The 112,273-nt window shown below is 66.3% G+C and carries 117 protein-coding genes, 3 tRNA genes, 1 pseudogene and 1 other annotated feature (2 of these 122 running past the window's edge); of the genes and pseudogenes, 47 read left to right on the plus strand and 74 right to left on the minus strand.

Features of this window, described 5'->3' with window-relative positions:
* Positions 1–1,071, minus strand: the 5' portion of a protein-coding gene (locus tag EAH84_RS09010; RefSeq protein ID WP_140870901.1) for an inorganic phosphate transporter. Its footprint begins 567 nt before the window's first position; the window shows 1,071 of its 1,638 coding nt (coding positions 1–1,071); the start codon lies at positions 1,069–1,071; the stop codon falls past the left edge of the window.
* A gap of 89 nt (positions 1,072–1,160) precedes the next feature.
* Here EAH84_RS09010 and EAH84_RS09015 point away from each other — a divergent pair, with 89 nt between their 5' ends.
* Entirely contained in the window at positions 1,161–3,434 is a 2,274-nt protein-coding gene (locus tag EAH84_RS09015) for an ATP-dependent helicase (protein WP_140870904.1), read from the plus strand.
* A 501-nt stretch (positions 3,435–3,935) separates the two neighbouring features.
* The gene (locus EAH84_RS16615) at positions 3,936–4,394 is read left to right on the plus strand and encodes a DUF6680 family protein (RefSeq protein WP_425326454.1); all 459 of its coding nucleotides are present in this window, start codon (positions 3,936–3,938) and stop codon (positions 4,392–4,394) included.
* 1 nt (position 4,395) lies between these two features.
* Here the strand turns inward: EAH84_RS16615 and EAH84_RS09020 are convergent, their stop codons facing one another.
* Both EAH84_RS09020 and EAH84_RS09025 read right to left on the minus strand, forming a co-directional pair.
* A complete protein-coding gene (locus EAH84_RS09020) occupies positions 4,396–4,692 on the minus strand; it encodes a HigA family addiction module antitoxin (RefSeq protein ID WP_140870907.1) in 297 nt (98 codons plus the stop codon).
* Positions 4,692–4,979, minus strand: coding sequence for a type II toxin-antitoxin system RelE/ParE family toxin (locus EAH84_RS09025; protein ID WP_140870909.1), 288 nt, complete (start codon positions 4,977–4,979; stop codon positions 4,692–4,694). The genes EAH84_RS09020 and EAH84_RS09025 overlap by 1 nt, the downstream gene beginning before the upstream one ends.
* Positions 4,980–5,095: 116 nt before the next feature.
* Here EAH84_RS09025 and EAH84_RS09030 point away from each other — a divergent pair, with 116 nt between their 5' ends.
* Positions 5,096–5,497: a hypothetical protein gene (locus EAH84_RS09030; RefSeq protein WP_140870912.1), complete on the plus strand. Its 402-nt coding sequence runs from the start codon at positions 5,096–5,098 to the stop codon at positions 5,495–5,497.
* 48 nt (positions 5,498–5,545) lie between these two features.
* Here EAH84_RS09030 and EAH84_RS09035 read toward each other — a convergent pair whose 3' ends face one another.
* Positions 5,546–5,965, minus strand: coding sequence for a DoxX family protein (locus EAH84_RS09035; RefSeq protein ID WP_140870915.1), 420 nt, complete (start codon positions 5,963–5,965; stop codon positions 5,546–5,548).
* Positions 5,966–6,103: 138 nt separating this feature from the next.
* On the opposite strand from EAH84_RS09035, the gene EAH84_RS09040 reads away from it, so the two are divergent.
* Positions 6,104–6,682 (plus strand): glycine zipper 2TM domain-containing protein, encoded by a 579-nt coding sequence (locus EAH84_RS09040; protein ID WP_140870917.1) that lies wholly within the window; start codon positions 6,104–6,106, stop codon positions 6,680–6,682.
* Positions 6,683–6,730: 48 nt separating this feature from the next.
* On the opposite strand, the gene EAH84_RS09045 is transcribed toward EAH84_RS09040, so the two are convergent.
* Together EAH84_RS09045 and EAH84_RS09050 are read right to left on the minus strand one after the other, a co-directional pair.
* Entirely contained in the window at positions 6,731–7,060 is a 330-nt protein-coding gene (locus EAH84_RS09045) for a hypothetical protein (protein ID WP_241656523.1), read from the minus strand.
* Positions 7,061–7,115: 55 nt separating this feature from the next.
* Positions 7,116–9,230, minus strand: a complete 2,115-nt coding sequence (locus EAH84_RS09050) for a prolyl oligopeptidase family serine peptidase (RefSeq protein ID WP_140870919.1) — start codon at positions 9,228–9,230, stop codon at positions 7,116–7,118.
* Positions 9,231–9,395: 165 nt separating this feature from the next.
* Between EAH84_RS09050 and EAH84_RS09055 the strand changes: the two genes are divergently transcribed.
* Positions 9,396–10,790: an MFS transporter gene (locus EAH84_RS09055; RefSeq protein WP_140870922.1), complete on the plus strand. Its 1,395-nt coding sequence runs from the start codon at positions 9,396–9,398 to the stop codon at positions 10,788–10,790.
* Between the two features lie 157 nt (positions 10,791–10,947).
* Here the strand turns inward: EAH84_RS09055 and EAH84_RS09060 are convergent, their stop codons facing one another.
* Positions 10,948–12,696: a DUF885 domain-containing protein gene (locus tag EAH84_RS09060; RefSeq protein ID WP_140870925.1), complete on the minus strand. Its 1,749-nt coding sequence runs from the start codon at positions 12,694–12,696 to the stop codon at positions 10,948–10,950.
* Between the two features lie 151 nt (positions 12,697–12,847).
* Here EAH84_RS09060 and EAH84_RS09065 point away from each other — a divergent pair, with 151 nt between their 5' ends.
* On the plus strand, positions 12,848–13,714 hold the full coding sequence (locus EAH84_RS09065) for an alpha/beta fold hydrolase (RefSeq protein WP_140870928.1): 867 nt from the start codon (positions 12,848–12,850) through the stop codon (positions 13,712–13,714).
* Positions 13,715–13,843: 129 nt separating this feature from the next.
* Here the strand turns inward: EAH84_RS09065 and EAH84_RS09070 are convergent, their stop codons facing one another.
* On the minus strand, positions 13,844–14,167 hold the full coding sequence (locus tag EAH84_RS09070; RefSeq protein WP_241656524.1) for an FtsB family cell division protein: 324 nt from the start codon (positions 14,165–14,167) through the stop codon (positions 13,844–13,846).
* Positions 14,168–14,187: 20 nt separating this feature from the next.
* Positions 14,188–15,465: a phosphopyruvate hydratase gene (eno, locus tag EAH84_RS09075; RefSeq protein WP_140870931.1), complete on the minus strand. Its 1,278-nt coding sequence runs from the start codon at positions 15,463–15,465 to the stop codon at positions 14,188–14,190.
* A gap of 166 nt (positions 15,466–15,631) precedes the next feature.
* Here eno and EAH84_RS09080 point away from each other — a divergent pair, with 166 nt between their 5' ends.
* The 5 genes from EAH84_RS09080 (at position 15,632) to EAH84_RS09100 (ending at position 17,477) form a co-directional block, all read left to right on the plus strand.
* Positions 15,632–16,132 carry a hypothetical protein gene (locus EAH84_RS09080; RefSeq protein WP_140870934.1) on the plus strand — a complete coding sequence of 167 codons (501 nt, stop codon included), beginning with the start codon at positions 15,632–15,634 and terminating at the stop codon, positions 16,130–16,132.
* Positions 16,133–16,134: 2 nt separating this feature from the next.
* On the plus strand, positions 16,135–16,479 hold the full coding sequence (locus EAH84_RS09085; protein WP_241656525.1) for a phage holin family protein: 345 nt from the start codon (positions 16,135–16,137) through the stop codon (positions 16,477–16,479).
* Positions 16,476–16,790 (plus strand): phosphatase, encoded by a 315-nt coding sequence (locus EAH84_RS09090; RefSeq protein ID WP_140870939.1) that lies wholly within the window; start codon positions 16,476–16,478, stop codon positions 16,788–16,790. The genes EAH84_RS09085 and EAH84_RS09090 overlap by 4 nt, the downstream gene beginning before the upstream one ends.
* Before the next feature lie 31 nt (positions 16,791–16,821).
* On the plus strand, positions 16,822–17,187 hold the full coding sequence (locus EAH84_RS09095) for a hypothetical protein (RefSeq protein ID WP_140870962.1): 366 nt from the start codon (positions 16,822–16,824) through the stop codon (positions 17,185–17,187).
* 62 nt (positions 17,188–17,249) lie between these two features.
* Entirely contained in the window at positions 17,250–17,477 is a 228-nt protein-coding gene (locus EAH84_RS09100; protein WP_140870966.1) for a DUF4170 domain-containing protein, read from the plus strand.
* A 34-nt stretch (positions 17,478–17,511) separates the two neighbouring features.
* Here the strand turns inward: EAH84_RS09100 and greA are convergent, their stop codons facing one another.
* Genes greA through carA form a run of 4 tightly spaced genes read right to left on the minus strand, consistent with a single transcriptional unit; the run spans position 17,512 to position 23,094 of the window.
* Complete coding sequence (gene greA, locus EAH84_RS09105; protein ID WP_140870970.1) at positions 17,512–17,988, minus strand: transcription elongation factor GreA; 477 nt, start codon at positions 17,986–17,988, stop codon at positions 17,512–17,514.
* Positions 17,989–18,048: 60 nt separating this feature from the next.
* Positions 18,049–21,405 (minus strand): carbamoyl-phosphate synthase large subunit, encoded by a 3,357-nt coding sequence (gene carB / locus EAH84_RS09110; RefSeq protein WP_140870976.1) that lies wholly within the window; start codon positions 21,403–21,405, stop codon positions 18,049–18,051.
* A 1-nt stretch (position 21,406) separates the two neighbouring features.
* Positions 21,407–21,811: a hypothetical protein gene (locus tag EAH84_RS09115; protein ID WP_140870979.1), complete on the minus strand. Its 405-nt coding sequence runs from the start codon at positions 21,809–21,811 to the stop codon at positions 21,407–21,409.
* Positions 21,811–23,094 (minus strand): glutamine-hydrolyzing carbamoyl-phosphate synthase small subunit, encoded by a 1,284-nt coding sequence (gene carA, locus EAH84_RS09120; RefSeq protein ID WP_140870982.1) that lies wholly within the window; start codon positions 23,092–23,094, stop codon positions 21,811–21,813. The genes EAH84_RS09115 and carA overlap by 1 nt, the downstream gene beginning before the upstream one ends.
* Before the next feature lie 96 nt (positions 23,095–23,190).
* On the opposite strand from carA, the gene EAH84_RS09125 reads away from it, so the two are divergent.
* The 5 genes from EAH84_RS09125 (at position 23,191) to EAH84_RS09145 (ending at position 28,875) form a co-directional block, all read left to right on the plus strand.
* Positions 23,191–23,643 (plus strand): GatB/YqeY domain-containing protein, encoded by a 453-nt coding sequence (locus EAH84_RS09125; RefSeq protein WP_140870987.1) that lies wholly within the window; start codon positions 23,191–23,193, stop codon positions 23,641–23,643.
* 109 nt (positions 23,644–23,752) lie between these two features.
* Positions 23,753–24,148: a GIY-YIG nuclease family protein gene (locus EAH84_RS09130; RefSeq protein ID WP_140870990.1), complete on the plus strand. Its 396-nt coding sequence runs from the start codon at positions 23,753–23,755 to the stop codon at positions 24,146–24,148.
* Positions 24,145–26,001, plus strand: a complete 1,857-nt coding sequence (gene dnaG, locus EAH84_RS09135; RefSeq protein ID WP_140870993.1) for a DNA primase — start codon at positions 24,145–24,147, stop codon at positions 25,999–26,001. Before EAH84_RS09130 ends, dnaG begins: the two co-directional genes overlap by 4 nt.
* Complete coding sequence (rpoD, locus tag EAH84_RS09140; protein ID WP_140870996.1) at positions 26,001–28,037, plus strand: RNA polymerase sigma factor RpoD; 2,037 nt, start codon at positions 26,001–26,003, stop codon at positions 28,035–28,037. The genes dnaG and rpoD overlap by 1 nt, the downstream gene beginning before the upstream one ends.
* A gap of 145 nt (positions 28,038–28,182) precedes the next feature.
* The gene (locus EAH84_RS09145; protein ID WP_241656526.1) at positions 28,183–28,875 is read left to right on the plus strand and encodes a L,D-transpeptidase family protein; all 693 of its coding nucleotides are present in this window, start codon (positions 28,183–28,185) and stop codon (positions 28,873–28,875) included.
* A gap of 7 nt (positions 28,876–28,882) precedes the next feature.
* Here the strand turns inward: EAH84_RS09145 and EAH84_RS09150 are convergent, their stop codons facing one another.
* The 5 genes from EAH84_RS09150 to EAH84_RS09170 all read right to left on the minus strand — a co-directional run bounded on the left by EAH84_RS09150 (position 28,883) and on the right by EAH84_RS09170 (position 32,354).
* Positions 28,883–30,364, minus strand: a complete 1,482-nt coding sequence (locus EAH84_RS09150; protein ID WP_140870999.1) for a SulP family inorganic anion transporter — start codon at positions 30,362–30,364, stop codon at positions 28,883–28,885.
* A gap of 35 nt (positions 30,365–30,399) precedes the next feature.
* Positions 30,400–30,452 (minus strand) — a sequence feature (sul1 is cis-regulatory element that is thought to sense ions involved in sulfur or methionine metabolism; They are found in Alphaproteobacteria).
* A 113-nt stretch (positions 30,453–30,565) separates the two neighbouring features.
* Positions 30,566–30,961 carry a 50S ribosomal protein L19 gene (rplS, locus tag EAH84_RS09155; protein WP_140871001.1) on the minus strand — a complete coding sequence of 132 codons (396 nt, stop codon included), beginning with the start codon at positions 30,959–30,961 and terminating at the stop codon, positions 30,566–30,568.
* 5 nt (positions 30,962–30,966) lie between these two features.
* Positions 30,967–31,695, minus strand: coding sequence for a tRNA (guanosine(37)-N1)-methyltransferase TrmD (trmD, locus tag EAH84_RS09160; protein WP_140871004.1), 729 nt, complete (start codon positions 31,693–31,695; stop codon positions 30,967–30,969).
* A complete protein-coding gene (locus EAH84_RS09165) occupies positions 31,692–32,081 on the minus strand; it encodes a type II toxin-antitoxin system VapC family toxin (RefSeq protein ID WP_140871007.1) in 390 nt (129 codons plus the stop codon). The genes trmD and EAH84_RS09165 overlap by 4 nt, the downstream gene beginning before the upstream one ends.
* 3 nt (positions 32,082–32,084) lie before the next feature.
* On the minus strand, positions 32,085–32,354 hold the full coding sequence (locus tag EAH84_RS09170; RefSeq protein WP_140871009.1) for an antitoxin: 270 nt from the start codon (positions 32,352–32,354) through the stop codon (positions 32,085–32,087).
* Positions 32,355–32,404: 50 nt separating this feature from the next.
* On the opposite strand from EAH84_RS09170, the gene EAH84_RS09175 reads away from it, so the two are divergent.
* Positions 32,405–33,322: an NAD(P)/FAD-dependent oxidoreductase gene (locus EAH84_RS09175; protein WP_140871012.1), complete on the plus strand. Its 918-nt coding sequence runs from the start codon at positions 32,405–32,407 to the stop codon at positions 33,320–33,322.
* A 126-nt stretch (positions 33,323–33,448) separates the two neighbouring features.
* On the opposite strand, the gene rimM is transcribed toward EAH84_RS09175, so the two are convergent.
* From rimM to EAH84_RS09195, 4 genes and pseudogenes are all read right to left on the minus strand, one after another.
* Positions 33,449–33,967 carry a ribosome maturation factor RimM gene (gene rimM, locus EAH84_RS09180; RefSeq protein WP_140871014.1) on the minus strand — a complete coding sequence of 173 codons (519 nt, stop codon included), beginning with the start codon at positions 33,965–33,967 and terminating at the stop codon, positions 33,449–33,451.
* A gap of 158 nt (positions 33,968–34,125) precedes the next feature.
* Positions 34,126–34,731 (minus strand): 30S ribosomal protein S16, encoded by a 606-nt coding sequence (rpsP, locus tag EAH84_RS09185; protein ID WP_140871017.1) that lies wholly within the window; start codon positions 34,729–34,731, stop codon positions 34,126–34,128.
* Between the two features lie 31 nt (positions 34,732–34,762).
* On the minus strand, positions 34,763–36,259 hold the full coding sequence (gene ffh / locus EAH84_RS09190; RefSeq protein ID WP_140871020.1) for a signal recognition particle protein: 1,497 nt from the start codon (positions 36,257–36,259) through the stop codon (positions 34,763–34,765).
* Between the two features lie 217 nt (positions 36,260–36,476).
* Positions 36,477–37,097 (minus strand): annotated as a pseudogene (locus tag EAH84_RS09195) (DUF924 family protein).
* On the opposite strand from EAH84_RS09195, the gene mtaB reads away from it, so the two are divergent.
* The 3 genes from mtaB (at position 37,048) to EAH84_RS09210 (ending at position 40,038) form a co-directional block, all read left to right on the plus strand.
* On the plus strand, positions 37,048–38,328 hold the full coding sequence (gene mtaB, locus EAH84_RS09200) for a tRNA (N(6)-L-threonylcarbamoyladenosine(37)-C(2))-methylthiotransferase MtaB (protein WP_140871023.1): 1,281 nt from the start codon (positions 37,048–37,050) through the stop codon (positions 38,326–38,328). The pseudogene EAH84_RS09195 and the gene mtaB overlap by 50 nt on opposite strands.
* Positions 38,325–39,254: a signal recognition particle-docking protein FtsY gene (ftsY, locus tag EAH84_RS09205; RefSeq protein ID WP_140871026.1), complete on the plus strand. Its 930-nt coding sequence runs from the start codon at positions 38,325–38,327 to the stop codon at positions 39,252–39,254. Before mtaB ends, ftsY begins: the two co-directional genes overlap by 4 nt.
* Before the next feature lie 79 nt (positions 39,255–39,333).
* Positions 39,334–40,038 (plus strand): inner membrane-spanning protein YciB, encoded by a 705-nt coding sequence (locus EAH84_RS09210; protein WP_241656527.1) that lies wholly within the window; start codon positions 39,334–39,336, stop codon positions 40,036–40,038.
* 36 nt (positions 40,039–40,074) lie between these two features.
* Here EAH84_RS09210 and EAH84_RS09215 read toward each other — a convergent pair whose 3' ends face one another.
* Positions 40,075–40,767, minus strand: a complete 693-nt coding sequence (locus EAH84_RS09215) for an alpha/beta fold hydrolase (protein ID WP_241656540.1) — start codon at positions 40,765–40,767, stop codon at positions 40,075–40,077.
* Positions 40,768–40,948: 181 nt separating this feature from the next.
* On the opposite strand from EAH84_RS09215, the gene EAH84_RS09220 reads away from it, so the two are divergent.
* The 11 genes from EAH84_RS09220 to EAH84_RS09270 all read left to right on the plus strand — a co-directional run bounded on the left by EAH84_RS09220 (position 40,949) and on the right by EAH84_RS09270 (position 51,151).
* The gene (locus EAH84_RS09220; RefSeq protein WP_140871031.1) at positions 40,949–41,392 is read left to right on the plus strand and encodes a MarR family winged helix-turn-helix transcriptional regulator; all 444 of its coding nucleotides are present in this window, start codon (positions 40,949–40,951) and stop codon (positions 41,390–41,392) included.
* Positions 41,385–42,491 carry an HlyD family secretion protein gene (locus EAH84_RS09225; protein ID WP_140871034.1) on the plus strand — a complete coding sequence of 369 codons (1,107 nt, stop codon included), beginning with the start codon at positions 41,385–41,387 and terminating at the stop codon, positions 42,489–42,491. The genes EAH84_RS09220 and EAH84_RS09225 overlap by 8 nt, the downstream gene beginning before the upstream one ends.
* Before the next feature lie 6 nt (positions 42,492–42,497).
* Positions 42,498–44,111: a DHA2 family efflux MFS transporter permease subunit gene (locus tag EAH84_RS09230; RefSeq protein ID WP_140871037.1), complete on the plus strand. Its 1,614-nt coding sequence runs from the start codon at positions 42,498–42,500 to the stop codon at positions 44,109–44,111.
* A gap of 266 nt (positions 44,112–44,377) precedes the next feature.
* A complete protein-coding gene (gene miaB, locus EAH84_RS09235) occupies positions 44,378–45,700 on the plus strand; it encodes a tRNA (N6-isopentenyl adenosine(37)-C2)-methylthiotransferase MiaB (protein ID WP_140871040.1) in 1,323 nt (440 codons plus the stop codon).
* A 244-nt stretch (positions 45,701–45,944) separates the two neighbouring features.
* Positions 45,945–46,943 carry a PhoH family protein gene (locus EAH84_RS09240; RefSeq protein ID WP_140871043.1) on the plus strand — a complete coding sequence of 333 codons (999 nt, stop codon included), beginning with the start codon at positions 45,945–45,947 and terminating at the stop codon, positions 46,941–46,943.
* A 47-nt stretch (positions 46,944–46,990) separates the two neighbouring features.
* Positions 46,991–47,272: a type II toxin-antitoxin system VapB family antitoxin gene (locus tag EAH84_RS09245; RefSeq protein ID WP_140871046.1), complete on the plus strand. Its 282-nt coding sequence runs from the start codon at positions 46,991–46,993 to the stop codon at positions 47,270–47,272.
* Positions 47,269–47,664, plus strand: coding sequence for a type II toxin-antitoxin system VapC family toxin (locus EAH84_RS09250; RefSeq protein ID WP_140871049.1), 396 nt, complete (start codon positions 47,269–47,271; stop codon positions 47,662–47,664). Before EAH84_RS09245 ends, EAH84_RS09250 begins: the two co-directional genes overlap by 4 nt.
* On the plus strand, positions 47,661–48,170 hold the full coding sequence (gene ybeY, locus EAH84_RS09255) for an rRNA maturation RNase YbeY (RefSeq protein WP_140871052.1): 510 nt from the start codon (positions 47,661–47,663) through the stop codon (positions 48,168–48,170). The genes EAH84_RS09250 and ybeY overlap by 4 nt, the downstream gene beginning before the upstream one ends.
* 7 nt (positions 48,171–48,177) lie before the next feature.
* Complete coding sequence (locus EAH84_RS09260) at positions 48,178–49,086, plus strand: hemolysin family protein (RefSeq protein WP_140871055.1); 909 nt, start codon at positions 48,178–48,180, stop codon at positions 49,084–49,086.
* Between the two features lie 68 nt (positions 49,087–49,154).
* On the plus strand, positions 49,155–50,504 hold the full coding sequence (locus tag EAH84_RS09265) for a PQQ-dependent sugar dehydrogenase (RefSeq protein ID WP_140871058.1): 1,350 nt from the start codon (positions 49,155–49,157) through the stop codon (positions 50,502–50,504).
* 170 nt (positions 50,505–50,674) lie between these two features.
* Positions 50,675–51,151, plus strand: a complete 477-nt coding sequence (locus EAH84_RS09270; protein WP_140871061.1) for a hypothetical protein — start codon at positions 50,675–50,677, stop codon at positions 51,149–51,151.
* 1 nt (position 51,152) lies between these two features.
* Here EAH84_RS09270 and EAH84_RS09275 read toward each other — a convergent pair whose 3' ends face one another.
* Both EAH84_RS09275 and EAH84_RS09280 read right to left on the minus strand, forming a co-directional pair.
* Entirely contained in the window at positions 51,153–51,455 is a 303-nt protein-coding gene (locus tag EAH84_RS09275; RefSeq protein ID WP_140871063.1) for a polyhydroxyalkanoic acid system family protein, read from the minus strand.
* Positions 51,452–51,898, minus strand: coding sequence for a VOC family protein (locus EAH84_RS09280; protein ID WP_140871066.1), 447 nt, complete (start codon positions 51,896–51,898; stop codon positions 51,452–51,454). The genes EAH84_RS09275 and EAH84_RS09280 overlap by 4 nt, the downstream gene beginning before the upstream one ends.
* 80 nt (positions 51,899–51,978) lie before the next feature.
* Between EAH84_RS09280 and lnt the strand changes: the two genes are divergently transcribed.
* Complete coding sequence (gene lnt, locus EAH84_RS09285) at positions 51,979–53,517, plus strand: apolipoprotein N-acyltransferase (RefSeq protein ID WP_140871069.1); 1,539 nt, start codon at positions 51,979–51,981, stop codon at positions 53,515–53,517.
* Between the two features lie 58 nt (positions 53,518–53,575).
* Positions 53,576–54,796 carry a methionine adenosyltransferase gene (gene metK / locus EAH84_RS09290; protein WP_140871072.1) on the plus strand — a complete coding sequence of 407 codons (1,221 nt, stop codon included), beginning with the start codon at positions 53,576–53,578 and terminating at the stop codon, positions 54,794–54,796.
* 42 nt (positions 54,797–54,838) lie between these two features.
* Here the strand turns inward: metK and EAH84_RS09295 are convergent, their stop codons facing one another.
* On the minus strand, positions 54,839–55,735 hold the full coding sequence (locus EAH84_RS09295; RefSeq protein WP_140871075.1) for a formate/nitrite transporter family protein: 897 nt from the start codon (positions 55,733–55,735) through the stop codon (positions 54,839–54,841).
* Between the two features lie 58 nt (positions 55,736–55,793).
* Between EAH84_RS09295 and trmB the strand changes: the two genes are divergently transcribed.
* Positions 55,794–56,474, plus strand: a complete 681-nt coding sequence (trmB, locus tag EAH84_RS09300; RefSeq protein ID WP_140871077.1) for a tRNA (guanine(46)-N(7))-methyltransferase TrmB — start codon at positions 55,794–55,796, stop codon at positions 56,472–56,474.
* Positions 56,475–56,489: 15 nt separating this feature from the next.
* On the opposite strand, the gene EAH84_RS09305 is transcribed toward trmB, so the two are convergent.
* Entirely contained in the window at positions 56,490–56,816 is a 327-nt protein-coding gene (locus tag EAH84_RS09305) for a PilZ domain-containing protein (RefSeq protein ID WP_140871080.1), read from the minus strand.
* 228 nt (positions 56,817–57,044) lie between these two features.
* On the opposite strand from EAH84_RS09305, the gene EAH84_RS09310 reads away from it, so the two are divergent.
* Complete coding sequence (locus EAH84_RS09310) at positions 57,045–58,112, plus strand: PLP-dependent cysteine synthase family protein (protein ID WP_140871083.1); 1,068 nt, start codon at positions 57,045–57,047, stop codon at positions 58,110–58,112.
* Positions 58,113–58,189: 77 nt separating this feature from the next.
* Here the strand turns inward: EAH84_RS09310 and EAH84_RS09315 are convergent, their stop codons facing one another.
* Complete coding sequence (locus EAH84_RS09315) at positions 58,190–59,713, minus strand: fumarate hydratase (protein WP_140871086.1); 1,524 nt, start codon at positions 59,711–59,713, stop codon at positions 58,190–58,192.
* A 360-nt stretch (positions 59,714–60,073) separates the two neighbouring features.
* On the opposite strand from EAH84_RS09315, the gene EAH84_RS09320 reads away from it, so the two are divergent.
* Together EAH84_RS09320 and EAH84_RS09325 are read left to right on the plus strand one after the other, a co-directional pair.
* Complete coding sequence (locus EAH84_RS09320) at positions 60,074–60,340, plus strand: hypothetical protein (protein ID WP_140871089.1); 267 nt, start codon at positions 60,074–60,076, stop codon at positions 60,338–60,340.
* Complete coding sequence (locus tag EAH84_RS09325) at positions 60,337–61,476, plus strand: radical SAM protein (protein ID WP_140871092.1); 1,140 nt, start codon at positions 60,337–60,339, stop codon at positions 61,474–61,476. Before EAH84_RS09320 ends, EAH84_RS09325 begins: the two co-directional genes overlap by 4 nt.
* Before the next feature lie 6 nt (positions 61,477–61,482).
* On the opposite strand, the gene lepA is transcribed toward EAH84_RS09325, so the two are convergent.
* From lepA to pnuC, 6 genes are all read right to left on the minus strand, one after another.
* Positions 61,483–63,303: a translation elongation factor 4 gene (gene lepA / locus EAH84_RS09330; protein ID WP_140871095.1), complete on the minus strand. Its 1,821-nt coding sequence runs from the start codon at positions 63,301–63,303 to the stop codon at positions 61,483–61,485.
* A 167-nt stretch (positions 63,304–63,470) separates the two neighbouring features.
* Positions 63,471–64,145: a class I SAM-dependent methyltransferase gene (locus EAH84_RS09335; RefSeq protein ID WP_140871098.1), complete on the minus strand. Its 675-nt coding sequence runs from the start codon at positions 64,143–64,145 to the stop codon at positions 63,471–63,473.
* Positions 64,142–65,311 carry an aminopeptidase gene (locus EAH84_RS09340; RefSeq protein WP_140871101.1) on the minus strand — a complete coding sequence of 390 codons (1,170 nt, stop codon included), beginning with the start codon at positions 65,309–65,311 and terminating at the stop codon, positions 64,142–64,144. The genes EAH84_RS09335 and EAH84_RS09340 overlap by 4 nt, the downstream gene beginning before the upstream one ends.
* The gene (locus tag EAH84_RS09345; RefSeq protein WP_140871104.1) at positions 65,308–65,583 is read right to left on the minus strand and encodes a hypothetical protein; all 276 of its coding nucleotides are present in this window, start codon (positions 65,581–65,583) and stop codon (positions 65,308–65,310) included. Before EAH84_RS09345 ends, EAH84_RS09340 begins: the two co-directional genes overlap by 4 nt.
* Positions 65,584–65,831: 248 nt before the next feature.
* Positions 65,832–66,359, minus strand: a complete 528-nt coding sequence (locus EAH84_RS09350; protein WP_140871107.1) for an AAA family ATPase — start codon at positions 66,357–66,359, stop codon at positions 65,832–65,834.
* Entirely contained in the window at positions 66,356–66,928 is a 573-nt protein-coding gene (pnuC, locus tag EAH84_RS09355; RefSeq protein ID WP_140871110.1) for a nicotinamide riboside transporter PnuC, read from the minus strand. Before pnuC ends, EAH84_RS09350 begins: the two co-directional genes overlap by 4 nt.
* A 237-nt stretch (positions 66,929–67,165) precedes the next feature.
* On the opposite strand from pnuC, the gene EAH84_RS09360 reads away from it, so the two are divergent.
* Both EAH84_RS09360 and EAH84_RS09365 read left to right on the plus strand, forming a co-directional pair.
* Positions 67,166–68,479 (plus strand): FAD-dependent oxidoreductase, encoded by a 1,314-nt coding sequence (locus EAH84_RS09360; RefSeq protein WP_140871113.1) that lies wholly within the window; start codon positions 67,166–67,168, stop codon positions 68,477–68,479.
* A 74-nt stretch (positions 68,480–68,553) separates the two neighbouring features.
* Positions 68,554–68,630, plus strand: a tRNA-Pro gene (locus EAH84_RS09365).
* Positions 68,631–68,644: 14 nt separating this feature from the next.
* Here EAH84_RS09365 and EAH84_RS09370 read toward each other — a convergent pair.
* The 3 genes from EAH84_RS09370 to EAH84_RS09380 all read right to left on the minus strand — a co-directional run bounded on the left by EAH84_RS09370 (position 68,645) and on the right by EAH84_RS09380 (position 70,227).
* Positions 68,645–68,989, minus strand: a complete 345-nt coding sequence (locus tag EAH84_RS09370; protein WP_140871116.1) for a DUF6481 family protein — start codon at positions 68,987–68,989, stop codon at positions 68,645–68,647.
* An 83-nt stretch (positions 68,990–69,072) separates the two neighbouring features.
* A complete protein-coding gene (locus tag EAH84_RS09375; RefSeq protein WP_140871119.1) occupies positions 69,073–69,252 on the minus strand; it encodes a hypothetical protein in 180 nt (59 codons plus the stop codon).
* A 9-nt stretch (positions 69,253–69,261) separates the two neighbouring features.
* Entirely contained in the window at positions 69,262–70,227 is a 966-nt protein-coding gene (locus EAH84_RS09380) for a threonine ammonia-lyase (RefSeq protein ID WP_241656529.1), read from the minus strand.
* Between the two features lie 135 nt (positions 70,228–70,362).
* On the opposite strand from EAH84_RS09380, the gene EAH84_RS09385 reads away from it, so the two are divergent.
* From EAH84_RS09385 to EAH84_RS09400, 4 genes are all read left to right on the plus strand, one after another.
* A complete protein-coding gene (locus EAH84_RS09385; RefSeq protein ID WP_140871125.1) occupies positions 70,363–71,601 on the plus strand; it encodes a type III PLP-dependent enzyme in 1,239 nt (412 codons plus the stop codon).
* A 135-nt stretch (positions 71,602–71,736) separates the two neighbouring features.
* Complete coding sequence (locus EAH84_RS09390) at positions 71,737–72,807, plus strand: 1,9-bis(guanidino)-5-aza-nonane synthase (protein WP_140871128.1); 1,071 nt, start codon at positions 71,737–71,739, stop codon at positions 72,805–72,807.
* A gap of 68 nt (positions 72,808–72,875) precedes the next feature.
* Complete coding sequence (locus EAH84_RS09395; protein WP_140871131.1) at positions 72,876–73,301, plus strand: MAPEG family protein; 426 nt, start codon at positions 72,876–72,878, stop codon at positions 73,299–73,301.
* Entirely contained in the window at positions 73,301–73,486 is a 186-nt protein-coding gene (locus EAH84_RS09400) for a hypothetical protein (RefSeq protein ID WP_140871134.1), read from the plus strand. The genes EAH84_RS09395 and EAH84_RS09400 overlap by 1 nt, the downstream gene beginning before the upstream one ends.
* Positions 73,487–73,503: 17 nt before the next feature.
* Here the strand turns inward: EAH84_RS09400 and xrtA are convergent, their stop codons facing one another.
* The 11 genes from xrtA to EAH84_RS09455 all read right to left on the minus strand — a co-directional run bounded on the left by xrtA (position 73,504) and on the right by EAH84_RS09455 (position 87,172).
* Positions 73,504–75,033 (minus strand): exosortase A, encoded by a 1,530-nt coding sequence (gene xrtA / locus EAH84_RS09405; RefSeq protein ID WP_140871137.1) that lies wholly within the window; start codon positions 75,031–75,033, stop codon positions 73,504–73,506.
* Positions 75,030–76,202, minus strand: a complete 1,173-nt coding sequence (locus EAH84_RS09410) for a TIGR03087 family PEP-CTERM/XrtA system glycosyltransferase (protein WP_140871140.1) — start codon at positions 76,200–76,202, stop codon at positions 75,030–75,032. The genes xrtA and EAH84_RS09410 overlap by 4 nt, the downstream gene beginning before the upstream one ends.
* Positions 76,202–77,245, minus strand: coding sequence for a FemAB family XrtA/PEP-CTERM system-associated protein (locus EAH84_RS09415; RefSeq protein ID WP_140871436.1), 1,044 nt, complete (start codon positions 77,243–77,245; stop codon positions 76,202–76,204). The genes EAH84_RS09410 and EAH84_RS09415 overlap by 1 nt, the downstream gene beginning before the upstream one ends.
* 2 nt (positions 77,246–77,247) lie before the next feature.
* Positions 77,248–78,102: an XrtA system polysaccharide deacetylase gene (locus EAH84_RS09420; RefSeq protein ID WP_140871143.1), complete on the minus strand. Its 855-nt coding sequence runs from the start codon at positions 78,100–78,102 to the stop codon at positions 77,248–77,250.
* Positions 78,092–79,501, minus strand: a complete 1,410-nt coding sequence (locus tag EAH84_RS09425) for an ExeA family protein (protein ID WP_140871146.1) — start codon at positions 79,499–79,501, stop codon at positions 78,092–78,094. Before EAH84_RS09425 ends, EAH84_RS09420 begins: the two co-directional genes overlap by 11 nt.
* A gap of 11 nt (positions 79,502–79,512) precedes the next feature.
* Positions 79,513–81,144, minus strand: a complete 1,632-nt coding sequence (locus EAH84_RS09430; RefSeq protein WP_241656530.1) for a hypothetical protein — start codon at positions 81,142–81,144, stop codon at positions 79,513–79,515.
* On the minus strand, positions 81,141–82,160 hold the full coding sequence (locus EAH84_RS09435) for an AAA family ATPase (RefSeq protein ID WP_140871442.1): 1,020 nt from the start codon (positions 82,158–82,160) through the stop codon (positions 81,141–81,143). The genes EAH84_RS09430 and EAH84_RS09435 overlap by 4 nt, the downstream gene beginning before the upstream one ends.
* 24 nt (positions 82,161–82,184) lie before the next feature.
* A complete protein-coding gene (locus EAH84_RS09440; RefSeq protein ID WP_140871149.1) occupies positions 82,185–83,708 on the minus strand; it encodes an XrtA system polysaccharide chain length determinant in 1,524 nt (507 codons plus the stop codon).
* 11 nt (positions 83,709–83,719) lie between these two features.
* Positions 83,720–84,361 (minus strand): XrtA/PEP-CTERM system exopolysaccharide export protein, encoded by a 642-nt coding sequence (locus tag EAH84_RS09445; protein WP_140871152.1) that lies wholly within the window; start codon positions 84,359–84,361, stop codon positions 83,720–83,722.
* 100 nt (positions 84,362–84,461) lie between these two features.
* Positions 84,462–85,679, minus strand: coding sequence for a pyridoxal-dependent decarboxylase, exosortase A system-associated (locus EAH84_RS09450; RefSeq protein ID WP_140871155.1), 1,218 nt, complete (start codon positions 85,677–85,679; stop codon positions 84,462–84,464).
* The gene (locus tag EAH84_RS09455) at positions 85,676–87,172 is read right to left on the minus strand and encodes an AMP-binding protein (RefSeq protein WP_140871158.1); all 1,497 of its coding nucleotides are present in this window, start codon (positions 87,170–87,172) and stop codon (positions 85,676–85,678) included. Before EAH84_RS09455 ends, EAH84_RS09450 begins: the two co-directional genes overlap by 4 nt.
* A gap of 83 nt (positions 87,173–87,255) precedes the next feature.
* Between EAH84_RS09455 and EAH84_RS09460 the strand changes: the two genes are divergently transcribed.
* Genes EAH84_RS09460 through EAH84_RS09470 form a run of 3 tightly spaced genes read left to right on the plus strand, consistent with a single transcriptional unit; the run spans position 87,256 to position 88,954 of the window.
* The gene (locus EAH84_RS09460) at positions 87,256–87,528 is read left to right on the plus strand and encodes an acyl carrier protein (RefSeq protein ID WP_140871161.1); all 273 of its coding nucleotides are present in this window, start codon (positions 87,256–87,258) and stop codon (positions 87,526–87,528) included.
* 23 nt (positions 87,529–87,551) lie between these two features.
* Positions 87,552–88,196 carry a hypothetical protein gene (locus tag EAH84_RS09465; RefSeq protein ID WP_140871164.1) on the plus strand — a complete coding sequence of 215 codons (645 nt, stop codon included), beginning with the start codon at positions 87,552–87,554 and terminating at the stop codon, positions 88,194–88,196.
* Entirely contained in the window at positions 88,184–88,954 is a 771-nt protein-coding gene (locus EAH84_RS09470) for a hydrolase 1, exosortase A system-associated (RefSeq protein ID WP_140871167.1), read from the plus strand. The genes EAH84_RS09465 and EAH84_RS09470 overlap by 13 nt, the downstream gene beginning before the upstream one ends.
* Before the next feature lie 6 nt (positions 88,955–88,960).
* On the opposite strand, the gene trxB is transcribed toward EAH84_RS09470, so the two are convergent.
* The 6 genes from trxB to EAH84_RS09500 all read right to left on the minus strand — a co-directional run bounded on the left by trxB (position 88,961) and on the right by EAH84_RS09500 (position 93,530).
* Entirely contained in the window at positions 88,961–89,929 is a 969-nt protein-coding gene (trxB, locus tag EAH84_RS09475) for a thioredoxin-disulfide reductase (RefSeq protein ID WP_140871170.1), read from the minus strand.
* Between the two features lie 90 nt (positions 89,930–90,019).
* The gene (locus EAH84_RS09480) at positions 90,020–90,307 is read right to left on the minus strand and encodes a hypothetical protein (RefSeq protein ID WP_140871173.1); all 288 of its coding nucleotides are present in this window, start codon (positions 90,305–90,307) and stop codon (positions 90,020–90,022) included.
* Between the two features lie 75 nt (positions 90,308–90,382).
* Positions 90,383–90,459, minus strand: a tRNA-Met gene (locus EAH84_RS09485).
* Positions 90,460–90,527: 68 nt separating this feature from the next.
* On the minus strand, positions 90,528–91,013 hold the full coding sequence (locus tag EAH84_RS09490) for a 2'-5' RNA ligase family protein (protein ID WP_338326034.1): 486 nt from the start codon (positions 91,011–91,013) through the stop codon (positions 90,528–90,530).
* Between the two features lie 17 nt (positions 91,014–91,030).
* Positions 91,031–92,950, minus strand: coding sequence for a potassium transporter Kup (locus EAH84_RS09495; protein ID WP_140871445.1), 1,920 nt, complete (start codon positions 92,948–92,950; stop codon positions 91,031–91,033).
* 130 nt (positions 92,951–93,080) lie between these two features.
* Positions 93,081–93,530 carry an Lrp/AsnC family transcriptional regulator gene (locus tag EAH84_RS09500; protein WP_140871179.1) on the minus strand — a complete coding sequence of 150 codons (450 nt, stop codon included), beginning with the start codon at positions 93,528–93,530 and terminating at the stop codon, positions 93,081–93,083.
* Positions 93,531–93,649: 119 nt separating this feature from the next.
* On the opposite strand from EAH84_RS09500, the gene ald reads away from it, so the two are divergent.
* Positions 93,650–94,756 carry an alanine dehydrogenase gene (gene ald, locus EAH84_RS09505; RefSeq protein WP_140871182.1) on the plus strand — a complete coding sequence of 369 codons (1,107 nt, stop codon included), beginning with the start codon at positions 93,650–93,652 and terminating at the stop codon, positions 94,754–94,756.
* A 146-nt stretch (positions 94,757–94,902) separates the two neighbouring features.
* Here ald and EAH84_RS09510 read toward each other — a convergent pair whose 3' ends face one another.
* From EAH84_RS09510 to EAH84_RS09605, 20 genes are all read right to left on the minus strand, one after another.
* A complete protein-coding gene (locus tag EAH84_RS09510) occupies positions 94,903–95,553 on the minus strand; it encodes a tetratricopeptide repeat protein (RefSeq protein ID WP_140871185.1) in 651 nt (216 codons plus the stop codon).
* On the minus strand, positions 95,553–95,948 hold the full coding sequence (locus EAH84_RS09515; protein ID WP_140871188.1) for a cytochrome c-type biogenesis protein: 396 nt from the start codon (positions 95,946–95,948) through the stop codon (positions 95,553–95,555). Before EAH84_RS09515 ends, EAH84_RS09510 begins: the two co-directional genes overlap by 1 nt.
* Positions 95,949–95,959: 11 nt before the next feature.
* Complete coding sequence (locus tag EAH84_RS09520; RefSeq protein ID WP_140871191.1) at positions 95,960–96,487, minus strand: DsbE family thiol:disulfide interchange protein; 528 nt, start codon at positions 96,485–96,487, stop codon at positions 95,960–95,962.
* Positions 96,484–98,526, minus strand: coding sequence for a heme lyase CcmF/NrfE family subunit (locus EAH84_RS09525; RefSeq protein ID WP_140871194.1), 2,043 nt, complete (start codon positions 98,524–98,526; stop codon positions 96,484–96,486). The genes EAH84_RS09520 and EAH84_RS09525 overlap by 4 nt, the downstream gene beginning before the upstream one ends.
* On the minus strand, positions 98,523–98,957 hold the full coding sequence (ccmE, locus tag EAH84_RS09530) for a cytochrome c maturation protein CcmE (RefSeq protein ID WP_140871197.1): 435 nt from the start codon (positions 98,955–98,957) through the stop codon (positions 98,523–98,525). The genes EAH84_RS09525 and ccmE overlap by 4 nt, the downstream gene beginning before the upstream one ends.
* Before the next feature lie 111 nt (positions 98,958–99,068).
* Entirely contained in the window at positions 99,069–99,794 is a 726-nt protein-coding gene (gene ccmC / locus EAH84_RS09535) for a heme ABC transporter permease CcmC (protein WP_140871200.1), read from the minus strand.
* A 51-nt stretch (positions 99,795–99,845) separates the two neighbouring features.
* Positions 99,846–100,898 (minus strand): Leu/Phe/Val dehydrogenase, encoded by a 1,053-nt coding sequence (locus EAH84_RS09540; protein WP_140871203.1) that lies wholly within the window; start codon positions 100,896–100,898, stop codon positions 99,846–99,848.
* Positions 100,899–100,934: 36 nt separating this feature from the next.
* Positions 100,935–101,011: transfer RNA gene (locus EAH84_RS09545), tRNA-His, on the minus strand.
* Positions 101,012–101,060: 49 nt separating this feature from the next.
* Positions 101,061–101,786: a type II secretion system protein N gene (gene gspN / locus EAH84_RS09550; RefSeq protein WP_140871205.1), complete on the minus strand. Its 726-nt coding sequence runs from the start codon at positions 101,784–101,786 to the stop codon at positions 101,061–101,063.
* A complete protein-coding gene (gspM, locus tag EAH84_RS09555) occupies positions 101,783–102,253 on the minus strand; it encodes a type II secretion system protein GspM (protein ID WP_140871208.1) in 471 nt (156 codons plus the stop codon). The genes gspN and gspM overlap by 4 nt, the downstream gene beginning before the upstream one ends.
* Positions 102,250–103,329: a type II secretion system protein GspL gene (gene gspL, locus EAH84_RS09560; RefSeq protein ID WP_140871211.1), complete on the minus strand. Its 1,080-nt coding sequence runs from the start codon at positions 103,327–103,329 to the stop codon at positions 102,250–102,252. The genes gspM and gspL overlap by 4 nt, the downstream gene beginning before the upstream one ends.
* The gene (gspK, locus tag EAH84_RS09565) at positions 103,326–104,321 is read right to left on the minus strand and encodes a type II secretion system minor pseudopilin GspK (RefSeq protein WP_194150378.1); all 996 of its coding nucleotides are present in this window, start codon (positions 104,319–104,321) and stop codon (positions 103,326–103,328) included. Before gspK ends, gspL begins: the two co-directional genes overlap by 4 nt.
* Complete coding sequence (gene gspJ, locus EAH84_RS09570) at positions 104,308–104,961, minus strand: type II secretion system minor pseudopilin GspJ (protein ID WP_140871214.1); 654 nt, start codon at positions 104,959–104,961, stop codon at positions 104,308–104,310. The genes gspK and gspJ overlap by 14 nt, the downstream gene beginning before the upstream one ends.
* Entirely contained in the window at positions 104,958–105,401 is a 444-nt protein-coding gene (gene gspI / locus EAH84_RS09575; protein WP_277753727.1) for a type II secretion system minor pseudopilin GspI, read from the minus strand. Before gspI ends, gspJ begins: the two co-directional genes overlap by 4 nt.
* A complete protein-coding gene (locus tag EAH84_RS09580; protein ID WP_140871220.1) occupies positions 105,388–105,873 on the minus strand; it encodes a GspH/FimT family pseudopilin in 486 nt (161 codons plus the stop codon). Before EAH84_RS09580 ends, gspI begins: the two co-directional genes overlap by 14 nt.
* Positions 105,848–106,366 carry a type II secretion system major pseudopilin GspG gene (gspG, locus tag EAH84_RS09585; RefSeq protein ID WP_140871223.1) on the minus strand — a complete coding sequence of 173 codons (519 nt, stop codon included), beginning with the start codon at positions 106,364–106,366 and terminating at the stop codon, positions 105,848–105,850. Before gspG ends, EAH84_RS09580 begins: the two co-directional genes overlap by 26 nt.
* 8 nt (positions 106,367–106,374) lie before the next feature.
* A complete protein-coding gene (gene gspF, locus EAH84_RS09590) occupies positions 106,375–107,598 on the minus strand; it encodes a type II secretion system inner membrane protein GspF (RefSeq protein WP_140871226.1) in 1,224 nt (407 codons plus the stop codon).
* A 146-nt stretch (positions 107,599–107,744) separates the two neighbouring features.
* Positions 107,745–109,241: an ATPase, T2SS/T4P/T4SS family gene (locus tag EAH84_RS09595; protein WP_194150381.1), complete on the minus strand. Its 1,497-nt coding sequence runs from the start codon at positions 109,239–109,241 to the stop codon at positions 107,745–107,747.
* Between the two features lie 137 nt (positions 109,242–109,378).
* Positions 109,379–111,601 (minus strand): type II secretion system secretin GspD, encoded by a 2,223-nt coding sequence (gene gspD / locus EAH84_RS09600; protein WP_140871229.1) that lies wholly within the window; start codon positions 111,599–111,601, stop codon positions 109,379–109,381.
* Positions 111,602–111,606: 5 nt separating this feature from the next.
* Positions 111,607–112,273, minus strand: the 3' portion of a protein-coding gene (locus EAH84_RS09605; protein WP_140871231.1) for a type II secretion system protein N. 170 nt of this gene lie beyond the right edge of the window; 667 of the gene's 837 nt are visible here — the last part of the coding sequence; the start codon falls outside the window, past its right edge; it ends in the stop codon at positions 111,607–111,609.

Genomic DNA, 112,273 nt, shown 5'->3' on the forward strand with positions numbered 1-112,273 from the left:
GCCGAGGTCGTTCGAAATCGCCGCCAGCCCGCCGAATACGGCTGGGGTCGCGACCCGCTTGGTCTGGAGCGCGCGGGTCACGGTCGTCCGTGCCGCGGCGAGATTCGCAGGCGCCGTCCCGTGCGCCGCGAAGGCGGAGACCGCGGCGTTCGCGGTCTGGACAAAGGCGGGGGTCGCGCTGTCGGGGACGGTGCGGTTGAGCGCATAGGCGGTGGGTGCGCAGCCGATCAAGATCAGCATGATCAGCCCCATCCCCTTCTGCCCGTCGTTGCCGCCATGCGCGAAGCTCACCGCGGTGCAGGTGAAGATCAGCAGCGCACGGATGCCCTTGGGCGGCGGCGCGTCGGTGGCGGGCTCGCGGTACAGCTTGGGATCGCGGATCAGCTTCTTCATCGTGTACAGCAGCAGCAGCGCGCCGATGAAACCGAGTACGGGTGCCATCAGCAGCCCGCTCAGCACCTTCTCCGCCTGGCCCCATTCGACCCCCGCGGTGCCGCTGGCGCCGTTGATCAGCTGGTTGGCGAGTCCCACCCCCAGGATCGACCCGATCAGCGCGTGGCTCGACGAATTGGGAATCCCGACATACCAGGTCGCGAGATTCCACAGCACCGCCGCGATCAGCAACGCGAAGATCATCGCGAACCCGGCAGCGCTGCCGATGTGCAGGATCAGGTCGACCGGCAACAACGTGATGATCGAATAGGCGACCGCGCCGCTCGAGAACATCACGCCCGCGAAATTCCACACCCCCGACCACACCACCGCGACCACCGGCGACATCGAATTGGTGTAGATCACGGTCGCGACCGCGTTGGCGGTGTCGTGGAAGCCGTTGACGAATTCGAACCCCAGCGCGATCACCAGCGCCAGCCCGAGGAACAGGAACACCCCCGTCGCCATCTGTTCGCCGACCATCGCGGTGTCGCTCGCGATGCTGATTCCGGCATAGCCGAGCCCGCCGATCATCAGCGCCAGAAACGCCCATCGCCCCGCGGGATGCACCGCGCCATCGAGCCGAGGGCCACGCGCAGGCGATAGCGATTCGCTGCCTGTCAAAGCTGTGGATGCCATGCGCATCGCTCTCGCGGATTTACGTGACGGTTTCGTGACAGCGGGCCGCGCGCTTGCCCCCCGCACTCGCGTTCCCTACCTGTTCACCGGTGACCGACACCAACCTGCAAGACCCGCCCTACCTCGCCGGGCTCAACCCGCCCCAGCGCGAGGCGGTGCTGACCACCGATGGCCCCGTCCTCGTCCTCGCGGGCGCGGGCACGGGCAAGACCGCGGCGCTCACCGCGCGGCTCGCGCACCTGCTGTGGACCCGCAAGGCGTATCCCTCCGAAATCCTCAGCGTCACCTTCACCAACAAGGCCGCGCGCGAGATGCGCCTGCGCGTCGGCAAGCTCGTCGGCGATGTCGTCGAGGGGATGCCCTGGCTCGGCACCTTCCACGCGATCGGCGCCAAGATGCTGCGCCGTCACGCCGAGCTCGTCGGGCTGCAATCGAACTTCACGATCCTCGACACCGACGACCAGCTCCGCCTGATCAAACAGCTCATCCAGGCCGCCGACCTCGACGAGAAACGCTGGCCGGCGAGGCAAGCCGCGGGGCTGATCGACGACTGGAAGAACCGTGGGCTCGTCCCCGCCGACATCGATGCGGGCGAAAGCGAACGCTATGCCAACGGGCGCGGCGGCGAGCTCTATGCCGCGTATCAAACCCGCCTCAGGGCGCTCAACGCCTGCGACTTCGGCGACCTGCTGCTCCACATGCTCGTGATCCTGAAGACCCACCGGGATGTGCTCGAACATTATCAGCAGCGCTTTCGCTACATCATGGTCGACGAATATCAGGACACCAATTCGGTCCAGTATCTCTGGCTCCGCCTCCTCGCGCAGCAGCACCGCAACCTGTGCTGCGTCGGCGACGACGACCAGTCGATCTACAGCTGGCGCGGCGCGCAGGTCGAAAACATCCTGAAGTTCGAAAAGGATTTCCCCGGCGCCACAATCGTCCGCCTCGAACAGAATTATCGCAGCACCCCGCACATCCTCGCCGCCGCCAGCGGCGTCATCGCCAACAACGGCGGTCGCCTCGGCAAGGAATTATGGACCGCGCTCAGCGACGGCGAAAAGGTCAAGGTCGTCGGCGTCTGGGACGGGCCCGAGGAAGCGCGCCGCGTCGGCGACGAAATCGAAACCACGCGGCGCAACGGCAAGTCTTTGGACGACGTCGCGATCCTCGTCCGCGCCCAGCACCAGACCCGCGAGTTCGAGGATCGCTTCATCGCGATCGGGATGCCCTACAAGATCGTCGGCGGCTTCCGCTTCTACGAACGCGCCGAAATCCGCGACGCGCTCGCCTACCTGCGCGTCGTCAACCAGCCCGCCGACGACCTCGCCTTCGAACGCATCGTCAACGTCCCCAAGCGGGGCTTGGGCGACAAGGCGGTCGCCAAGGTTCACCAACTCGCCCGCGCCGAAGGCGTCCCCCTGATGACCGCCGCCGCGCGCATCCTCGACACCGACGAGCTCACCCCCCAGGCCCGCCGCGCGCTCGGCAACCTCGTCGGCGACATCGCGCGCTGGCGCGACATGGCGCGCGACATGCCCCACGCCGAACTCGCCCGCCAGCTGCTCGACGAGAGCGGCTACACCGCGATGTACCAGGCCGAAAAATCCGCTGACGCCGCAGGTCGCCTCGAAAACCTCAGCGAACTCGTCCGCGCGATGGAGGAATATGACACGCTCGGCGCGTTCCTCGAACACGTCAGCCTCGTCATGGACAACGAGGGCGCGCGCGACGACCCCAAGGTCACGATCATGACGATCCACGCCGCCAAGGGCCTCGAATTCGACACCGTCTTCCTCGTCGGGTGGGAGGAAGGCCTGTTCCCCTCGCAACGCGCGCTCGACGAAGGCGGCACCCGCAGCCTCGAGGAGGAACGCCGCCTCGCCTATGTCGCGATCACCCGCGCGCGCCGACAGGCGGTCATCATCCACGCCGCCAATCGCCGCATCTATGGCCAGTGGACCAGCAGCATTCCGTCACGCTTCGTCGGCGAACTCCCCGACGCGCACATCGACAGCGAGACGACGATGTCGGGCGGCGCCAGCCTGTGGCAAGCCAACTGGTCCGAACGCGCCGACCCCTTCGCCGACGTGGCGCGCGGCACTGGTCGCGGCCCCGGCTGGCAACGCGCCGCGGGCGCGACGAGCAGCTTCACCACCAAACCCGCCCGCATCGTCGAAAGCCGCGCCAGCGCGGTCAGCCTCGGCAACAAGGGCCGCGACGATCTGTCGGTCGGGATGCGCATCTTCCACCAGAAATTCGGCTACGGCGAGATTGCGGAAATCGAAGGCAACAAGCTCGAGATCGACTTCGAGGCGGCGGGGCGCAAGCGGGTGATGGATTCGTTTGTGACGGTGAGTTAGAGTGAGCCTGTTACAGATATACGGGGGCAGTACAGGTGTTCTGGGATGGAATTTACGCAGCCTATATGACTGGCGCAGATGGACAGGGCTTTGCCATGTTTATTTTTGACAGTGGACGGTTTGTAGGAGCGGACCCCCTTGGGGTGCGATTTGCTGGCGAATACTCTGTAGACACAGACCATGTACTTTCTGGAATAATTTCTGTCACGGTTCCGCCCAATGGCACTGTAATTCAGGGCGTCTCGACCGGATCGGCTGGTTTCAAATATGAAGTCGCTGTTCGCCTCACGAGCGAGATGGCCAAAGGAGATTTCTTTCCTCTTTCTACGCCGCTCGGAGACGTAAATGTTCGTCTAGAGCGATTGACTGGACTGGACGGGCTAAGGTGAGTGCATGGGTAGATCCATCGGTCATTGCAGCGTCGTTGAGTGCGGTCGCAGCGATAGCGGCGGCGGTGGCAACCTGGCGTGGGCCACTCGCTGCGGCTAAAATGGTGAAGCGCTGAGGCAGCAGTCCGCCGACGCGCAGGAAGCCCGACGTATAAAGCTGAACGTATTCGCCGCGATCATGCAAGAACGCGCAGAAATATCCGCCGAGGATTCTGTTCGAGCGCTAAACTTGATCGATCTAGCGTATAGCGACTCGCTTTCTGTGCGAGAAGCTTGGGCAGAACTTTACCAAGCTCTCAATACGGCACCACTCTTGAACCATGTCGTAGACGAACGACTACGTAGACTGCTGAGAGAGATGGCTTCAGACCTTGGGCTGACCCCCAAGCTGCGGCAAGACGATTTTGGCCGCGTTTACTTTCCTACTGCACTGGCAGAAGATCGAAATGTCCGCCGCCTTGAGCGAAGTGCTGCTCTTGCTAGGTTAACAGCATCGACCTCACCTGCTTCTGGCGAAGGTATTGAGACGGGCCAAGACAAGTGGCCGCCAAAGCCACCCCCATCCGCCTAGCTCAAGCCGCCACCCGCTCCACCTTAATCGCCCCCTCCCGCTCACGCGCCACCGCCAGGTCATGCGCCGCCTGCATCCGCATCAGCGTCTCGGCGCGCACGCCGAACGCCTTTTCGAACCGGATCGCCATCTCCGCCGACAGCCCCGCACGCCCGCCGAGCAGATTGCTCATCGCCTGTCGCGTGACGCGCAGTTTCGCCGCTGCCTCGGTGACGTTCAGCCCATGCGGCTCAACGAGTTCGGCGCGCAGCCATGGGCCGGGGTGGACCGCGAAACTGGGATGAAGCGTGATCGCCATCAGTGATAATCCTCCAGGTCCAAATCCTCGATCGCGCCCGCGCCGGTCACGCGAAACGTCATCCGCCAGTTTTTCGTCACCGTCAGCGACCAGCTTCCCGCACGATCGCCGGTGAGCACATGCGCCCCGAAGTTCGGCGGCACCTTCAATTCGTCGGCGGCGTCGATCGCCACGAGATACGCCAGCATGTTGCGCAGCCGGTCGATCAGATTGCCCGGCAAGCCTTTCGCCCTGCCCGCCTCGGCAAAGGATCGCAGCGCTTTGTGACGAATGCTCTCGATCTCCACAGAACTTAGCTAGTCATGGATCTTCAAAGTGTCAAGCGTCGATTTACACGCGACACGGCTCTTATCATCACCGGATTGTTGGAGAACGCCCGCTCTCCGCACCCCACATCGCCGCCATGACCCAGATCCCCTTCACCCCTGTCCCCAGCCGCACCAACCGCCACGACGGCTGGACCCCGGAGCGCCAGCGCGGCTTCATCGCGGCACTCGCGCAGCTCGGTTTCGTCTCTGCCGCCGCGGCGCAGGTCGGCAAATCGGCCAAGTCCGCCTATGCGCTACGCTCCCGCGCGGGTGCCGAGAGCTTCGCCGCCGCCTGGGACGAGGCGGTTGCCGCCGGGTGTTTCCGCGCCACGACGCTGGCAGTGGATCGCGCGGTCAAGGGCGTCGCGGTGCCGGTGTTCTACCGCGGGCTCCAGGCCGGCGAACGCCGCGTCTACGACGACCGCCTGCTCATCGCCGCGCTCCGCCGCTTCAAACCCGATGTCTACGGGAGCGCAATCGAGGACGACGCGCGGTGATGCCACTCGGTTCGTCGCACTTTCGCACGTGACGTCCCCTTACCTTCGTTACCTTTGCGCGGGTTTCCGCGCGAAGGGCCAGTCGACGATTCCGCTCGCCCACAGCGCCCACCACACGATCACCGGCTGCAACAGCAACCGCGGCAGGTGATACCCCAGCCCCAGCCCGGTGCCATGCCCCAGGTCGATGATCGCGTGCTGGATGTTGGCGGGGTACACGCCCACCGCATAGGCCGCGAGCGCCCAGCCCGCGGCGCGGCGGAACCGCACCGTCATCAGCGCCACCGCGCCCGCCAGCTCGCACAGACCGGTCAGGATCACGACCAGCTGCGGGTTGGGCACCCAGGCGGGGACGATCCGCACCATCGCCGCGGTGGTGACGAGATGCGCGACCCCCGCGACCCCGTAGAAGGCGATCAGCAACCACCGCGCGATGGTCCGCCCGCGACCTTCGTCATGCCTATCCATCGATCCGCGCTCCCTCATCCGCACCACCCTGCGCGCGTGGGCGGCGCGACGCCAGCCCGCCGTTCAGGAACGATATCGTTTCACGCTCGTATCGCCCTCACACGGCCCGATTGCCGGGCCACCGAGAGGATCGACGCCATGAAACTCACCCATCTGCTCGCCGCGACGCTCGCGGTATCGACGGTCGGCACCGGTTTTGCCGGTCCCGCCTTTGCCCAGTCCGCGCAACAGGACGCGCGCTTCGCCCAGGCGCAGGCGCGGTTCGATCGCGAATATCAAATCTACAAGCAGGAGGTCGACCGCTATCAGGCGACGCGCGACAACGGTGCCACCTATCGCGATCCCGCGTATCGCGATCCGTATAACGACAATGGGCGGCGCGAAGCCCCCGACGTCTACAATAACGGCAGCAGCTACGGCGACGACCGCGACGAGGGCAATTACGACCCGTCGCGCTACTATCGCCCCGGCACCAATTATCAGGAGCGCACGCTGAGCGCGAACGAGCGCGTCTATGCGGGCTCGAACGGCCAATATTATTGCAAGCGCTCGGATGGCACCACCGGGCTGATCATCGGCGCGGCGGGCGGCGGCGTCCTCGGCAACATCATCGACGGCGGCCATTCGCGCGCGGTCGGCACGTTGCTCGGCGCGGCGGTCGGCGGCTTGGCGGGGCGTGCGGTCGATCAGAACAACAGCCAGGTCCGCTGCCGCTGATCGATGATGGATGATGACGGGCGGGGCCGCGCGGCCTCGCCCACGCGATCAACGTTCGACCGCCATCACCGTCTCGTCGGCATATTTGGCATCACCGGGCTTGAACAGCCCGTTGACCGAAAACGTGCGCGGGGTCAGCCGGATCGCGCTCAGCCCCGCCACCTTGAACGTGCCGAGCTTGATCTCCTTGGGCGGGCGCCCGTCGCGCGCGAGCGTGACCGCATCGATGTGGAGATCGCCGTGCTTGGTGTAGAGTATGTGCGGCGCCAGCGTCATCTCGACGCGGTTATACGTCGCCGCGATCGCTACCTTGCGCACGATCGCCTCCAGGATGATCGGCGTCACGCTCGCGGTGGTCATGGTTAGGGTATCGGCCATACCGCCTATGTAGCCTCTCCATGCTGCGCCGCAACACCGAACCCGCCCGGCGCGGTCATTTTGCGGCAGGCCCCACCAGCTTCTGCGCGAAATAGGTCATCTGCAACGCCTGCAGCCGCGCGCCCTGCTCGATGTCCGCATCGCCCGAATGGCCGCCCGCGGTGTCTTCGTAGAACAGATACGGCAGCCCATATTCCTTCATCCGCGCCGCGAACTTGCGCGCGTGCTGCGGCCCGACCCGGTCGTCCTTGGTCGTCGTCCAGATATAGGGCTCGGGATACGCCACCCCCTTCTTCAGATTCTGGTACGGCGAAATCGTCTCGAGGAACGCTTTCTCCGCGGGCACGCTCACCGATCCATATTCGTCGACCCACGACGCCCCCGCCGCGATCTGTTCGTAGCGGATCATGTCGAGCAGCGGCACCTGGATCGTCACCGCCTTCCACAGATCGGGATGTTGGTTGAACTCCACCCCCATCAGCAACCCGCCGTTCGATCCGCCATAGATGCCCAGCTTGGCGGGACTGGTCAGCTTGCGGGCGAACAGGTCCTTCGCGACGCTGGCGAAATCGTCGTAGATCACCTGCCGCTTGGTCTTGCGCCCCGCATCGTGCCACGCCGGCCCGAACTCGCCGCCACCGCGGATATTGGCAAGGACATAGCTGCCGCCGCGTTCGAGCCACAGCTTGCCGGTGATCGCCGAATAGCCCGGCGTCATCGACACCTCGAACCCGCCATAGGCGGTCATGATCGTCGGCGTCGTCCCATCGAGCGTGATGCCCTTCTTGTGGACGATGAAATACGGCACCTTGGTGCCGTCGGTCGAGGTCGCCTCGAACTGCTCGACCACAAGGTTGGACGCATCGAATTTCGCGGGCAAGGTCTTGATCGTCCGGGGTTCTGCCGCACTCGCGGCATCGAGCGACAACAGCGACGTCGGGGTCAGGAACCCGGTGACGGTCATGTACGCGTGATCGGACCGATCGTCGGTGCTCGCGACCCCGATGCTGGCATTGTCGGGCAACGCCAGCGGCCGGCTGGTCCACCCATTTGCGCCGTGGTCGAACACCATCGCGCGACCACGGACGTTGTCGGTGATCGTCACGATCAGCCGGTCGCGCGTGTCCGCCGCGCTCTCGACCGACTGGCGCGCGTTGGGCGCGAAGATCAGCGTCGGCTTCAACACCCCGCGCTCGACCTCGGCGAGCGGCGCCGACGCGATCGCGCCGGTCGGGATTGCGCCCCACGGATCGCTCGTCGAAAAGATCACCTGGCCATCGACGATCGCGCTCGGGAAGGTGCGGTCGGGCAAGTCGAGCTTGGTCACGCCCGTGGGCGTCCACACCAATTTGTCCGCGCCGAAGAAGGTTTTGCGGCGCTGAATCACGACCAGCCGATGGCCCTTGGCGTCGGTCAGCACGCTCGCCGCGGTGCCGCCCTGGTCGCTTGCCTCGCCGCGATACACTTCGGTTGCCTGGTCGAGCGGCTGCCCACGCGTCACCTGTTTCATCACGAACGCATAGCCCGACTGCGTCGTCGTCCCCCCGCCCCAGTCGCGCGCGACGAGCAGCGTGTCCTGGTCGATCCACGCTGCATTCTGCTTCGATTTGGGGAGCAGGAATCCGCCCGCAACGAATCGGCCGGTGCCGAGGTCGAACTCGCGATACGTCACCGCATCCTCGCCGCCTTCGGAGAGCGCGACCAGGCACTGTCGATCCTCGGGGTGCAGGCACGTCGCACCCTTGAACACCCACTGCCTGCCCTCGGCCTTGCCCAGCGCATCCATGTCGAGCGCAGTGGTCCAGTGCGGCGTCGCCGACGCGTAGTCCGTCTCGCTGGTCCAGCGCCAGATGCCGTGCGGATGATCCGCATCGCGCCAGAAATTATAGACCCGCCCGAACCTTTGGTCGGGCATCGGGATCCGGTCTTTCGCCGACGCGATCGCGAGCGCCTCCTGATAGAAGGTGTCGTAGCGCGGATCGTTCTGGAGCCGCGGCAGCGTCTGGGCATTCTCCGCCTCGACCCAGGCCAGCGCCTTCGCGCCATCCTTGTCCTCGAGCCAGATATAGGGATCGGTCGCATCGACGGGCTTGGTCATCGCTGCCGTCTGCGCGAAGGCCGACGTCCCCGCAAGCATCCCCGCCGTCACCGCAAGCATCAGTTTCCGCATTTAATACCCCCTTTTCCGTCACCCCGGACTTGGGCTCCCATCAAAGTAATTACTTTGATGGGCACCCTTGTTCCGGGGGGCATCGGCTCGCATGAGCAACCGATGGTGAGTGTGCGGCACCATGGACCCCGGAACAAGTCCGGGGTGACGATTAGAATTGGGTTTATGCAGGACGGCCTCCCCCTCCCTCGGCGCTTCTACGCGATCGGCGCGATCAGCTTTGGCACTGCGCTCATCATCATCGACGGCGGTGTCGCCAACGTCGCGCTGCCCACGATCGCGCGCGACCTCCATGTCGGGTCGAGCGCGGTCGTCTCGATCGTCACCATCTACCAACTGACGCTGGTGATGCTGATGCTCCCCTTCGCCGCGCTCGGCGAACGGATCGGGCTCAAGCGGATGTATCAATTGGGGCAGCTCGTCTTCACCATCGCCACGCTGCTGTGCTTCTTCGCCAAGAGTCTGCCCTTCCTCCTGATCGTCCGCGCGGCGCAGGCGATCGGTGCGGCGGCGGCACTCAGCCTGTCGTCCGCGCTGCTCCGCCAGATATACCCCTCGAAGCAATTGGGACGGGGGCTCGGGATCAACTCGGTCGTCGTCACCAGTGCCGCCGCCGCCGCCCCGACGCTCGGCGGGCTCGTGCTCGCGATCGCGCCATGGCCGTGGGTGTTCGCCAGCGCGATTCCCTTCGCGCTGATGTCGCTCGCGCTGGGCTTCGCGCTCCCCAACCCGGCCCCGCGCGACGAACCCTTCGATGTCGTCGGCGCGGTGATGTGCGCGGCGATGTTCGGGCTCATCATCGGCGGCCTGGAAAGCGCGGTCCACGGCAACAGCCCCGTGATCTCCGCCGCGATCGTCGGGCTGGGCCTCTTCGTCGCGACCAAGTTCGTCCAGCGCGAACGCGGCGAGGCCAAGCCGATCCTCCCGATCGACCTGCTCGCGCAGCCGGTGCTGGCGCTGTCGGTCATCGGCGCGTTCGCCGCCTTCACCGCATCGATGACGCTCCTGATCTCGACTCCGTTCCGGCTTCACGATCTGGGCTTTACCGCGGCGGAGATCGGGGCCGCGATCGCGCCGTGGCCGCTCACCAACATGGTCGTCGCGCCGCTCGCGGGCTGGCTGTCGGATCGGATCCCGGCGGGGGTGCTCGGCGGCGTCGGGATGGCGATCTCGATCACCGCGCTGACGCTGCTCGCGACGATGCCCGCCGACCCCAGCTATTTCCAGATCGCGTGGCGGATGGCGCTGTGCGGATCGGGGTTCGGCATCTTCCTCCCCCCCAACGCGCGCCTGATCATCGGCAGCGCGCCGCGCGAACGCGCCGCCGCCGCGGGCGGGCTGGTCAGCACTGTCCGCCTCGTCGGCCAGACCACCGGCGCAACGCTCGTCGCGGCGCTACTCGCGCTCGGGGTCGGCGCGGGCAACGTGCCGCCGATGGTCGCAGCGGGTCTCGCGCTCATCGCGGGTGTTTGCAGCCTCGCCCGCCTGCGCCCCTCGATCCGCAACCCCAGCCAAGCGGAAACCCGCGACGACATCCCGACGCTGCGCCAGACGCGATAGGGTCGTGTTCACCGAGGTCGAACGATCCTTCCGTTCGCCCTGAGCCTGTCGAAGGGCGCTTCCCAGGGGGAAGGCCTACGTGCGGATAGCAGGGCTTCGACAGGCTCAGCCCGAACGGACTTGGGTGATCTCGCCAAAAATAAACGGCTCCGGCGCGTCAGAACATCGCCTGCGCGGTCGGCTCCTTCAGCATCATCTGGCGCACCAGCGGGATCGGCGGTCCGCCATAGCTCAGGAACTCGTCGTGGAAAGCCTTGATTGGTGCCTGACCCGCGTGCGCCGCGGTCCAGTCCTCGCGCAGCTTCTTGATCATCAGCTTGCCCATCGTGTAGTTCAGATAGGCCGGGTCATACGTCCCGCGCGCTGCCTGCTGGCGAGCATTGCCCTCGTCCTGATAGCATTGTGTGACGAACATCTGCCGCGACTGTTCCTGGGTCATGCCGCGCGCGTGCAGCCCGATCGCGGACAGGAACCGGCAATCGCGCAGCAGCGCGTTGCTCAGCTGGCCGATATGCGTTTCGGGATCGCCGTTATCGAGCCCCGCATCCCACATCATCTCCTCGGCGTAATGCGCCCAGCCTTCGGCGAACGCGTAGCCGACGAACAGCCGCCCGATCTTGTATGGCGAGCGGTTGGCATGGAGGAACTGGACGAAATGCCCCGGCATCACCTCGTGGACCGAGGTGAACAGCAAATCCTTCTTGCCTGGCACGAACGCGTTCCGCGTCGCCTGGTCCCAGGCGGGATCGGGCGGCGAGATGTAATAGACCGACGGGATGCCCTTATCGAACGGCCCGGGGGGGTCGATATATGCGCTGTTCTGCCGGTTGTAGGGCGGGCTCTCCTCCACCTTGGCCTCTTCGGTGCCGGGGATCGTAACGAGATCCTTGTCGACCACAAATTGCCTCAGTTCGGGGATCTGCCGCCGCGCCTCGGCGACCGGGCCATCGGGCGCCTTGTTTGCGTTCATCTTCGCGATGCACGCCGGGATCGTCATGCCCTTGGCGAATTGCGCGCACGCCGCGACCAGCGCGTCCTGGTTGCGCTTGAGGTCGGCCTGCCCGACCTTTTCAAGCTCGTCGAGCGGGATGCCGACCGCCTCGGTCGCCGCCAGCATCCGCGAAAATCGGTCCGCCCCCAGCGCATAACCCTGCGTCGCGGTCTTGCGTTGGCCATCGAGCCAGGTGCCGAGACTCCGCATCGCATCGCTTGCCTGCTGCGCCGCGGTATCGAGCTGCGCCTGCAACTTGGCATCCTTCACGCCGGCGAACGCGGCCTTGGCATCGCCCGCATAATAATCCGCAAACCCGTTGAACCCCGCGACCCCGTAATTGACGAAGCTCAGCGGCATCGGCGTTTTCAGGTTCGCGCGGATATTCTTCGCCGCGGTCGGGATCAGCGTCATGAACGCGATCACCGCCTTCATCCGCGTCGGCGCATCGGCATAGGGCCGCGCGATATAGACGTTGGGATCGAGCCCGCCGCCGACATAATAGGCGGGATTGGTATGCGGCTGGTCGGCATCCTCGAGCCAGAACAATTTGCCCTGCGCGACCTTGACCAGATAATCGCGCTCGAACGTCTCCTTCGGGTTCAGGCTGTCGCCGAACCTGCCCGCGCGATCGATCGCCTGATGGAGGAATTCGGACTCGCGCTTCAGTCCCGCCGCGCTCCAATCGGGCAACTGCCCGTCGAAATCATGCCGCCCCTGGTACACCGCGTTGGCCGGATCGAGCTTGAACCACCCCTCGATGAAGCCGTCGCGGAACTGCACCCAGCCATCCTGCGGCGCGGGCGTAGGCGTCGCCGCCACCTGCTCGTTGCCCGCCACGTTGACCGAACACGCGCCGAGCGTTCCCGCCATCGCCGCCAGCGCTATCGCCGATACCGCACCCTTCAATCGCATTCGTCGCTCCCGATTCGTTGTCGTCGCCATGCTGGCAGTGCCGCGACCAATGCGCCACCCCGTCCACGCCCAATGAAATGGGGCCGATGGAACGCCGATGGCGGCATCGCGTTGATTGGGCGAACCCACCCGCAACCGAAGGCTTCCCCCCATGCCCATGATCAAAACCCGCGACGGCACCGATCTCTACGTCAAGGATTGGGGGTCGGGCCGCCCCGTCATTCTGATTCATGGCTGGCCGCTCAACGCGGATAGCTGGGACGCGCAGGCGATGGCGCTCGCACAGAGCGGCTTTCGCGCGATCGCCTATGATCGCCGCGGGTTCGGTCGGTCGGGCCAGCCGTGGAGCGGCTACGACTATGATACGATGACCGACGATCTGGCCGACGTCATGAGGGAAATGGGTGCGGACACCGACGCCACGCTGGTCGGCTTCTCGATGGGCGGCGGCGAGGTCGCGCGCTACATGAGCCGTCACGACGGCAAGGGCGTGGTCGCCGCGGCGCTCGTCTCCTCGGTCGTGCCCTACATGCTCAAGACCGATGACAATCCCGACGGCACCCCCGCCGAGGATCTGAAGGCTATCGGCGACGGGATCAAGCAGGACCGCTACGGCTTCTTCGAGTCGTTCTTCAAGGATTTCTACGGCGTCGGGATGCTCGATCACCCCGTTAGCCAGGCCCAGGTCGATTGGGCATGGTCGGCGCAGAATCAGGCCGGATTGAAGCCGATCCTCGAATGCGCGACCGCGTTCGCGATGACCGATTTCCGTCCCGATCTTCCCGCGTTCCGCGTTCCCACGCTGGTGGTTCACGGCACCGGCGACAAGACCGTCCCGATCGACGCAGCGGGCCGCGCCGCCGCCAAGGGCATCGCGCACAGCCAGCTCGTCGAATATGACGGCGCGCCCCACGGCCTCACCGCGACGCAGAGCGATCGCTTCACCAACGACCTGCTGACGTTCCTGGGGGCGAATGGTGCGATCAAGCAACGCCAGCCCGAAACGATGGAAGCCTAAGTAAGCGTATCCACCCCGGCGCACGCCGGGACCCAGTTGGAATGTTGCGGTAATCGGTCGCAGCGCGCGTCATTCTCGCTCACCAACTGGGCCCCGGCGTTCGCCGGGGTGGTGGTACCGCGCGCTTTCTTACTTCAGCGGAACGATCACCTCGTCTGGGTGGACGACGTTGAGCTCCTTGCGCGTCATTTCATCGACCATATCCGGGTTGGCATGGTCGGGGTCGAGCAACCGCACCCGGTTCTTTAGCGTCTCGCGCTGCTGCTCCAGCGCCGCATAGCTCTGCTCGCGCTTCGCCAACTTCCGCTTGTAATCGCCATAGGCCAGGATGCCATTGGGGCCGAGTACCGCATAGGCACCGAAAAACGCCATCAGAGTCAGCCCTAGCGCCGGCAGCGCCGCCTTGCGTAACGTCTTGCGAAAGGCCGAACCTCTGGACACGCCGCGCACCATCTACGCCTCCGACTCGCGGATCAAGCGCGAATAACGCTGCGGCCCGCGTAGCGCGCGGCATCACCCAATTGCTCCTCGATCCGGATCAACTGGTTGTACTTGGCGAGCCGGTCGGACCGCGCGAGGCTGCCCGTCTTGATCTGCCCGCAATTCGTCGCGACCGCCAAATCTGCGATCGTCGCATCCTCGGTCTCGCCCGAGCGATGGCTCATCACCGCGGTATAGCCCGCGCGGTTCGCCATCGACACCGCCGCCAGCGTTTCGCTGAGCGTCCCGATCTGGTTGACCTTGACGAGGATCGAATTGGCGACACCCTCGTCGATCCCGCGCTTCAGCCGCACCGGGTTGGTCACGAACAGATCGTCGCCCACGAGTTGCACCTTGTCGCCGATCAGCTCGGTGAGCGCCGTCCAGCCCTCCCAATCGTCCTCGGCCATCCCGTCCTCGATCGAAAAGATCGGATAGCGGCGGGTCAGGTCGGCGAGATAGTCGGCCATCGCGTGGCTATCGAGGCTCTTGCCCTCGCCCGCGATCTCGTACCTGCCGGCCTTGTAGAATTCGGTCGCCGCGCAATCGAGCGCGAGCATCACGTCGCCGCCGGGGGTGTATCCCGCCATCTCGATGCTCGCCATGATGAAATCGAGCGCGTCGCTGGTGCTCGCAATATTGGGCGCAAACCCGCCCTCGTCGCCGACCGAGGTCGCCAGCCCCTGGTCGCTCAGCCCCTTCTTCAGCGTGTGGAAAATCTCCGATCCGCACCGCACCGCCTCGGCGATCGTTTCGGCACCAACGGGGACGATCATGAATTCCTGGAAGTCGATCGGATTGTCGGCATGTTCGCCGCCATTGATGATGTTCATCATCGGCACCGGCAGGACGTGCGCGCTGACGCCCCCGACGTAGCGATACAGCGGCAGCCCACGCGAATCCGATGCCGCCTTGGCCGCCGCCAGGCTGACGCCGAGGATCGCGTTCGCGCCGAGCCGTGCCTTGTTTGCGGTCCCGTCGAGCGTAATCATCGCGGCGTCGAGGTCACCCTGGTCCTCGGCATCCATCCCCACGACGAGTTCGAAAATCTCGCCGTTCACCGCTTTGAGGGCCTGGTCGACACCCTTGCCGCCCCAGCGCGCCGCGTCGCCGTCGCGCTTTTCGACCGCCTCGTGCTTGCCGGTCGACGCGCCCGATGGCACCGCTGCCCGGCCGAAACTGCCATCCTCTAGCAGCACGTCGACCTCCACCGTCGGATTGCCCCGGCTGTCGATAATCTGGCGGCCGTGGATGTCGATTATTGCGGTCACGAAACGAAGCTCCTACCTGTGGGGCGCGGCGCCGCCTCTATCGCGATGCCGCCTGCGCCGCAACGGCGGCGCAAGGGAACAGCTTGCGCCGCAATCGTCGGCGCGAGGGAACCACCGCTCGGCAAGCGGGGTTGAAGAACCAGTACACTCACTAAGGGAATTGCCCATGGCCGATACCGACGCCACCCCGATGACCGATGCCGACACCACCGCCGCGTCCGGCACGCATCAGGCTGCCCCGCTGAAGGGTGCGACGATCAACGACGAAGGCGGCACGCTCAGCGCCAAGGCCGCCGAAGCGACTCAGGCGATCAAGGACGGTGCCTCGAAATACGGCGCGCAGGCGACCGACAAGGTCCGCAGCCTCGCCGATACCGGCAAGGCCAAGGCGGGCAGCGGCCTGAACCAGGTTTCCCGGCTGATCGACGACGCCGCAACCCAGGTCGACGAGCGCCTCGGCCAGCAATATGGCGACTACGCCCGTAGCGCCGCCAGCCAGCTCTCGGCGTTTTCGACCCAGATCGAACAGAAGGATGTCGAGGAACTGCTCGACGACGCGCGCGCGTTTGTCCGCAAGAGTCCTGGGGTCGCGATCGGCATCGCCGCCGCGGTGGGGTTCGCGCTGGCCCGCGTGATCCAGTCCGGCATCGATACCAACAAGGCCTGATCTTGCTCAACCGGGGACACGACAGCGACAGCGTGGGGACGCTGGTCGGCCAGTTGGTCGAGGACACCCGCGGTCTGGCGAAGGCGGAGATCGCGCTGGCGAAGGCGCGGCTCGGCGAGCGCGTCGCTGCGTATCGAACCGCTGTGGTGTTCTTCGTCGTCGCGGGCACGCTGGCGTTCGCCGCGCTGATCGCGTTGCTCGTCGGGATGATCCTGACGCTCGCGACGCTGGTCGGTCCCGGCTACGCGACCGCAATCGTAGTGGTCGGCGTGCTCGCTTTGGCAGGTGTGCTCGGGCTGATCGGCAAGAGTAAGCTCGCCAGGCCCGACCCGGAGACCGCGGCATGACCCATCCCGGTGATCGCCTCCTCGCCGCCCAGGCCGAAGCTGCTGAGCAACGCGATCGGGTAACCACCTCGATGCGGCTCCTCAAGGCCAAGCTCAGTCCCCGCCGGATCGCGAAACAGGCGATGGTCGATGCAACGATCGCGGGCGAATCCGCGGCGATCGCGGGCGTCGAGACCGCACGTCGCTATCCCGGCACTCTCACCGGGCTGGTCGCGGCGGCGGGGCTGTTCCTCGCGCGCCACCGCATCGCCCTGCTCTTTCGCCGTACCCCGCGCGGCGATCACGAAACCGACGCCGGTGATCTGAGTTGATCATCCGACGCCTGCTCAAAAGGATTTGATGATGACCAAGACCAAAGATCACGCCCAGGGCGCCGCCCACGACGCCGCGCGGCGCACCGCCGAGACGATCGAATCGAACCCCCTGGCGATCCTGGCGGGCGGTCTGGCGGTCGGCGCGCTCGTCGGTGCGCTGTTGCCCCGTTCGGAGCGCGAAAAGGAACTGCTCGCCCCGCTTGGCAAGGAACTGGGCGCGCGCGCCAGGGCCGCGACCGACGCCGCAAAGGATGCGGGCAAGAGCGAACTCGAAGAGTTGGGCCTGACCAAGGGTGCCGCGAAGGATCAGGCGAAATCGCTGTTCCAGGGCGTGGCCAGAGCGATCGGCAACGCGGGCACCGCAGCCGCGAAGCAGGCGACCACCAAGCCATAACGCTTCAACCCGCCGCCGAAGCGCGCTAGGGGCTCGCGCGAACACCCCATCCAGGAATTCGCATGAGCAAGCTCCACCTCGTCTTCGGCGGCCGCGTCAAGGACCCGCGCACCCTCGATTTCGCCGATCCGAAGAATCTCGACATCGTCGGCATCTTTCCCGACTATGCCAGCGCCGAAAAGGCATGGCGGTCCGTCGCGCAGCGCACGGTGGACGATGCCGAGATGAAGTTCGTCGTGGTGCACCTGCACCGCTTGCTCGAACCCGATGCGCTGACGCCGGAGAGCTAAGCCGACCGGCCTTCCAACCGGGAGGCCGCGGCGACTAGATGAATTCGATCTTCGACACCACGTAATAGCGGTCGCCCGCGGGCACCGACACTTCGACCTCGTCGTCGACCTTGCGCCCGATCAGCGCGCGGCCCATCGGCGAATTATACGAAATCCGGCCGCTCCTGGCGTTCGCCTCGGTCTGGCCGACGATCTGGTAGGTGATCGGCTTGTCGTCGTCGTCGCGCAGCGTCACCGTCGCGCCGAACACCACCTTGTCGCCCGACAGATCGAGCGGATCGATGATCTGCGCACGGCTCAGCTTGTCCTCGATATCGCTGATCGTGGCCTCGTTCTGGCCCTGCTGCTCCTTGGCGGCATGATATTCAGCGTTTTCGGACAAATCGCCGTGTGCGCGCGCTTCTTCGATCGCGTCGACGATCAGCGGCCGTTCCGCCTTCAGCCGTTTCAGCTCGGAAGTCAGCGTGTCATAGCCTTCCTGAAGCATCGGCATCTTATCGACGGTGGCCATATCTGTCCCTGTTCCCATTAATCGCGCCCCAAGCGGATCGTCACGATCCGCCGCACTCAATCATCCATGTGGGGGTCGGTTGTGCGATTGCGAATAATAGGATTGTAATGGCCGTACTTCAAGGGAGCGCGTCGGCGATGCCAGCGACTGTCCGATCGCTTTGGCCGCCTCGACGCTGGCGGGCGCGGTCGTAAAATACGGAATCTTCTGCGTCAGTGCTGCCGCGCGGATCGGTTGCGAATCCTTCAACGACTGCCACCCTTCGGTGGTGTTGAAGATCAACCCGACCTCGCCGTCCATGATCCGGTCGAGGATATGCGGCCGCCCCTGCGCCACCTTGTTGACCTTCTCCACCGCCAGCCCCGCGGTGGCGAGATAGTCCGCGGTGCCGCCGGTCGCAAGGACATGGAACCCGGCCGCGATCAACGATCGCACCGCGGGGACGATCTGCACCTTGTCGCCATCCTTGACGCTGACGAACGCGGTGCCCCCGGTCGGCAGGATCGTTCCCGCGCCGAGCTGCGACTTGGCGAACGCGGTGGTGAAATCGGGATCGATTCCCATCACTTCGCCGGTGCTCTTCATTTCCGGCGACAGCACCGGGTCGACCCCGGGGAAGCGATTGAACGGGAACACCGCCTCCTTCACCGCATAATAATCGATGTGCCGGTCGATCGCGGGCAAGTCCTTCAGCTTCTCGCCCGCCATCACCCGCGCCGCGATCTTCGCGATCGGGGCACCGATCGCCTTGGCGACGAACGGCACCGTTCGCGACGCGCGCGGATTGACCTCGATGAGGTAAACCTCGCCATCTTTTACCGCGAACTGGATGTTCATCAGCCCCACGACCGACAACGCGTGTGCCAGCGCCACCGTCTGCCGCTCGATCTCCGCGATCACCTCCGGGTTGAGCGAATACGGCGGGATCGAACACGCGCTGTCGCCCGAATGGACCCCCGCCTCCTCGATATGCTGGAGCACCCCCGCAACCACGACGTCCTCACCATCGCAGATCGCGTCGACATCGACCTCGATGGCGTCGCGCAGATATTGGTCGATCAGGACCGGCGAGTCGCCCGACACCTGGACCGCGGTCGCGATATAATGGTCGAGCTGCGCGGGGCCGTCGACGATTTCCATCGCGCGTCCCCCGAGCACGTAGCTCGGCCGCATCAGCACCGGATAGCCGATCCGCTCCGCCGCCGCGATCGCCTCGTCGCGGCTCCGCGCGAGGCCGTTGGCCGGCTGTTTGAGCCCCAGCTTGTTGACCAGCGCCGCAAACCGCTCGCGATCCTCGGCGAGGTCGATCGCGTCGGGCGAGGTGCCGAGGATCGGGATCCCCGCCTTCTCCAGCGCGCGCGCCAGATTGAGCGGGGTCTGCCCGCCGAACTGGACGATCACCCCGACCAATTCGCCGCTCTGCTGCTCGACATGGAGGATCTCGAGCACGTCCTCCGCGGTCAGCGGCTCGAAATACAGCCGATCGCTCGTGTCGTAATCGGTGCTCACCGTCTCCGGGTTGCAGTTCACCATGATCGTCTCATAGCCCGCGTCAGCGAGCGCGAAACACGCGTGGCAGCAGCAATAATCGAACTCGATCCCCTGCCCGATTCGATTCGGCCCGCCGCCCAGGATCACAACCTTGCGCCGGTCGGTCGGCTCGCTCTCGCATTCCGGCTCGCCGAAGGTCGGGGCTTCGTAGGTCGAATACATATACGGCGTCTTGGCGTCGAACTCGGCGGCGCAGGTGTCGATCCGCTTGAACACCGGGCGCACGCCCAGCTTCACGCGATGCGCGCGCACCTCGTCCTCGGTCACGCCCCCGGTCATTGCCTTGACAACCTCGTGGATCAGCCCGCTTCCCCTAGCGACGCCGCGCTCCATCCCGCGCAAATTCGCGGATTGCAGCGCCAGCCACGCCAGCCTTTTGTCGCTGAACCCCATCGCCTTCAGCCGCCGCATCCCCGGCGCGTCGATCGGCAGACCCTCCTTGCAGATCGTCACCTCCGCCGCGACGATCTCCTCGATTCGCTCGAGGAACCAGGGGTCGTATTTGGCGATGGCGTGGATCTCGGCGACCGTGAACCCTTCCCGAAGGGCTTGGGCCGCGACGAGCAGCCGATCGGGTGTCGCCACCGCGAGCGCCGCCTCGATCTCCGCCCGCGGCGCGCCGACGAGCCGGTCGACGGTGTTGAACCCGCTCAGCCCCGTCTCGAGCCCGCGGAGCGCCTTCTGCATCGATTCGTGGATGTTGCGCCCGATCGCCATGACCTCGCCGACCGACTTCATCGCGGTGCCGAGCACCTCTTCGGCGCCCTTGAACTTCTCGAACGCGAACCGCGGAATCTTGGTCACGACGTAATCGATCGTCGGCTCGAACGACGCCGGGGTCGCGCCGGTAATGTCGTTGGTGATCTCGTCGAGCGTATAGCCCACCGCCAGCTTAGCCGCGACCTTGGCGATCGGGAACCCCGTCGCCTTCGACGCCAGCGCCGAGGAGCGCGACACCCGCGGGTTCATCTCGATCACGACGAGCCGCCCGTCCTTCGGATTGACCGCGAACTGGACGTTGGAACCGCCTGTTTCGACACCGATTTCGCGCAACACCGCGATCGATGCGTTGCGCATGATCTGATATTCCTTGTCGGTCAGCGTCAGCGCGGGCGCGACGGTGATCGAATCGCCGGTATGGACCCCCATCGGATCGACATTCTCGATCGCACAGATGATGATGCAATTGTCCGCAGCGTCGCGGACCACCTCCATCTCATATTCCTTCCACCCGAGCAGCGATTCCTCGATCAGCACCTCGGTGGTCGGCGACGCGTCGAGCCCGTTGCGGACCATATCGACGAATTCGGACCGGTTATAGACGATCCCGCCCCCCGATCCGCCCATCGTGAAGGAGGGGCGGATGATCGCGGGCAGCCCCGTCACCTCGAGGCCCGCGAGCGCCTCCTCGACGGTATGCGCGATCGCAGAGCGGGCGCTGTTAAGCCCGATCTTGGTCATTGCGTCCTTGAACTTCAGCCGGTCCTCGGCCTTGTCGATCGCCTCGGCATCCGCGCCGATCATCTGCACGCCGTATTTCGCCAGCGTGCCATTTTCGAATAGCGCCAGCGCGGTGTTGAGCGCGGTCTGCCCACCCATCGTCGGCAGCACCGCGTCGGGCCGCTCCTTCTCGATGATCTTCGCGACGATCGCGGGCGTGATCGGCTCGACATAGGTCGCGTCGGCCAGCTCGGGATCGGTCATGATCGTCGCCGGGTTCGAATTGACCAAGACGATGCGATAGCCCTCCTCGCGGAGCGCCTTGATCGCCTGCGTCCCCGAATAATCGAACTCGCACGCCTGCCCGATCACGATCGGCCCCGCGCCGATCACGAGGATGGAGGAGATGTCGGTGCGTTTTGGCATTTCAAGAAACTACCGCGATAAGAATGGCTACCGCGATCGCAATCGCGGTTAGGATGACGCCCCACTTCGTCCAGTTAATCGGTGATTCTTCGTCTGGACGCGACGCGCGCTCTGAATACGAGCGATGGATTATGCCCGTGCCGGGATTGATTGTAGTCGATATATCGTGAGTGCGCTCTATCTCGTTTATGCCAACGCGGCTGATGCGATACCGAGTTGGCGATTGTGATATGCTTACCACGAGACCAGACTGGACGAGTGCGGCGATCGCGCCTTCGACCGCAAGCGGCTCTATTGGTGGTCGGAAACTTTCGGCAATCTCGGCCGCAGATAGCTCTGCTCTCGCTTCATCGATTTGATCGTGAAGCCGAAGCAACACCGATTTCTGATCAGCATCGGCAAGCATTACGGTTTCGGCTCCAGTGATCCCACAAACCGCTCGAACAAATACAAACTATCCTGCGGCCCCGGGCTCGCCTCGGGGTGATATTGCACGCTGAACGCGCGGCCACCGTCGATTTCGATCCCCGCGTTCGAACCGTCGAACAGCGACACGTGCGTCTCGGTGACGCCCGCGGGCAGGCTGTCACGCTCGACCGAAAAGCCGTGGTTCATGCTCGTGATCTCGACCGCGCCGTCGGACAGCCGCTTGACCGGATGATTGGCACCGCGATGCCCCTGGAACATCTTGGTCGTCGTCGCGCCCAGCGCGAGCCCGAGCAGCTGATGCCCCAGGCAAATCCCGAACAGCGGCAACTTGGTGTCGAGCAGCGCGCGGATCACCGGCACCGCATAGTCCGCGGTCGCCGCCGGATCGCCCGGGCCGTTCGACAGGAAAATCCCGTCGGGCTTCAACGCCATCACCTGTTCGAAACTCGCGGTGGCGGGGACGACGGACACCTGCGCGCCCGCCTCGACCAGGTTGCGGAAGATATTGTGTTTGCTGCCGTAATCGATCGCAACGACGTGGGGGCGGTTCAGCTGGCCACGTCCTTCGACAAGCTCAGGACGAACGGGGGTTAATAAGGCGCCCTGTCCCCCCTCTTCCGTTCGTCCTGAGCCTGTCGAAGGACCTGCCCTGGGCGCACCGCTCTCCCCATACCCGAACCCCAGCCGCCACACGCCGCCCGCGCGATCATCGCCCCACCCGCCGTGCGTTGCGCGCGTGACCTCCTTGGCAAGGTCCATCCCCTCGAGCCCCGGCCACGCCCGCGCCATTGCGAGCAGCGCCTCGACATCGAACACTCCATCGGGTGAATGCGCGATCACCCCATTGGGCGCGCCACCCGCCCTGATCCGCCGCGTCAGCGCGCGCGTATCGATCCCCGACAGCCCGATCCGCGCATGCCGCTGCATCCACCCGTCGAGCCGCTCGACCGCGCGGAAGCTCGACGGCGCGGTCACGTCCTCGCGCACGATCATGCCGAGCGCATGCGGCATGTCCGCCTCGACATCGTCGGGGTTCGCGCCGACATTGCCGATATGCGGGAAGGTGAAGGTGACGATCTGCCCCGCGAAGCTGGGATCGGTCATGATCTCCTGATAGCCCGTCATCGCGGTGTGGAAACACACCTCGCCGACTGCTTGCCCTTCCGCGCCGAAGCCCCGCCCCCACGCGATCTCGCCGTTCGCGAGGACGAGCACCCCGGTCGCTCCATTAGGCGCAGCACTATGATTGGCGTCGGCCATGGTCTGGCGGGCACTCCACTTGGGGTCAACGATGTCGCTAAGCCCCGCTCGCTAAGGACGCGCGCCGCTTGCGTCAATCTGATAAGGGCCTTTTCCATGATTCGAGATGACATCAAAGCCGCCCAGATCGCCGCCATGAAGGCCGGCGACAAGGACACCCGCAACGCGGTCAGCCTGATTCAAGCCGCGATCAAGAACCGCGACATCGAAGCGCGCACCGGGAAAGCCCCCGACGATGACGAGGCGCTCGTCGTCGAGGTGCTCCAGAAAATGGTCAAACAGCGCCGCGAATCGATCGAGATGTACGAAAAGGGCGGTCGCCAGGAACTCGCCGACGCCGAGAAAACCGAGGTCGCGGTCATCGAACGCTTCCTCCCCGCGCAATTGAGCGAGGCCGACACCACCGCCGCGATCGAGGCGATCAAGACCGAACTCGGCGCGACGGGCATGAAGGACATGGGCCGCGTCATGGCCGAACTAAAGGCGCGCCACGCCAGCGAACTCGACATGAGCAAGGCGAGCGGGCTGGTGAAGGCGGCGTTGAGCTAACGCCCTTCGAACAGGGGCATTCCTCTATCCCGTTCGTCCTGAGCTTGTCGAAGGACGTATCCAGCGCGAAACACTCGCCCGAATCGTTGGACCGTGGCATAGGTCGCGGATGGCGTTCTGGGCTTACCTTCTCCGTTGCGGCGACGGCAGCTTTTACGCGGGTCACTGCGATAATCTTGAGTCACGAATCGGCGCGCACCGTTCCGGGCGCGGGTCGGATTACACCGCGCGCCGCCAGCCGGTGTGGTTCGCCTGGGCACAGGATTTTCCATCCCGTCTGGAAGCGCTTGAGGCAGAGCGGCGAATCAAAGGCTGGTCGCACGCGAAGAAGGAGGCGCTGGTCGCGGGCGATTGGGAACGCCTGTCCCAATTGGCGCGGGCATGTGGGACACGTCCTTCGACAAGCTCAGGACGAACGGCTGGGGTGGATCCCACCGCTCCCTCCTACCAGGTTCGTGCTGAGCGTGTCGAAGCACGTGCCCCGAGCGAAATCCCCACCGCATGACCCTCACCCCCGCCTTCCTCGACGAACTGCGCGCACGCACGTCGCTGTCGGCGCTGATCGGCAAGACCACCAAGCTGCAGAAAGCGGGCCGCGAGATGCGCGGCTGCTGTCCGTTCCACAACGAAAAGACCCCATCGTTCTACGTCAACGACGACAAGGCGTTCTATCACTGCTTCGGCTGTAGCGCCCATGGCGACGCGATCCGCTGGATGACCGACCAGCGCGGGCTGCCCTTCATCGACGCGGTCAAGGAACTGGCGCAGGCTGCGGGACTCGAGATGCCCGCGATGGACCGCCAGTCCGCTGAACGCGCCGAGCGCGCCAAGGGCCTCCATGAGGCGATGGCCGACGCCGCGACCTGGTTCACCGAGCAACTCAACGGCCTCCCCGGTGCCGAGGCGCGCGCGCTGCTCGACCGCCGCGGGATCAAGCCGGAAACCGCGCGCGCCTTCGGGATGGGGTTCGCGCCCGACAGCCGCGGCAAATTGAAGGCCGCGCTCAAGGACTATGGCGACGCGATGCTCGTCGAATCGGGGATGCTGATCCAGGTGGAGGGGAAAGAGCCCTATGATCGGTTCCGCGGGCGCCTGATGATCCCGATCCGCGACGCGCGCGGCCGCACCATCGCGTTCGGCGGGCGGATCATGGATCAGGGCGAGCCCAAATACCTGAATTCTCCCGACACCCCGCTCTTCGACAAGGGCCGCACGCTCTACAACCTCGACCAGGCCGCCCCCGCCAGCCGCAAGGCGGGGCGCGTGCTCGTGGTCGAAGGCTATATGGACGTCATCGCGCTCGCGCAGGCGGGGATCGCGGAGGCGGTCGCGCCGCTCGGCACCGCGCTGACCGAGGCACAGCTCGAGCGATTGTGGCGGATGGTCGACGTCCCCATCCTCTGCTTCGACGGCGACAGCGCGGGACAGAAGGCGGCGCTGAGGGCGGCCCACCGCGCGCTGCCGATGCTCAGCCCCGGCAAAAGCCTCGCGTTCGTGACCTTGCCGCCGGGGCAGGACCCCGACGACCTCGTCAAGGCGGGCGGCCGACCGGCGATGGAGGCGCTGCTGAAGGCGACCGAACCGCTGGTCGATCGGCTCTGGTCGAGCGAATACGCCGCCGAGGCGCTCGACACCCCCGAACAGCGTGCCGGGCTGAAACAGCGGCTGATGGAGCTGGCCTCAACGATCGCCGATCAGTCGGTCCGGGTCGAATATGAACGCGATTTCCGCCGCCGCCTCGACCAACAATTCGCGCCGCAGCGCCGCCCCTTCGTGCCGTTCCAGAAACGATCCGGCCCGTGGAAGCCGCCGATCGCGCCGATCACCCAGGATACAAAGGAGTTTCATGCAAGCGGAATAGACCGCGTGTTGGCAAAGGCGATTTTGGCTGGGCTCATTCGTCATCCGACCGAAATTGCACGACATATGGAGGTGCTGGGCAGCTTACGCCTTATCGATGGTGCATTCGGGCGACTTTTCGAGGCGGTCATTGATGTAGCGTTGGAAGATCAAGCGCTTGATAGCGTCCGATTGCGCACCATATTGGCCAAATCTGGGTTCGATTCGATCGCTAGCGATCTGATGAGAGCCGACACCATGCCCTACACGTTCACGCAGGAAGCAGGCGATCCAGACCGTTCGCGCGCCGATTTAGACGAAGCAATCTCGATCATGATCGCGGCACCGGAAGTCTCGGCGGCTCTGGCGATGATAGACCGGGAGGAAGCGACGGTCTGCGCGGATGCGTTCGAACGGCAAGTGGCATTGGTGAGAGAGAAACAGGCGTTGGAGGATCGGCTTGCAAATCTATGTCAAGCGAACGAAGACGCCCGAGCATTCGGATCCGAGGGTAATTGATGGCTAAGGCGACTATGGCGGCGGACACAGCTGAAGCACCGGACACGGGCGATGCGCCGCTGATCGATCTGAACGACGCGTCGGTCAAGAAGGTGATCGCCCGTGCGAAGAAGCGCGGCTACATCACCTATGACCAGCTCAACGAGGCATTGCCGCAGGGCGAGATGTCGTCCGACCAGATCGAGGACATGACCTCGGCGCTGTCGGAAATGGGCATCAACATCGTCGAGAACGACGAAGCGGGCGAGGACGGCGACGAGGCCGAGCCGCAACCCGAGGACGAGGTCGAGACCGTCGACGCCGATCAGGGCACCGCGCCGGCGCCCGAGGTGAAGAAGAAGGAGACGGTCGATCGCACCGACGATCCCGTCCGAATGTACCTGCGCGAGATGGGCGCGGTCGAACTGCTCAGCCGCGAGGGCGAGATCGCGATCGCCAAGCGGATCGAGGCCGGTCGCGACACGATGATCCTCGGCCTGTGCGAATCGCCGATCACCTTCACCTCGATCATCGATTGGTCGACCGCGCTCAACGAAGGCACGATGCAGCTGCGCGAGATCCTCGATCTCGACGCGATGCTCTCGAAGGGGCCATCCCCAGAACAGGTCGAAAACGCCGACGAGGATGACGGCGAGATCAGCGAAAAGAACGCCGGGACCAGCTTTAAGGAAGAAGAAGACGTCAAGGAGGAGGCCTCGGCCGACGAGGACGAGGACGACATGACCGAACGGCGCACCCCGCGCCCGTCCGACGACGAGGAGGAGGACAACACCCTCAGCCTCGCGCAGATGGAGGAGCAGCTCAAGCCGATCGCGCTCGAACGCTTCGCCAGCATCACCGCGCTCTACAAGAAATTCAGCAAGGTCCAGCACAGCCGACTCGACGCGATGAGCGCGGGCGGCGAGCTGTCGGCGGCTGAGGAACGCAAATACCAGAAGCTGCGCGAAGACCTCACCGCCGAGGTCGAGAGTGTCCAGTTCCACAACGCCAAGATCGAATTCCTGGTCGACCAGCTCTATGCGTACAACCGGCGCCTGACCGCGCTCGGTGGCCAGATGCTGCGGCTTGCCGAACGCCATAAGGTCAGTCGCAAGGATTTCCTCGACCGCTATATCGGCAACGAACTCGACGAAAGCTGGCTCGCGTCGGTCAAGTCGCTCGACAAGAAATGGACCGCGTTCGTCACCAACGAGGCCGAGGCGGTCGATCGTATCCGCGTCGAGATCGCCGAAATCAGCCAGCAAACCGGCATGGCGCTCGGCGAATTCCGCCGCATCGTCAACATGGTCCAGAAGGCCGAGCGCGAAGCGCGGATCGCCAAGAAGGAAATGGTCGAGGCGAACCTGCGCCTCGTCATCTCGATCGCGAAGAAATACACCAACCGCGGGCTGCAGTTCCTCGATCTCATCCAGGAAGGCAACATCGGCCTGATGAAGGCGGTCGACAAGTTCGAATACCGCCGCGGCTATAAGTTCAGCACCTATGCGACCTGGTGGATCCGCCAGGCGATCACGCGCAGCATCGCGGATCAGGCTCGCACGATCCGCATTCCCGTCCACATGATCGAAACGATCAACAAGCTGGTTCGCACCAGCCGCCAGTTCCTCCACGAGCAGGGCCGCGAGCCCACTCCAGAAGAAATGGCAGAAAGACTCTCCATGCCCTTGGAAAAGGTGCGGAAAGTCATGAAGATCGCCAAGGAGCCGATCAGCCTCGAAACGCCGATCGGCGACGAGGAGGATAGTCACCTCGGCGATTTCATCGAGGACAAGAACGCGGTGATCCCGGTCGATGCCGCGATCCAGGCCAACCTCAAGGAAACCGTCACGCGGGTGCTGGCGTCGCTCACCCCACGCGAGGAACGCGTGCTGCGGATGCGCTTCGGGATCGGCATGAACACCGACCACACGCTCGAGGAAGTCGGCCAGCAGTTCTCGGTCACGCGCGAGCGCATCCGCCAGATCGAAGCGAAGGCGCTGCGCAAGCTCAAGCATCCCAGCCGCAGCCGCAAGATGCGCAGCTTCCTCGACCAATAGGCCGTTCACCGGCGACCGCCGGGTTCCAGTCGGCAACCGCAAGGTTACCGCAGCGGCGTCTCGTCCCAGGCTGGGACGCGCGTGACGGACGGGTGGAAACTTAACGCGCGTTGCCGCATCGTCCCAATGACATCAGGAGATATCGTTGGCCGATCGCCTATCCAATCAGCGGCTGCGCATCGTCGCGGGGCTCGTCTTCGCGACCCCGCTAGTCGCGCTGCCGCTCTTCGCCGCGGTCCACAACATGCCCGCCCGCGCCAGTACGCCCCGCGCCTCGATCGCGCGCGCCGTGCCGCCTCGCGCCGCGAGGCGATCGTCGCCCGCGGCGACGCCTTCCGCGACGTCAAGCGCCACCACGAAAACGCCGGTCGACGATCGCTTCGTCGTCAAGCACATCCTCGATACCGGCGGGCCGATCCCCTACGGCACCTATTTCTGGGACACGACCGGCGCGCCTGCCGGGCCGATCGTGATCACCGTCGACCTCGGCGCCGAAACCTTGTCGGTGTTCCGCAACGGGTACGAGATCGGCACCGCCGCGATCATCTTCGGCGCCAAGGGCATGGACACCCCGCTCGGCACCTTCCCGATCACGCAGAAGGACGCCGACCATATCTCGAACCTCTACGACGCGCCGATGCCGTACATGCTGCGGCTGACCAACGACGGGGTGTCGATCCACGGCAGCGAGATCAAATACGAAAATGCGACCCACGGCTGTATCGGCATCCCGCTCGGCCTCGCCAGGAAGCTGTTCGGGGTGGTCAAGCTCGGCGACAAGGTCATCGTGACCAAGGACAAGATGATCGGCGTCGGCCAATCGATCGTCGCGCGCTAGCAACGTCTCAGTGCGGCGCGAGTCCGATCTCGACGCCGGTCTTGTCATGCAACGCGAACTTGTCGACCAGATCCGCACTCGCGCGGTTGTAGCCGATCACCTCGACCGCGACGTCTTCTCGCCGTAACGTGGCGACGATCTTGTCGAGCGCACCCACCGCCGAAATGTCCCAGAAATGCGCCGCGGTCACGTCGATCACGACCTGCCGCGCATCGCCGCGTCGCCGATCGAATTCGCGCGTGAACCGGTCGACCGAGGCGAAGAATAACTGCCCCGTGACGCGATAAATCGCGGTCTCGCCGTCCTGCACACGTTCGACCGCAAACATCCGCCGCACCTTCCCCGCGAAGAAAATCCCGGACAGCAGCACGCCGGTCAGCACCCCCTTGGCCAGATCGTGCGCCGCGACCACGACGACCACCGTCGCCAGCATCACCAGTGACGACGGCCAGGGGTGGCGGCGCAGGTTCGGGATCGAATTCCAGCTGAACGTTCCGATCGATACCATGATCATCACCGCGACCAGCGCGGGCATCGGCACCCGCCCCACGAACGGGCCGAGCACCGCGAGCAGGAACAACAGGAACGCACCCGCGGTAAAGGTCGACAGCCGCCCGCGCCCGCCGCTGGTGACGTTGATCACCGACTGGCCGATCATCGCGCATCCACCCATGCCCCCGACCAGCGCGGCGACGATGTTCGCGCCGCCCTGCCCCGCGCATTCGCGGCGCTTGTCGCTGTCGGTGTGGGTCATGTCGTCGACGATCTGCGCGGTCAGCAGCGATTCTAACAGCCCGACCGCGGCCATCGTCAGCGAATAGGGCGCGATGATCCTGAGCGTATCCCACGTCAGCGGTACGTTGGGCAGGACGATGCTGGGGAGCCCTTGCGGCAGCTTGCCCATGTCGCCGACGGTGTTGACGTGCGCGCCCACCCCGATGCTGATCGCGGTCAGCACCAGGATGGCGACCAGCGGCGATGGCACCGCCTTCGACACCCGCGGAAACAGATAGATCACCGCCAGCCCGCCCGCGACCATCGCATAGGTCTCCCAGCCGACTTGCGTCAGCTGCGGCAGTTGCGCCATGAAGATCAGGATCGCGAGCGCGTTGACGAACCCGGTGATCACCGATCGCGACACGAATTGCATCGCCAGGTCGAGCCGCGCGAGCCCCGCCAGCACCTGGATCAATCCCATCAGGATCGTCGCGGCGAACAAATATTCGACGCCATGGTCACGCACCAGCGGCACCACGACGACCGCCACCGCAGCGGTGGCCCCGGAGATCATGCCGGGCCGCCCGCCGGTGAACGAAATCACCATCGCGATCGCGACCGAGGCGTACAGCCCGACGCGTGGATCGACACCCGCGATGATCGAAAAACCAATCGCCTCGGGGATCAGCGCGAGCGCGACGACGATTCCGGCAAGGATGTCGACACGCGGGTTCGAGAGCCAGTCGCGGCGAAGCGTGGCGGATAGTGTCATGGGAAGGTCCAGATCGTGGTGCGGGACAACGCCCGCATGGTCCCGGGGATAGGCGCCGGGCCGAGCCACCCGCTCGAGCGGGTCCGTCGTATCATGCTGCATCGCAGTAATAGCAGTAAAAAGCAACCCGCAGTGGCCTCACGCAAAAAGGGCGCCGCAGCATCCGCTCCGGCACCCCGTTCGCATCGCCTCAGGCGAAGATCACTCCGCCGGGGCGGGTGCGTTCTTCGGGGGACGCGGGTCGCGACGCTCGGCGATCCGGGCCGACTTGCCGGTCCGGCCACGCAGATAATAGAGCTTCGCCCGCCGCACCGCGCCCTTACGGACGACGACGATCGATTCGACATTGGGCGAATAGAGCGGGAAGACGCGCTCGACGCCTTCGCCGAAGCTCATCTTGCGGACCGTGAAGCAGCTGCCCATCCCGCGGTTCGAACGCGCGATGCACACCCCTTCGTAATTCTGGACGCGCGTGCGCTCGCCTTCGACAACCTTCACGCCGACCTTCAGCGTATCGCCGGGGCGGAATTCGGGGATGCTCTTGGTCTCGTGGAATTTGGCGATCTGCTCGGCTTCGAGCGTCTGGATCAGGTTCACGTCGGTTAGTCCTCAGTCCGTCGCCGCGCGCCAGAGGGCGACTGGACCCGAGCACCCTGATGGCGCTCCCAAAGGTCCGGCCGCCGTAGCCGTGTATCGGTCTCCGCCTGGGCGTGTCGCCAGGCATCGATCCTCGCATGATCCCCCGATCGCAGCACTTCGGGGATCGTGCGCCCTTCCCATATCGCAGGTCGGGTATAATGCGGGTATTCGAGCAGCCCCGTTTCGAAGCTCTCGTCCACGCCGCTAGAAGCCGCGCCCATTACGCCGGGGAGCAGCCGAATGCAAGCATCGAGCAGCACCAGCGCGCCCATCTCGCCCCCCGACAAGATATAGTCGCCGATCGACACTTCCTCGATCTCGCGTCCTTCGAACAAGCGCTCGTCGAACCCCTCGAACCGACCGCACAGGATCGTCACTCCCGGCCCCGCGGCTAGCGCCCGGACCTTCGCCTGCGTCAACGGCTTGCCCCGCGGTGTCATCGCCAGCAGCGGGCGCTGATCCGCGTGCGCGTCGATCGCCGCCGCGACGACATCCGCGCGCAACACCATCCCCGCGCCCCCGCCCGCCGGGGTATCGTCGACCGATCGATGCTTGTCCGTCGCGAAGTCGCGGATCTGCACCGCCGCGCACGACCATTTCCCCTCGCCCAGCGCCCGTCCGGCGAGCGACGCGCCAAGGGGGCCGGGAAACATCTCGGGGTAAAGCGTGAGGATGGTGGTGGCGAAGGTCACAGCGTCCAGTTCTCGACGCGAAGCCCGGGAATATCGGCGAAGTCGCGCTCGTTGTTGGTGACCAGCGTCAGCCCCAACGACAGCGCGTGCGCTGCGATTAATCGGTCGAAGCTATTCCGGCGAACCGCGATCTGGGCTCCTAGCTTACCGTAGGCCTCGGCTGCATCGTCATCGAACGGATGCACGACCAGGATGCTGACGAACACGTCCAGCCGCCGTTCGTCGGCCGGGTCGCTCTGCAACCGACCCGCGCTGAAGCGCAACTCGGCAAGCGTGATCGAGGAAATAGCCATGCCGACGCCGTTCTGGGCACGGACACGCGCGCGCAGCCGATCGCTTCGCGCCAGCGTGAAGTCCAGGCATGCATTCGTATCGAGCAGGTACACCGATCAGGCAGCCTGGCCGCGCGAGGATTTACCCCAGTCGCGCTCCTCCTGTTCGATGTCGTCGCGCCCACCCGCCATGAAGCCCGGCGAGAACGCGCCGTAGAGGCCATCGAGCACCGCAGCGGCATCGGTTTCGCGCCAAAACGAAAACCCGCTATCCGCGTGCGACACCACCACCACGTCATCCGCTTCGCGCAAGCCGAGCGCCTTGGGGAGTCGCAGCGCGAGCGAATTGCCTGACTTGAACACCTTCGCGCGATATTCCTTGCTCATCGAAGCCTCCGTATATACGTGATGTATACACATTGGCGGAGCGCGACAAGATGTCGGACAGGTGGGACGACTGCATCATCATCGGCGCCGGCCCCGCCGGCCTCACCGCGGCGATCTACCTCGCGCGATTCCATCTTTCGATCCGGCTGTTCGATTGCGGGTCGAGCCGCGCCGCAACGATCCCGTGTACCCGCAACCACGCGGGCTACCCGGACGGCATCGCTGGCCCCGACCTCCTCGCGCGGATGCTCGCGCAGGCGGAGCGCTACAGCGCGGTCCGTGAACAGGTCGCCGTGACCCGGATCGCGCCCGACGGCGATCATTTCACCGTCACCACCGATCATGGTCACTATGCCGCGCGCACCGTTCTGCTCGCGACCGGGGTGGTCAACAACCGACCCGATATCGATCCCGCGCTCCACGACCGCGCGCTCGCAGCAGGGTTGCTCCGCTATTGCCCGGTCTGCGACGGCTACGAGGTCACCGACCAGCGCGTCGGCGTCATCGGCACCGGCGATCACGGGATGCGCGAGGCGCTGTTCCTGCGCGGCTACACAAGCGACGTGACGCTCGTCGCGCCCGATGCCGGACACCAGCTCGATCCCGCCTGCGAACGCGCGCTCGACGAAGCGGGGATCGTCCGCATCGACGGCCCGTGCGGCGGCTATGCGATCGAGGATGACCGCCTCGCGTTCGACACCGCGCGCGGGCGGTTGGCGTTCGACAGTGTCTATCCTGCGCTGGGCTCGGTGATCCGCTCGCGGCTCGCGATCGACGCGGGCGCGACTGCCAGCGATGATGGCTGCCTGGAGGTCGACGCGCATATGCGCACCACCGTCCCCGGGCTCTTCGCGGCGGGCGACGTTGTCAAGGGATTGGATCAGATCAGCCATGCGATGGGCGAGGCCGGGGTCGCCGCGACGACGATCCGCAACCTGCTGAGCGAACGCGCCCCGCTTCGCCGCTGAGGGAAAATGCCCGAACCTGGACCCGTTCGTGCTGAGCTTGTCGAAGCACGGTGAGACCCAGGCCCTTCGACAAGCTCAGAGCGAACGGTTTAGACTCCGATCAATCCAACGCCATCCAGCTCTGAGCTATTCGACGAAGTCCGCCGCGACGATCAGTCGCGCGTCATCCCATTCGGGCACCGCATCGGCGTTCATCGGCACCATGAAGCGTTTGCCCGGTGCGCCGTCGATCGCCTCACGCTCAATCTCGATGACGTCCCCCGCGCCGAAATCATCGATCGCGACGACGGTGCCGATCGCCTCGCCCGTCGTCGACACCACCGGCAATCCGAGCAGGTCGGCATGATAATATTCGCCCTCGCCCAGAGCGGGCAGCGACGCGCGCGGCACGGTAAGTTCGGTCCCGCGCAGCGCTTCGGCAGCAGTGCGGTCGGGCACTTCGGCAAAGCGCACGATCAGCCCGTTGTTGCCCGGTGCCGACGACACCAGCGTCAGCGCACCGTGGTTGAACGAGCGATATGCCCCGAAATTCTCGGCAAAGACCTTGAGCCGCACCTGCCCGCCGATGCCATGCGCACCGATGACGACCGCCAGCGTGACCGCGGCGTCAGCCCTTGGTCGATCCACGGTTTTCGCCGGGCTCATCGTCCGGTCCTTCGGCGGGAGCGGGCGATGAGACGCCGTCGTTGGTGGCATCTTCGTCGTCATCGGGCGCGGTTCTCGGATCCGGGGGAATACCGTCGGTCATGATGCGTGTCCTCTCTCTACTCGAGAGAACAACGCACCACGACCGGATCGGGTTCTTACTGTTCGGAGGTTGCGTCGGCGACCTTCTCGGCGTCCTCGCTCGGCGCCTCGGTTGCGGCTTCGACCTCGGCCGCCACGACGGCTTCGGCTTCCTCGTTCGAGTCGGCGGCAGGCGCTTCCTCGGCTGCCGGAGCTTCCTCAACCGCAGGAGCTTCCTCGGTGGCAGCGGCTTCCTCGGCCACCGGCGCTTCGGGTTCGGCGGTCACTTCGGGCTCGGGCTCGGGGGCCGGCTTGGCGGCGGCCTCGGCGGCGGCTTCCTCGGCAGCCTTCACCTTCTCGGCACGCTCGTCGGCGCGTTCGGTCGCCTTCTCGCCCGGCTTGCCCTTGTTCGGGTTGTTGCGCGCGGTGCGCTCGAGGACGCCCGCTGCGTCGAGGAAGCGCGCGACCCGATCGGTCGGCTGCGCGCCGACGCTCAGCCAATGCTTGGCGCGCTCCTGGTCGAGCACGACGCGCTTCTCGTCGTCCTTGGCGAGGCGCGGATCGTAATTGCCGATCTTCTCGATGAACTTGCCGTCACGCGGCGACCGCGCGTCGGCAACGACGATGCGATAATAAGGACGCTTCTTGGAGCCGCCACGCGACAGCCGGATATGGATAGCCATGGTATTTATTCCTTCGTTCTAAAGTCGATAGTTACTTTTTCTTGGTGAAATTCTCGAAGCCCGGCGGCAACTGCGGCATGCCCTGCCCCCCCGGCAATCCGGGCAGGCCACCGCCCGCGCCGCCCATGATATCGCCAAGCTGCTGGCCGCCGAGCGCATTGCCCAAACCGCCCATGCCGCCCTTGCCGAGCATCGCCATCATGCCCTTGATCCCGCCCATCTTCTTGATCTTCTTCATCGCGGTCGACATTTCTTGGTGCATTTTGAGGAGCTTGTTGACCTCCTGCACCGTCGTCCCCGATCCCTTGGCGATGCGGATCTTGCGCTTGGCGTTGATGACCTCGGGCTTGGCGCGCTCCTTCACGGTCATCGACCCGATCATCGCGTCCATATGGACCAGCGTCTTGTCGCTGCCCGGCACCGCAGCCATCGCCGCCTGCGCCTTCTTCATGCCCGGGATCATTCCCGCCAACGCACCCAGGCCGCCCATCCGCGCCATCTGCGCCAGCTGCCCGCGCAGGTCGTTCATGTCGAACTGACCCTTGGCGAGGCGGCTCGCCATCCGCTCGGCGTCTTCCTGCTGGATCGATTCCGCGGCGCGCTCGACGAGGCTGACGACATCGCCCATCCCCAGGATGCGCCCCGCGACCCGCGACGGATGAAACGCCTCGAGCGCATCGAGCTTCTCGCCGGTGCCCGCGAACTTGATCGGCTTGCCGGTCACCGCACGCATCGACAGCGCCGCGCCGCCGCGCGCATCGCCGTCCATCCGCGTCAGCACGACGCCGGTCAGCGCGACCTGCGCGCTGAAATTTTGCGCGACGTTGACCGCATCCTGCCCGGTCAGCGAATCGACGACGAGCAGGATTTCGGCGGGCGTCGCGACCGCCGCGACCGCCTGCATCTCGGCCATCAACGCGGCGTCGACGTGGAGCCGACCCGCGGTGTCGAGCATCAGCACGTCGAACCCCTGCAGCTTGGCCGCCGACAGCGCGCGCCGCGCGATATCGACCGGCTGCTGCCCCGCGACGATCGGCAGCGTCGCCACCTCGATCTGCGTGCCCAGCGTCGCCAGCTGCTCCTGCGCGTTCGGGCGATTGACGTCGAGCGATGCCATCAGCACCTTCTTGCGCTCGCGCCCCATCTGCCCGCCCGACAATCGCTTGGCGATTTTGGCAGTCGTTGTCGTCTTGCCCGATCCCTGCAGCCCGACCATCATGATCACCGCGGGCGGGGTGACGCCGAGCTCCAGCTCCGATGCATCCGACCCGAGCATCTCGACCAGCGCGTCATTGACGATCTTGACGACCTGCTGCCCCGGCGTGACCGACCGCAGCACGTTCGCGCCGACCGCCTGCTCGGTGACCTTGTCGACGAAATCGCGTGCCACCGGCAATGCGACGTCGGCCTCGAGCAACGCGACGCGCACCTCGCGCATGGCACTGCGCACATCGGCCTCGGTCAGCGCGCCACGGCCACGCAGACGCTCGAAGACGCCGCCAAGCCGGTCGCTCAAACTGTCGAACATCGCCTCAATTCCTCATTGCACTGCCACCAAACGCAAAAGCGCCGACGGGCGAAACCTCGCCGGTCAGCGTACACCCGCGGGTGCTTGTGCTATGCGTCCAATGACGGAACGTGGGGTGCGCTTAGGCGAAATACGGCTGCGGCGCAACCTGCCCCGCATACCCCCGCGGCTCACGCCACCACCCCGGCGAACGCCGGGGTGGTTGGGCTTTGCGCTTCTACCAGCCACCCCCCTCCGCCAGATACACCTCTTCCGCCGCGGTCGATTCCCGCCCCAGCGCCGCATTGCGCGCGGGAAACCGTCCGAACCGCACCACCACGTCACGATGATCGCGTGCGAACTGCGCGTTATTCTCGATTCACAGCGCCTCCAATTTGGCGACGCTCAGCGCCTGCAGCGGGGCATCCTCAGCGTGCATCAGCGGCATGTAGAAGAATACCCGCCGCTCGGGCGGATAGCGCGCCTCCCATCCCTGCTCGATCCCCGCCAACGTCAGCCCCGCCGCCAGATCGTCCGCCGCAAACGCCGCCGCTGAACCGCGAAAAATATTGCGAGAGAATTGGTCGATCACGATGATCGCAGCGAGCAGGGAATCAGGCTCTTCGCGCCATCCCCCCGCGTCGTTCGCGACGACGGAATCGCGCAACGCGCCGAATCGCGCGCGGACCTCGGCGTCGAACCCGTCATCCTTTTCCCACCAGCGTGCGGGCTCCAACCCGAACCAGAAGTCGAGCACATCGCGTGCCTGCCGATGGACTTGAGCCGCGTCGGTCATTAGATCGCCCCCCATGCCTGTTTCCGCGCCAGAGGTAATCACCCTCGGCTGCCGCCTCAACATCGCCGAGAGCGAAACGATCCGGACGCTGATCGCGGGCCGGGATACCGTCGTCGTCAATTCGTGCGCGGTCACCAACGCTGCGGTCAAGGCGACCCGCGTCGCGATCCGCCGCGCCCGCCGCGACCGACCGCTGTCGCAGATCGTGGTGACGGGGTGCGCGGCGCAGATCGATCCCGCGAGTTTCGCCGCGATGCCCGAGGTCGATCGCGTGGTCGGCAATGCCGACAAGCTCTTGTCGTCAGCTTGGGAGGCTTACGACGCGGTGGTCGTCAGTGATATCATGGCGGTCCGCGAAACCACCCCGCACCTCGCCGCCAGCTTCTCGCAACACGCCCGCGCGTTCGTCGAGGTCCAGAACGGCTGCGACCACCGCTGCACCTTCTGCGCGATCCCCTTCGGCCGCGGCCCGAGCCGCTCGGTCCCCGCAGGCGCGGTGGTCGACCGGATCGCTGGGTTGGTCGACGCCGGCCACCGCGAGATCGTCCTCACCGGGGTCGACCTGACGAGCTACGGCCACGACCTCCCCGGCACCCCGACGCTCGGCCTCCTTGTCGAACGCATCTTATGCGGCGTCCCCGCGCTCCAGCGGCTGCGGCTGTCGTCGCTCGACTCGATCGAGATCGACGACCGGCTCTTCGACCTCTTCACCGGCGAACCCCGCATCATGCCGCACCTCCATCTGTCGTTCCAGGCAGGCAGCGACCTGATCCTCAAGCGCATGAAGCGCCGCCATACCCGCGTACAGGCGGTCGCGATCGTCGAGCGCCTCAAGGCCAAGCGCCCGGAGATCGCGATCGGCGCGGACCTGATCGCGGGTTTCCCGACCGAGGACGACGCGATGGCCGCCGACACGATCGCGCTGATCGCCGACGCCGACATCGTCCACGCGCACATCTTCCCCTATTCGGAACGCGCGGGCACCCCCGCCGCGCGGATGCCGCAGGTTGCGCATGCGCTGCGCAAGGCGCGCGCCGAACGGCTCCGCGAAGCGGCGGCGGCGCGCAAGGCGGCGTGGCTGGCCTCACTGGTGAGCACGACGCAGGATGTCGTCATCGAGCATCCTGGCGACCACGGCCACGCCCCGAATTTCGCCCACGTGAACATCCCCCCCGCCGCTCGCCCTGAGCCTGTCGAAGGACGTGTCCCACACGCCACGCTCGAACCCGGCCAGATCGCCCCCGTCCGCATCACCGCCGCCACCGCCACCCACCTCATCGGAACCCGCGCATGAGCACATCCTGGCACGATCGCCTCCTCGGCGGTTTCCGCAAGACGTCCGACCGGCTCGTCGGCAACCTCGCGGGGCTCGGTGGCGCGCGGCTCGACGAGGCGACGCTCGACGATATCGAGGAGGCGCTGATCGCGTCCGATCTCGGTCCCGAGACCGCGGGGAAAATCCGCACCCGCCTCGCCGAGGGGACGTTCGAGCGCGACATGGAGGAACTCGGCATCCGCCTCGTCGTCGCCGAGGAAGTCGAGAAGGCACTCGCGCGCGTCGCGATCCCGCTCGAGGTCACCGCCTTCCCCCGCCCACAGGTGATCCTCGTCATCGGCGTCAACGGATCGGGCAAGACCACCACGATCGCCAAGCTCGCGCACCTGCTGATGGAGCAGGATTACGGGGTCATGCTCGCCGCGGGCGACACCTTCCGCGCCGCCGCGATCGGGCAGTTGCGCACCTGGGCCGAGCGCGTCGGCGTCCCGATCGTCACCGGCCCGGAAGGCGGCGATGCCGCGGGCGTGGTGTGGGATGCGGTGAAACAGGCAACCGAGACCGGCATCGACGTCCTGATCGTCGACACCGCCGGCCGCCTCCAGAACAAGCGTGAGTTGATGGACGAACTCGCCAAGATCCGCCGTGTGCTCGGGCGGATCAACCCCGCGAGCCCGCATGACGTCGTCCTCGTCCTCGATGCGACCACCGGCCAGAACGCGCTCAGCCAGATCGAGGTGTTCAAGGAGGTCGCGGGCGTCACCGGCCTCGTCATGACCAAATTGGACGGCACCGCGCGTGGCGGCGTCATGGTCGCGGCGGCGGAGAAATTCGGCCTCCCCATCCACGCGATCGGCGTCGGTGAGGCGATGACCGACCTCCGCCCGTTCGACGCGCACGAAGTCAGCCGGATCATCGCCGGTGTCGAAGGGGTGAAGAAGTGATCTGTTCCTCCGCGAAGGCGGGGATCCAGCCCTACCGTAGAACTGGACCCCCGCCTTCGCGGGGGAACAAGGATTTTAAATGACGACCCGCAAAACATCCTCCCCCGGCCTGCGCATGGCGATCGACTACGGCCCGCTGCTGGTGTTCTTCGCGATCACCTTCGTCGCCCCTGCCGAGCCGATGCGCGCGCTCGTCGCCGCATTCACGCGCACGCTGAACGACCTCACCCGCGTCGAGGCGCTGCTAATCGCGCGCGTCATCTGCGCGACCGCGGGGTTCGTGATCGCGACCGTGATCGCGATGGCGGTATCGAAGGCGAAGCTCGGCACGATCTCGCCGATGCTGTGGATTTCAGGCGCGCTGGTCGTCGTGTTCGGCGGGCTCACCATCTATTTCGCCGATCCGCGCTTCATCAAGATGAAGCCGACCTTCGTCTATGCGATTTTCGCGAGCGTACTCGTGTTCGGGTTGATCACCCGCCGTCCGCTGCTCCAGCAGTTGCTCGGCGCGGCCTATCCGGGGCTGACCGAGGCGGGCTGGATCAAGCTCACCCGCAACTGGGCGATCTTCTTCGTCGTCATGGCGATCGCCAACGAGCTGGTCTGGCGCTGGACCGCCGCGACGATGAGCGACACCGCCGCCTTCCGCGCGTGGACGCTCTACAAATTCCCCGGCTGCGTCGTCATCACGCTGCTCTTCGCCTTCGCGAACATCCCGATGCTGATGAAGCACGGCCTGAATTTGGAAGGCGATGCCGTCCCCACCATCCCCCCGGAAGCGTAACGCCCTTCCGGTCGAAAGAGTCGGGATGCCTGCGGCCTAGTCGGCCAGAAACGCCGCCATCGCCGCGCCCATTTCGGGCTTCACCACCGAACTCATGTGTCCGCCCGGCACCTCGGCATAGACCGCGTCGGGCAAGACATCGACCAGCGCGGTCGCCGAACCGTTATCGCTATCCTCCGCGCCGCACAGCACCTGGATCGGGATCGCGAACGTCCTGATCGTTTCCAGCGGCGTGTCCGCAAATGTCTCGATGATCCCGAGCAGCGCGACGGGATCGCCCCCCGTCGTCTTCAGGAACGCCTCGACCATCCACGCCGGGCTGCCCTGCGGATGCTGGCCGAGCTTGGTCAGGATGTCGCGGAAATGCCCCGCGCGCCGTCCGGTGTCGGTGAGCCCTTCGAGCCCCATCCCGCCGATGATGACCCGGCCCGGCGTCGCTCCAGTCGCGAGCATCCGTGACACCGTCCGCGATCCGAGCGAATAGCCCCCGAGGTCATAATCGGTCAGCTCCAGATGCGCGACGAAGCCCATCGCGTCGCGGGTCAGCCGATCGCGCGGATAAGCGGCCGGGTCGTGCGGCTTGTCGCTCGCGCCATGCGCGCGAAAATCGAGCATCAGCACCCGGCGCCCCGCTGCGACCAGCGCCGCGGCGTGGCCGTAACGCACCCAGTTCGTATACGCGTCCGACATGAACCCGTGGAGCAGCACCACGGGCCGCCCCTCCCCCATCGCGTACCACGCCAGCCGCACGCCATCGTCCGCGTCGAAAAACTGCGGTTCGGGTCGGATCAGGGTCACGCGCGATTCCTTCGGCAATGGAAGTCGCCCCGTACCCGCAACGCAATCGCGCATGCAAACTGCGCATGTGTCAGGGCTTCACTTATATAAGCATGCTTATTATATGGGCGTCATGAAAGATGCCACCGCCTTCCTGATCAGCGATGTCTCACGCCTGCTCCGACGCCGCTTCGACGAGCGCGCCCGCGCGATCGGGGTGACCCGCCCGCAATGGCGCGCGCTGACCGCGCTGTCCCGCCACGAGGGGATCAACCAGGGTGGGCTGGCCGACCTGCTCGAAGTCGAACCGATCACGCTGTGCCGGATGGTCGATCGACTCGAGGAGGCGGGCCACGTCGAGCGCCGCCGCGATCCGGGCGACCGGCGTGCGTGGCGGATCTACCTGACCGATCGGTCGCGCCCGCTGCTCGACCAGCTCAAGGCGATCGGGGACGACGTCTTCGCGGTCGCCTTCGCCGGGTTCGACACCGCCGAACGCACCGCGCTCGCGGCCGCACTCGGGCAGATGCGCGACAATCTCTCCTATGCCGACAAGGACCAGACCGCCCATGGCTGATGCCGACCCCCAGCGCGATCTGCGCGCCGACACCGCCGCCCCTGCGCCGCATGACGCGGTGGCCGACGTGGCGATCACGCCGGAACCCGCCAAGCCGAAGCGCAAATGGCTGCGGACGGCAATCATGGTCAGCGTACCGCTCCTGATCGCGATCGTCGGCGGGTATTTCTGGCTGACCTCGGGCCGGTTCGTGTCGACCGACAACGCCTATGTCGGGCAGGACAAGGTGTCGGTGTCGTCCGATGTCGCGGGGCGGATCGTCGCGGTGAACGTCCGCGAGAACCAGCAGGTGAAGGCGGGCGATATCCTGTTCCGGATCGACCCCGAACCGTACCAGATCGCGGTCAGCCAGGCGAACGCCTCGATCGCCAACGCGCAGGTCGATGTGGCGGCGCTCCAGTCCAACCTGCGCGGCACCGGTGCCGACATCCAGGCGGCGCACGATGCGATCCAGAATGCGCAGCAGGATTACGATCGGCAGGCGCAGTTGATGAAGCAGGGCTTCACCACCCGCGCGCGGCTCGAACAGTCGCAGCACGGCCTCGAACAGGCGCGCGCGCAACTCGCCAACGCGCAGGCGACCGCCGACGAAGCCCGCGCCAGGCTGTCGACCGGCGCCGCGGTCCCTGGCACCGCGCCCGCGATCGCCGCCGCGCAGGTCCAGCGCGACAAGGCCGCGCTCGACCTCAAGCGCACGGTCGTGCGCGCGCCGATCGACGGCACGATCAGCCAGTCCGATCGGCTTCAGGTCGGCGCGATGATGGTGACGGGGCTGCCCGCAGTGACGATCGTCGCCAACGGCCGGTCGTGGGTCGAAGCGAATTTCAAGGAAGACGAACTCAACAAGATGCGCGTCGGCCAACCCGCGACGCTCGCGTTCGACGCCTATCCCGGGCTGAACCTGAAGGCGCATGTCCAGTCGATCGGCGCGGGCACGGGCAGCGAATTCTCGATTCTCCCCGCGCAGAACGCGACCGGCAACTGGGTCAAGGTCACGCAGCGGATCCCGGTGCGGATCGCGATCGACGACAACAGCCCCCGCCAGCTGATCGCGGGTCAATCCGCCCACGTCACCATCGACGTCCGCGGGGTGAAATAAGCCGTCATGGCCAGCAACGCCGCGGCCCCGGGCAAGCGAATCGATCCGCTCGCCGAAGTCCCCTCGACGCAAGAGGCGGAGCCGTTCGAGGAGCGCGCCGCGCTCCACACCTCGAACAAGGCGCTGCTGACGTTGGGCGTCATGGCCGCGACGATCATGCAGATTCTCGATTCGACGATCGCCAACGTCGCGCTGCCGCATATGCAGGCCTCGCTCGGCGCGACCGCGGATACCGTCACCTGGATCCTAACGAGCTATATCGTCGCCTCGGCGGTCGCGATCCCGATGACCGGCTGGCTGTCCGACCGGATCGGATCGCGCAACCTGTTCCTGGTCGCGGTGGTCGGCTTCGTCGTCGCCTCGATGCTGTGCGGGCTGGCGACGGGACTGGTCGAGATGGTGCTCTTCCGCGTGCTTCAGGGAGTGTTCGCGGCGTTCATGAATCCGCTCAGCCAGACCGTGATGATGGACATCAATCCCAAATCCAAACAGGCGAGCGCGATGTCGATCTGGGGAATGGGGATCATGATCGGCCCGATTCTGGGGCCGGTGATCGGCGGCTGGCTGACCGACAATTATAGTTGGCGCTGGTGTTTCTACGTCAACGTGCCGGTTGGCATCGCGTGCTTCGCGATCCTGTTCGCGCTGCTGCCCTCGCGCGGGTTGGTGCGCCGCAAGTTCGATCTCTTCGGCTTCGCGCTGCTGGCGATCGCGATCAGCTTCTTCCAGCTGATGCTCGATCGCGGTCAGACCCAGGACTGGTTCCAAAGCTGGGAGGTCCGGATCGAGGGCGGCATTGCGCTCGCTGCGGCATGGATGTTCGTCGTCCACATCGTCACCGCCAAGAATCCGATGTTCGAACGCAGCCTGTTCCGGAACCGCAACCTCGTGACCGGCATCGGCTTCATGCTCGTGATCGGCGTGCTGATGACCGCGACGCTCGCGCTGCTCCCGCCGATGCTCCAGCGGCTCTACGGGTATCCCGTGCTCGCGACCGGCATCCTGATGATGCCGCGCGGGATCGGGATCGTCAGCAGCATGTATCTGGCGGGCTGGTTGATGGCGAAGAATGTCGATCCGCGGCTGATGGTGATGGGCGGGCTGGCGATCGCGGCATTCTCGCTGTGGCAGATGACAGGCTGGTCGCTACAAATGGATTCTACCCCCTTCGTCACCACCGGGATCGTCCAGGGGTTGGGGTTGGGACTGATCTTCATCCCCTTGAACGTCACCGCGTTCGGCACCCTCGCGCCGCACAAGCGCACCGAGGGCGCGAGTCTGATGAACCTGTCGCGCAACGTCGGCGGCTCGGTCGGCATCTCGATCGTCACCGCGCTGCTCGCGCGCAACATCCAGACGACGCATTCGGTGCTCGCCCCCCACATTCCCGCGGCGGGCCTGACCGCGAGCGACCCGCTGGTGACGTCGATTACCGGGGGCTCGACCGACAGCCTGCTCGCGATGGCGGACGCGGTGATCAACCAGCAGGCGGCGATGATCGCCTATCTCGACGACTTCAAGTTTATGATGATCATGACCGCGGTCGCGATCCCGCTCGGGCTACTGCTCAAACGACCGAAGGGCGCGGTCAAGGCGGACCCCGACGCGATGGGACATTAAGTTTGCGCGAAAGGGGCATGACAATCTAACCAGATTCGAATCGCGGTACGGCAACGGTTGGCAACATTTGCCCATGATGGGCTCCGCGCGGTGGATTGCGCGGGCCAGCGATAACCCGACACCCGCGCCAGATATGGAATTTCGTGGGCCATGTGGCGACGGCGGAGGGGTTCACCACGAGCAGGTCGTTGGCGGCCCGCCCACGCCACCATTCACTGCGCACGGTCCCCCTCCCCGTCGCGGGGGGGATTTGCTAGAGACCCCCCATGAAATCCGCCCCCAAGACCTTCCACGTCAAATCCTTCGGCTGCCAGATGAACGTCTATGACGGCGAACGGATGGCCGAACTCATGGCCGCCAACGGCCTCACCCATACCGACGACGCCAGCGCAGCCGACCTCGTCGTGCTCAACACCTGCCACATCCGCGAACGCGCGACCGAAAAGGTCTATTCGGACATCGGACGGATCCGCAAGGAAGCCCGGCGCGATCACGGCAACGACCCGATGATCGCGATCGCGGGTTGCGTGGCGCAGGCCGAGGGGGCGGAGATTGTCGCCCGCGCCAAGATCGATATCGTCGTCGGCCCGCAGGCGTATCACAATCTCCCCGCACTGGTCGGCCAGGCCGCGCGGGGCGAGGCGGCGCTCGATACCGACATGCCGGTTCTGTCGAAATTCGGCCAGCTTCCCGCGCGGCGAAAGGTCGGGCCGAGCGCGTTCCTGACCGTTCAGGAAGGGTGCGACAAATTCTGCACCTATTGCGTTGTCCCCTACACCCGCGGTGCCGAGGTCAGCCGCCCCTTCGCCGGAATCGTCGACGAAGCCCGGGCGCTCGTCGATGCGGGCGCGCGCGAGATCACGTTGCTCGGCCAGAACGTCAACGCGTGGGACGATGGCGGACGTGGATTGCACGACCTGATCGCCGACCTCGATCGCATCCCCGGCCTCGCGCGGATCCGCTACACCACCAGCCACCCCAACGACATGCGCGACGGCCTGATCCGCGCGCACGCCGAGGTCGAGGCGCTGATGCCGTTCCTCCACCTCCCCGTCCAATCGGGCAGCAGCCGCATCCTCAAGGCGATGAACCGCAGCCACACCCGCGACAGCTACCTCCGCCTGCTCGACCGTGTCCGCGCCGCGCGCCCAGATATCGCGCTGTCGGGCGATTTCATCGTCGGCTTCCCCGGCGAAACCGAGCAGGATTTCGAGGACACGCTCAGTCTCGTCGCCGAGGTCGGCTATGCGCAGGCGTACAGCTTCAAATACAGCCCCCGCCCCGGCACCCCCGCCGCCGACATGCCCGATCAGATCGCGCCCGAGATCATGGACGAGCGCCTCCAGCGCCTCCAGGCCGCCCTCAACCGCGACCAACAGGCGTTTAATGCCCATACGGTCGGCCGCACCTGCGACGTGCTGATCGAACGCCGCGGCAAACTGCCCGGCCAGATGCTCGGCAAATCGCCGTGGCTGCAATCGGTCCACCTCCTCACCGACGCCGCAATCGGCGACATCGTAACCGTCGACCTGACCCGCGCAGATCCCAATTCGATGGCAGGGGTCGAGCGGGTGGCGGTGGCGGCGTGATCGCGCTGCGGACGTAGAACACCGGAACCGGTGCGGCGTTCGGGCAACGCTGCCCGACGATCGATCGCGGCGCATAATTTAGCACTGTCCCTTGGTCACTTAGGCTGTCAGTCTCGCCGATGATGCAACTGCGCCACCGCGACTCGGTTCTCTTGAACGCCCCGCGCGCTGCCCCGATCTTCGCTCTCCCGGTTTTGCCCCGTCGCACCCGCGACGACGGCCCGCCGCGCCCTGAAAGGATTGCATGAGCCGCAAGCCCCTCCCCGCCCAGTCCGGCCAGCGCAGTCGCGTCGAACTGCTCTTCGACAAGCCGCAACTGCTCGTCCAGCTCTTCGGTCAGTATGACCAGAATCTGGTCGCACTCGAAAACCGCCTCGGCGTCTATATCACCGCGCGTGGTAACAAGATCGGGCTTGAGGGGACCGCCGAACAGGTCGCGGTGGCGCGCGACGTGCTCCATGATCTCTACGCCCGCGTCCAGCGCGGCGAGGATGTCGATGCCGGGCTGGTCGACGCCTCGATCGCGATGAGCGCCGAACCGACGCTCGCTGGCATCCTCAGCGCCGATGGGGTCCGCCAGCCGTCGATCATGATCCGCACCCGCAAGAAGACGATCGTCCCGCGCACGCCTGCGCAGGCGCATTACATGCGCGAACTGACCACCCACGACATGATCTTCGCGCTCGGGCCAGCGGGCACCGGCAAGACTTATATCGCAGTGGCGCAGGCTGTGTCGCAGCTCATCACCGGCAGCGTCCAACGCCTGATCCTGTCGCGCCCCGCGGTCGAGGCGGGTGAGAAGCTGGGCTTCCTGCCCGGCGACATGAAGGAAAAGGTCGACCCGTATCTGCGCCCGCTCTACGACGCGCTCCACGACTGCCTGCCCGCCGAACAGGTCGAACGCCGGATCGCGAGCGGCGAGATCGAGATCGCACCGATCGCGTTCATGCGCGGTCGCACGTTGGCCGACGCATTCATCATCCTCGACGAGGCGCAGAACACGACGCCCGCGCAGATGAAGATGTTCCTCACCCGTTTCGGCGAGAACAGCCGGATGGTGATCTGCGGCGACCCCAACCAGACCGATTTGCCCGGCGGTGTCGCCGCGTCGGGCATCGCCGACGCGACCTATCGGCTCGAGGGCATCGAAGGCATTTCGATGACCCGCTTCACCGCGGCCGACGTGGTCCGGCATCCGATTGTCGGGCGGATCGTCGAGGCCTACGAGGGAGCCGCCACTTGACGTAGCGGGATATCCTTTATATTACTAGGGATATCCCGGGGATCGACATGGCATCGCTTTTCATAAAGGATACCGGCACCGCAGCGCTGGCTACCGAAATCGCTGAACAACTCGGCACGACAAAAACCGAGGCGGTGAGGCGCGGCTTGCAGTGTCTGGCGCACCACAAGGCTACGGAGCAGGCCGCCCCCACCGGCAGCACGGTCGACTGGCTGCGCGACTATCGCGCCCGCCACCCTCTGCCAGATCGCGAAGCACTGAAACTCGGCAAGGCATTCTTCGATTCGCTGTCCGATGAGGAAGATGACCTCGGCCCGTGGCTCCGGTGAATCTCTTCGTTGATGCCTCGGCGATGGTTGCCATGCTCACGCTGGAGGACGATTTCGAGGAACTCGGCGACAGGTTGGATATCGCCGAGCACCGGATGACATCGGCAATGGCGATCTGGGAAACCACCATCGCGCTCAGCATCGGACGCGGGATCATGATGGATTTCGCCAGGCAAGACGTCACGAATTTCATCGCAGCGCGGGGCGTCGCCATCGTCCCGATCGGCGAAAAGGAGGCCGATGCGGCGCTGGAAGCGCATCGCCGCTTCGGCAAGGGACGCCACCCCGCCCGGCTCAACATGGGCGATTGTTTCGCCTATGCCTGTGCCAGGACCAACGACGCCCGCCTGCTCTACAAGGGCACGGATTTCTCCAAGACGGACCTGGCATGATCCACCTCGAACTCACCCGCGAAGAACCCTGGCCCGCGGGCGAGTGGGAAGCGCTCGCGACCCGCGCGTGTCGCGCCGCGATCGAGCTGACACCCCAAGGCCCGCTCCTCACTACCCCAGCACGGATCGAGATTTCGGTGCGCCTGACGTCCGACGACGAGGTCCACACGCTCAACCGCCAGTATCGCGACCAGGACAAGCCGACCAACGTCCTCAGCTTCCCGATGGTCCAGCCCGACCTGATCGACACGATCAGCCAGAACAGCGACGATGGCGAAGTCTTGCTGGGCGACATCGTCCTCGCGCACGACGTGTGCGTCGCCGAGGCCGCGGACAAGCACGTCAGCGTCGAACAACACGCGACGCATTTGCTCGTGCACGGCACGCTGCATCTGCTAGGCTACGACCATCTGGGGGACGAGGAGGCCGGGGCCATGGAGGATATCGAGCGCCAGGCGCTCGCCAGCCTCGGCATCGCGGACCCTTACCTGGTACGCGAGGAATAAGGATTCGATGCCCGAAGACCGAAGTAGCGCCGGCAACGGCGACTCCACCGACAACAGCTTCTGGCGGGTCATGAAATCCGCCATCTTCGGCGACGCCAGCGCCGAATCGCTCCGCGAACAACTCGAGGAGGCGATCGACAAGCACGAAGGCGATCCGACCCCCGACGCCAAGGGCGACCTGTCGCCGATCGAGCGCCAGATGGTCCGCAACCTGCTTCATTTCGGCGAACGCGACGCGGGCGACGTCGGCGTGCCGCGCGCCGATATCGTCGCGGTCGAAGAGGGCACGACCTTTGCGCACCTCGTCCAGATCTTCGCCGACGCCGGTCACAGCCGCCTGCCGGTCTATCGCGGCGAACTCGATACGATCATCGGGATGGTCCACATCAAGGACGTGTTCGCGATCCTGGCGAAGGGCGACGAGCCCCCCGCCGGAATCGCCGATCTGATCCGCGAACCGCTCTACGTGCCGATGTCGCGCGGCGCGCTCGATCTGCTCGCCGACATGCGTGCCAGCCACGTGCACCTCGCGATCGTGCTCGACGAATATTCGGGAACCGAGGGGATCGTCACGATCGAGGATCTGATCGAGGAGATCACCGGCGACATCGAGGACGAACATGACGAAGAGCCGCCCGCGCTGATCGTCCCGATCGACGACGGCGCGTGGGATCTCGACGCCCGCGCCGAACTCGAGGACGTCGCCGACCTGATCGACGAGCGGCTTGGCGATGGCGACAGCGATGTCGACACGATCGGCGGCCTCGCCGCGGTGCTCGCGGGCCATGTCCCCGCGGTCGGCGATTGCGTCGATCACCCGTCGGGCTGGAAAATCGAGATCACCCAGAGCGACGAACGCCGCGTCCACCGCGTCCGGCTCCACCCCCCGCTCACCCCGATCGATCCCAACGAGTAACGCTGGGTCGGCGCGCCGCTTCACCACCCCCCCTTCCGCCGCCGCGCGCACGCCGCTATCGCTTGGTCATGCGCAAACACATCCTCATCGTCCTCGGCCTGATCGTCCTCGTCGCGATCGCCGGTTTCGTCTATCTGGCGTGGCCCGATTCCGCGAAGCTCAGCGTTGCCGAGGTCGCGGGCGTCCGACCCGACATCACCGCGCCGCGGATCCAGACGATCCCGACGATCAATGTCGCCGATGTCGTCGGCTGGCAGGACGGCGCGACCCCCACCGCCGCGCCCGGCCTGACGGTCCGCCCGTTCGCGACCGGGCTCGATCACCCGCGCTGGCTCTATCGCTTGCCCAACGGCGACGTGCTGGTCGCCGAAACCAATTCGCCCCTGCGCAAGGGCGGCGGCATCCAAGGGTGGGTGATGAAGCACCTGCTCGGCAAGGCAGGCGCGGCCGGGCCGTCGGCGAACCGGATCACGCTGCTCCGCGATACCAATGGCGACGGCGTCTCGGACCAGCGATCGGTGTTCATGACCGGGCTCAATTCCCCCTTCGGCATGGCGCTGTTCAAGGGGCAGCTCTACATCGGCAACACCGATGCGCTGGTCCGCGTCCCCTATACCGACGGCCAGACCCGGATCACCGCAACGCCTGAAACCGTGATCAAGCTCAATCCCGGCGGCAATCACTGGGCGCGCAATGTCATCCCCGCCCCCGACGGCAAGACGCTCTACGTCTCGGTCGGCTCGGCGACCAACATCGCCGACCACGGGATCGATGCCGAGAAATACCGCGCCAACATCCTCCAGGCCTGGCCCGACGCGAAGACCTTCCGGATCTATGCCGCGGGCTTGCGGAACCCGCAGGGCATGGCGATCAACCCGATCACGGGGCAGCTGTGGACCGTCGTCAACGAACGCGACATGCTCGGCTCCGATCTCGCCCCCGATTACCTGACCCAGGTCGAATTCGGCGACCAGTTCGGCTGGCCCTGGTATTATTGGGGCGGCTATCCCGACACCCGGGTCGAGCCCGCCAACCCCGCGCTCCAGCAATATTCGAAGCGCCCCGATTACGCGATGGGGCCGCACGTCGCCGCGCTCGGCCTCGATTTCGCCAACGACATCAAGCTTGGCCAGCGCTTCGCCAACGGCGCGTTCGTCGGCGAACATGGCTCGTGGAACCGCAAGCCGGTGTCGGGGTACAAAGTCGTCTACGTCGCCTTTGCCGCGTCGGGCTTCCCCGCACCCGGCACCAAGCCGGTGGATGTGCTGACCGGCTTCCTCGACGCCAAGGGTGAGGCGCGCGGCCGCCCCGTTGGCGTCATCGCCGACCAGACCGGCGCGATGCTGGTCGCGGACGATGTCGGCAACGTCGTGTGGCGGGTGAGCCCCGCCGCGCCGACCCAGACCGCGGCGCGGTGAAGCGACTCGAGGATGGCGCGCGCGATCGTCATGGGCGCAGGCCAGATCGGCTTCGTGAACCGTTCGCCCTGAGCCTACCGGGTTCCCATGAAAGTAGTACTTTCATGGGGCCGGGTCGAAGGGCCTGAGGCTCACTGTGCTTCGACAAGCTCAGCACGAACGGGTTTAAAGTGACGTCATCCTACGCCAGCGGCCCGACGCCCGCGCTCGTCGCCGCGTGCGCGAAACTCGCCAGCGCGATGGCGGGCGCGCACGATCGGTGGTGGATCATCGGCAGCGCGGCGGTCGCGCTTCATGGCGCCGACGCGGGAAACGTGCGCGACGTCTATGTGCTGCTCAGCCGTCGCGACGCGGAGGTAATATGCGCGAAGCACGTCATACCGATCGAACCCCATACGCCCCATCCGCTATTCCGCTCGGCGGTGTTCGCACGATGGACTGGGATGCCGCTGACGATCGAGTTGATGGCGGATCTAGAGGTCGCGGCTTCGGCCGGGTGGCAACGCCTCGCGCCGGCCACGCGTCAGCAGTTCACGACCGCAGCGGGATCGATTTACGTCCCCGACCGGCAGGAACTCGCTGCGATCCTGCGCCGGTTCGGGCGGGAAAAGGATATAGTCCGGGCGGCCGCACTCGACCGCGCCTGAGCTATTTCAGCAGCTTGGGCGCCTCGGCTTGAATGACGTCGCGGATTTTCCCCGCGAACAACCCGAGAAATCCGGGGAGGTCGACCACCGCGTGAACCTTGTCGTCGAAGACGGTTGCCGACGATCGGATCACCTGCCCCATCGCCTCGACGGTGAACACCATCGTGTCGCCTTCCCAGTCGTGGACGACCTTGGCGCCGCCGGGGATCATCCGCCCGATCTTGCCGATCCCGCCGTCGAGCCGCTCGCGCACCGCCGCCTTGCCGAGCTGGTGCGGGATGTCGAGTTCGATCGGCGCGGTCATGCCGCCTGCTCCACCGGCGGCGCGTCGGTCGCGAACAGCATCGCGTCATCGCCGAATGCCTTGAATTCGAGCGCGTTGCCCGACGGATCGCGAAAGAACATCGTCGATTGCTCGCCCGCCTGCCCCGCGAAGCGGGTGTACGGCGCGATCCCGAACGCCACCCCCGCCGCCGCGACCCGCGCCGCGAGCGCGGCCCAGTCCGCAGGAGTCAGCACGATCCCGAAATGCGGCACCGGCACCGCATGCCCGTCGACCGCATTCTCGACCGCGACCGGCACCGCCGCCGGATCGAGATGCGCGACGATCTGGTGGCCGAAGAAATCGAAATCGATCCAGTGATCGCTTGACCGGCCTTCGGTGCAGCCGAGCGTATCGCGATAGAAGCCCCGCGCGGCGGCGAGGTCGTGGACCGGGAAGGCGAGATGGAACGGGCGTAGTGTCATGCGCGGATGATACAGTGGAAGCGCCGCCCGTTCAATTCCTCCCCTTAGCGGGCGCGGATTTAGTCGATAAGAGCCGCTTCATGGATCGCGTATATCGTTACCCCGCCCTCGCCAGCCTCGTGCTCGGCGCGATCGCCGCGACCGGGTTCGCGCCGCTTCAGTTGTGGCCGCTGACGCTGCTGGGCTTCGCGGGCTGGATCGCGCTCGTCCACCGCGCGCCCAGCCTCCGCCAGGCGCTGTGGCTGGGCTGGGCGTTCGGGGTCGGCCACTTCACGATCAACAACAACTGGGTCCAGCACGCATTCGATTTCCAGGACAAGATGCCCCCCGTGCTCGGCTATTTCGCCGCGGTCGGGCTGGCGCTCTACCTCGCGGTCTACCCCGCGATGGCCGCGGGGCTCGCGTGGCGCTTGGGGCGGCGGGGGAGCCGGGTCGACCTTGCGTACCTGTTGCTGTTCGGCGCGGTGTGGATCCTCACCGAATGGCTCCGCGCGGTCGTGTTCACCGGCTATGCGTGGGATCCGATCGGGGTGGTCTGGGTCGCGGTGATCGGCGTTGCGCGCGTCTCGGCGTGGATCGGCACCTATGCGCTGTCCGGACTGACGATCGTCGCGGCGGGGTCGCTGCTCCTCGTCCGGCGGCAGGTCGCAGTCCCCGCCGGGATCGCCGCCGCCATCGCGCTCGCCGCGCTCAGCGCGGTCTGGACCGATGCGCCGCCCCCCGCTCGCTCCGCGCCGCGCCTCCGTGTCGTCCAGCCCAACATCGACAACAACCTCCGCGGTAGAGACGGCGGCGACTTTGCGCTGCGCGCGCTCATTAATGGGTCGGGCACGCCGGGGCCGGTGCCGCGGCTGGTGATGTGGCCCGAGGGCTTGATCGATGACTTCATCGAAAGCGGTTATCCGGACTATGTCTATGCGCGGCACTGGCCCGACGTCATCCGGACACGGATCGCGCGCGCACTCGGCCCGCGCGACGTGCTTCTGACCAGCGCCAGCACGCTGACGTTCGACGCGCTGGGCGAGGTATCGGGCGCGGGCAATTCGGTGCTCGCGATCACCCCCGATGCGCAGATCGCCGGGCGCTACGACAAGGCGCACCTCGTCCCCTATGGCGAATATCTACCGATCCCCTGGCTGCTGAAGCCATTGGGCCTGGCCCGCCTCGTCCCGGGTGACATGGATTTCACCCCCGGTCCCGGCCCCAGCAGCATTGTGCTGCCGGGCTTCGGCGCGATCGGAATCCAGGTCTGTTACGAAATCGTCTTTTCGGGCCAGATCGTCGATGAGGCGCATCGCCCGCGGATGATCTTCAATCCCTCGAACGACGCCTGGTTCGGCAGTTGGGGTCCGCCCCAGCATCTGGCGCAGGCGCGGATGCGCGCGATCGAGGAAGGGCTGCCGATCGTCCGCTCGACCCCGACCGGCATCTCCGCGGTGATCGCCTCCGACGGACGGTTGCTCGCCACCGTGCCGCACCACCGCGCCGGCGCGATCGATATCGCGATGCCCCCTGCGCTCGTCCCCACGTTGTTTGCGCGGATCGGCAACTGGATGGCGCTGATGGTCGGGCTGGCGATGCTGATTCTCGGCGTTGCCATCCGCAGGCGGGCTCGCTAGGGCTCATATAAAGCTTTCTTTATATCAGCCTCAGCCCCTTAGCCGCGAGAGTATGTTCATGCGCAAGTCGTTCATCTTCACCAGCGAATCGGTGTCCGAAGGTCACCCCGACAAGGTCGCCGACCAGATCAGCGACACGGTCGTCGATCTGTTCCTGGGCAAGGATCCCCAGGCACGGATCGCATGCGAGACGTTGACGACGACCCAGCTCGTCGTCTTGGCCGGCGAAATCCGCGGCAAGGGCATCTACGAGAATAATGAGTGGGCGCCGGGCGTCCTCGAGGAAATCGAGGCCGCGGTGCGCAACACCGTCAAGGAAATCGGATACGCCCAGTCGGGCTTCCACTGGGAAAGCTTCCGCTTCGAAAACAACCTCCACGGCCAATCCGCCGAAATCGCAATGGGCGTCGACGAAAGCGGCAACAAGGACGAGGGCGCGGGCGATCAGGGCATCATGTTCGGCTATGCGACCGACGAGACCCCAGGCCTGATGCCCGCCACGCTCTACTACAGCCACAAGATCCTCGAACGGATGGCCGCCGACCGCCATTCGGGTGCCGCCCCCTTCCTCGAGCCCGATGCCAAGAGCCAGGTGACGCTGGAATATGAGGATGAAAAACCGGTCCGCGCGACCGCGCTTGTCGTCTCGACCCAGCACGCACCCGGCTATTGCGAGAAGGGCGAGAATGCCGATCCCGCCAAATATGCGGTGCTGCGCGACTATGTGATGGGCGTGTTTAACGACGTGCTCCCCGACGGTTTTATCACCGAGGCGACCAAAATCTATATCAACCCGACCGGCGCGTTCGAGATCGGCGGGCCGGACGGCGACGCCGGCGTCACCGGGCGCAAGATCATCGTCGACACCTATGGCGGCGCGGCCCCGCACGGCGGAGGCGCGTTCAGCGGCAAGGATCCGACCAAGGTCGATCGCTCGGCGGCCTATGTCGCGCGCTATCTCGCCAAGAACATTGTCGCTGCCGGGCTCGCGCGTCGCTGCACGATTCAGCTCAGCTATGCGATCGGCATCGCCGAGCCGCTGTCGGTCTATGTCGATCTTCACGGCACCGGGACCGTTACCGAGGCCGCGCTCGAAGCCGCGCTGCCGCGGCTCGTCCGCCTGACCCCCAAGGGCATCCGCGAACACCTCAAGCTTAACGCCCCGATCTACAAGAGGAGCGCCGCCTACGGTCACTTCGGGCGTGAGGCCGAGGGCGATCACTTCACCTGGGAAAAGACCGATCTGATCGATCAGCTCAAGGACGCCGTCGCCGCGTAACCCCATTCTCGGCGGGGATCGGTCTGACCGATCCCCGCATCGCTACCGGCTGCGATCCTTGACGTCGTCGCCTGCATCCTTGCCGCCATCGCCGTCCTGGACGTCGCTCCTGACCTGCGCGTGCGCCAACAGCGCGAACAGTCCCGCGCCGCCGATCAGATTGCCGATCAGCGCGGGCAGGATGATCCCGCCGAGCGCGGTCCCGACGCTCACATGCCCATCGAACATCAACAGGAACGCCTCGTCCGATCCGACGATCGAATGCGAAAACCCGCCGAGCGCGACGATATAGGTGATCAGGAAAATCACCCAGAACGACTGGGTCCGCGCATTGGGCAGCACCCACGCGATCATCGCGATCAGGAACCCAGCGGGCACCGCGTTGATCACGGTCTGCCCGAATCCGAGTTCGCTGACCTGCATTGCCACGTCGATCATGCCCTGTTTCAACGCCGGATCGACGATCAACCCATACGACGTTCCCGCTCCCGCGATCGCGGTGCCGATCAGATTTGCGCCGATCACGATTGCCCACAACCGCAACGTCCGCGTCAATGCCCAGCGCGATGGTGTGGTCGCCAGCGGTAGCATCGCGGTTACGGTGCTTTCGGTGAACAACTGTAATCGCCCCAGGATCACGAGCAGGAACCCAATCGGATATCCCAACGCCACCACCGCTTCGCGCCATGGTGCATCGGGCAGCTTGGAATGCAGCATGCCCTCTGCGACCAGCGAGGTATTGATCGCGATGCCGGCCGCGATCCCCGACCACGTCAACGCCCAGAATGGACGATCGAGTTCGTCCTCGCCCGCCTTGCGCACCGTCCGGTGCAACGCGACCGCACTCGGCGCGCCGGGGGCGACATCCTTCTCTTCGTTCGCGTCGTCGCCCGATGCGCCGCCATCGGCCTGGTCGCGATCATGTTCGGTTTCTGCCATTTAGCCGCAAACGCGCGATCGCTCGACTTTGCTCCACGACGACGATAGGCGCGCGGCGATGAACGATCCCACCACGATCCGGCGGCTGTATGGCCGTCGCCAGGGACACAAGCTGCGCCAGGGCCAGGCCGCGTTGGTCGAGGAGTTGCTGCCCCGGATCGCGCTGCCCGATACCGGCGCGCTCGACGCCGCCACGCTGTTCGGCGACGCCCGCCCGCTCGAACTCGAAATCGGCTTCGGCGCGGGCGAACATCTCGCGGGCCAAGCCGCGATGCGCCCCGATCATGGTTTCATCGGCTGCGAACCGTTCCTCAACGGCGTCGTCGGCGCGCTCGGCCATGTCCGCGACGGCGGCCTCAACAACGTCCGCCTCCACATGGGCGATGCGCTCGAAGTGATCGAACGGCTCCCCGACGCCAGCCTGTCGCGCGCCTATCTGCTCCATCCCGATCCATGGCGAAAGGCGCGCCACGCCAAGCGGCGGATGATCAACCACGGCCCGCTCGACCTGATCGCCGCCAAGCTCAAGCCGGGGTGCGAATTCCGCCTCGGCACCGACGATCCGACTTATTGCCGCTGGGCGATGATGGTCATGAACCAGCGCCGCGATTTTGTCTGGACCGCCGCGACCCCGACCGATTTCCTCACCCGCCCCGACGACTGGCCGGAAACGCGCTACGAACGCAAGGCGCGGCGCAAGGGCCACGAGGTGTGGTACTTCCGCTACGTGCGGCGCTAACCGACCGTCGCGTCGTCAGGCGCGCACGATCGCGGCCATCTGGTCGGGCGCCAGTTCGGTCGCGAATTCGAGTCCGAACCGCCCGGCGTTGACCCACACGACCTTCCCCGCCTTGGGCTCGCCGTTCAGCCGTACGCTGGCCTCGCTGCCGCATTGCGGATCGGTGGCGGTGTGAACCTTCGACCCCGTGGTCGACACGTCGAGCACATGCGCGCGCGCCGTCACCGCGTCGATCACCACCTCGGTCAACAGGAACACCTTCGACCGGGGCGCGCGTCGGTGATTGGCTGACCCGCGGGTTTCTACGGCAGGAACGACCGATGGCGGTGTGACGACATCCATGGCTCCTTGCACCTTCCGATCGATCTTGCCGCCGCCTTAACGCTGTTAGCCAGCTTGTCGGACGCCGAGGACGATAGTCGCCCTATTCCAATCGGCTATGCGCATTGGCGCGTTAGGATCGCGTTTAACCACACGGTGAGCGCGGCGTTAGGGATTGGCCGCGGCGGCGCTGCTACGCTAACGACCGACCGGCCCGATCGGCGACCGATACAAGGACATGACCCGACGATGACCGACGACAGGATCGACCGTGGCTGGCTCGCCGATGCGGTGCGGCGGATCGAGGCGGATTACAACCGCAGCGCCGACACCCATCTGATCCGTGTCGATCTGCCGCACTTCGCCGGGATCACGCTCTATCTCAAGGACGAAAGTTCGCATCCCACCGGTAGCCTGAAGCACCGGCTGGCGCGATCGTTGTTCCTCTATGCGCTGTGCAACGGCTGGATCGCGCAGGGGACGTGCGTGATCGAGGCGTCGTCGGGATCGACCGCGGTGTCGGAGGCCTATTTCGCTCGGATGCTCGGCTTGCGCTTCATCGCGGTCGTCCCCGCCAGCACCGCCGCGCCGAAACTCGACGCGATCCGCTTTCATGGCGGCGAAATCCACGCGGTCGACGATCCGCGCACCGTCTATGCCGAGGCGCACCGGCTCGCCGCCGAAACTGGCGGTCATTATCTCGACCAGTTCACCTATGCCGAACGCGCGACCGACTGGCGCGGCAACAACAACATCGCCGAATCGATCTTCGCGCAGCTCGGGGAAGAGGAACACCCCGTCCCGCGCTGGATCGTGTGCGGTGCTGGCACCGGCGGCACCTCGGCAACGATCGGGCGCTTCATCCGCTATCAGCGCCACGCGACCGGGCTATGCGTCGCCGATCCGGTCAACTCGGTCTTCCACCGCCATTTCGCGGACCGCACCGTCGTCGCGCTGCCCCCCGGCTGCGCCTCGCGGGTCGAAGGCATCGGCCGGCCCCAGGTCGAAGCCAGCTTCGTCCCCGACGTGATCGACCGCATGGTCCCGGTCGACGACGCGGACAGCATCGGCGCGATGCGCGCGATCTCCGCGCGGCTCGGGCGCCGCGTCGGCGGCTCGACCGGCACCAACATCATGGCGTGCGCGGCATTGATCGAGGAACTGCACGCCGCGGGCGCGACCGGGAGCATCGTGACCCTGCTGTGCGACGGCGGCGACCGCTACGGCTGCACCTATTACGACGACGCGTGGCTCGAGAGCTGCGGCATCGACTGGCGAGCCGCCGAACGGCGCATTGGGCGCCTCTTGGGCGATTGATCGATCGGGTCGGCGAGCGATCGTCAGGTGTAGCGGTTCCAGCAGTGGAACGGCCTGCGCGTCTCGAACGCCGCCCGTCACACCCCCACCAACAACCCCTCACGCGCGATCTTGTCCCGCCATACCAGCGGCGCGAGCTGGTGGACGTTGTGGCCCTCGCTATCCACCGCCACCGTCACCGGGAAATCGACCACCTCGAATTCGTAGATCGCCTCCATCCCCAGATCGTCGAACCCGACCACCCGGCTACCCTTGATCGCGCGCGACACCAGGTACGCCGCACCGCCCACCGCCATCAGATACGCGCTCCTGCCCTCCGCGATCGCCTGGGTCGCATCGGGGCCGCGCTCGGCCTTTCCGACCATCGCGAGCAGCCCCTGCCCCAGCATCATCCGCGTGAACCCGTCCATCCGTGTCGCCGTCGTCGGCCCCGCCGGACCCACGACTTCCGCGCCGACTGGATCGACCGGCCCGACATAATAGATCACGCGCCCTGCGAAGCTCACCGGCAGCGGCTCGCCCTTCGCCAGCATGTCCGCGATCCGCTTGTGCGCCGCGTCGCGCCCGGTCAGCATCCGCCCGTTGAGCAGCAACCGGTCGCCCTGCTGCCAGCCCTGCACCACCGCGGGCGTCAGCGTATCGAGATCGACGCGCATCGCGGCCTTGTCGGGGGTCCAATTGACCCGCGGCCACTCATCGAGCTTGGGTGCCTCGAGATAGCTCGGCCCCGACCCGTCGAGCACGAAATGCGCATGCCGCGTCGCCGCGCAATTGGGGATCATCGCGACCGGCTTGCCCGCCGCGTGGCACGGCGCATCCTTGATCTTGACGTCGAGGATCGTCGACAGGCCCCCCAGCCCCTGCGCCCCGATCCCGAGCGCATTGACCTTGTCGAAAATCTCGATCCGCAGCGCCTCGATATCGTTACGTGGCCCCCGCGCCTTCAGCGGCCCCATGTCGATCGGCTCCATCAGCGCCTGTTTCGCGAGCAGCACGCAATGTTCGGCGGTCCCGCCGATCCCGATCCCGAGCATCCCCGGCGGGCACCACCCCGCGCCCATCTGCGGGAGCATCTCGACCACCCAATCGACGATGCTGTCCGACGGGTTCATCATCTTGAACTTCGACTTGTTCTCGCTGCCCCCGCCCTTCGCCGCGACATCGATCGAGACGCGCGCGCCCGGCACCATGTCGACATGGAGCACGCACGGCGTGTTGTCCTTGGTGTTGCGCCGCGTGAACGCCGGGTCCGCCAGGATCGAGGCGCGCAAGCGGTTCTCGGGGTTCAGATACGCCCGCCGCACGCCGTCATCGACGACCTCCTGCAACGACCGCGACGTATCGTCGAGCCGGCAGTCCATCCCCCATGTCACGAAGACGTTGACGATCCCGGTATCCTGGCAGATCGGCCGATGCCCCTCCGCGCACATCCGCGAATTGGTCAGGATCTGCGCGATCGCATCCTTCGCCGCAGGGCTTTGCTCCGCCTCGTAGGCGACGCCCAGCGCGCGGATATAATCCATCGGATGATAGTAACTGATGAACTGCAGCGCGTCGGCGACGCTCTCGATCAGGTCGGCGGCGCGAATTGTGGTGGTCATGGGGTGGGCGTGTATCGCGCGGAGAAGCGAGGGGCAATGAGTCGGCTCGCTCGTCAGTGCCTCTGAGCGCGACCCAACGTCGAACGTCATTTCCCAAATGGATAATGTCAGGCCTCGCTCCGATGTTCGTATATAACAATTAACGTTCAAATTTTGAATTGGGGGAATCGTTTTGATATTCAATGGTTTGTCTAACGGGTTTTGCTGTTTGCCGATATTATGCACTAGAGATCATCATAAAATATCCGATTTCAAATAGAAAGCGGACTTGATTACTTCATCTTATAGCGCTATTGGTCTGGGCAGTACTGAGCCGAGGCAAAAGTGCCCGCCTCAACCAACGCTATGAGGAGAGGCAAGATGACCAAAGCGAACGACGCAGCGAAGGCGCTTCGTAATCCCAAGGAACTCGCTGCGTTTCTACATTCCCCAAAGGACTATATCGCGCACAAGGGCATTGACGTGAACGACGAAAATACGGCGCGGAGCTTCGAGCAATACGCGCGCACGTTGATCGAAAACGTCAACGCCGCCAATAGGTCGGTCGGCCTGTCCGACATCGAGGCTGCCGATTGGGGCATCGGCGCGGGTTGCTGCAACTCCAAGGTCATGCTCGCCAGCCGATGAAAAGTTTGGTCGTCTATGCCGCCAGTGGCTGCAATCTGCGTTGCCGCCACTGCGCGGTAGGATCCGACCAAGCGACGCCCCGCGACAGCCTTTCGATGGACGAACTTGTGTCGATCATCGAGGACGCGGGGCGGATCGGCGTTCAGTTCGTCACGCTGATCGGCGGGGAGGTCTCGTACGTTCACGCCGATCTGTCGCCCGCCCTGGCTGCTGCCGAGCGCGCCGGCGTCACCATCTCGATCAACACCAATCTGCATTTTCCCGATCGGATCATTCCGCTGCTTTCTTACGAGAGCATGGGAAATATCGCCTTCTCGCTCGACGGTGCGACGGCCGAGACGAACGATCGCGTCCGCGGCAAGGGATCGTTCGCGAAGGCGCTAGCCGCGCTGGAGGCGATCCATGCATCGGGCCGCCTCGGGGGCCACACCACGCTCGACATGAACTACACGCTAAACCGCATCAACGCGCCCGAAGCCTATGAGGTGATCGCGCTCGCCAATAAGTTGGGCGTCAATAAACTGAATCTCGCGCTCACCGAGCCACGCGATTTCGCGATCCGCAACAGCGACCTGCTGACACTGCACGACGAGGAACTGGTGAACGCGTTCGTTTCGATCATCACGATGTGGCGGATGCACGGCGAGACGCAGTTGGAAACGAATATCCCGCCGCTGTTCCACCGCTACTACGCCGACCGATTCGGCAGCAGTCCCTTCCCCGCCAACTTCGACGCATGCGGGGGGACGCAAGTCTATGGGTATGTCGATGCCCATGGCAATCACTTCCCCTGCCCGGGAATGGGCTTCGAGCATAATCGTCAACCCGATAGCGATCGTATATTCGCGAACGTCAACACCAAGTCCCGGCGGCTCGATACGATCCAGCGCGAACCAGTGTTCGCTGATTTCGACACCGCGCGCGCCTCGGGCGAATTGATGGCGGATTATTTCCCCTGTTCGGCGTGCTCGTTCCGCGCCGCGTGCCGCCCCTGCACGAGTAGCAAGCTCGAGGGCGGCGCGTATCGCACGCAGCCGTTATGCGAAGCGCTGTTCAAGACCGCCGATGCGACCGTACCGGGCTTTACCGACCGATATTTCGACGAAGGAACACGGTTGGTCGATCGCCTTTGCTGAACGCCTCTACCCCTCGTCCCCCATCCTCAGCGCCGCGATGAACGCCTCCTGCGGGATGCTGACGCTGCCATATTCGCGCATCTTCGCCTTGCCCTTCTTCTGCTTTTCCAGCAGCTTCTTCTTACGCGTCGCGTCGCCACCATAGCATTTGGCGGTCACGTCCTTGCGCATCGCGCTGATCGTCTCGCGCGCGATCACCTTGCCGCCGATCGCGGCCTGAATCGGAATCTTGAACAGGTGGCGCGGGATCAGTTCCTTCAGCCGCTCGACCATCCCGCGCCCGCGCACCTCCGCGGTGCCGCGGTGGACGATCATGCTCAGCGCATCGACCGGCTCTTCGTTGACGAGGATACCCATCTTGACCAGGTCGCCCTCGCGATAGCCGATCTGGGTATAGTCGAAGCTCGCATAGCCCTTCGACAGCGATTTCAGCCGGTCGTAGAAATCGAACACCACCTCGTTGAGCGGCAGTTCGTACGTCGCCTGCGCACGCCCGCCGACATAGGTCAGGTTCTTCTGGATCCCGCGCCGGTCCTGGCACAGCTTCAGGATGCTGCCGAGATACTCGTCGGGGACATAGATCGTCGCGTTGATCCACGGTTCGCTGATCGTCGCGATCTTGTTCGGCTCGGGCATGTCGGCGGGATTGTGGAGCTCGATCTGCGTGACGCCCGCGGGATCGGGATGCGTCAGTTCGATCTCGTACACCACCGACGGCGCGGTGGTGATAAGATCGAGGTCGTATTCGCGCGTCAGACGTTCCTGGATGATCTCGAGATGGAGCAGCCCCAAGAACCCGCAGCGGAACCCGAACCCCAGTGCGGCGCTCGTCTCCGTCTCGAAGCTGAATGACGCATCGTTCAATCGCAGCTTCGAAATACTCTCGCGCAGCTTCTCGAAGTCGTTGGCATCGACCGGGAACAACCCGCAGAACACCACCGGCTGGACTTCCTTGAACCCCTCCAACGCCTGCAGCGCGGGGCGCTTGGCATCGGTCAGCGTATCGCCGACCCGCGCCTGTGCGACATCCTTGATCTGCGCGGTGATGAAGCCGATCTCGCCCGCGCTCAGGTCATTGAGCTGTTCGATCTTGGGCCGGAAACAGCCGACCCGGTCGACCAGATGCGTCGTCCCAGCGTTCATGAACTTGATCTGCTGGCCCTTCTTCATCACCCCGTCGATCACGCGGACCAGGATGACCACGCCCAGATACGGGTCGTACCAGCTATCGACCAGCATCGCCTTTAGGGGCGCTTGCGGGTCGCCCTTGGGCGCCGGGATCTTCTTGACGATCACCTCCAGAATCTCGGCGATCCCGATTCCCGTCTTGGCCGACGCCAGCACCGCCTCGGACGCGTCGATCCCGATCACGTCCTCGATTTCCTTGCGCACCATCTCGGGCTCGGCGGCGGGCAGGTCGATCTTGTTGATCACCGGCACGATCTCGTGATCATGCTCGATCGACTGGTACACATTGGCGAGCGTCTGCGCCTCGACCCCCTGCGCCGCATCGACCACCAGCAACGCGCCCTCGCACGCGGCTAGGCTCCGGCTCACCTCATACGCGAAATCGACGTGCCCCGGCGTGTCCATCAGGTTGAGTTCGTATTCGATGCCGTCCTGCGCGGTGTACGCCAGCCGCACCGTCTGCGCCTTGATCGTGATCCCGCGCTCTTTCTCGATGTCCATGTTGTCGAGCACCTGCTCGCTCATTTCGCGCAGCGACAGCCCGCCGGTCAGCTGGATCAGCCGGTCGGCGAGCGTCGACTTGCCATGATCGATATGCGCGATGATCGAGAAATTGCGGATGCGGGAAAGCGGGGTCATGCGCGCGCCCTAGCAGGCGGATGTTGCGTTGCCAAAGGCGCGCGCAATGCGGGGTTCGCGCGGCGTCACGCCGCCGCCGATTCGCCCCCGTCCTCGCGCACCGCCAGCAGGTGATAGCAGCGCGCGACCTGTCGATACGGATCGCGCTGCCCCGCGAGCCATTCGGCCTAGAGCAGCTCGTCGGGTTCGTCGGTATCGATCGGGCGGTCGTGATGGTCGGTGAAGATCCCGATCCCCGACCAGGACGCGACCGGCGCCCCCGCCGCGGCCAGCAGCGCCGCGACCGCCGCGCGCGGGTGATTGCGACTCGCGGCATAGCGCGCGTGGCGCTGATCGCCGGTCTCGAGCGCGATCCGCGCCTCGCGCCAGCGTCCCGCCAGTCCCGGACGCATCGCGATCGCCGCCGGCGATACTGCGGCGATCGACACCAGTCCGCCACGTCGCGCGAGCGCCACCGCGGTGCCGATCAACGGCGCGGGATCGTCCTCGTACATCAACACGCTGTGGCAACACACCAGATCGGCATCGCCCGGCGCCGCCAGCCGCCCGGTCGCCGCGTCGCCTTCGACGATCGCGACGCGCGCCGCGATCGCCGCGGGCGCTGCCGCCAGCCGCGCGCGGCCGATCGCGATCATCCGCGGGTCGATGTCGACCGCCACCACCCGGTGTCCCATCGCCGCCAGCCGGAGGGCAAGCGCGGCGTCACCTCCGCCAAGATCGACGACCTTGGCACCGCACGGCAGCTGCGGAGACAACGTCCGCACGATCATCTCTTCGGCGATCCCGCCGCCGCCACCGCCGAACGCGTCGACGATCCCGGATGCGGCGGTCCAGTAATTCAACCGCCTGCCCCCGCGCTCTCGACGAGCGCCGGGATGACGCAGGGGGTCAGCACGCCGTCGGTGAGCAGCCCGCAGCAATCCCCCTCTTCGATCTCGAGCACGTCGGGCGAGAACACATCCTCGTCGCGGGTACTGGTCGGGTGCGGCGCGTCGGAAGGCACCAGCGCCTCGAGATCGATCGGGTCAACCGCACCGGGGATCGTGATCAAGCCGCCCCGCGCGATCAGGTCGAGATGGATCGCGCATTGATAGCCGACGACGCCCGGATCCTGGTTATGCTGGCCCAACCCCAGGTGAACCCCGGGGCGCCGCTCGTTGATGTGCGAATTCATCGCGATCGGTTCGTCGATCCGAAAGTTCGTCCCGAACCCCAGTTCGCCGATGTTATAGGCGCAATGCGTGGTCAGGCACTGGTCGAGGAACCGCGCGATCCGGGCGTCGTCACACGCGTGCGAGACGACCCGGCCGTCGACGATCTCGATCGTCACCGGCGTCTTATCGAGCCGCACGTCGTCCTCGGTGATCGCGTTGACGTTATACGCGAAGTCGGCGACGTGGACGCCCGAAATCCGCGCAGGAAAGGTTGCAACCTCGCCGGCCGGCAGGATGACCGTCCCACCCATCCGCGCCCGCCCGCGATTGCTGATCCAGCGATGCTTGGCCGAATCGAGCGTCACCGCCAGATCGGTCCCGCCGCGCGTGGTGATCCGCAATTCGCTGGCCGTGGTGAGGCGTTCGAGGATCGCGGCATTGCGCCGCGACAGTTCCGCGGGCGATGCCCGCAACGCATCGGCGAACAGGCTATCGCTGGCGCTGTTCGATCGAAAGACGAGCTGGCGATCGCGCGGATACGCCGACAGCGCGTCGTTGAGCGCCCCGGTATGCGAAAACGTGTCGCGTTCGAAGCTCAGCACGACCAACCGCCCGGTGAGCAGCGCGGGACGGGGCAGCGCCGCGGCGAGCCGCTCGGCGAACCCCGGATCGTGGAGCGGCGCCATCCACACCCGCTCGAACCCGATCCCGCGCAATTCGAGCGCGGCGGAGACGAGGGCGGCGGATCGCTGGCTGTCGCTGGTATACAGCAACAGCACGCGATCGCCGCCGACGATCCCCACATAATCGTCGAGCAGGGCCTGCACCCCGCGCCAGACCTGCTCGTCGCTCATCCCGCCTTCTTCGCGGCAAGGCCGCCACGATCGGCCAGCGCGGCCGATGCGGTGCTGTAGCTGATCGACCACGCGACCTCGGTGCCGCGCAGCAGCGGGCTCGACTCGCCCAAGGTGGCCGCCGCGGTGCTGTACGAGATCGTCCAGGCAGCGTCCGCGCCCTTGACGATGTCGGTCACATGCGCGGTGAGGTCGGCGACCTTGAAGGTTGCTTCCTTCGACCGGCTTTCGCGCATCACGTCGGCGGTTACCCGAGCGACGATATCTTTCACTTCCTGTTCGCTTGCCACCATCCTTCTCCCAATGCTGGCTACGCCCCGCCGGGATGACGAGAGAGCCATCACGAAGACTGATCCCGACGGCTGGTTCGAACAACGGCGATGCGATCCGAAATGGAGGCTGGAGGTCGGGATACGGAATAAAACCGGCGCTAGCGCATTGGGCAGCCACGGCAGTTTTTAGGTCCGCTTCGGTTACGGTTTTTGAGGGATAACCAGCGCACCTATCACGTGCTGCGCGATCATCGCTGATCATCGGCAGCGACACCGATCGCGCGCAGCACGCTCGCCCACCGCGCCTCGCCCACACCGCTCACCAGCCGCCACGCCACCCCACGCCGGTCCAGTTCCGCCTTCGACAGGTCGAAGAACCGCCGCCGCGCCGCGTCGGTCCCGAACATCCGCGTCCCGTCCCCCACCCAAGGCAGGTCGATGTCGAACAGCAGGTACAGGTCCGCGCAGCCGTCCCACGCGTCGAACCACGGATCGCGCCGCCCGAACAACATGTCCGCCCACACCGCGGTCATCAGCGGATCGGTGTCGAGGATCGCCGGATACCGCCCCTGCGCCAGCGCGGCGCGGGTCATCTCGTCGTGCCCCTTGGCGATGCTGACGAGGTCCGCCATCGCAAACTCGGTGCCGTGCATCTCGGCATAGTCGCGGCCATATTCGTCGACCAGCGGCGTGCCCAGCTGCGCCGCCAGCCGCGCGCCGATCGTCGACTTGCCCGTGCTCTCGGGACCGTGGAGGCAGATCGAACGCAGCGTCACGCCATCACCATCCGCACCGCGCGTGCCCGCCGCCAGTCGATCAGCCCCGCGACCGAGATCGCGAGCAGCACCAGATACAATGCCGTCGTGAACCACAAACCCTTGGCCGCGTAGAGCGGCACCGACGCGACATCGACCGCGATCCACAGCCACCAGCTCTCGAGTCTCCGCCGCGCCTGCAGCACCTGCGCGGCGATACTCGCCCCCGCGATCCCCGCGTCCCACCACGGGTAGGAGGCGTCGGTGTAGCGGTGCATCACCGTCCCCCACCCCGCCGCCGCGACAATGACGCCCGCCGCCCACAGCGCCCGCGTTTGTGGCGTCAGCGTCTCGACCAGCACGTCCCCCGCCGCGGCCCTGATCCGCGCCCAGTTCACCCAGCCATACAGATTGACGACCAGGAAAAATCCCTGGAGCAGCATGTCCGAATAGAGCCGCGCCCGCGCGAACACGACCGCGTAGATCGCGACCGCCGCGATCGCGAACGGATAGTTCCAGATGCTCCGCCGCGCCACCAGCGCGACGTTGACGACGATGAGCGCGGCGGCGATGGCTTCGATGCTATTCACCGCGCCTTGCCTACCGACGGCAGCGCGCACGTAAAGCGGCGACGCGCCGAAAACGCCCGCTGTCCTACACCCCGCCGCTGTGCCAGTGTTGCGCGCGATGCCCTGCCCGCGCGCCCTTCCCCATCTGTCGGTATGTTCAGCGTACGATGGGGGGACGCCGGCTGAATCGGTGATTCCGTGTAACAGTCGTCAATGTTGTAAAGTAAACCGACACCTCCGCCCACCTCGGGAAGACGCATGCGCCATATCGCGATAATCGGCTCCGGCCCCGCCGGCTATTACACCGCCGAAGCCTGTCAAAAGCTGTTCGGCGATGGCGCAGGGGGGGGCGTCCATGCCGACATCGTCGATCGCCTCCCCGTTCCCTATGGCCTGATCCGCACCGGGGTCGCGCCCGATCACCAGTCGATCAAGGGCGTCAGCCGCCGCTACGAGGCGACCGCGCTCGCCGACAACGTCCGCTTCGTCGGCAACGTCACCGTCGGCCACGACGTCAGCATCCCCGAACTCCTCGGCCTTTACGACGCGGTCGTGCTCGCGACCGGCGCGCCGCACGATCGCGGGCTCGACATCCCGGGCGCGGACCTGCCCGGCGTCATCGGCTCGGCAGCGTTCGTCGGCTGGTACAACGGCCACCCCGATTTTGCGCATATCGAACCGCCGCTCCACGGCCCCGGCGCGGTCGTGGTCGGCGCGGGCAACGTCGCGCTCGACGTCGCGCGGATCCTCGCCAAGACCGGCGACGAATTCACCGGGTCGGACATCGTCGCGCACGCGCTCGACGCGCTCGGGCCGCACACGATCGAGACCGTCACGATCCTCGCGCGCCGCGGCCCGCACGCGATCGCGATGACACCCAAGGAACTCGGCGAACTCGGCAAACTCGCGCGCGCCCGTCCGCGCATCGACCCCGCCGATCTGCCCCCGATCGAGGACGACGCCGCGCTCGATCCGGGCACCCGCAAATCGGTCGCGCTGCTGCGCGGCTTCGCCGAACCCGCACCCGCGAAACCGATCACGGTCGATTTCGATTTCTTCGCGATGCCGGTGCGGATCGAGGGCGACGGCCGCGTCGAACGCGTCATCGTCGAACGCACCCGGATCGACGCCGATGGCCACGCCACCGGTAGCGGCGAGACCTATGCGATCCCCGCCGCGATGGTGGTCAGCTGCATCGGCTATCGCACCCCGCCGATCGAGGACGTCCCCTATGACGCGAAGCTCGGCCGATTCGCCAACCACGACGGGCGGATCGCAGACGGCCTCTACGCGGTCGGCTGGGCGCGGCGCGGACCGACCGGGACGATTGGCACCAACCGCCCCGACGGTTTCCTGATCGCCGACCATATCGCCACCGACACCGCGCCCGACAGCGGCAAACCGGGCCGACCCGGCCTCGACGCGCTGCTCGCCGCGCGCGGCGTCGATGTCGTCACCTTCCGCGACTGGCAAGCGATCGAGCGTGCCGAGATCGCGAACGCCCGCGCCGGCTCCCCGCGCGAGAAGTTCACCCGCATCGACGCGATGCTCGCTGCCCGCGCCTCGCGGTAAGCCGACGCTTGCACGCGTCCGACCCGCTGGGTATAGGCCGCGCTTCCAAGCGACCGGTCGTCACCGGACTCCGTCGGGGAGTAGCTCAGCCTGGTAGAGCACTGCCTTCGGGAGGCAGGGGCCGGAGGTTCGAATCCTCTCTTCCCGACCAACACATGTCCGCGGTTACCGCTTCCGCTTCTTGCGCGCCGCATACCGCGCGTCGCGCGCCGCCTTCAACTCTTCCTCAGTGGGTTTGGGCGCTTCGACCGGTGCGGGCGCCGCCGGTGTCTCTACCGGTTTTGGCGCCTCGCTGGCTGCTTTGGCGGCCTTGGCCGTCTCGGCAGCACGCTTCCGCTCGGCGCGGCGCTCGGCGGCGGCCTTCTCACGCGCCTCGGCTGCTGCCTGACGTTCGGCGACCACCGCGGGATCGGGTGCCGGCTTTGACCGCAGTTGGTCGAGCGCCTTCTGCTTGGCGACGCGTGCCGCCTCGGTGCGTTCGTTGAAATCGGGGGTCTTGAAGCCAGCCATGTAAATCAGTTCCTGTTGGGCGATTCATCGATCGCCGGGTTTGTCTCTTACCAGCATTGCGGCGTGGATGCCGAATGCCTCGATCATAACGTCCAGATGACGACGTTGCCGAGCAACACCGCCGCCATCACCAGCAGCAGCACGCCCTTCTTCGTGTCGCGCCGTCTGGCGATCATCGCGCCGCCGCCGATCAGACACGCGAAACATCCCAGCATCGCGATCGCGGGGGCGGCATTCGCGATCGAGGTCAGCGCGGCGGGCATGCCAGCCCCCTACCCGCTCGCCAACGCCCGTGCATAGGCCGCGATGTCGACATTGCCCCCCGACAGGATGACGAGCATCCCCGGTACCGGTCTCACGTGTCCGGCCAGCACCGCCGCGAGCCCGACCGCGCCGCCGGGTTCGATCACCAGCCGTAGCCGCGCCGCGGCCCAACGCTGTGCCGCCGCCACCTCCGCCTCGCTCACCGCGACCCCGGTCGCGTCGCGCCGCGCGAGCACCTCGAACGTCAGCGGCGACACTTGGCGCGTCATCAGCGAATCGCACGCGGTCGCGGGCGGGTTGGGGCCGACCGGTTCGATCCACGACGCCTCTAGGCTGCGGCGCATGTCCTCCCACCCCTCGGGCTCGACCACCGTGATCCGCGCGTCGCGCAGCCCCAGCGCGATTCCCGCGGCGAGTCCCCCGCCGCCGCACGGCACCACGACGTGACGCGGTTCGCCCAGCCCCTCGACCTCCATCTGCCGCCGCGCCTCGATCCCGCAACTTCCTTGCCCCTCGATGATCCACGGATCGTCGAAACTCGGCACCAAGGTGGCGCCCCGCGCCTCGGCGAGGCTGCCCGCGATGCCTTCGCGACTTTCGGTCGCGCGGTCGTAGCGGACGACCTCGGCACCGAGCGCCAGCGTTCCCTCCAGCTTGGCGGCGGGCGCGTCGGATGGCATGACGATCGTCGCGGGAATGCCGAGCCGCTGCGCCGCCCACGCGATCCCCTGCGCGTGGTTGCCGCTCGAAAAGGCGACAACGCCGCGCAGCCTGGCCGCATCGTCGAGCGCGGTCAGCCGATGCCACGCCCCGCGGATCTTGAACGCGCCGACGGGTTGCAGCGATTCGGCCTTGAAGGCGACACTGACGCCATTGATCTCGACAACGAACAACGGCGTCGGGGGCAGGATCGCGGCAATCTTCGCGGCGGCGTCGCGGACCCCTGCGGTGGTCGGTTGTCGCACAATAGTCACAACTCGTCCTTCCACGCCTCCAGCCACTTTACAACGGGGGAAAGCGACCCTATTTCGCCTCCTCCGCTGCCCCATGGGACTTCCAACCGCAAGGCAGCAATTCGTCCGCCTACTGGCACTTGGAGGTCCCTTGAATTGCACAAGCATCATCGCGCGTTGGGGTTAGCGTCCACCAATTCGATCGTCGCCGGTGGCGCGATCGACATCGCTAAGACCCGTCCCGTCCAGCCGGTAACGCTGATTCGCCCGCACGCCGCCGCGCGCGCCGCCCGTTTCTTCGTCGAGAAGTTTCCGGGTCGCTCGATGTATGCGGTAAAGGCGAATCCCTCGCCCGAACTCCTCGCGATCCTGTGGGACAGCGGCGTCACGCATTTCGACGTGGCGAGCCTTGCCGAGGTGCGTCTGGTCGCCTCGACGCTGCCCGATGCCACCTTGTGCTTCATGCACCCGGTCAAGGCAGAGGAAGCCATCGCCGAGGCGTATCACGATCATGGCGTCCGCGTGTTCAGCCTCGATGCGGTCGAGGAACTCGACAAGATCATGCGCGCCACCGCCGCTCGGGACGGGACCGAGGCGACCGACCTGACGCTGTGCGTCCGGCTGCGCGTGTCGTCCGAACATTCGAAGCTCAGCCTCGCCGCCAAGTTCGGCGCCGCGCCGGGCGAGGTGAAGGAATTGCTGTTCCGCGCCCGCCAGGCCGCCGACGCGCTCGGCATCTGCTTCCATGTCGGCAGCCAGGCGATGACACCACAGGCGTATGCCGACGCGATGGAACGCGTCCGCGCGGCGATCGTCGAAGCCGCGGTGACGGTCGACGTCGTCGATGTCGGCGGCGGTTTCCCTTCGACCTATCCCGGCATGGAGCCCCCGCCGCTCGAACAATATTTCGAGACGATCCATCGCGCCTTCGAATCACTGCCGATCAGCTATTCGGCGGAACTGTGGGCCGAGCCCGGCCGGGCGTTGTGCGCGGAATATTCCTCGCTCATCGTTCGCGTCGAGCGGCGTCGCGGCAGCGAATTGTACATCAACGACGGCGCCTATGGCGCACTGTTCGATGCCGCGCATATCGGCTGGCGCTTTCCGGTCGCGCTGCTGCGCGAACCCGAATCGAGCGTCCGCGACCATCCGTTCAGCTTTTACGGCCCGACCTGCGACGATCTCGATCACATGACCGGTCCGTTCGAACTGCCCGCCGATGTCCAGGCGGGCGATTATATCGAGATCGGGATGCTCGGTGCCTACGGCTCCGCGATGCGGACCGCGTTCAACGGCTTCGGATCGGATGAAACGGTGATCGTCGAGGACGAACCGATGGCCAGCCTCTACGTCGATACGCCCGACGAGGTCGCGTCGAACGTCGTGACGCTGTAACAGCGACAGGCGATTGTAGTCGTCTTCCCCCCTCCCGTTTGCGGGAGGGGTCGGGGGAGGGCTTGTCGGGAGGTGCGCTGAACAGGCCCTCCCCTAGCCCCTCCCGCACGCGGGAGGGGGATTTGGAGATAAGATATGACCGATACCCTCACCGCCACCACGTCGACCAACGACACCCGTAAGGCGGAACTGCTGAGCAAGCAGGTCAAGCACATCGACATCACCAGCTTCGACGCGCGCCCGATCGTCGACGCAATGGCGGACATGAGCTTCACCAGCCGTGACCTTGGCCGCGCCACCAAGATCTACAACGACATGCTCGCCGACAAGGATTGCACCGTCTGCCTGGTGATCGCCGGATCGACCAGCGCGGGCGGGTGCATGGACCTCTACGCCGAACTCGTGCGCAACAACATGGTCGACGTGATCGTCGCCACCGGCGCGACGATCGTCGACATGGATTTCTTCGAAGGCCTCGGTCACAAACACTATCAGGCGCTCGAGGTGCCGGACGACGACACGCTGCGCTCGCTGCTGATCGACCGGATCTACGACACCTATATCGACGAGGAGCAACTCCAGCACGTCGACCACACGATCTTCGAGATCGCCGAGACGCTGGAACCGCGTGCCTATTCGAGCCGCGCGTTCATCCGCGAGATGGGCAAATATCTCGTCGAGCATGGCAAGAAGGACAACAGCCTCGTCAAGCTCGCCTATGAGCATGACGTGCCGATCTTCTGCCCCGCGTTCGTCGACAGCTCGGCAGGCTTCGGCCTGGTCAAGCATCAGGTCGATGCGGTGAAAGCGGGCAAGCCATACATGGTCCTCGACGCGATCGCCGATTTCCGCGAGCTCACCGAAATTAAGATCGCCGCAGGCACCACCGGGTTGCTGATGATCGGCGGCGGGGTGCCGAAGAACTTCATCCAGGATACCGTCGTCTGCGCCGAGATCCTCGGTCACGACGACGTGCAGGTCCACAAATACGCCGTGCAGATCACCGTCGCCGATGTCCGCGATGGCGCCTGCTCATCCTCGACGCTGCAGGAAGCGGCGTCGTGGGGCAAGGTCAACACTGGGATCGAACAGATGGTCTTCGCCGAGGCTGGCAGCGTGATGCCGCTGCTCGCCAGCGACGCCTATCACCGCGGCCTGTGGAAGGATCGCCCGGTGCGCAAATGGGGCGCGATGTTCGACAAGTAGCGCGCCAGGTTGCACCACCTCACTAAATCCGTCAGGCCTCTCCCATAGCTTTGGGGGAGGCCTTTTCGATGCATAGTGCGATCCTGCAACCGGTTGTCGTCCTGATTGCCTGGACGCTGGTGATGCTCGTCTGGATGCTGATAACGCGGCTTCCCGCGATGAGCGCGTCGGGGGTCGACCTCGGCCAGTTAAGGGGCACCAAACCCGCCGATGCCGACCAGGGCTTGCCCGCCAAGGTCCAGTGGAAGGCGCACAATTACAATCACCTCCACGAACAGCCGGTGCTGTTCTATGCGGTCGCACTCGTCATCGCCTTCACCGGCACTGGCGACGGCATCAACGCGTGGATCGCCTGGGCCTATGTCGGTTTACGAATCGGGCACAGCGTATGGCAGGCAACCGTGAACCAGGTATCGGTGCGATTTGCGCTGTTCCTCCTCGCGTCCCTGGCGTTGGTCGCATTGACGCTCCACGCCGCAATGGCGGTGTTCTGATGGCGAAAGGCGAATTGTTCGAACGGCACCGTCAGCCGTGGACGACCGACGAGATCCAGAAACTCCACATCCTCGCCAAGAAGGGCATGGCGCTGAAGCCGATCGCCAAGGCGCTCAAGCGGAGCGAGGAATCGACCCGGGATCGCGCCAAGGCCGATGGCCTGTCGATCGCCAAATTGCGTTGATCGCCAATTTGAGCTGATCAGCGCTGATCGACGATGCGCGCGATCAGTCGATCGGGCGGGCCTGCCGCCGCGAGGAACCGCCGGATCGCTACCTGTGGATCATCGCCGGGACCGACCTCTGCCGACACGTGGAGCGCCACCGCCCGGCCGTCCCCGCCCAGCAGGTGTGCGGCCATCGTCGCGATCTTGACCTGGCGCGGATCGGCGGTCGTCGTGTCGCCAATCCGGTACCAGGTCGCGACGACCCGCTCAACCGGGCCGGGCGCGGCGATCCGGATGACGCTGCCCCCCGCGAGAGCGGGAAGGTCGGCGACGCGCAGCCAGCGATCGTCCGCCCCCAACGCACCGATCCCGTACCCCACGATCTTCTTGCCCTCGCGCTGGCTGCCATAGACCGCCACCGCTACATCGATCGCCGCATCGCCCCCGGCATAGCGTCCGAAGAGATAGTGATCGGCGCCGGGATAAACGGGCATCCACCGCGCACCGACGCTGAGCGGGACCCGGTGCCAGCCAGCAATGTCCGGTAACGCGATCTGCGCGGGCAACGGCGTGGTCCGCTCGCCGATCGCAGCGCTCCACAGCGGAAAGCTGGCCGCAACCGCAACCGTTAATAGCGCAGCGGGAACGAGCGCCAGCCGATGCGACCCACGCCGCTCGATCCGCGCAGGATCGAACGCGGCGGCATTCGCGGGCTTGTCGAACCAGCGCCAACCCAGCGCCAGCACGCCCGCCATCACCAGTCCGAAGAACACCCAGCCATAGACGATATGATCGAAACCGGTCGCGGCCTCGACATTGGTGATGTCCGCGACCCAGATCGTCGCGAATGCGCGCACCCCGTTGGCGAGGATCGGCACGACCAGCGCCACCGCCATGAACACCGCGCGCCGCCGCCACGATACGAAACACAGGTTGCAGACGAGCACCCCGAACGCGAACATCGCGACGACGAACTTTGTCCCCGAACACGCCTCCGCCACCTCGAAATAATAGCGCCCGGCGTGGATCAGGACGCCGTTCGACGTCGCCGGAATCCCGACCAGATCAAGCAACGGCATGATGATCGCGACCGTGACGCGCTGGAGCGGGGCTTCGAGCCATTCCCCGAACGGCACGAGGAAAAGCGCGTAGAGCAACGGGAACAACAACCCGCGTGCGACGATCGGGCCGAGGATCGTCACCACCGCCCCCTGGAGCATCATCACGACGCCCAGTTGCCGCGCGAACGCCACCGACCCAGCGTCGCCCATCAGCCAGCCCAACCCGCCGACCGCGACCAGCGCCAGACCTGGCCACCAGCCAGTCGGTGCGAGCTGCGCCAGTTCGCCCCGTCGTTGCCAGACCAGCCAGCCGACGATCGGCGCGATCAGGAAGCAATGGCCGTAGGTTGACGCGGTCCACCAAACGCCGACCATGCGGACGATGTCGGTATGAAAGAGGAGGAGAATCCCCGCGGCGGCAATGGCCAGCGCGGTAGCGTGGCGTGACCAGAGAGAGCCGGTGTCCGCGTCCTTCGCGGAGGAGGTATCGGCAACTGCCGTCACGTGTCCAGACCCAGCAACCGATCGAGCGGCGCAAGCCGCGCATCCCAGTCATATCGCGCGAGAACGCGCACGCGCGCCGCCTCGCCCAATGCCGCCGCTGTATCGCGATCGTCGATCAGCGCGATCACCGCCGCCGCCGTGTCCGTCGCCCCGTCCGCGACCTGGATCGTTCCGCCATGATCGATCCCCTCGGCCGCCACAGCGGACGCCACCACCGCGCGCGCCATCGCCATCGCTTCGAGTATCTTGTTCTGAATCCCCCGCGCCAACTCCAACGGCGCGACGCATACGCTCGCAGCCGCGATCCACCCGCGCACGTCATCGACCGCACCGGTCACGATGACCCCCGGCCCCGCGAGTGCCTTGACCGCCGCGGACGGCGCGCGCCCGACGATCGCGAACCGCGCGTCGCGGTGTTGCTGGCGGATCAACGGCATCACCGATCGGGCGAACCACGTCACCGCGTCGATATTGGGGCGGTAGTCCATCTGACCGGTGAAGACGATCAGCGGGCCTGCCTCGTCAACCGGGGTGACGATCGTGGGATCGAACACGCCCGCGTCGATCCCGTTCTCGACGACGCGGACATCGCCCTCTGCCCCGCCGTCGCGAAACAGCTCCGCTTCGGCGTCGCTGACCAGCAGGCTCACGTCCACCCGCCGCGCGACATCGCGTTCGAACGCGCCGAGCAGCCGCGCCTCGCGCCGCATCAACCAGCGCAGCGCCAGCGGTCCGCGCGTCGCGAAGCCGCCGAATTTGGCGGAGTCGACGTCGACGAAGTCCATGATCGCGCGCGGGCCATCGATCGGCAGATACTGTGCCATCTGCCCCGAGAAGCAATAGATCGCCTCGATCGGCTCGCCATCGAGCACCCGACGCACCGCGCGCGCCATGGCGTGATCGGCAAAGGCAGTCAGCGATACCGGCTGTCCGGTCAGCACCGCCTCGATCGCGGCGAGCCCGCGCGACTTGGTCCGCGGCACGATCGTCACGCTCGTCAGCCGCGCGCGCAGGTCATCCGGAATATGTCGGTCCGCCGGGTCTTCGGCAAAGCCGATCAGGTGGACGCGCGCGCGCGCCGCCAGATGGCGAAGGACATGATAGCTCCTGATCTTGTCGCCCCGGTCGGGGGGAAACGGCGCGCGGTGCGCCAGGAACAGGATATTCATCAGCCCAGGCCCCGGGCGATCCAGGGTCCGACCACGTTGGCGATCGGCAGCGGCAGCTTGCGCCACGTCCGCACCATCGCTGCGTATTTCGGGTTGAGCGGATTGATCGCGCGCACCGCGCCCTCGCTGCGCATGGCGTAGCGGCGCGGCGTCGGCGCGAAGCCCCAATTCTTTTTGAATCCAGCTGCCCCCGTGCCGGTCTTCGATCGACCGAAATCGAACCGCCCACAGCCTCGCCCCCGCGCGTGGAGCATCAGCGCGTAATACATCCGGTCGTTGGCGCGCAGCGCGCGCGCCGCGGCGGTGCCGCCGCCCCAATAGGGATAAACGGTGCCGCCGTGATATAGGCTCAGGACACTGGCGACAGCGCGGTCCTGATGCCGCACGGTGAGGATATCGGCGTCGAGGTGAGCCATCACCGCGCGGAACAGCCGCGCGGGAAAGACCGGGGTTCCGAGGTTACGGACCGATTCGGCATAGACTAGGTAATGTTCGGCGAGCATCGCCGCGCTCGTGCCGACCGCAACCTCTAGATCGAGCCCGAGCGATCGCCGCACCTCGGCGCGCTGCTTGCGCGGGATCGCCAGGAGTTCGGCGTCGTCGTCATGCGCCAGATCGCGCGCGAACCCGAGATAGCTCGTTTCGTCGGTGATCCACCCGTTGGGCGCAGGCCCGCCACGCAACTCGATCCCGGGGCAGCCGCGCGCCTGCGCCAGCGCCCAGGCCCCCGACGCGAGCGGTTCGACCGCATCGCCCAATATACCGCCGTCGACCGCAAACCCGGCAGAAACCATCGCCCTGCCGAACAACCGCGAGCGCATCTCGGTCAGCGGCAACACGCCGACGATCGCGGCGTCGCCGCGCTCGGCAACCAGATACCGCGCGCGCTGGCCGCATCCATGCGCGACTGCGCGACTCCACCCCGTCAGATGGAACGGCGTACCCTCGCGCTGCGCCGCGACAAAGGCGTCGATCCGCGCCGCCTCGCGCGCATCACCGAGATCGGCCTCGCGCACGCCGACGGGGGTGGAGACGAGCGGCATCGTCACGCCAATATTCCCGCTTCGGCGGCGGCGACCGCATCGACCCGGCCCCAGTCATGCCGCGCGATCAGCCCGCGCAATTTGCCCGCCATCGCGCCGAGCCGCGCATAATGGCGCAACCGCGACTTGAACGGCGCCCCCGCGACGCGCGGTTGGCCGGGATCGACCTCCCACGGATGAAAATAGAAGATCGCGCCATGCCGTTCGGCATTCACCTGACGCACCGCGACATCGGTGAGCGCGGCGGGGAGCAGGCGGAAGAAGCCCCCGCCGGTCGCCATCCGACGCCCAGCGAACTCGGCGACCGTGACCGGCAGCTCGATCAGCGCGGCATCGGCCAGCGGGCGGAACGCGTAGCGGGGCGCCTCGCGCCAGCCGTAATGATCGTGGCGAACCGGCGCGACGCTCGACGAATAGGTATAGCCCGCTTCAGCCAGTTCCTGGTGCGCCCAGGGCGTGCGCTGGTCGATCGAAAAGCTCGGCGCGCGATAGCCGGTGACCGGCTGCCCGCCCGCATCTTCCAGGGTCTTGCGGGTTCGCACCAGATCCGCCCGAAACGTCGCGGCGTCCATCGTGAAAACCCGCTGATGATCCCAGCCGTGGCTGGCGATCTCATGCCCGGCATCGACGATCGCGCGGATCAGCCGGGGATGCTGCGCGGCGACCCACCCCAGCGTGAAGAAGGTCGCCTTCACTCCCGATTCGGCGAACAGGTCGAGCACCGCCTGCGTATTGCCGACCACGCGAGAGCCATAGCTGTCCCAATCCGCCTTGCGGATTGTCGTCTCGAACGCGCCGACCTGGAAATATTCCTCGACGTCGACCGACAGGCCGTTGATCACCTGTTCAGGCGGCATCATCCCACGCCGCGGCCCCCTTGATCGGGGCATAATCATCCTCGCGCGCAACCGCGGACAAGCCCGGCGGCGGCGTCTTGCCCTCGCCTTCGACCCAATCGACCAGCAGCGTCAATACGCGGCGCAGCGCCGCATCCTGCTGCTCGATCCGCGCCTCCAGCGCGGCGAGGCGATCGGGGTCGATACCCGGCACTTCGGCGTCGCTGGTCTCGGGTTCCACCGCCGTCTCGGCTTCAGCTTCGATCTGGGGTACTGCGGTTGCGACAGGTTCATCGACATCGACATCGTCAGCTTCGCTCGTCACGGCTGCCGTTTCCGCGTCGATCGGCTCGTCCGCGGTTTCGGCTGCGGCGGCATCCAGCGCGGCGAACCAGTCGTCGGTCTGTGGATCGACCGCCGGTTCCTGCGCGAACGCCTCGGGTTCGACTGGCGTCTCGGCGTCAGGTTCGACGACCAACCACCGCGAGGTTCGGGGTACGAAGCTGCGGGTATCGTCCGACGGTGCTTGTTCGGTATCGGGATCGGCAACCGGTTCGGGCGCAACCGCTGCCGCAACCGGCGGCGTTCGGTCGATCGAAAGCAGCGGCAGATCGGCGTGAAGGTCGCGCAGCACGCTACGCACCACCCGGCCATCGATCAGGTCGAGATCCTCGACCGCGGCATGGAGCATCACCCGGCTCGCGAGCTGGTTCAGCCGCCGCGGCACGCCGTCGGAGCCCTGGAACAGCGCCGCGAACGCGTCGGCGGCGAAATCGGGTCTGCCATGCCAGCCGACCAGCGACAGCCGGTGCGCAATATAATCCGCGACCTCGTCGGGCTCCATCGGATCGAGGTGATGGATCGCGATCACCCGCTGGCGCAATTGTTCGAGCCGGTCCGATCCGTGCAGCCGGTCGCGGAACTCGGGCTGGCCGAGCAGCACGATCTGGAGCAGCGCGTGCCCCCCCGCCTGGAAATTCGACAACATCCGCAGTTCTTCGAGCGCGGAGACGGGTAATGCCTGCGCCTCGTCGACGACCAGCAGTGTACGCCGCCCGGTGCGCGCGACCGCGTGGAGGCCCCGTTCGATCACGGTGAGCAGCTGCGCCTTGGTCAGGCCATTGGGGTCGACCCCCAGCGCAGTCGCGACGATCCGTAGCAGGTCCTCCGCCTCGATCGCGGTCGAGACGAGCGTGATGACGTTGAGCGCGGCGGGATCCAGACTTTCGGTCAGATGCCCCATCAACGTGGTCTTGCCCGCGCCAATGTCGCCGGTGATCACGATGAAGCCCTCCCCCTGCGCCAGGCCATAGCCCAGATACGCCATCGCCTTGCGGTGGGTCGCGGTCTCGAACCAGAATTTGGGATCGGGGGTCAGCTGGAACGGCCGCCCGGTAAATCCGAAATGTTCTTCGTACATCGTCACCAACCTCAGAAGGAATAGCGCGCGGCAAGCTGCGCCTGCGCAGACCAGACGGCATCGACCTCGGCCGCCTTGAACGAATAGACCCCGAGCCCGGCATTGGTCGACAACCGCCCGAACGCATGGCCGTAATTGGCGCTGGCGCCGTAGGACCAGACCCCGCCCGATCCCAGTATGCCCGGGTCATAGTAATCGACGAACAGATTGCCGTCGATCTGCGACACCGGGGTCAAGGTGCGGCTCGCGAACAGCTGGCCATAATAGCTCTGGTCCTCGATCGTGTAGAGCGTCACACCGGGGGTGGTGTTGTCGCCATACAGGCGGCGGTTGGCATAGCCCGCGCCAGCACCAAACGTGCTCCGCCCGCGTGACGCGGTCAGGATCGCGTCGACGCCACGCGCGCGATAGCTCGCGGTCGAGATCGACTGGAACACGTCGTTGAGGCACCCGCCCGGTGCCGCCCCGGTCGTGCCGAACACGCAGCCGTTATATTGCTGGGTATAGCTGTCACGCGCCGCGATGAAGCTGGTCGGCAAGTTGCTGAGGCCGGTACGCAGTTGCTGGCCGAAGGTCGTGACCTCGTCATACACCCGCGCGGCGACGCCGACCGATTTCGACGCCTGATAGCTCAGCGCGCCGGTGTAGCTGACCGACCCATAGCGTTTGCCGACATGCGCTTCCGCGTTGACACGCGGGTTGGGGCGCCAGACGACGCCCGCGTCGTAATAGACCCCATCGGTGCGATAGGTGATCTGGCGCGGACTCGCGTCGTTGGTGATGTAGCGGCCATTGGCGTCGAGCGCGGGGGCGCCCGCGGCGGTCAGGACCGGCGATTTCTCGCTCGTCTCGATCCGTTCGTAGCCAACGCCCGCAGTGACCGCGACATAGGGCGATACCGGCAGCAGCACGTCGCCACGCGCATGATAGCCCTCATAGCGTTGCTTGAGCTGGCCCGCATCGTCGCGATCATAGCCAGCACTTGCGGTCAGGCCGACCGGCGCGATCGCGCCTGGCGCAACGCCGGCGCTGACCGTCGCGGTCTGGCTGATCGAATCGTCGTAATAATCAAGCCGCGGCTGGCCGGGTGCGACGCCGGTGCCGCCGTTGGGCGTGTCGACCTTGGTGTAACCGAGCTGATAGCTTGCGCCGATCGCGACCGGCCCGGCGTGCGTCGCCAGCGTCGGGCCAGCATAGATCGCATAGACCTGGCTGATATTGTCGACATTGCCCAGGACGTTGCCCGGTGCGGCGCCGCGGATGTCGGCACGGCTGCGCGTCGCGATGCCGCCCGCGGCGAGCGTCAGCGCGGGAGTGGCCTTGAATGCGACCTGCGCGATGCCGCTGTTGATGTCCTGGTCGCCGACATTGTCCCGCCACGAGATCTGCCGTTCGTAGCGATAGGACAGTTGCGCCGAGACGCGGTTGGTATTGGCCGATACGTCGGCCCCCACCGCGACCGTCGAATAGGTCAACACATCGCCGCGATTGAGATCGGCGAAGATGCTTTGCCCCACCTCGACATAAGGCACCACCGTCACGCGACGGCCCTGCGCGGCGGCGGGGGTTGCGCTCAGCGCGAACGCCGAGGCGCCCGCGAAGGCGAGCGCCCGGACGGTTAAACGGGTCGATAGACAAGTCACTGCGACATCTCCTGACCATAATAGCTGCCGAAACGCTGACCGCCCGGCACGAACGCGACCGCGTTGAGCGCGAGCGAAATATGATCGCACGCGTCGAGCAGCCCGACCGCCTGTTTCAGATCGCTCTCGGGGGTCCGGTCGGCCCGCACGACGAGCATCACCTGCCCCACCAGCATCGCCAGCACCGAGGCGGGCGACGCCGCAAGCGCGGGCGGTGAATCGAAAATGATGATACGGCGCGGATTGGCCGCCAACAGCCGCGCCAGCACCGCGCGGGTCCGCGCGCTGGCGAGCAGTTCGGTGTCGGTCGCCATCTTCGTCCCCGCCGGCAGGATGGCCAAGCCGCCGACATCGGTGCGAAGCACGAGCGATTCGACATCGATGCTTGAATCCGCAAGCGCGTCGAGAAACCCCGGGCTGTCGGCGAGCCCGAGCTGCGCCAACACGTCGGGCTTGGCGAAATCGGCATCGACCAGCAGGACTTCGGTATCGCGTTCGGCGGCCAGCGAGAGCGCCAAATTGATCGCGCAGAAAGTCTTGCCCTCACCGGGCTTGGCCGAACACACCAGCACGGTGCGTGCCTTGTCCGGATCGCCCGCCTCGGCGATGCGTGCGCCGGTAATCAGCAACTGGCGCTTCACCAACCGGAACTCCTCCGCTAGCGGGCCGACCGGCGCACCGGGAACGATCATCCCCGCTTGCGCGAGCATCCCGCGATCGATCGACGCAATGTCGCTGATCTCGGGCGCGCCATAGAATCCGTCGGGCAGCTCATGGCCCACTTCGGCGCGCAGTTCCGGGGGAATCGCGAGGAAGGTCGGGTCGTCGACCGGTGCGGACTCGGGTGGGGTGGCGGGCGTAGCGAGCGCGTCGAACGACAGCGGCTCAGGCGTGACGTCGTCGATCGCCGTGCGCCGCGCGCGGGCATGCGCCCCGAAATCATACACCTTGGCGGCGCGTTCGAGCAGCGACTCGTCGCGCCGCGGTTTGGCTGGGGTCGTCGGATGGGGTTTCATCATCATGTCGTCCTCTCGCCCGCGCTACGCCGCTAGGCCGCGCTGGAGCACCTCGACGCTCAGCAGCAACCCGTAGGCCGCGGCCAGCGCGGCACTCCCGCCGAGAAACAGCTTGAAGCGCCTGGCGCGATGGTCGGCCTGGGCGCGGGTCACCACCTCGCCGATCGACCCGATCACCGGCATCCCGGTGGCTTTCTCCAGCCTGGTGCCGATCGCGAAGGTCGCGCGGAGCTGGCTCATGCCGAACGCGGCCCCAACTCCTGCACCAAGGCCGACGATCAGCACCCCGGTCAACAGCAACATCCGGTTGGGCGCGACCGGTGCCCGCGGCGCGGTTGGCGGATCGATGACGCTGAACTTGACGCTGTCGGTCTGGGTCTGCGCTTGCCCGCGCATCGCGATCTGCTGACGCTGGGTCAGCAGCTGGTCATACTGGTCTTTCAGCACCTGATAGTCGCGATCGATCTGGCCCTGCTCGGCGGCGACACCTGGATCCTGCGCCAGCTTGGCGGTCAGTTGATCGAGATCGCCCTGCAGCTGCGCCTTGCGGACCCTCAAGCTGGCGACCGCCGCCTGGCGCTCGGTCGCCATCGACTGGAGCGACAGATACGATGGGTTCGGGGTCGCACCGGCGCCGGCGCCGCCCGCCATCGGTTCGTTCCGCGCGGCCGCCTGCGCCGCCGACATCTGGCTCTTGAGCGCGATGACATCGGGATGATTTTCGGTGTAGCCCCGCGCCCGCGCATCGGCGAGCTGACCCTGGATCGCCGCCAGTCGCGCGCGCGCAGGTCCCGCCGTGGCCGCGCTGCCGCCGAAGCCGGGAATCGTCGGCGGTGTCCCCGCCATCTGACCCTGGACCGCGGCGAGGCCGGACTGGGCGGCGGCAAGATCGCCATCGACCTGCGACATCTGCGTCCGCGCAGCGCTGACTCGATCGCTGACGGTCCCGGTGCCGGGTAGCGATCCGAGGTAGCGATTCTGGAAATCGGCGCGCTTGGTTTCGGCATCCGCGAGTTGCTGCTGGAGCGTATCGAGCTGCTTGTTGAGGAAATCGAGGCTTCGGGTCGTCTGGTTGCGGTCGCCTGCGAGATTCCGTTCGACGAAGATGTCGATCAGTTTCTGGGTGATGTCCTTGGCGAGCTTCGGGGTCGACGCGGCGGTCGTGATCTCGAACAGATTGTCCTGCTGTGCGGTCACCTTGATGCGCAGCGCCAGCCCCGCGACGCGATCGGCGACATCGCGGTCGCTCGATACGGTATTGGCGAGATCGGTGCCGCGGACGACCTTTTCGAGGTTCACCGCGGACACCAGCGTCTGCCGGATCGTGTCGACATCCTTCTGCTGCGCCTGCGGGGCGGCATCCATCGACGCGGGGAGGATCGAATTCATCTGGACGAACACGCGCGCGTGCGATTCGTAGCGGCTCGGCATCTGCGAGACGACCAACCAGCCAATGACGCACACCCCCCACGCCACCGCCAGCGCCAGCCAGCGGCGGGTCCAGACCGCGTGGAGCGCCAGTCGCGCTTCGTCATAGATGCCATTCACTGGGGGTGCCCTCAGAACATCGATTCGGGGATGATGATCACGTCGCCGGGCGCAAGCCCGACATTCGCCGACGAATCACCCTTCTTGAGCAGGCTGGAAATCTGCAGCCCGTACTCGCGGCTCTTGCCGGTATCGCGGTCGTAGCGGACGAGCTTGGCTTTGTTGCCCGCGGCATATTGGCTGAGCCCCCCCACCGCGATCATCGCGTCGAGCAGCGTCATGTTCGCCCGATAGGGTATCGACGCGGGCTTCTCGGTCGCGCCGACGACACGGATCTGCTGGCTACCCGTCCCCGAAAAATTCTCGACGATCACCGAGACGATCGGGTCCTTCACATACTCGCTGAGCGCGCGCTTCATGTCCGCCGACAGCGTGGCGGGGGTCTTCCCGACCGCGGGCATGTCGTTGACCAGCGGCGTCGTGATCCGGCCGTCGGGGCGCACCTGCACCTTCGCCGACAATTCGGGATTGCGCCACACGAAGATGTTGAGCTGGTCGAGCGGGCCGATCACATATTCCTCACCCGGCTGTTCGCGGGCGGACACATAGGCGGCAGGCGGCAACTGCGCGGACGGGCCGCTGGTACACCCGGTCAGCGATGCAGCCGCAGCCCCCGCGGCGAGAATAGTACGGACGAAAGTCCCGGAACGCATATCGATCTCCTGTCGGCCAGAGTGCGCAGCGCACACCTTGGGCTCCACGATCGGCTATGCTCGGAAGAGGTGAAGATAGCGTTAGGAACGCGGGCGGCGGCTAGGCCACGATCTCGTGCGCGGGGGGGTGACCGAGGAATCCCGCGGGGCTCGCCGAAGCACCATAGGCTCCCGCCAGAAATACCGCGATCAGGTCGCCCGGCTCGGCGTGCGGCAGCGCGATTCGGTCGCCCAGCCGGTCGAGCGGGGTGCACAGCGGGCCGACCACGGACACCGTCTCGGTCGGATCGGCACCCATCGCGTGCGCGAGCGCGAGCGGGTAGTTGCGGCGCACGACGGTGCCGAGATTGCCGGTCGCCGCGAGCTGGTGGTTCAGCCCGCCATCGGTGACGATGAACGTCTCCCCCCCGCTCGCCTTGCGATCGACGATCCGGGTCAGATACACCCCCGCTTCCGCGACCAGCCAGCGGCCGAGCTCGATCGCGAACCGCGTCTCGCCCAGCACCGCGTCGCGCCCGTCGAGCATCTCGCCCAGCGCCGCGCCGACCCGCTCGACATCGAGCGGCGTATCGCCCGCGAAATAGGGCACGCCGAATCCGCCGCCGAGATTGACCAGCGGCGGGGTGGCGTCGGCGGAGTCGGCCAATCGGGCGGCAAGGTCCAACGTCGCGCGCTGCGTGTCGATAATCGCCTGCGGATCGAGCGCCTGGCTCCCCGCATAGATGTGCAAGCCGCGCCACGTCGCCCCGCTCGCAACGATCGCGCGGATCAGCGCCGCGGCGCGATCCGCGTCGATGCCGAACGGCGACGGCCGCCCCCCCATGCGCATCCCGCTGCCGCGCAATTCGACATCGGGATTGACCCGCACCCCCAGTTGCGGCGCGACGCCGACCTGTTCGCCGATCGCCAACGCGCGCGCGGCTTCGCCTTCGGATTCGACGTTGAGCGTCGCCCCAGCGCGGATGGCCGCTTCCAACTCATCCCCCCGCTTGCCCGGCCCCGCGAAGCTGATCGCGCGCGCGGATTTGACGACGAGCGCCTTGGCGAGTTCTCCCGCCGAGGCGACATCGAGCCCATCCACCATCGGCGCGATCCGCTCGATCAGCGCGGGCAGCGGGTTCGCCTTGATCGCATAGTGGAGATCGACATCGGAAAACGCCGCCCGAAATCGCGCCACCCGCGCCGCGACGATCGCGCTGTCATAGACGAACAGCGGCGTATCCCCGGCGGAATCCACCCACTCGCTGGCGGAGCGACCAGCGATCATCACCACGTCCTGCCCGGCAAATTCGCGCGGCACCGTGCCCATCGGCTTCATGACACCACCCCCGCACGGATCGCCGCGCGATCGAGCTTGCCGTTGGCGTTGCGCGGCAATTCGTCACGCCACTCGTACCGCCCCGGCTGCATGAAGCTCGGCAACATCATCCGCAATCTCGTCCGCAGCGCCTCTTCGTGGGTCGCGTCGCCCGCCAGGACCACCACGATTCCTTGCCCGAGCCGCTCGTCGGGCACCCCGACCGCCACCGCCTCGCGCGCCTCTTCCCCCGCCAATATCGCTTCCTCGATTTCGAGGGGACTGATCCGGTTGCCCGCCGACTTGATCATCTCGTCATCGCGCCCGACGAACCGGAACAGCCCGTCCTCGCCCTCGATGACCGTATCACCCGACCACACCGCCATCCCGCGATGCGTGGCAAAATTTGGCGCGGGCCGGAAGCGCACCGCGGTGCGTTCGGGGTCGCGCCAATAGCCCTGCGCCACCAGCGGCCCGGCATGAACGAGCTCGCCCGGCTCCCCCAGTGCGCGGGTGCCGTCGGGCTTCACCGCCATCACCTCCGCAAACGGAATCGCGCGCCCCATCGCCTGCGGATGCGCATCGAGCAGCGCGGGCGGCAGATAGGTCGATCGGAACGCTTCGGTGAGGCCATACATCGCGTACACATCGGCGCATGGGAACCGCCCGCGCAAGCCCGTGACGAGCCGCGGCGTCAACGCACCCCCCGAATTGGTCAGCCGTCGCAGCCGCGCGGCGGTCTCCTCCGGCCATTCCGCCTCGAGCAATTGCACCCACAGTGGCGGCACGCCTGCGAGGGTCGTCGCTCCGACGCGCTCGATCGCCTTCACGACATCGTGCGCGACCAGATAATCGAGCGGCGCGACCGACGCCCCCGCCGCCCAGGTCGATAACAGCTGGTTCTGGCCATAGTCGAACGACAGTGGCAGGACGCCGAGAACGCGATCGTTCGGTTCCAGCTTCAGATAATGCGCCACCGCAATCGCGCCGAGCCACAGATTGGCGTGGCTCAGCATCACCCCCTTGGGCCGCCCGGTCGAACCCGACGTGTAGAGAATCGCGGCGAGCGCGTCAGGGTCCGCCTCGGAGGGCCGCAACCCGTCGCCGGTCAGCGGGAGCGCGGTATCGTCGGCCAGGTCGCACCCGCTCGGCCTATCGCCGGGCGCCAGCGTCGCGGCGCGCGTCGGCTGGGTGATGAGCAATGCCGCGCCGCTGTCGGCGAGGATATGCGCTACCTGGGCGCGACGGAGCGCGGGGTTGATGGGCACATGTACCAGTCCAGCGCGCGGCACCGCGAGCGGCAGCACGCAGGCGAGTCGTGTCTTCGGGAGCCACGATGCCACCCGATCGCCGGGATTCAATCGCTGCGCCATGAGCCAGCGCGCAACCGCGCCGACCGCCGCTTCCAAGTCGGCGAACGACCAACGGCCCGCGCGATCGACCAACGCAATCGCGTCGCGATCGCCACGCGCGACATGATCGATCGGCATCGGGACGGGATCGAGCGGCACCATCGCCCCTTCCATAGCGCGGATGTTGCCGAATTCACCCCCGCACTCTAGGGGCGCGGCAGATACAACCGATCAGGGCCGTCGATGTGATCCCCGAAGGAAAACCCACGGTCGAACAGACCGTCCGCGCGACGCTCGCCGACATTCTCGGCCTGTCCGTCGAGCGCGCCGCGAGTTTCACCGCGACAACGCCGTTGTTCGGCGCGCTGCCCGAACTCGATTCGATGGCGGTCGCGAGCGTGCTGACCGAACTCGAGGATCGGCTTGCGATCGTGATCGAGGACGACGAGGTCGACGGCGACATGCTCGAAACCTTCGGCGCGTTGGTCGCATTCGCCGCGCGCAAGGCGCTGGTGTAACAACTGCCGCCATGACCGGCGGCATGCACATCGATCACTACGACTGGACCGGCGCGGACGGCGTCGGCGGGCGCGAGGCGATGCTGCGCTTCAGCACCGGCACCCCGCGCGTCGTGCTGGCGCTGCCGCTGTTCGAGGAATTCAACCGCACCCGCGCATTCGGCGTGACGTTGCTCCGCGCGCTCGCGCGCCGCGGCATCGGTGGGCTATTGCCGGATTGGCCGGGGACGAACGAGAGCCCGGTTCCCTCCAGCGACGCAACGCTCGCGATGATCCAGGCTGCCTACCAATCCGTTTTAGTTTCTTGCACTCCACTCTTCGCTCTCGGTATCAGGAGTGGCGCGCTGTTCGACGCCCGCGCGTCGGTGCGTGGGCGCTGGCATCTCTCGCCGGTATCGGGAACGGAATTGGCGCGTGAGCTGGCACGCCAGACATCGGACGACGGCACGATATCGGGTAATCTCGTGTCGTCGGCCTTTCGTGCCGAGCTTGGCGCGGCGTCACTCGGGAGTGCCCGGGTCGTGCGATTCGACAGCGACCCACGCGACGCCGATTTGAAGCTGGCCGGATCGCCGCTCTGGCGCCGTGCCGAGCCGGGAAACGATCCCGCGCTCGCCGAGGTGCTGGCAGCCGATATCACCCACTGGGTCGCGACATGCGACGGCTGATCGCATTCCCTTGCGCGGGCGACACGCTGATCGGGGCGATCGACGATGCGGCGGCCACCACTGGCCTGCTGATCGTGTCGGGGGGCAACGAGGTTCGCGCGGGGGCGCATCGCGGCATGGCGATGCTGGCTGCCAACATCGCCGCGGCCGGATTTCCGGTCCTGCGCTACGACCGGCGCGGGGTCGGCGATTCGGCCGGCGAGAACCGGGGATTCCGCTATGCGCAGGACGATCTGGCGGCGGCGGTCGCGACATTTCGCGCCGAAGTCCCAGGCGTCGACCGGATCGTCGGCTTCGGCAATTGCGACGCGGCCAGCACGCTGGCGCTGTTCGGGCGCGATGCCGGAATCGATCGCGTGCTGCTCGCCAACCCGTGGGTGATCGAGGACGACGACGATCTTCCCCCCGCGGCAGCAATCCGCGCACGCTACGCCGAACGGCTCCGCAGCCGGTCTGCGTGGTCGCGACTTCTGCGCGGAGAGATCGATTTGCGTAAAACTGTGAGGGGGTTAGCAAAGCTATCTCGGACGAAGCCTCACCCATCCAATCGCCTCGCAACCCGCGTCATTCGCGCGATCGCGGATTGGGACGACGACGCGACCGTCATACTCGCCAGTGGCGACGCGACCGCGATCGCCTATCGCGACGTGGCACGCGGATTGCCCGCAACGACGATCGACACCGATTCGCACAGCTTCGCACGGTCGAATGACAAGGAGGCATTGCGGGCGGAGGTGGTCAACGCGCTCCGCCGCTGAAGTGGCCTATTCCGCCGCTTCGGCCAGCTCCGCAAATTCGGCGGTCGCGATGAACCGTTCCGCGTCCAGCGCCGCCATGCACCCCGTCCCCGCCGCGGTCACCGCCTGGCGGTAGATCTTGTCCTGGACATCGCCGCACGCGAAGACGCCGTCGACGCTGGTCCGGGTCGATCCGATCTCGACCTTCACATACCCGTCGGCGTCGAGATCGAGGTGCCCGCGAAACAACTCGGTCGCCGGATGATGGCCGATCGCGACGAACCCGCCATCGACCTCGAGTCGGCGATGTTCACCGGTCACCGTATCGCGCAGGTCGAGCGCGACGAGGCCCGCGTTGCCGCCGCCGTCGATGAATTCGCGAACCTCGGCGTTCCAGATGACGGTGACGTTGGGATGCGCGAAGAGGCGGTCCTGCAGGATCTTCTCGGCCCGAAACGAATCACGGCGATGGATCAGCGTCACGTCGTCGCTGTGGTTGGTCAGGTACAGCGCCTCCTCGACCGCGGTGTTGCCGCCGCCGATCACCGCAACCTTCTTGCCGCGATAGAAAAATCCGTCACAGGTCGCGCAGGCGCTGACGCCCTTGCCCTTCATCGCCTCCTCGCTATCGATGCCGAGCCATTTCGCCTGCGCGCCGGTGGCGATCACGAGCGTGTCGCCCTCATAGACATCGCCGCTGTCGCCGGTCAGCCGGAACGGTCGCCGCGTCAGGTCGACCCCGACGATCGTATCCCACATCATCGTCGTGCCGACATGTTCGGCCTGCGCCTGCATCTGCTCCATCAGCCAGGGGCCTTGGATCACGTCCTTGAAGCCGGGGTAGTTCTCGACGTCGGTCGTCGTGGTCAGCTGCCCGCCGGGCTGGATGCCCTGGACGACGATCGGCTTCATCCCCGCCCGCGCGCCGTAGATGGCGGCGGAAAGCCCCGCAGGGCCGGAGCCGAGGATGAGCATGCGGGTAGTATGGGTGGTCATGATCGGATGTCCTGCGATTCGCTGGTCCGATCTAGGGGGTCTGGCGGCTGAATTGAACCGCGCGCGTGACACCCACGCAGGCGATCGTGGTCAGCGGGTCGATTTCCAGTCCCACAAGTCCGCGGACCAGGCCCGCACCGCTTCGGCTTGGGCGTTAAGACCTCGCACCAGCGCGTGCCGATAGAACCCGTGCCAGAACAGCGTGTCGACGACGATCAGCGCGATCATCGCCAGGACGATCCACGCGAACGGCCCTTCGCGCTCGGTGCGTCGCTCCCGATGCTGGGTGAGCCGACGCTCGACGCCGGCATAGGCGGGATTGCGCGTAATCCGCCGGTCGCTGCCCTTCCGCCGTTCCGTGCCGAAATTATACGCCATGGGATCCATCCGTTTTTCGCGCGACCGCTTATCCGCGCGATTGCTTGCCAAACGATGAAGACGATCCGTCACGAATGGTAGCGGAGGAGGGACTTGAACCCCCGACCCCAGGATTATGATTCCCGTGCTCTAACCAGCTGAGCTACTCCGCCACGCCCGGTTTGCCAGGGGTGCGCTTCCGTTCGCGAGGCGCGGGCTATAGGTTTCGGCCTGGAGGCGGTCAAGCGAACATGTGACGCGACAGCGGCTCCCACGGTCCGCCGCGGTACCACCAGGTCGCCAACCCGGCGATCTCGACCTCGCGCGCACGAAAATCCTTGGTCAGCGTTGCCAGCAGCACCTTGGCGACCCCCGGCGCGACCTTGTTCTGGATGGTGACATGCGGGCGCCACCCGCCCGCGTCCTGCGGGGTCAACAGCCCGGCGAACGCCTCGCACAGGTGCTGCCGGATCGCGACGAGTTCGGGCGAATCGATCCGGAAGGCGACGCCGCGCCCGAGCGACATCAACGCCGATACGCGCGCGGCGGGCGCGCGGACCCCTTGCGTGTCTTGGATAAGCCGATGCTTGAGCTCGTCTTCGACCGATGGCGGCAGATGGTGAAACAGCGTCAGATGCGCATCGAGCTGGTTGCGTCCCGGCGGAAAATACGCCCGCCGCATCGCGTCCAACCATCCCTGATCGCGCCGCCCGAACAAGGCGGTCACGATGATCGGCGCTCTAGTCAAATCTCGACCTGGCTGCCCAGTTCGACGACGCGATTGGTGGGCAGGCGGAAAAACTCCATCGCGCTTTCGGCGTTGCGCAGCATCCATGCGAACAGCTTCTCACGCCAGATCATCATCCCCGGCCGATCCGACGCGAGCAGCGTCTGGCGCGAGAGGAAGAAGCTGGTGTCCATCATCTTGAAGTCGGTACCACACTCGTGGACGCGCTTCAGCGCGGCGGGGACGTCGACCTCCTCCATGAAGCCGTAACGGAGCACTAGGCGGAAAAAGCCCTCCCCCATCTCGTCGCGCTTGGCGCGTTCGCCCTCAGGCCAATAGGGTTGATCGGCAATCTGGACGGTCAACAGGATGACGCGTTCGTGGAGCACCTTGTTGTGCTTGAGGTTGTGGAGCAGCGCGTGCGGCACGCCTTCGGCGCTCGAGGTCATGAATACCGCGGTGCCGGGGACGCGGCTCGCCGAATTGGCGGCGGACGAGATGAACACCTTCATCGGCATTGCCGCCTCGCGCAGCCGCTCGATCATCAGCTTCCTGCCCTTCGACCACGTCGTCAGCATCGTGAAGATGATGAACCCTACCAGCAGCGGGAACCAGCCGCCGTCGGGCACCTTGGTCAGGTTGGCGGTAAGGTAGGCGCCGTCGACCAGGAAAAACACCGCGAGGAGCGGGAACGCGGCATATTTGGGCCAATGCCACAACCGGACCAGCGCCACGCCGAGCAGGCAGGTATCGATCGTCATCGCCCCCGTCACCGCGATTCCGTACGCGCTCGTTAGATTCGACGAGGTGCGGAAGAACATCACCAGCAGGATGACCATAATCATCAGCATCCAGTTGACGAGTGGGATGTAGATCTGCCCCGCGGTCGAGGCGCTGGTATGTTCGATCCGCAGCCGTGGCATGAAGCCGAGCTGGATCGCCTGCTGCGTCACCGAAAACGCGCCGGAGATCACCGCCTGGCTCGCGATGATCGCGGCGAGCGTCGCGAGGATGACGAGCGGCAGCTGGAGGCTGGCGGGCGCGAGATTGTAGAACGGGCTGACCAACGCGACGGTGCCATCGCGGAACAGCAGCGCGCCCTGCCCCATGTAGTTCATCATCAACGCGGGAAGCACGAACACCAGCCACGACACGCCGATCGGCTTGCGCCCGAAATGCCCCATGTCGGCATAAAGCGCCTCCGCCCCCGTCACTGCGAGCACGACCGATCCCAATGCCAGGAACGCGCGTGGGGGGTCGATTAGGAAGAAGTTCACCGCGTAATGGGGCGAGAACGCCCAGAGCACTTCGGGCGTCTTCACGATACTGATTACGCCCAGCACTGCGATCGTCGCGAAATAGACGAGCATGATCGGGCCGAAGAACAGCCCGACCTTGGCCGTCCCGCTTTTCTGAATCGAGAACAGAAACACGAGTATCCCGATAGAGATTGGAATTACGAGCCCGCCGAAGGCGGGCGCCGCCACCGCGAGCCCCTCGACCGCCGACAGCACCGACACCGCCGGCGTGATCATGCTGTCGCCATAGAATAATGCGGTCGCGAACACGCCGAGCAGGATGATGCCGGTCGTCCATCGCTTCGATGTCGTCTTGCCCGAAACGAGCGCGAGCAGCGCCAGGCTGCCGCCTTCGCCCTTGTTGTCGGCGCGCATGATGATCAGCACGTATTTCACCGTCACCACGACCATCATCGACCAGAACATCAGGCTCAGCACACCCATGATGTGCGCGGGATCGAGCGTGAGTTGGTGATGCCCCGCAAAGGTTTCGCGAAACGCGTAGAGCGGGCTCGTGCCGATATCGCCGAACACGATGCCGATCGCGCCGACGGCGAGCTTCAGCAATCCGTCGTGGCCGTGGCTGCCGCCGCCATGATCCGCCGCGTCTTCGACGACCGCGGCACCAGCGCTATCGATGCTCACAGCGCCGACGATCGCACGGCAAGCGTTGGTGATCGCATCGAAAAGCCAGCCTTCGCCCCTGTGCCCATGGCCGTGCCTCTAGCATGCGGCATGACCCCCTACAACGCCATCGGATCGCAGGCGCTCAGGCCCGGCGGACGACCTCGCGGATCACGAAATGCGACGCCAGACGCGTGACGCCCGGCAGCTGCGACAGCGTCGCGCGATGGATCCGTTCATAGGTGTCGCCATCGCGCACTTCGACGTGAAGCATGTAATCCGCTTCCCCGCTCATCAGGAAACATTGCCCCACTTCCGGGCAGCCCACGATCTCCGCCTCGAACGCCTGCATCGTCTCCTGGCGCTGGTCGCGCAGCGTGACGTTGACCAGCACCACCGTGGGATTGCCCCGCGCGGCGCGCGACAGGATCGCTTGATAGCCGGTGATCGCCCCCGTTTCGCGCAGCTGCGCGACCCGCCGATGCGCGGCGCTAGGCGACAGCCCGACCCGCTCGCCCAGTTGCGCGCTCGTCAGGTCGGAATTGGCGGCGAGCAGCGTCAGGATGCGCTGCTCGATGGCATCGATCGATTTCATCCCGATGTCCCTATTCGAATCGGGAGAAATTTGCACCCCACCGGCCCAAGCCGGAAATCTTTGCAACCCTATCCGGTCCAATGCCGCTTAGAAGGAACCGACATAACGGAGTGGAAATCATGCGAGTCGGTGTTCCCAAGGAAATCAAGAACCACGAATACCGCGTCGGGCTGACGCCGCCGTCAGTCTCCGAACTTGTCGCCGCCGGCCACGAGGTCGTCGTCGAGACGCAGGCGGGGATGGGAATCGATTTCGACGATCAGGATTATGTCGACGTGGGCGCGACGATCCTGCCCGACGCCAAATCGGTATTCGCCGCCGCCGACATGATCGTGAAGGTCAAGGAACCCCAGCCGAGAGAAATCGCGATGCTCGAATCGCGCCACTTGCTCTTCACCTACCTCCATCTCGCCGCTGACAAGCCGCAGGCCGAGGGCCTGATGAGGTCGGGCGCGACCTGCATCGCGTACGAGACCGTCACCGGCCCGCGCGGCGGGTTGCCGCTGCTCAAGCCGATGAGCGAAGTTGCAGGGCGGATGTCGGTCCAGGTCGGCGCGCATTATCTCGAAAAGGAACAGGGCGGTCGCGGTGTCCTGCTCGGTGGTGTCCCGGGCGTCGCGCCAGCCAAGGTCGCGATCCTCGGCGGCGGCGTCTCGGGGGTCAACGCCGCGCAGATGGCAGTGGGCATGCGCGCCGACGTCACGATCTACGATATCAGCAACGACCGACTCGCCGAACTCGACATGTTCTTCTCGAGCCAGATCAAGACCGCCTATGCCAGCAAGGCGGCAATCGCAGCGGCGGTGAAGAACGCGCACCTCGTGATCGGTGCGGTTCTCGTCCCCGGTGCGGCCGCCCCCAAGCTCGTCACGCGCGAGATGATCAAGACGATGAAGCGTGGCGCGGTGGTCGTCGATATCGCGATCGACCAGGGCGGTTGTTTCGAGACCAGCCACGCGACGACGCACCAGGATCCGGTGTTCGAGGTCGACGGGGTGATCCATTATTGCGTTGCCAACATGCCCGGCGCGGTCGCGCGCACCAGCGCGTTCGCGCTCAACAACGCGACGCTACCCTTCGCGCTCAAGCTCGCGAACATGGGTGCCGAAGCCGCGATGAAGGCGGACCCGCATCTCGCCGCCGGGCTCAACGTCTACCAAGGCAAGATCACCTTCAAGGCGGTCGCGGACGACCTCGATCTTCCCTATCAGGCGTGGAATGGCTAACGGGAACGAATAAGGAACATGGGGGTTGATACAGCGACCGGGTCAACCCCATGATCCAATCCAGCGATCACTCTAGGATCACCGGTCTAGGACAAGAACAAACTCGCCCCCCTTCGTTCTGGCTCGCGGCAGAAGATTGGCGTGAACTACGGTGCCTCGGCGCGGGTCGTGGCCTCGTCCTGCAGCGCCAGGAACTTGTCCAGAATCGCCAGCCGCATCGCGATATCGCGCCGGTACGACACCCCCGCGGGAGATAGTTCCAGAGCGCGCGCCCAATAGCGCCGCGCCCGCGCGAAATCGCCCGCTTCGATATAGGCCTGTCCCAGGAAGAATGGCGGCGCGGGGTGTTGCGGCGACACCCGCGCCGCCTGCTGGAACGCGAACAACGCAGGCGGCGAGACCTGCTCGCCATCATGCGCGACCAGCGCATTGCCCAGCCCGACCCATAGTAGCAGGCTGTTGGGGATCTTGTGGAGCCCGCCCAGGATCACCCAAACCGCCGATCGCTCGTCGCCAGTGCGCGCCATCGCGTCAGCCGCGATCAGATACGCGCCATCCCCGGTAAACCGCCCGAGCATCCGATCGCGCAGGTCGATCAGCGCCGGATCGGGCGCTGCGGGCACGATCATCGGCTGCGCCGGGCTCGCGCCCAGCGTCGGCCTGCCCTGCAAAGCATAACCCGCGCCCGCGAGCATCAGCGCCGATCCGATCATCGACCACAGCGTCCGCTTGACGCCGAGCAACACCATCGCGCCGAACGCGGCGACGCCGAGCACGAGGAGGAACAGCCACCCCATCAGCGCGGCCGCCGCCGGAAACTCTGCCGCGCGAGCAGCGCACCGACCGCGAGCAACACGATCGGCGCAAGCCACAACGGCCATGTCACCGCCGACAGCGGCGGGTCATAGGTGACGTAATCACCGTAGCGCTGGATCAGCCACGCGCGGATCGACGCGGGGTTTTCCCCCTTGGCGATCCGCTCGCGCACCAGCGAACGCATGTCGCCCGCCAGGCTCGCGTCGCTGTCGGCGATCGACTGCCCCTGGCAGACCAGGCAGCGCAGCGTTTCCATCAGCGCCTTCGCGGTGGCTTCCTGGGCCGGATCGCGCAGCTGGGTATAGGCTAGCGCCGCGGGCGGCGTGCTGGGATCGGCGAGAACCGGGGCTGCCAGCGCGATGCACAACGCTGCCATCGCAGCGCGCCTCACTTCGCGTTCCTCACCGCGGCGGCGATGTCGTCGACATCCTCGGCGCGGATATCGCCGACATGCTGGAGGACGATCGTGCCCGCGCCATCGACCACGAAGCTTTCGGGCACCCCTGACGACCCCAGCGCCACCTGTACCGCGCTGCGCTGGTCGTCGCCGATCCGCTCGTACGGGTCGCCGTTGCGGCGCAGGAACCCCAAAAGGTCCTCGCGCGTGTCGCGAATCGCGATGCCCTCGATCGGCACCCCCATCGCCTTCAACCGCATCAGTTGCGGCGCTTCCGCGATGCACGGCACGCACCAGCTCGCGAAGACGTTGACGAGATGCGGCCGACCCGCAGTCAGCGTCGCGGTGGCGAGTCCGGGTTTGCCGGGGACCATCCCGGGCAGGGTAAAATTGGGGATCGGCTTGCCGATCATCGCGGAACGCACGGTGCGGTCGGCGGGCCGGAACAGCCCCGCCGCGACCACCGCGAACAGCAGCGCGAATACCGCGAGCGGCAGCCACAGCATCCAGCGCTTCATGCCGCGGCCCATCGCGCGTCTTCCTCGCGTCGTGCGGTCCGCGCCGCGCGTCGCCACCGCCCTAGCAATGCCAACGCGCCCCCCAACGCGATCAGCGCGCCGCCGAACCAGATCAGCGTCACGAACGGCTTCCACCACAGCCGCAGCTGCCAGCGACCCTGATCGTCGGGCTGGCCGAGCACGGTATAGAGCTGCCCGTCCCACCGCGTCGCGATCGCGCTTTCGTTGGTCGTCGTCACCGGGTTGGCGAAATAGCGCGATTGCGGGCGGAGCACGATCGTCTGATCGCCGCGCGTCGCGGTCAATTGCGCCTCGAGCGCGGAATAATTCTCACCGACGACGGGCTTGATCCCGTCGAGGACGACGCTGAACGGCCCCGCCTTGACCGGTTCACCCACCCGCGCCGCGACGAGCGTTTCGGTCGTGAACGCGCTGTCCGATGCCATCCCCGCCAGGCTCACCGCGATCCCGAGATGCGCCACGACCATGCCATAGGTGAACAGCGGGGTGCGGCGCAGGTTGCGACCCCACAGGGGCGCGACGCTCGCGATGGCGAGCCCCGCGGCGAGCGACAGCCCGAGGAGCGGCAGGATGCCGATCGACGCGAAGACGACAAGCCCCGCCGCGACGAAGCATGCCACCGCGATCGGCCACATCATCCGCGCCGCGACCGCCTGCCCGTCGTCGCGCCGCCAGCGCAGCAGCGGACCCGCGCCCATCACCGCGACGAGGATCAACGCGATCGGACCGACCGTCTTGTCGAAGAATGGCGCGCCTACCGACAACTGGACGCCAAACCCCGCTGCGACGATCGGGTAGAGCGTGCCGATCAGAACGACGCCCAGGATGACCGACAGCAACAGGTTGTTCGCCACCAGCGCGCCCTCGCGACTGAAGAGCTCGAAGCTATTGCCCGCGCGCACCGTCCCGACGCGGGCCGCGAACAGCGCGAGCGCTCCGCCGATGTAGATCGCCAGCAGCACCAGGATGAACGCGCCGCGCTTGGGATCGACCGCGAAGGCGTGGACGCTGGTCAGGATGCCCGATCGGACCAGGAAGGTCCCGATCATCGACATCGAAAACGCGACCACCGCGAGCATCACCGTCCACGCGCGCAGCCCATCGCGGGTCGCGAGCACCGTCACCGAATGGAGCAGCGCGGTCGCCGCGAGCCATGGCATCAGCGAGGCGTTCTCGACCGGGTCCCAGAACCACCAGCCGCCCCAGCCGAGTTCGTAATACGCCCAATACGACCCTGCGGTGATGCCGAGCGTCAGGAATATCCACGCGCCCAGCACCCACGGCCGCATCGCGCGCGCAAAGGCGGGGCCGACATCGCGCGTGATCAGCGCGCCGACCGCGAAGCTGAATGCGACGGAGATACCGACATAGCCGATGTAGAGCGTCGGCGGATGGAACGCCAAGCCGGGATCCTGAAGCAGCGGATTGAGCCCCAGCCCGTCGGCGGGAGCGGGGCTGATCCGGTCGAACGGATTCGAGGAAAAAAGGAGGAAGGCGTAGAAGCCGAGCGCGATTCCCGCCTGTGCGCCGAGCGTCGCGATCAGTGTTCGTTCGGGCAGGCGGCGTTCGAGGATCGCGACCGCGCCGCCCGCAAGCCCCAGGATCGTGACCCAGAGCAGCATCGACCCCTCGTGGTTTCCCCACGCGCCCGCGAACTTGTAGAGCCAGGGTTTCGCCGAATGGCTGTTCTCGACGACCAGCTTCACGCTCATGTCCGAATTCAGGAACACCCCGATCAGCATCGCCATCGCCACGGCTATCATCAGCCCCTGGACGATCGCAATCGGACGCACAGCCGTCAGGATCTCGGTGTTGACGTCCTGGTGTTCACGCCCTTCGACAAGCTCAGCGCGAACGGTGGTGGGCGCGGCTGCGTCCTGCTCTTCCGTTCGTGCTGAGCCTGTCGAAGCACGTGGCCCACCGCTGGCCGCGCGCAATCCCAACGCCGCCATCACCAGTTGCAACGCGGCGAGCGCGGCGGCGAACCATAGCGCGGCGAGGCCAGCCTCGGCCATCATCGCACGAGCGTCTTGGTTTCGTGCATCGCGCCCGCAACCTCTGGTGGCATGTATTTCTCGTCGTGCTTGGCGAGCAAATTGGTTGCGGTGAAGCTGCGATCGGCGTTGAAATGCCCCTCGGCGACGACGCCCGATTTTTCGCGGAACAGGTCGGGGACGATTCCGGCGAAGGTGACCGAGGTGGTACCCTTGCCGTCGGTGACGACGAAGTGGACGGTGACGCCATCGGCGGCCCGTGCGACGCTGTTCGCGGCGACCATCCCGCCCAATCGCACCGCCTTGCCGGGGGGCGGACCGTCGCGCAAAGCATCAGAAGGCGAATAGAAGAACGCCGCCTGATCCTTCAACGCCGACAGCGCAAGCAGTCCCGCCGCGACCACCGCCGCGAGCGCAAGCAGGGCCAGCGTGAGGCGTTGATGCTTCGCCTTCATTTCTCCGCGCGCCGCATCGCGCGATAGCTGACCAGCGCCACGACCGCGCCGCCGCCGAGCGTTACGACGTAGGCCGCAACGACGAAGGGCCAGGGATTCATGCGGACACCGTCACGATCGCGCCATCCGCGCCATCCGCGCCTCGGCCTTCGCGGTCGCCAGCATCGCGCGCATCCGCATCAGCACGACGCCGATAAAGAACAAGGTAAATCCCGCCAGCATGATCGGCAGCGGCCACAGGATCGCGCGGTCGATCGTCGACGAGGTCAGGCCGATGCTCGGCCCCTGGTGCAGCGTGTTCCACCACACCACCGAATAGCGGATGATCGGCAGCAGCACGCTGCCCGCAATCCCGAAAATCGCTGGAATCCGTCCGTCGCCACCGCGATCCGCATCGGCGCGCGCCAGCGCGATATAGCCGCAATAGACGAAGAACAGCAGCAGCATGCTCGTCAACCGCCCGTCCCATTGCCACCACGTCCCCCAGGTCGGTCGGCCCCAGATCGATCCGCTGACGAGACAGATCGCGGCGAACAGCGCGCCGGGCAGCGCGATCGCGCGCGCGGCGACCTCCGCCAGCGGATGCCGCCAAACGAGGAACGCGATGCTCGCGATCGCGATGCCGCTCCATCCGCCCATGCCGAGCCAGGCCGCGGGAACATGGACGTAGAGGATGCGGACGCTGTCGCCCTGCAGATAGTCGGGCGGGGTCTGCGTCAGTCCCGCCCAGCAGCCCAGCGCGATCAGCGCGATACCCACCCACGTCAGCGCGCCCGTCAGGGGGCGAGCGATCTTCAGGAACCGGGTCGGATTGGCAAGGGCATGGAGAGCAGGCACGGTAGCGACGCGATACGGTGATTCTCGGCGCAGGTCACGCGCGAAGACCGTTCAGGATCTCCCGATCAACCGCCGCGCGATGCTATCGGCAACCTCCGCGGCAGGTGCACCGGTACGATCGCTTTCATCCCACACCTCATTGAGTCGGGAGGGAATCTTGGCGATTCGCGTCATCACCTCGGCCTCGTCGCCTTGCCCTAGATATTCGAGCCCAACGTTGATGATTCCGCCCGCGTTGATGACGTAATCGGGGGCATAGAGGATCCCGCGCTCGTGGAGCCGCGCATAATCCGCGCGGGTCGCGAGCTGGTTGTTCGCGCCACCCGCGACGACCTTGGCGGTCAGCGTCGGGATCGTCGCCTCGGTCAGGATTGCGCCCAACGCGTTGGGGCTGAAGATATCCGCCTCGACGCCCAGGATCGCGCCCGCGGCGACAGTCTCGCCGCCGAGCTCCGCCGCCAGCGCCGATGCGCGCGCGGCATCGACGTCGGCGAGCGTCAGCTTCGCGCCGTCCTTTGCGAGCAATTTGGCAAGGCCGCCACCGACCGAGCCAACGCCCTGGATCGCGACGTGGACGCCCGTCATGTCATCGCTGCCCAGCGCGCGCTTCGCGGCCGCCTTGACCCCCAGATACACGCCGTGCGCGGTGTACGGGCCGGGGTCGCCCCCCGCCGCACCGCTCGCGACCGGCAGGCCGGAAACATATTTGGTCTCGCCCGCGATCACCTTCATCCGCGCTTCGGACATGCCGACATCTTCGGCCGTTACGTACTGGCCGCCGAGCGATTCGACCGCACGGCCGAATGCCTGCAGCTGTTCGGTCGTGATCGTATCGCCCTGCTTGGCGGCCAGGATCACGCCCTTGCCGCCGCCGAGGTCGAGCCCCGCCATCGCGTTCTTGAAACTCATGCCGCGCGACAGGCGCAGCGCATCGGTGATGGCACGCCCGCTATCGGCATAATGCCAGAAGCGCGCGCCCCCCGCGGCAGGCCCAAGCGCGGTGGAATGGATCGCGATGATCGCCTGGAGGCCCGACGCCGGGTCCGTGAACAGGTGAACGCCTTCGTGGTCGTCGAAGTCGGGGAAACCCCAGCCGTTGGCCATGTAATCTCTCGTTGGGCGAGTATTGGGGGAAGAAAATGGGGCGACCGACGGGACTTGAACCCGCAACATCCGGCATCACAAGCCGACGCTCTAACCAATTGAACTACGATCGCCGTGGAGAGCAGCGCCCCTAGCGGGCGCGCGCTCGTGTCGTCAAGGCTATCAGAAGCGCCCCTCGACCGAAAGCTGGTACCCGCTCCCCGCTGCGACGAACCCCAGCGCGGTCAACGCCTGCGCCGCAGCGGGATCGCCGGGCACCAACGCCAGCGCGGCATTATACGTCCCCGCCCCCGTTACGCGCAGCGTGATCGTCTCGTTGCCCGATTGGCTCGCCAGCGGCAGCAGCAGCGCGCCATTGTCGCAGCGCGCATTGCCCGAAACCTCGGCGGGCAGCGGGATCCCAGCGACGTCGCCGCCCAGCGCGGCGATCACCCGCCCCTCTGCGTCGGTGCACCGATCCCCGACGAACGTCACCGTCACCGCATCGAGCGTCAATTGCGTCACCGGCAGCGGTGCGAACGCGCGCCCCGTCGGCAGCACGCCCGACAGTTGATCGACCCCGCGGCGGGTTCGGCTCGATACCAGCGCACCATGGAGTGGGCCCTCGACGCCGCTGCCGCGCCCGTCCACCGCGACGCGGGCACGCCCGACCAGCAGCGATAGCGGCGACACGCTCGCCTTCAGCGATCCCAGCGCGACATCGCCGAACATCGCATCACGGATCGTCCCGTCCCAGATGCTGCCGGTGACGCGCCGCGCGGTGAATCCTTCCTCGCCCAGCCCTGCCCAGCCGAGCGCCAGCCGCATCGGCAGGAACGCGACCAAGCCGATCAGCAACAGCCCGGCGAACAACACCGCGGGCCGCGTCCGCAGGCGCAGCCGCGTCATGTCGCGCGCGCCTTTAGGACCAGGTCGGCACCGACACTCTTGTCGCCATTGTCGCGCAGCGTCGCCGCATCGATCAGGATGCCGCGCACTTCGAGCCCTGCGAGCCACCCCGACAGCGCACCGGGTCGTGCCGACTGGATCGTCAAATGCACCCGCCCCGCCCCCTGTTCATCCAGCGTCGCGATGGCCAGCCCGGCCTGATCGGCGGCAGCACGGACGGTATCGGCAAGGCTCGCGGTCAACGCGGGCCGCCGCCCGTTTGCCTTGATCGAATCGACCTCGCCGCGCGTCGTCGCGAGCCGCACCACCGCATCGTCGTACCTCGCTTGCGACGTCTCGAGCCCATCGCGAACGGGCAAGATGATCCCCGCCCAGAGGATCGTGACGACGAGGAGCGCGGCCATCGCCAGCAACAATCGCCGTTCGCGCAGCGATCGCGCCATGAACCAAGTGCGCAGGCCGCTCATGATCGCGTCACCGTCATTTCCCCCGACACGCGCCCGTTCGCGGCGCTGAAGACGCTCGCGGTGACGTCGAACCCGGCAGCTTCCAGCGCGCGCTTGAAATCGGTCGGCAGCGATTCGCGCGCCGCGGTGACCGACAGGCGCAGCGATCCGTTGGGCGAAAAGTCGATTCCCGTCAGCTCGACCCCGGGGACCGTCCGCACCACCGCATAGACCGCCGCCGCGGTCGCTGTGAAGCCCGCGCCCGGCCCGCGTATGTCGGACAGGCGCTCGGCGAGCTGGCGATCGACATCCGCCACGGTCTCGCCGCGGCGCAGCCCGGTCGCGCCCAGCGCATCCGCCCGCGCGGCGACCGCGTCCGCGCCGAAACGATATTGCGCGATACGGACCAGATCGATCGTCAGCGTCACGAGCAGGATCGCCGCGGCCAGCATCGCCAGCCGCCGGATCAACGCCCAATCGAGCGCCATCCGCCGCCGTCGCGCGAACATCCCCTGGCGCAGATCGAGCGACGGAGTCGCCGCATTCGCGATCAGCGCGGCGGTCAGCGCGTTCCGATCGAGGTCGGTCGGCTCCACCCCGCCGGTGACGAGTTCGGTCAGCCGCGCCTCGTCGGCAAACCCCATCGCGGGGCCGCGCACCACGCCCTCGCCAGCGGGGCGGGCGCGGATATAGCCGTCGTCGGGGCGCGGCAGCAGCATCGGCGCCGGGATCATCGCAACCGGATCGACCCCCGCCGCCGCGAGGCTCGCGAGCCATTCGCGCATCGATCCCGCGGCGACGACCCCGATCGGCCGATTCGCCGCGCGCTCGTCACCGACCGCGACATGGAGCTCGCCGAGCGGCGTCGCGCTCGCCTCCGCCACCACCAGCCGCGCCGCCGCGATCGCCTGCGCGGTCGATCGATCGGGCAGTTCGGCCCAATGGAGCGTCACCGCGTCGGCGGGCGTGATCGCGATGACGGGCACGTCGACGTCGATCGCGGGCACACCCTCCCCCTCGCCGGTGACAGCGCCATCGGCGAGCGCGATCCAGCGATAGGGGCGCGGGCCGGAAGGGAGGAAGAGCAGCAACGTCATGTCTGCTCACCCCATTGCCGCGATACGAGCCGCGCGGGAAGCCGCGTCGCATCGATCAGCGCATGTTCCCTCAATTGCGTCCCGTTCAGATTGACGTCGATGGTCAGCGCGAACCAGCCCGACGTCACTGACAATTGTCCGTCTCCCCCCGTGTCTGGCACGATCCCGCTCGCCCCATTGAGAAAGATCGCGACGCTGGGATAGCCATCAGGAGGTCGCCGCACGAGCATCGTCTGCGCCTGCGCGACGCTCATCGTGTCGGGATAAAGCATTGCGACCAGAGCCGCCTTCTCAGGCTGGAGCGTGTTGACGTTGATCCGCGACAATTCCGCCTTGGGCTTGGTACAGACATAGGGGCGCAGCGTCGCATAGATATCGGGCGTTACGCCGTCGATCGCACGCAACTCGCTGGGGTCGGCCATGAGCGTGCCCGCGGTGCGATACGGCGTCGGCTTGGCGATATAAGTGCCGTCCTCCGCGCCCGACGGTTGCTGATTCTGATCGGTGTCGATCCAGTCGGCGGTGCTCGCCGCGATTCGGTCGGCGGACCCGGCGGGGATCTGGATCAGCCGCATCAGCCGCGCGAACTCGACGCGCGCGGTGGGATAGGTCGTATAAACGCCCGGCGCCGATTCGCTCACCAGCCCGTTGAGGTTGAAGCAATTCCCACCATCGGTGACGCGCGCGATCGCGGTCCCGCCACCCGGCAGCGGCAGCCCGAACGGCGCCCCGCTCCACCCGCCCGCCAGCGTCACGCGGGTATTGTCCTTGCCGAGCAGGTTGCTGATCCGCGTCACCGCCAGCGCCTCGGCCGCCTCGGCGTAGCCCCGCGCCTGCGCTCCGGCGGCGGCATTCCCCGCGAGCCGCGTCGACAGTCGCAGCCGTTCGAGCGCGGTCCCCGCCAGCACCGCGATCACCGCAACGAGCAGCAGCACCGTCAGCAACGCCGCGCCGCGTTCGCGCGCCGGCACGGCGGATTTACGGGGCTGCATTCGCCGCCCCTGGCACCGGTGGGGGTGCATAACCCGTGCCGATCAGCATCATCGCGCGATAGCCCTGCCCACCCTTCCGCGCGATCGACAGTTCGACCGCTTCTGGCAAGGGCGCGCCCTGCGACCCATCCCACCGGTCGCTCCACGCGCCCTTGAACCGATACCGCGCCGACACCCGGTCGACATTAGTAAGCAAGGCGGTGGCGGGAAGCGGCGCGGCCCCGTCGACCATCGGATACGCGATCCGCTGGAGCACCCCGCCCTCGACGCGATACGCCACCTTCTGCAGGCTCGCGCGCGGCGCAGCATCGATGTTGCTCCACCCGGCGCGGACGAAGCGCATCTGGCCATCGCTAGTGCCGGTGAACGCGGGTTGCACCGTGCCACCTTCGTCGCGCGCGGCGCGCATCGTCGCCTGCCCCAGATCGCCCGACATCAGCGCGAGCGTGCGGTTAAGCGCCGACACATCGTCGAACTTCGCCCCCGTGGTCTGCTGCGCGCGCACGCTCAGCGACAGGATCGCCACCCCCGCCGCCGCCAGCATCCCAAAGATCAGCAGCGATACCATCACCTCGACAAGCGTGAAGCCCGCCTCGTCGGCGCGAACTCCCGGGCCGACGCCAAGTGGCGCGCCGGTCATGTCGCCGTCGCCGCCGCATTGGTGGCGGGCGCAATCGCGGGGTCGGGCTCGCGATCGGGGGGACGGACCATCGTCGCGCGCCCGTCGACGTTGCCCGACGGTCCGCGCACCGCGACCTCGATCCGCACGATCGCGGGGTTGCCGGTCGGATAGACCCCGCGCTGCCATGTCCAGCTGCGCCCGGCGTTCACCTCGATCCCGCTGCTCATCCCCAGCGTCGGCACCCGCCCCTCGCTCACCGCGTCGACCGCGACGTTGCGCGCGACCAGGTTGGCGACGAGGGTTTCGTCGAGGATCGACGCCCCACGCGCGGTCGCGGTCTCGAGCCGGATCAACGCGAGCACCGCCAGGCTGAACACCGCGAGCGCGACCATGATCTCGATCAGCGTAAAACCGTGTTCGGCGGCGCACCGCAAGCCGCGCCGATCAGCCGACGACACGAACGGTTCCATCGGCGTCGATCTGGACGTCCGCGCGCGCCCCGCTCCGCCGCAGCGAGACGGTCGCGGCTCGATCCGCAAGCCCGGTTTCGTCGAACGTCACGCGGGTGCGACCCCCGGCATCGCCGATCGTGGCGCTCGTTCCCTCGGTCCACTGGGTGACCCGTAACGGCTTTTCCGCGATCGGCACCCAGCTCCCCGCCAGCCGCCGGTCGAAGCCATAGCCGCCGCCCGTCACCCACAGACTGACGGGGTGCGCCTCGACGATCGCGGTGTCGTGCGCACCCTTGACGCGCAGCGCGAACCGCGCGGCCTCGTCGGTCACCCGCCCACGCGGATCGGGCATCGCCCACATCACCACTGCCGATGCGAGCCCGATAATCGTCACGACGACCATCAGCTCGACGAGGGTGAAGCCTCGCTCCCCGACGGCGCGCGCGGCGGCGTTACTGCCAGTTGCCGATGTCGGCATCGATCCCCTCGCCGCCTTCCTTGCCGTCGGCGCCGAAGGTCCACACGTCCGCTTCGCCATGCTGGCCCGGCGCGGCATAGAGATAGGGTTTGCCCCACGGATCGTTGGGCAGCTTCTTGAGATACCCGCCGCGCTGATAGCGCGAGGGATCGGCCAGCCCCGCCGGCGCGGTGACGAGCGCGTTGATCCCCTGCGCCGTCGTCGGATAGCTGAGGTTCTGAAGCTTGTAGAGTTCGAGCCCGCCCTCGATCTGCGCGATATCCGCCTTCGCCTTCTCGATCCGCGCCTTGTCGCCCGACGGCAGCACGTTGATCGCGACGATCGTCGCGAGCAGGCCGATGATGACGATCACGACCATCAGTTCCACGAGGGTAAAGCCGTCTTCCCCGCGCTCCCCCTGCTCCGTTCGCCCTGAGCTTGTCGAAGGGCGCTTGCGGGTTACGTGTTTCGACAAGCTCAGCACGATCGGGAAGGGGGTCGGGGAATGACGCATAAAACCTCTCAAGTGCCCGCCAGCGTGTTGAGCTGGAGGATCGGCAACAAGATCGCGAGCACGATCGTCGCGACGATCCCGCCCATCACGACGATGATAGCAGGTTCGAGCAGCGATAGCGCGGTCGCGGTGAAACGATCGAACTCGCGTTCGAGATAGTCGGCAGCGCGTTCGAGCATCTCGTCGAGCCGTCCCGCCGCCTCGCCCGATGCGGCAAGATACGTCAGCAGCGGGGGAAAGACGCCTGCACGGCGCATCGCGGCGGACAGGCTGCCACCGCCGCGAATATTGGTGACGATCTCGTCGGAGGCGAGCTTGAGGCGGCGGTTGTGGATCGTGCTCGCGGTCAGCGTCAGCCCTTCGAGCAGCGGCAGGCGGCTGGCGACCATCGTCCCCAATGTCCGCGCCATCCGTGCCGCATGGAGATCGCGGAGCAGGCGCCCGAGCAGTGGAATGCGGAGCAGCCAGCTGTCGAACGCGAGCCGCAGCGTTTCGTCCTTGAGCACGCGCCACCCGATGAAGGCCGCACCCCCGATCACGAGCAGCATCACCCACCAATAACCGACGAGGAAATCGGACAGCGCAATCACGATCCGCGTCAGTAGCGGCAGTTGCTGCCCGACGTTGTCGAATTGTTCGACGACCTGCGGCACGACGAACATCATCAGCGCGGTGACGACGCCCAGGGCGACGATCGCAAGGATGGTCGGATAGGCGAGCGCGGTGATCAGCTTGCCGCGGATTTCGGCCTGGCGTTCGAGCAGCGCGGCGAGCCGATCGAGGATCGTCGGCAGCGTTCCCGAACTCTCGCCCGCCGCCACCATCGCGCGATAGAGCGGCGGGAAGCTCTTGGGTGCCCGCGCCATCGAATCGGCGAGCCGCCGCCCTTCGACGACCCCCGCGTGGACCTGCGCCACGATCGCGCGGACGCGCTCGTCTTCGGTCTGGCGGGTGATCGTGCGCAGGCTCTCCTCGAGCGGAGAGACCCGGTTGAGCGTCGCCAGCTGGCGGGTAAACAGCGTCAGGTTCTTGCCCGAAATCTTGGGCGCCCCGAGCGTGAGCTCGAACAGCGGACGACCCTTGGTGGCGGGCGCGGACCCTGGCTCGATCCGGACGACGTAGAGCTTCTTCGCATCGAGCGAGGCGCGCGCGACGTCGATGTCCGCCGCAGCGAGATGGCCCCGCCGCTCCGCGCCACGCGTGTCGATCGCGATATAGTCGAAGTCGGCCACGCCCTTAATCCTCCCCCGCCAAGGGGAGGTGGCAGCCGTCAGGCTGACGGAGGGGGAGGATACGGGGCGAAAGCGATCCGCCGCCCGCCCCCTCCGAGCCGCTGGCGCGGCCCACCTCCCCCCGACGGGGGAGGATCGATTCGACGTCACCCACCCACCGCCTCCACCACCGGATCGGTCGCGTCGCGGCGCGACACGCGAACCGCTTCGGCGGCGGTGGTCATGCCGGCACGCACCAGCGCGCGCGCCGCATCGGCCAGGCTCGGTGAGTTGCGGAACGCATGATGCGCGATCGACGCTTCGTCGCCGCCTTCGTTGATCAGACGGCGGATCGTTTCGTCGATCCGGATCGCCTCGAACACCCCGATCCGCCCCTTGTAGCCGGTATGCCCGCACTGGTCGCACCCGACCGGCTCGAACACCGTTTCGCCCGCGTCGATCCCCATCATCGTCGCGACGCTTGGCGGCGCAGGCACCGGCTGGCGGCACACCTCGCACAATCGCCGTACCAGCCGCTGCGCGATCACCGCGCGCAACGTCGAGGCGAGCAGGAACGGCTCGACCTTCATGTCGCGCATTCGCGTGATCGCGCCGATCGCGTCGTTGGTGTGAACCGTCGAGAGCACCAGATGCCCGGTCAACGACGCTTGCACCGCGATCTCCGCGGTCTCGCGATCGCGGATTTCGCCGACCATGACGACATCGGGGTCCTGCCGCAGGATCGCGCGCAAGCCCGCCGCGAAGGTCAGCCCGACCTTCGGATTAACCTGGGTCTGTCCCACCCCATCGACCGCATATTCGACCGGGTCCTCGACCGTCAGAATATTGCGGCTGCCGTCGTTGAGTAACCGGAGCGCGGCATATAGCGTCGTCGTCTTGCCCGACCCGGTCGGCCCGGTGACAAGGATGATGCCATTGGGTTCGGTCAGCGCGCCGGTCAGCAGCGCGTACATCGCGGGATCGAGCCCGAGCGCGGGCAGATCGATCCCCGCATTCTCCTTGTCGAGGATCCGCAGCACCACGCGCTCGCCCGCCCGCGACGGCAGCGTCGAGACGCGCACGTCGAGCAGCTTGCCGCCGAGCGTCAGCCCCATCCGCCCGTCCTGCGGCACGCGGCGCTCGGCGATGTCGAGCCGCGCCATCACCTTGACGCGGCTGACGACGACGGGCGCGACATGCGGCGGCATCCGCAACGTTTCGCGCAGCACGCCGTCGATCCGCATCCGAACGACGAGTCCCGACTCATACGGCTCGATATGGATGTCGGACACGCCGTTGCGCGCGGCATCGGCGATGATCCCGTTGATCAGCCGGATCGCGGGGGCATCGTCGGCGGTGTCGAGCAGATCCTCGGCGGTCGGCAGGTCGCCCGCGAGGCTGTCGAGTTCGTCGCCCATCCCGACCGCGGCGAGCGCGTTGGCCTGCCCATCCATCGCGTAATTGTCGCTCAACAACCGGTCGAACGCGGCGGGTTCAACGAAGCTGACGTCGAACGGTCGTCCCAGATAGCGCCGGAGTTCGATCAGCACCGTGGGCTCCGCGCCCTCACGCATCGCGACGGTCAGATGGGTGTCAGCGTCCGAATGTTCGACCACGACGCCGAACCGGCGCGCGAACGCATAGGGGATCGTGACCGCTCCCATCGGCATCTCGGTCGCGGCGGCGGGATCGGGAACGAGTCCCTCGACATGTTCCCCGACGATCGCGCCGCTGGCAAGGTCGATCACCTCGTCGACAACGATCTCGCCGCCGGTCTCGACGTCGTTGCCGCGGCGGATGATCACCGCCGGTTCTCCGGGCGGATCACGCTCGTCGTGTTGCGTTCGATCGGCACCCCAATCCGCGGATCTTCGATATTGCCGGGCACGGGGGCCGACGGGATCGGAGCCGCCGCGGCCATATAGTCGCGCACCAACTGGTCGATCGATGGTTCCTCGTTGGGCGACTGCAGCCCCTGCTGGAGGCGGAGGTAACCATAGCGTTGTTCGGTCAGCTTCTCGCTGTCCTCCGCATTGCGCAGGATCGTCGGGCGGATGAAGATCATCAAATTCGTCTTGGTGCGCTGCTTCGCCTTCGATTTGAACAGATTGCCGATCACCGGGATATCACCGAGAAACGGAATCTTCTCGATCGTGCGGCGCTCGTCGTCGCTGAGCAAGCCGCTGATCACCGCGATCTGGCCGTCGTCGACGGTTCGCGTCGTTTCGACCTCGCGCTTGTTGAGAATCAGGTCGCTGTTGTCGCTCGACACCGGTCCCGCGATGGAACTGACTTCCAATCGCAGGTTCAGCTTGACGGTTCCGCTCGAATTCACCTGTGGCCGCACCGTCAGCTCGATCCCGACATTCTCGCGCTGCGTCGTGCGAAACGCGTTGTCGAAATTGGACGACAGCGCCTGCCCCGTCGTAATCGGGATTTCCTGCCCGACCAGGCTGTGCGCCTCCTGATTGTCGAGCGTGACGAGATGCGGCACCTGGAGCAGATTGGAGGTCGTGTCGCTCTTCACCGCGTTGATGATCGCGCCGAAGATCGTGTTGCCGATCTTGCCGCCAAACCCCCCGAGCCCTCCCGACGCCCCCAGGATCGAGGTGATCGCGGATTGCGCCAGTTGATTGCTTACCGTCGTATCGGTCCCGGTGACGACGTTCTGGCCGTTGATCGTGGTCGTCGTCGTCGCGATCGACCGCGCGCCGATCGCGCCTGCGATCTGGAGGATGTTCGGCGCCGAATTCTGGAACGTCGACGCCGCGAACGCGCCGCCGCTGGGGTTGGCAAGCAGGAACTGAGCCCCCAGCCGGTTGACCGTGGCGTCGGAAACTTCGGCGACAATCGCTTCGACCAGCACCTGTTCGCGGCGCGTATCGAGCTGCTGGATCACCGCCGTCAGCTGGCGCTGGATGTCGGCGGGTGCGGCGATCACGATCGCGTTCGCCCCCAGGAAGCGCGTCACGACCGCGGCGGTGCGCCCACCCTGGGTGGTAATCGCTGGCTGCCCGGCACCGCTACCTCTCGCCTGCCCCGCGGGTGCCTGTTGCTGGACGACCGGCGCGGGAGTCGTGCCGCTACCGTTGGCGGTCGCTCCGAACCTCGATCGCGACAGCTGGTTTTGTTGCGGCATATCGGGGGTCTGCCCGACGAGTTGCTGGAGCACCGGCAGCAGCTGTTCGGCGTCGGCATTCTCGAGGAATACCACCTTGATCTCGGTGCCGTTGCGCGCCTTTTGGTCTAGATCGAGCGCGACCTGCGCCAGCCGCGCGACGCTGGGAGCATCCCCGCGGATCACGATCGAGTTGGAACTCTCGACCGCGACGACGCTCGCCCCCGGCCCGCTCGCCGCCGCGCCCTGCGCGCCGCCCGCGGGCGCGCTGCTCGCCCCCAGCCCCGACAGCGCGGCTGCAATTTCGCGCGCATTGGCATTCTTCAGGGTGACGACGCGGGTCGCTGCGCTGTCATTGTCGATTCGCGCCAGCACCTGGCGGATCCGCCGGATATTGTCCGCGAAATCGACGATGACCAGGCTGTTGCCCGCGCGGTTGGCGGTGACCGAGCCTTGCGCGCTGACCAGCGGTCGGACGGTGTCGAGCGCGCTTTGGGCGTCGATCGATCGCAAGCGGACGATCTCGGTCACATAGCTGTTGCGGTTTGCGCCCGCAATTCCGACCCGGCTGGGCTGCGACACCGCGTTGTCGATCGGCTGGACCCGCAGCGCGCCATTGCCGGTCGGCACCGCGACGAGCCCATTGGCGCGCAGCGTCGAAAGGAATATCTCGAAATATTCCGATCGGCTGAGCGGATGATCGGTGACCACGGTCACCTTACCCTGGACGCGATTGTCGATGATGAAGGTCCGCCCCGTCACCTTCGCGGCATCCGCGATGAACGCGCGAATGTCGGCGTCGCGGACGTTCAGCGTCGTCTGCGCCATTGCCGCCACCGGCAACTGGGCGACGAGCGCGAACGCCAGACCGGGGACGAGGGCGCGCGCGATCAAGAACTTGGACATGATGCTCATTTCGGTGGTGCGATGGTTATGGCGAGCGGCAGCGTCTGACTACCCCGTTCGACGGTCACGGGAATATTCCCGCCTTGGGCGAAATCGGTCTCGATCCGATCGAGGTCGCCGGGTCCGGTCACGGGTCGACCGCCGATCGAGGTCACGACATCGCCCTCCTGGAACCCCGCTGCGCGGAACGCGGCACCCGATCCCTGGGGCCGGACGACCAGCCCGCTGATTCGACCCGCATCGATCCGCGCGATAAAGCCGATCTGGCTCTTCAACTGGCCGATCTGGATCGCGCCGCGATCCGCCGGTGAGGTGGGAACGGTCGCCGCGCCTCCCGGTGGCGCCATGGCCTCGGGCGACGCCGGGGTGCCGCTGGTGGTGGGCATGAACAGATCCTCATCGAGGCCGCCGCGCGCGATCGTGACATGATCGAACGCGACCGCTTTCAGCACGACGCCGGGCTGGATCTCCTCGCCGACCGCGACGCTCGTCTGGACCCCGTCCGGCCCCGCGACGATCGCCGATCCGGGTAGCGCGCCGCTTTCGACGCGAATGCCGAACAGCGTGAGCGCCAAGGTCGACGCCGCGCCCGGCGGTCGATCGGCATCCAGGCGGAAGAAGGGGTCGAACCCGGCCAGGATCTCGGCCGGGTTGCCCGGCACGATCAACGCG

The sequence above is a fragment of the Sphingomonas oligophenolica genome, from assembly GCF_006438955.1.
GTDB classification, from domain to species: domain Bacteria; phylum Pseudomonadota; class Alphaproteobacteria; order Sphingomonadales; family Sphingomonadaceae; genus Sphingomonas; species Sphingomonas oligophenolica_A.

Bases quoted from the DNA above. Each gene is read 5' to 3' on its own strand.
- EAH84_RS09420 (WP_140871143.1), bottom strand. From the start codon at position 78,102: ATGCCGCCTGAACAGGTGATCAACGGCCTGTCGGTCGACGTCGAGGAA.
- EAH84_RS09130 (WP_140870990.1), top strand. From the start codon at position 23,753: ATGGCGTTCTGGGCTTACCTTCTCCGTTGCGGCGACGGCAGCTTTTAC.
- EAH84_RS09220 (WP_140871031.1), top strand. From the start codon at position 40,949: ATGAAAGATGCCACCGCCTTCCTGATCAGCGATGTCTCACGCCTGCTC.
- EAH84_RS09230 (WP_140871037.1), top strand. From the start codon at position 42,498: ATGGCCAGCAACGCCGCGGCCCCGGGCAAGCGAATCGATCCGCTCGCC.
- EAH84_RS09215 (WP_241656540.1), bottom strand. From the start codon at position 40,767: ATGGGGGAGGGGCGGCCCGTGGTGCTGCTCCACGGGTTCATGTCGGAC.
- rpoD (WP_140870996.1), top strand. From the start codon at position 26,001: ATGGCTAAGGCGACTATGGCGGCGGACACAGCTGAAGCACCGGACACG.
- EAH84_RS09580 (WP_140871220.1), bottom strand. From the start codon at position 105,873: ATGCCGACATCGGCAACTGGCAGTAACGCCGCCGCGCGCGCCGTCGGG.
- ybeY (WP_140871052.1), top strand. From the start codon at position 47,661: ATGATCCACCTCGAACTCACCCGCGAAGAACCCTGGCCCGCGGGCGAG.
- EAH84_RS09245 (WP_140871046.1), top strand. From the start codon at position 46,991: ATGGCATCGCTTTTCATAAAGGATACCGGCACCGCAGCGCTGGCTACC.
- EAH84_RS09510 (WP_140871185.1), bottom strand. From the start codon at position 95,553: ATGGGGTGGCTGTTCCTCCTCGTGCTCGGCGTCGCCGCGTTCGGCGCG.
- EAH84_RS09310 (WP_140871083.1), top strand. From the start codon at position 57,045: ATGACCGACGACAGGATCGACCGTGGCTGGCTCGCCGATGCGGTGCGG.
- EAH84_RS09050 (WP_140870919.1), bottom strand. From the start codon at position 9,230: ATGCGGAAACTGATGCTTGCGGTGACGGCGGGGATGCTTGCGGGGACG.
- gspK (WP_194150378.1), bottom strand. From the start codon at position 104,321: ATGCAGCCCCGTAAATCCGCCGTGCCGGCGCGCGAACGCGGCGCGGCG.
- gspD (WP_140871229.1), bottom strand. From the start codon at position 111,601: ATGTCCAAGTTCTTGATCGCGCGCGCCCTCGTCCCCGGTCTGGCGTTC.
- mtaB (WP_140871023.1), top strand. From the start codon at position 37,048: ATGCCTGTTTCCGCGCCAGAGGTAATCACCCTCGGCTGCCGCCTCAAC.
- lepA (WP_140871095.1), bottom strand. From the start codon at position 63,303: ATGACCCCGCTTTCCCGCATCCGCAATTTCTCGATCATCGCGCATATC.
- EAH84_RS09030 (WP_140870912.1), top strand. From the start codon at position 5,096: ATGACCCAGATCCCCTTCACCCCTGTCCCCAGCCGCACCAACCGCCAC.
- ftsY (WP_140871026.1), top strand. From the start codon at position 38,325: ATGAGCACATCCTGGCACGATCGCCTCCTCGGCGGTTTCCGCAAGACG.
- EAH84_RS09515 (WP_140871188.1), bottom strand. From the start codon at position 95,948: ATGGCAGCGTTGTGCATCGCGCTGGCAGCCCCGGTTCTCGCCGATCCC.
- EAH84_RS09095 (WP_140870962.1), top strand. From the start codon at position 16,822: ATGACCAAGACCAAAGATCACGCCCAGGGCGCCGCCCACGACGCCGCG.
- trxB (WP_140871170.1), bottom strand. From the start codon at position 89,929: ATGACCACCCATACTACCCGCATGCTCATCCTCGGCTCCGGCCCTGCG.
- EAH84_RS09410 (WP_140871140.1), bottom strand. From the start codon at position 76,202: ATGAATATCCTGTTCCTGGCGCACCGCGCGCCGTTTCCCCCCGACCGG.
- EAH84_RS09325 (WP_140871092.1), top strand. From the start codon at position 60,337: ATGAAAAGTTTGGTCGTCTATGCCGCCAGTGGCTGCAATCTGCGTTGC.
- EAH84_RS09060 (WP_140870925.1), bottom strand. From the start codon at position 12,696: ATGCGATTGAAGGGTGCGGTATCGGCGATAGCGCTGGCGGCGATGGCG.
- EAH84_RS09315 (WP_140871086.1), bottom strand. From the start codon at position 59,713: ATGACCACCACAATTCGCGCCGCCGACCTGATCGAGAGCGTCGCCGAC.
- metK (WP_140871072.1), top strand. From the start codon at position 53,576: ATGCGCAAGTCGTTCATCTTCACCAGCGAATCGGTGTCCGAAGGTCAC.
- EAH84_RS09360 (WP_140871113.1), top strand. From the start codon at position 67,166: ATGCGCCATATCGCGATAATCGGCTCCGGCCCCGCCGGCTATTACACC.
- greA (WP_140870970.1), bottom strand. From the start codon at position 17,988: ATGGCCACCGTCGATAAGATGCCGATGCTTCAGGAAGGCTATGACACG.
- rimM (WP_140871014.1), bottom strand. From the start codon at position 33,967: ATGAGCCCGGCGAAAACCGTGGATCGACCAAGGGCTGACGCCGCGGTC.
- carB (WP_140870976.1), bottom strand. From the start codon at position 21,405: ATGCCAAAACGCACCGACATCTCCTCCATCCTCGTGATCGGCGCGGGG.
- EAH84_RS09595 (WP_194150381.1), bottom strand. From the start codon at position 109,241: ATGGGAGCGGTCACGATCCCCTATGCGTTCGCGCGCCGGTTCGGCGTC.
- EAH84_RS09100 (WP_140870966.1), top strand. From the start codon at position 17,250: ATGAGCAAGCTCCACCTCGTCTTCGGCGGCCGCGTCAAGGACCCGCGC.
- EAH84_RS09150 (WP_140870999.1), bottom strand. From the start codon at position 30,364: ATGACACTATCCGCCACGCTTCGCCGCGACTGGCTCTCGAACCCGCGT.
- EAH84_RS09500 (WP_140871179.1), bottom strand. From the start codon at position 93,530: ATGAAATCGATCGATGCCATCGAGCAGCGCATCCTGACGCTGCTCGCC.
- dnaG (WP_140870993.1), top strand. From the start codon at position 24,145: ATGACCCTCACCCCCGCCTTCCTCGACGAACTGCGCGCACGCACGTCG.
- gspM (WP_140871208.1), bottom strand. From the start codon at position 102,253: ATGAGCGGCCTGCGCACTTGGTTCATGGCGCGATCGCTGCGCGAACGG.
- EAH84_RS09090 (WP_140870939.1), top strand. From the start codon at position 16,476: ATGACCCATCCCGGTGATCGCCTCCTCGCCGCCCAGGCCGAAGCTGCT.
- EAH84_RS09520 (WP_140871191.1), bottom strand. From the start codon at position 96,487: ATGAAGCGCTGGATGCTGTGGCTGCCGCTCGCGGTATTCGCGCTGCTG.
- EAH84_RS09540 (WP_140871203.1), bottom strand. From the start codon at position 100,898: ATGGCCAACGGCTGGGGTTTCCCCGACTTCGACGACCACGAAGGCGTT.
- ald (WP_140871182.1), top strand. From the start codon at position 93,650: ATGCGAGTCGGTGTTCCCAAGGAAATCAAGAACCACGAATACCGCGTC.
- rpsP (WP_140871017.1), bottom strand. From the start codon at position 34,731: ATGGCTATCCATATCCGGCTGTCGCGTGGCGGCTCCAAGAAGCGTCCT.
- EAH84_RS09125 (WP_140870987.1), top strand. From the start codon at position 23,191: ATGATTCGAGATGACATCAAAGCCGCCCAGATCGCCGCCATGAAGGCC.
- EAH84_RS09400 (WP_140871134.1), top strand. From the start codon at position 73,301: ATGGCGAAAGGCGAATTGTTCGAACGGCACCGTCAGCCGTGGACGACC.
- EAH84_RS09035 (WP_140870915.1), bottom strand. From the start codon at position 5,965: ATGGATAGGCATGACGAAGGTCGCGGGCGGACCATCGCGCGGTGGTTG.
- lnt (WP_140871069.1), top strand. From the start codon at position 51,979: ATGGATCGCGTATATCGTTACCCCGCCCTCGCCAGCCTCGTGCTCGGC.
- EAH84_RS09455 (WP_140871158.1), bottom strand. From the start codon at position 87,172: ATGGTGCCGCTCGATCCCGTCCCGATGCCGATCGATCATGTCGCGCGT.
- carA (WP_140870982.1), bottom strand. From the start codon at position 23,094: ATGGCCGACGCCAATCATAGTGCTGCGCCTAATGGAGCGACCGGGGTG.
- EAH84_RS09305 (WP_140871080.1), bottom strand. From the start codon at position 56,816: ATGGATGTCGTCACACCGCCATCGGTCGTTCCTGCCGTAGAAACCCGC.
- EAH84_RS09480 (WP_140871173.1), bottom strand. From the start codon at position 90,307: ATGGCGTATAATTTCGGCACGGAACGGCGGAAGGGCAGCGACCGGCGG.
- EAH84_RS09210 (WP_241656527.1), top strand. From the start codon at position 39,334: ATGACGACCCGCAAAACATCCTCCCCCGGCCTGCGCATGGCGATCGAC.
- trmB (WP_140871077.1), top strand. From the start codon at position 55,794: ATGAACGATCCCACCACGATCCGGCGGCTGTATGGCCGTCGCCAGGGA.
- EAH84_RS09175 (WP_140871012.1), top strand. From the start codon at position 32,405: ATGTCGGACAGGTGGGACGACTGCATCATCATCGGCGCCGGCCCCGCC.
- ffh (WP_140871020.1), bottom strand. From the start codon at position 36,259: ATGTTCGACAGTTTGAGCGACCGGCTTGGCGGCGTCTTCGAGCGTCTG.
- EAH84_RS09470 (WP_140871167.1), top strand. From the start codon at position 88,184: ATGCGACGGCTGATCGCATTCCCTTGCGCGGGCGACACGCTGATCGGG.
- EAH84_RS09260 (WP_140871055.1), top strand. From the start codon at position 48,178: ATGCCCGAAGACCGAAGTAGCGCCGGCAACGGCGACTCCACCGACAAC.
- EAH84_RS09450 (WP_140871155.1), bottom strand. From the start codon at position 85,679: ATGAAGCCGATGGGCACGGTGCCGCGCGAATTTGCCGGGCAGGACGTG.
- EAH84_RS09020 (WP_140870907.1), bottom strand. From the start codon at position 4,692: ATGGCGATCACGCTTCATCCCAGTTTCGCGGTCCACCCCGGCCCATGG.
- EAH84_RS09375 (WP_140871119.1), bottom strand. From the start codon at position 69,252: ATGCCCGCCGCGCTGACCTCGATCGCGAATGCCGCCCCCGCGATCGCG.
- EAH84_RS09275 (WP_140871063.1), bottom strand. From the start codon at position 51,455: ATGACCGCGCCGATCGAACTCGACATCCCGCACCAGCTCGGCAAGGCG.
- gspN (WP_140871205.1), bottom strand. From the start codon at position 101,786: ATGACGCGGCTGCGCCTGCGGACGCGGCCCGCGGTGTTGTTCGCCGGG.
- miaB (WP_140871040.1), top strand. From the start codon at position 44,378: ATGAAATCCGCCCCCAAGACCTTCCACGTCAAATCCTTCGGCTGCCAG.
- gspG (WP_140871223.1), bottom strand. From the start codon at position 106,366: ATGCGTCATTCCCCGACCCCCTTCCCGATCGTGCTGAGCTTGTCGAAA.
- EAH84_RS09265 (WP_140871058.1), top strand. From the start codon at position 49,155: ATGCGCAAACACATCCTCATCGTCCTCGGCCTGATCGTCCTCGTCGCG.
- EAH84_RS09080 (WP_140870934.1), top strand. From the start codon at position 15,632: ATGGCCGATACCGACGCCACCCCGATGACCGATGCCGACACCACCGCC.
- EAH84_RS09225 (WP_140871034.1), top strand. From the start codon at position 41,385: ATGGCTGATGCCGACCCCCAGCGCGATCTGCGCGCCGACACCGCCGCC.
- EAH84_RS09465 (WP_140871164.1), top strand. From the start codon at position 87,552: ATGCACATCGATCACTACGACTGGACCGGCGCGGACGGCGTCGGCGGG.
- EAH84_RS09340 (WP_140871101.1), bottom strand. From the start codon at position 65,311: ATGAGCGACGAGCAGGTCTGGCGCGGGGTGCAGGCCCTGCTCGACGAT.
- EAH84_RS09040 (WP_140870917.1), top strand. From the start codon at position 6,104: ATGAAACTCACCCATCTGCTCGCCGCGACGCTCGCGGTATCGACGGTC.
- EAH84_RS09425 (WP_140871146.1), bottom strand. From the start codon at position 79,501: ATGTACGAAGAACATTTCGGATTTACCGGGCGGCCGTTCCAGCTGACC.
- EAH84_RS09055 (WP_140870922.1), top strand. From the start codon at position 9,396: ATGCAGGACGGCCTCCCCCTCCCTCGGCGCTTCTACGCGATCGGCGCG.
- EAH84_RS09415 (WP_140871436.1), bottom strand. From the start codon at position 77,245: ATGCCGCTCGTCTCCACCCCCGTCGGCGTGCGCGAGGCCGATCTCGGT.
- gspJ (WP_140871214.1), bottom strand. From the start codon at position 104,961: ATGACCGGCGCGCCACTTGGCGTCGGCCCGGGAGTTCGCGCCGACGAG.
- EAH84_RS09395 (WP_140871131.1), top strand. From the start codon at position 72,876: ATGCATAGTGCGATCCTGCAACCGGTTGTCGTCCTGATTGCCTGGACG.
- EAH84_RS09435 (WP_140871442.1), bottom strand. From the start codon at position 82,160: ATGAAACCCCATCCGACGACCCCAGCCAAACCGCGGCGCGACGAGTCG.
- gspL (WP_140871211.1), bottom strand. From the start codon at position 103,329: ATGACGTTGCTGCTCTTCCTCCCTTCCGGCCCGCGCCCCTATCGCTGG.
- EAH84_RS09115 (WP_140870979.1), bottom strand. From the start codon at position 21,811: ATGCTTGCCGATGCTGATCAGAAATCGGTGTTGCTTCGGCTTCACGAT.
- EAH84_RS09070 (WP_241656524.1), bottom strand. From the start codon at position 14,167: ATGGTGCGCGGCGTGTCCAGAGGTTCGGCCTTTCGCAAGACGTTACGC.
- EAH84_RS09370 (WP_140871116.1), bottom strand. From the start codon at position 68,989: ATGGCTGGCTTCAAGACCCCCGATTTCAACGAACGCACCGAGGCGGCA.
- EAH84_RS09045 (WP_241656523.1), bottom strand. From the start codon at position 7,060: ATGGCCGATACCCTAACCATGACCACCGCGAGCGTGACGCCGATCATC.
- EAH84_RS09240 (WP_140871043.1), top strand. From the start codon at position 45,945: ATGAGCCGCAAGCCCCTCCCCGCCCAGTCCGGCCAGCGCAGTCGCGTC.
- EAH84_RS09170 (WP_140871009.1), bottom strand. From the start codon at position 32,354: ATGAGCAAGGAATATCGCGCGAAGGTGTTCAAGTCAGGCAATTCGCTC.
- EAH84_RS09445 (WP_140871152.1), bottom strand. From the start codon at position 84,361: ATGCGTTCCGGGACTTTCGTCCGTACTATTCTCGCCGCGGGGGCTGCG.
- ccmE (WP_140871197.1), bottom strand. From the start codon at position 98,957: ATGAAGGCGAAGCATCAACGCCTCACGCTGGCCCTGCTTGCGCTCGCG.
- EAH84_RS09295 (WP_140871075.1), bottom strand. From the start codon at position 55,735: ATGGCAGAAACCGAACATGATCGCGACCAGGCCGATGGCGGCGCATCG.
- EAH84_RS09065 (WP_140870928.1), top strand. From the start codon at position 12,848: ATGCCCATGATCAAAACCCGCGACGGCACCGATCTCTACGTCAAGGAT.
- EAH84_RS09390 (WP_140871128.1), top strand. From the start codon at position 71,737: ATGACCGATACCCTCACCGCCACCACGTCGACCAACGACACCCGTAAG.
- EAH84_RS09280 (WP_140871066.1), bottom strand. From the start codon at position 51,898: ATGACACTACGCCCGTTCCATCTCGCCTTCCCGGTCCACGACCTCGCC.
- EAH84_RS09525 (WP_140871194.1), bottom strand. From the start codon at position 98,526: ATGATGGCCGAGGCTGGCCTCGCCGCGCTATGGTTCGCCGCCGCGCTC.
- EAH84_RS09320 (WP_140871089.1), top strand. From the start codon at position 60,074: ATGACCAAAGCGAACGACGCAGCGAAGGCGCTTCGTAATCCCAAGGAA.